Source organism: Paraburkholderia sp. MM5496-R1 (assembly GCF_050436205.1).
Classification (GTDB): domain Bacteria; phylum Pseudomonadota; class Gammaproteobacteria; order Burkholderiales; family Burkholderiaceae; genus Paraburkholderia; species Paraburkholderia tuberum.
This window is the reverse complement of record NZ_JBNDLT010000001.1, coordinates 1-115343: the sequence shown is the minus strand read 5'-3', so window position 1 is coordinate 115343 and position 115343 is coordinate 1. Positions and strand designations below refer to the sequence as shown.

Below are 115343 nucleotides of genomic sequence, written 5' to 3'. Positions count from 1 at the left end.
CCCCGCGCGCCTACAGGCCGTGCTGGAAGTGCTGCACGATGCGCGCGTGCGCAAGATTACCTTCACCGGCTCGACGCCGGTCGGCAAGTATCTCGCGCGGGAATCCGCTGAGACACTGAAGAAACCCTCGCTGGAACTGGGGGGCAACGCGCCCTTCCTCGTGTTCGACGACGCCGACCTCGACGCCGCCGTCACCGGCACGCTGGCCGCGAAATTCCGCAACGGAGGCCAGACCTGCGTGTGCCCGAATCGCGTCTATGTACAGACAGGCGTGTATGAGCGCTTCGGCGCCATGCTGGCCGAGCGGGTCGGCGCATTGAAGGTGGCGCCCGCCACGGACCCCGCCGCGCAGATCGGCCCGATGATCAACAACCGCGCGCTCGACAAGATCGCCCGCCACGTGGACGACGCCATCTTGCACGGCGCGCGCGTGCTGACCGGCGGCAAGCATCTCAAGGAGCTTGGCCCGCACTACTATGCGCCGACCGTGCTCGCCGACGCCACCGCCGAAATGCAGCTGAACAGCGAGGAAACCTTCGGTCCGATCGTGCCGCTGTTCCGTTTCGACAACGAAGCCGAACCCGTTGCCGCTGCGAACGACACGCCGTTTGGGCTCGCCGCGTATTTCTACAGCGAGAACGTCAAGCGCATCGACCGCGTGTCGCGCGCGCTCGAAGCCGGGATCGTCGGCATCAACGAAGGCGCGGTCTCGAGCGAGGCGGCACCATTCGGCGTCGTCAAGGAATCGGGCTACGGACGCGAAGGCTCGAAGTACGGCCTGGACGACTACCTGTCGATCAAATACCTCTGCCACGGCAATCTCGAATGAGCGCAGACACGAGCATGGACGCCTATCCGATCGAAGTCGAGTTTCCCGATATCTCGGTGTATGCGCAACGTGGCCAGCGCGGCGACGCCCCGTGACTGGCCTACGATTTTTAATGTCGTGACCTTATCATACCTGAACCGTACAGTTTATCTGTGTTGACACGGGCGACCTAGATAACTAGACTGAGCAGTATTGCAAAAGACGTAAGGGAGCAGGAGATCATGCAAGAGAAATATTTGACAATGCGCCAGACGACCCGGATCGTTATCGTCGGCGGTGGCATCGCTGGACTTCTGCTCGCGACCAGGCTGGGCAACACGCTTGGCCGCAGCGGCCGCGCTCAGGTCACGTTGATCGATAAAAGTGCAACCCATATCTGGAAGCCCATGCTGCACACCATCGCGGCAGGCACTCGCGATGTCCAGCAACAGCAGGTCATCTATCTCGCCCACGCCCGCGACCACGGCTTCAACTATCAGCCAGGCGAAATGGAAGGCCTGGACCGCAATGCGCGCGTCGTGAAGCTGGCTGCGCTGCGTTCGCCGTCGGGGAAGGTCGTAATCGGGCCGCGCGCGGTCGAATACGATGTGCTGATTCTTGCGTTAGGCAGTCGCGCCAACGACTTCGGCACACCCGGTGTACTTGATCATTGCCATTTCATTGACAGCCAGGCACAGGCTGAAGTCTTCAACGAAGCATTGCGAATCCGCATATTCCAGAGCGTTGTGACGAATAGCCCGTTGCGCGTGTCTATCGTCGGCGCCGGAGCGACCGGCGTCGAACTGGCAGCGGAATTGAGCCGCTTACTCGAAGTGGCGTCGAGTTACGGCGACCCCGGCATCCGCTCACGTCTGAACCTCACCCTTTATGAAAGCGCACCGCGCGTACTGGCGGCATTTCCGCCGGCGGTGTCGGAGTCCAGCGAGGCACAGTTACGGCATATCGGCTTCTCGGTACGAACGGGCACGCGAGTGACCGCCGCCGAATCCGATGGATTCCGGTTGGCCGACGGCAGCAAGCAACCGGCGGATTTGATGGTATGGGCGGCGGGCGTCAAGGCTTCTGATTTTTTAAGCAAACTGGATGGCATAGATAGCAATCGTTCCAACCAGATCATCGTCAGGCCAACCCTGCAGGCGCAGGGTGACGACGCACTATTCGCCCTCGGCGACTGCTCGACGTTGACGCTCGCCGGCAATGAACGTCCTCTCGCACCCACGGCGCAAGTCGCCACGCAACAGGCACAACACCTTGCAAAGCACTTGCCGGACTGGCTCGGCGGTGGTTCATTGCCCGACTTTGCATTTCACGACTTCGGCGCGCTCGTGTCGCTGAGCGACTACAACGCTTTTGGGACACTCGGGCAGTTCGGATTTTTCCGCGGCGGGTTTATCAAGGGCCGATTCGCGCAGCTCAGTCACGCCATGCTCTATCGACAACATCAGCAGGCTTTGCACGGTTTCGGCAAGGCCATGATGCTGTGGACTGCCGAGCGGATTAACGGCTTCGTGCAGCCGAAGATACGGCTGAGCTGAACGCCACCTCACTTTTGACGGGAGTACTGCCATGGATCAATGCGTGACGGCCGACACTGCATGGCAGCGCACAGTGGGCCAACTCGATTGGGGATGCGCGCAACAATTGGCGGCTCGGGTCAGGCATATAGTCGATTCGCGTGGATCGAGCCGTCTGCCGGTCAAGAATGGCGACCTTGCGATCGCGCTGCTCGATCGACCCGGTCCACGAACGGCCACGGTATCGTGGAGCGACCCTCGAGGTTGCAGGTACGGCGAACAGCTTTGGCGCCTTGCTACAGCGAATCGATCGGGTATATGCGCTTTGAGCGGACAAGGCATCGCCGCAGGCGATGTAATCTACCGCCCCGCAAAGGTCGAGCCGCCTCCCGCAAACGCGGCTGCCATGATGCTCGCAACGTTGGTCGAGCTCGCCTTTACCGATCCATCTTGTTAGTTTTCGCGGGCATGTTTCGCTGTTGATCCTCCCCGGATCAACACTGCGCGACAGCGCAGTTGCTGCCCGCGATCGATCAGTCAACCTGTATCCTCGAGTCACATACAGGACGTCGCCGATGCGCGCGAATATCGCTTAACAGGTGTGCGAGGGACGTTTGCAAAACTTGCGCGAACGACTCGAAGCGTTTAGGGCAACGCTGAACAAGCCGCCGCGAATCTCGATTTCAAAATGATTCGAGGTCTGATCACCGTGAGCGGAGCTTTGACCTCTGGTTTTCGGCCCTTTCAGGCCATTTGCACGGGCCTTTGGCCCGCTTTTCGCCCACTACGGGCGCACCTGTGCCATCAATCGTCGGCGCGACAGATAGACGTTGGCGAGGGCCAGCGCTACAAAAGCACGGTTGGCGTTCTTTGCCAGCCCGCGATAGCGCACTTTGGTGAAACCCCAGAGGCGCTTGACTACTGCGAATACATGTTCGACCCTGGCCCTGATCTTCGACTTGTTGCGATTCTTGCCGCGCGCTACCTCGTCGACTTCGCCCGCACGGCGCGTGCGCTGATTGGTGAAGTCGCGTGCCTTGGGCGCTTTGCCACGAATCAGCGCTTTCTGGCTCGCGTAGGCGCTATCACCGTAGACGCGTTGCTCCTGCCCGTGCAGCAATTGCGGCAGGGGATGCTTGTCGTGCACGTTGGCGGCAGTGACCACCGCACTATGGGCCAGGCCGCTTTGGCTATCGACGCCGATATGCAGCTTCGCGCCGAAATACCACTGCTGGCCTTTGCGCGTCTGATGCATCTCCGGATCGCGCGCCTTCTGCTCATTCTTCGTCGAGCTCGGCGCAGAGATGAGCGTTGCATCCACGATGGTGCCGCTGCTGAGCTTCATCCCGCTGGCTTGCAGCACGCGCCCCACCTCGGCAAAGAGTCGTTCACCCAGTTTGTTCGTCTCAAGCAGTCGCCGGAATTTGAGCAACGTTGTTGCGTCGGGCACGGCTTCGCAGCCCAGATCAATTCCCACGAAGCGACGCAGGCTGGTGCTGTCGTAAAGCGCCTCTTCGCAGGCGAAGTCGGCCAGATTGAACCAGTGCTGGATAAAGTGAATCCGCAGCATGCGCTCCAGGCCAATGGGCGGGCGGCCGTTGCCCCGTTTCGGGTAAAACGGCTCGACCACCGCGCCCAGTTCCGCCCACGGCATGATCGAATTCATCGTGTCGAGAAACTCGTCGCGACGCGTGCGTTTGCGTCGGGTCTCGAATCCTGCACCTTGATCTGCGGCCAGCGCGAGCGTTTGTTGCTTCATCGTGTTTTGCGTTTGTCGTTTCCTGTGCGCTCTATAACGCTTGAGGCGCACGATCGGTGGACTTAATCAGCGAATGAAAGGGACTTCCCCGTCCCGCGGCTGCGGTGGAAGCCGTAAATGGGCATCGACGTGTCATCATGAAGTTTCGAACGTTCACCACACCAACAAGAGGAGAAGTCCATGCCTGTTGTCACTGTCGGAATCGATCTTGCCAAGAACGTCTTTGCGGTTCACGGAGTGGATGAAGCCGGCAAGGCAGTATTGGTCAAACCGCGTGTCTCACGGGATCAACTGCTCGCGCTGATCGCCCAGTTGCCGCCCTGTCTCATCGGCATGGAAGCGTGCTCGGGTGCGCATCAATGGGCACGTATGTTCCAGCAGTACGGTCACACCGTGAAGCTGATGGCGCCGAAACTCGTGGCACCGTACCGTATGTCGGGCAAGCGCGGCAAGAACGACGCGGCGGACGCAGCGGCGATCTGTGAGGCGGTGACACGTCCGAGCATGCGCTTCGTGCCGCTGAAGGACGAACACCAGCAGGCGACACTCTGCCTGCATCGAACGCGGCAGGGCTTTGTCGAGGAACGGACCGCAATCTACAACCGGATACGTGGCCTGCTTTCGGAATTTGGCGTGGTGCTGCCGCAAAGCCCGGAGCGTCTGCGAAGAGAGATCACAGTCCATCTCGATTCTTTGCCCAGCTGGGCCAATCGCTGCATCAGCGATCTCCTTGAGCACGCAGGCAACATCGAGGCCCGGCTCGCCGAATACGACCGCGCGATTAGCCAAATTGCGCGCGATGACGAGCGCAGCCGGCGGCTCATGCAGTTGCGCGGTATCGGCCCGACCACGGCGAGCGCACTGCTTGCGAGCCTGGGTGCCGGACATGACTTCCAAAATGGTCGCCAGGTGGGCGCGTGGCTCGGATTGACGCCAGGGCAGCATAGCAGCGGCGGCAAGCAGCGGCTTGGCAGCATCACGAAGGCAGGCGACGCCTATCTGCGCTGTCTGCTGGTGAATGGTGCGCGCGCCGTCATCGCGAATCTCGGCGAGAAGCAGGATCGCTTCAGCCGTTGGGCGAGAAGCCTCGTTGAGCGGCGCGGATATTGGCGCGCGGCCGTAGCGATCGCAGCCAAGAATGCGCGAATGGCGTGGGCGGTCCTCAAGTACGGCGAGGACTTCAAGCACGAGCCAGCCGCCGGGTGAGTTCCACCGATGTATTCGTCAACCGTTCACCAACGAGAAGCAACGGTACCCATGAGCGATTAAATGATCACTTTGCACTGCCAGCGGTGATGTGAAGCGGTTGGACCCGCGCGAGGTATACCTGATAAGGCTACAGGGATTCATTCCCGGTCAGCGAACGAGGCCCTTGCGCGCGTCTTTCATCAGGGTCCGGGCCGTCAGCCCAACATGACCGGTTGTAGTACCGCAGTCCTTCACCTTCTCACACGACGTCGGCAAGGCAACATTGCGACAACAGAAAACCACATTTGTGCTTGCGCTCAATGGGGAAGCCCTTGTAGTTGCCTTAGTTTGTAGCTTGAGGGTGTCGAACGGAGCTTGGGTGGACGGCGCGCTACGTGTCCAGCCAGCCTGTAAGAACGTCAGGTCAAATCTGCCCCTGCGAAAGCGAACGTCACGATCTCCGAAGCGTGCCGTTATAGAAGCGCGGGCAAATGGTCACGAAGGCGAAACCGGCAATGGATCGTGCAAAAAAGTTGCCAACCCGATGTCCGTCAAGGGTCCGGCACACCGAGTGTTGAACCCCAGCATGGGCCGCGTCGGTTGCTTGATCCGCGTCAAGGGGGAATGGCGGCATCTCTACCAGCCAACAGAACCGTCATAAGCGCCCCAGTTGACGAGTGATCGAGTGGCCTTCGTCATTGCGCAAGAGGGCTCAGTGCGTCAGGACGCTCGGATGCGCGGCGAGGCGCTCGACCTCGAGTAGCGCCTGACCCAACACATCGATAGCTCCATTCGTGGTGGAGGCCGTAGCAGCGCTGCGCAACGCCTGCTGAACGATGTCGTGAATGACGTCTGTGTTCGATGATCCGGCGTGGAACGTAAGTTGATGTGCCATAAGTATTCCTTCGTAAATGGCGAAGTGTGTGTCAGATAGATGCAGTATAAGCAAACCGCGCCCCTCATTTGACGCTCGCAACTATGAGTTGCGAGATCTCCGACAAACGGGTCTGTGTGAACCGCGATTCGCTGGCATCAGAACAACAAGCGGAAGGTATTGCGATATTCACGTAGCGTCTGGCAACGAACTTCGATTGAAGCGTTACGCTCGACGGCTGATTCCCCTAGCGTAACGCCCCGCTGGATACCGTCGAAGCAAATGTGCCGCGTCGTCATTCAGATGGTCCGCACGGCCCCTGCCTCTGGACACACTAGGAAACTGCGCACCGCTCCAGGGAAATCGGCTACAACCTCACAGCGACGGCAACTATCCGTTTCCCCGGAGATGCTTGTAAGCCGACGGTAAGTGACTAAACTGGCACCAACGAACTGGCAAACAGCACTCATGCCTCGCCAGACCGTTGTTCCCCAAACACCGCGTCTCTGCATCCGACGCTCGATATGGAGTCTGATCATGCCAAAGTCGAAGAGCTTCATCCCCGTCCCTGTTGTCGCGTCGATCCTGTCGTTCTCGACCGTCGCATTCGCTAACAACAATGGTCCGCAAGCGTATGAGCAAGCGGCTGCGCAACCGGTTCAGCGTCAAACGGTCGGCTACCATGACCGCACGAGCGCCACTACACAACATGCAATGGACTTTCAGGCGGTGTTAGCCCGCGTGGAAGTCCAACGACGGGCGTTCAACAACTACGGCGGAGCGAATAGTTCGTCCGCTCCCCTCCCGTCAGACAACGTCGCGTCGGGTAGCCCCATCGACTTCAGTACCGCAACAGCATCCTGGCGTTACAAGGCGACCCTGGCCGTGCGTTGATACGGCCTGCGGCTGCTAATCGCATCAAAATCAACACAACCAACTGTAGAGAATTGAAATTAAAAGGACGTTTTTCGTACTATTCGCATTCCTTACTATCGCATCCATTCTTGCGCAAAGCAATCTGCCTCAGCGATTGCCCTCGCAGCAGCCAGCGTCCGCAGGACAACCCTCCACGAAGCAGTTTTCACAGGGTGGGCCGCAGCTTCCGCAACCTCCACAGCTTCCGCAACTTCCGACACAAGCCTCGGCGCAAGTCCCGACCCAGCTTCCGAAATAAACCCCTGTGGCTGCACAGCCCGCGCAGCCATACGTGGGAGCCCCGGCCATCGTCGCGGTTATCCGGATTCTGTTCATCGCCGTAGGCGCATGCGATGCACGACGGCGTTTGCGGCGATTCGTTCATGACGTCGGCAGATCGCTGGCCGCGAGATTCTGGCTAGTTGGGCAATAGACTGCTCTCAACCTTCCTCAGCAATTCCTCAGCAATTCGATGAGGCGCTGCGTCTTCGCCGGGTGCCTGCGGGTTTCGGCGATCGCATGGACCGCGATCGGCGTACCCCGCCATCCTGGCATGATCCCGGACTAGTCAGTATGACTCCGCGAGGTAGAGGCTGGCCCGCCGCGAGGACTCAAACGCGGGTTAGTATTTCTGCCAGAGCCGCACGGTGTGGACAGGGCCACACCCGGCGATATCCATCACGGAGGCCAGCGTGGAAAAAGATATCACACTGTACGTAGGGCTCGACGTTCACAAGGATTCGATCACGGTTGCCTATGCGCTGGGCACAGGCGAGGTCGAACTGCTCGGCAAGATTGGCACGACGAAGACGGATATTGATCGGCTGTGTACGCGCCTGCAATCGAAGGCGCGGCACATCCGCATCGTCTACGAGGCGGGCCCGTGCGGCTATGGACTTTATCGTCAGCTCGTGCAGAAGGGATTCGACTGCCTGGTGTGCGTGCCGTCGCTGATTCCGAAAAAGCCGGGCGATCGGGTCAAGACTGACCGGCGTGATGCGATCAAGCTGGTGCGGTCGCTGCGCGCCGGCGACCTGTCAGCGGTGTACGTGCCAAGCGTGGAAGACGAAGCATTCCGCGATCTGGCTCGCGCGTGGGTCAGCGCCAAGGACGATCTTAAGCGTGCGCGGCAACGGCTGAAGGCCTTTCTGCTCTTGCATGGCGTGCGCTATGCCGGCCGCGCCGACTGGGGACCTGCGCACCGGCGCTGGCTCAGCGCCTATGCTTTCGACAGCGTCTGGCAGCAACTGGCGTTCGAGGAGTATCGGCGCACGATCGAGGATCGCCTGGCGCAATGCGACCGGCTGGAGGCCGCGTTGCGCGAGGCTGTCGTCAACTGGCGATTCTATCCTGCCGTGCTGGGCCTGCAGACGATGCGCGGCGTGCAGTTCACCACGGCAGTGGGCATGCTCGCTGAGCTCGGGGATCTGTCACGCTTCGCCCACCCGCGCCAGCTGATGGCCTGGCTGGGGGTGACGCCATCCGAACACTCGTCGGGCGACAAGCGCCGTCAGGGCAGCATCACCAAGAACGGCAACAGCTATGCAAGAAAGTTGCTGGTGGAAGCGGCCTGGAGCTACCAGCATCCGGCCCGCGTGAGCCCCGAAATCCAGCGCCGCCACGAAGGCATCCCCAAGCCCATCGTTGACCGCGCCTGGGACGCGCAGATGCGCCTGTGCCGGCGCTACCGGAAGCTCCTCGCGCGCGGCAAGCAGAAGAATATTGCGGTGGTCGCGGTCGCTCGCGAACTCGCCGGTTTCATCTGGGACATCAGCCAGCTCGCCATGTCGCTCTCCGTACGGCCCGAGGTGCGCATGGCGTGACCGAACCCTTGAGCAACAAGTAAATCAACCTCACCACCCGAGCAAGAGTTTCCTGAAAGCGGCGTAGCCCGGCACCCGAGCAACCCGCGAGACGGTTAGGCAACGGATTTGATTCGACTTGCGGCACTAGATAGCGGCAGGCTCGCTGGGCGGACTTCTGTAATGCGGTAACCAACCCGCGGATATCAGCATGATCCACCGTCGAGATTTACTGCTACGTCGCCCTCAGGAAATTCAGATGGCAGCTCAAAACCCAAAACCGATCCCCTCTTGACAAGCGGAGTCATATCAGCCGTCCACGGCCCGTTCATCGTGACGATTGGCTCCGCAACGGGCTGATTACCCATGTCACGCGTTGCAAACGGCGGATTTTGCCGACGCTGGGCAGGGTGAACCGTCCACCTGGCGACACGATGGCGGTTCGCCTGCCGTCTCCGACGGTCTGCGACCGTCCAGGCGCCTGGCCTATGCGGCGTCAGTCCTGTCCGTCGGCCCATATGCGGCGAGGAACACATCGGCCGCTCTTTGAACGACTTTGGCGATGTTGCGGGAACTGGTATCCGCCGGTACACCCAGCAGGCAGAGCTCCAGCAACTCCGCTTCATACAGCCCGCGCAGATGCGCTGTCGCAATGGCTGCGTTACAGCTGCGCAGCTTCCCGGCGTCAATCGATTGCTGCAGGAAGTCAGTCACCACTTGCCACCCGGGCTTCGGCCCGCGCTCATAGAACAGGACGCCGACGTTCGACCGGCCACCTTCAAAATGCGCGAGACGGCGCACCGCGAGCAGTTGCGGTGTCAGCACCGCAACCAGACAGTGCTTGCCGAAGCTCACCAGTGCGTTACGAACCGGCACGGTGGTATTCAGTTGCTCGAGTGCAGCTTCTACTCCCTGTTGCGCGGCGGAGCCCATGAACTCGGCGAACATCTCGTCCTTCGACCTGAAGTAGTTGTAGAGCGTGGCCTTTGACACGCCTGCCCGCGCCGCAATCTCGGACATCGACGCAAGCTCGAACCCCAATTCACTGAACACCTCAAACGCGGCGTCAACGATCACCTGCCGCTTTGCTTCTGTTTTCACCCTCATCTTTGATGCGCTCCTCCGGTCTGCACGACCGATCAATGACATGGCCGGCGGCACGCCCGTGGCCGGCCTTCGACTGCCAACGTTGCAATTTTACCATACCTGAACCGTACAGTTTATTTGTTGTTGACATCTCCGGTTTAGATAACTAGACTGTGCAGTATTGTAAAACGGAGCGAGGGAGCAGGGATCATGCAAGAGAGCACCGAGGTTGGGATGCAGCACAAACCAGTGAGGCTGGCCGTCGCGTTCGCCTTCGCCATGGTGGCGAGCGCCTGCGCGCAACTGCCTGACATGCCGCAAAAGCCGGTAACGAAGGACATCAGCAGGTATGAGACGGCACAGAGTCTTGGCGCGGGCGGCGGCAAGCAGGCCGCCACCGCATCTGCGTGGCCCACCGATCAGTGGTGGCTCGGCTATAACGATCCACAATTGAACGGGCTGATCGCGGAAGCGCTCAAGGATGAGCCGACGCTGGCGGCCGCCCAGGCGCGGCTGCATAACGCGGAGGCGTCGGCGCAGGTGGCAGGCGCGGCGCTGCTGCCCGAAGTCAGCGCGCAGGGCTCGGTCGAAAAGCAGAAGCAGAGCTACAACAACGGCACTCCCTCCGCTTTCGTTCCTCACGGATGGCGCCCCTACGGCACCGCCGAGCTCAACTTCAGCTACGAAATCGACTTCTGGGGCAAGAATCGCGCGGCGCTGGCCGCCGCTACGTCGGAGCTCGACGCGGCGCGCGCCGATGCGGCACAGGCCCGCATGGTTCTCTCTGCGTCGATCGCCGCAGCGTATGCCGACCTCGCGCGTCTGTTCGCCGAGCGCGACAGTGCACAGGCGGCACTGCAGGTCCGCACGCAATCCGCGCAGCTGTTCAGGGAGCGTTTCGCGAACGGCCTCGAAACGCAGGCCGGCGTGAAGCAGGCCGAGTCAAAGCAGCAAAGCGCGCAGGCCGACCTGCTCGCGCTGGATGAATCGATTGCACTCGAGCGCAACCAGATCGCCGCATTGATGGGTGCCGGTCCCGACCGCGGCTTGCGTATCGAGCGTCCGGCCGTCGATCTGACCCAGCCTGCCGGCATGCCCGCCAACCTTGGACTCGGCCTGCTTGGCCGTCGCCCGGACGTGGTCATTGCACGCCTGCGCGTAGAGGCGGCGGCGAAGCGGATCGACGTCGCGCGCGCCGGGTTTTACCCGGACATCACGCTCGGCGCGTCGATCGGCTTCCAGTCGCTTGGCCTGAACATGCTGACGAACGCGGCTTCGCTGGCCGGCAACTTCGGGCCGGCGGTCACACTGCCTATCTTCAACGGCGGACGTTTGCGCGGCGAACTGCGCGGCAAGCGGGCGACCTACGACGAGGCGGTCGCGAACTACGACGAAACGCTGACGAAGGCGCTGCACGACGTGGCCGACGTTGCCGCAAGCAAACGCGCGCTGGCGGATCGGCTGCAAGCGACGCAGGCCGCCTACGACGACGCCGCCCAGGCGCACCAGGTCGCACTCGATCGCTATCGCGCCGGCCTTGCCGGTTATCTCGAAGTGCTGAACGCCGCCGACACGATGACTTCCGCGCAGCGCCAGCTCGCCGATATCCAGTCGCGCACCTTCTCGCTCGATGTCGCGCTCGTGCGCGCACTCGGCGGCGGCTATCAGGCCAGCACGCCGGCCGCGACCGACGCAACCCATCTTAACAAGCAAAGCTGATTTCAAGGATCCCGATCATGTCTGAAACCCAATTCGTCAAAACCAGCGAGTCGCTGATGCCGGACTCGCCCGCTTCCGCTGCTTCCGCTGCTTCCGCTGCTCCGGTCGATACCGGCGCTGCGGCCGGCGCTCCCCCTTCGAACCGCAAGAAGCTGTTCGCGCTGCTCGGCGGCGCCATTCTCGTCGCCGGTCTCGGCTACGCGAGCTACTGGCACTTCGTCGCGTCGCATTACGTGTCGACCGACAACGCCTACACCGCAGCCGAAGTCGCATCGATCACGCCGGCGGTCAGCGGCATCGTCAAAAGCGTGCCGGTCGTGAATACGCAGCAGGTCCACAAGGGCGACGTACTGGCCGTCGTCGACGACACCGACGCGAAGATTGCGCTGGCGCAGGCCGAAGCCGATCTGGGCCGCGCCGAACGCAAGGTCCGCGGCTATGTCGCGACGGATTCGCAGCTGACCGCGCAAGTCAGTGCGCACGCAGCCGACGAAACCCGCATGGCCGCGCAGATCGCGTCAGCCCAGGCCGACTTTGACCGCGCGGCGATCGACCTGCAGCGTCGCGAAGTGCTAGCCCACACCGGCAGCGTATCGGGCGAAGAGCTGAGCAACGCGCGCGCTGCATCTGCCACCGCCAGGGCGGCGCTCGACGCAGCCCGCGCTGCGGCCTCGCAGGCGAAGGCAAGCCGCGATGCCGCAGTCGGCTCGCTCGAGGCGAACAGGGTGCTGATTGCGGACACGACGGTCGATACCAATCCGGAAGTCCTGCTCGCACGCGCGAAGCGCGATCAGGCCCGCGTCGATCTCGAACGCACCGTGCTGCGCGCGCCGGTCGACGGTGTCGTCGCGAGCCGCCAGGTTCAGGTGGGTCAGCGCGTTCAGACCGGCACCACCCTGATGAAAGTCGTGCCGATCGAATCCGTCTACGTCGATGCGAATTACAAGGAAACCCAGCTCGGCAAGGTGCGCATCGGTCAGCCGGTGGAACTGAAGTCGGACCTGTACGGCAGCAAGGTCGTCTATCACGGCAAGGTCGAGGGTTTCTCGGGCGGTTCAGGTTCCGCGTTCGCGATGATCCCCGCGCAGAACGCGACCGGCAACTGGATCAAGGTCGTGCAGCGCCTGCCGGTGCGCGTCAGGATCGATCCGGCCGAGCTTCGCGCGCATCCTCTCGGCATCAACCTGTCGATGGAAGCGACGGTCGACACGCGCGGCGGCAACGACGCGCCCGCACACTAAGGATGCGCCGCCATGTCTTCCAGTCAGGTCAATGACATCGCATTGCCGCCGCTGTCCGGCCCCATGCTGATTCTCGCGGCGGTGATGATCGCCGCCGCCAACTTTGTCGCGGTGCTCGACAGCACCATCGCGAACGTGTCGCTGTCGACCATCTCCGGTGCACTCGGCTCCTCGACCAGCCAGGGCACGTACGTCATCACGTCCTACGCGGTGGCCGAAGCGATCACCGTGCCGCTGACCGGCTGGCTTGCGAGCCGCTTCGGGACGGTGCGCGTGTTCATCACGGCGCTGGTCATGTTCGGACTGTGTTCGGCATTGTGCGGGATGGCGACTTCCCTCGGCACGCTGATCCTGTACCGTGTGTTTCAGGGGCTCGCGGGCGGCCCGCTCATGCCGCTCTCGCAAACCCTGCTGCTGCGCATCTTTCCGAAGGAGAAGGCCGCCGCGGCGCTTGGCCTGTGGAGCATGACGACCCTGATTGCGCCGGTGATGGGCCCCGTGCTGGGCGGCGTCATCTGCGACGACTACCACTGGTCCTACATCTTCTTCATCAACGTGCCTGTGTCGCTGATCTGCGGATACGCCGGATGGATGATGCTCAAGCGCTTCGAATCGGAGAAGATCCGGATGCGGATCGACACGGTCGGGCTCGTGCTGCTGATCATCTGGGTCTCTGCGCTGCAGATCATGGTCGATGATGGCAAGGACAAGGACTGGTTCAGCTCGATGGAAATTCGCGTCCTCGCGATCGTTGCGGTGATTGGCTTCCTCGCCTTCCTCATCTGGGAGCTGACCGAGCGAAATCCCATCGTCGATCTGCGCGTGTTCCGTCATCGCGGCTTTGCCGCGAGTGTGGTCACCATGTCGCTGGCGTTCGGCGCGTACTTCGGCGCGACGGTGCTCACGCCCCTGTGGCTGCAGAACAATATGGGGTACACGGCCACGTGGGCCGGGTATGCCCAGGCGACGACGGGCATCTTCGCGGTGGTCGCCGCGCCGTTTGCAGCCAGGCTGTCGACGAAGTTCGATGGTCGCTGGCTGGTGTTTGCCGGCGTGATGTTGCTCGGCTCGGTGACGCTGTTCCGCACCCATGCGAATTCGGACATGGACTTCTGGCAGGTGGCACTGCCGCTGCTGCTGCAAGGCATCGGCCTGCCGTTCTTCTTCGTGCCGACGACGAGCATCGGCCTGAGCAGTGTCGACGAGCCCGAAACGGCGTCGGCGGCGGGACTGATGAGCTTCTGCCGGACCTTCAGCGGGGCGATTGCCACGTCGGTCGTCAACACGTTGTGGGAGGACAAGACCAAGTTCAACCGCGCGGAGCTGTCGGGCCTGGTCGATCAGGCCGGCCACTTCATGTCCTCGCTGACCGCTTCCGGCTGGAGTGCGGATCAGGCGCAGGCGCAGATCAGCAGCATGGTCGAGTCGCAGGCGGTGATGCTCGCCACCAACCAGCTTTTCTTTAACATCGCATGCTGCTTCGTCGTCGGCGCGCTGGCGATCTGGCTTGCGCCCAAACCGACGCGTGTCGCCGATACGTCACAGGCGCATTGAAGGCCAACGCGGGGCGCGCGCGCCCCGCTTTCGCCGATGCTGAATGACGACTACGGATGACCTCCTCGATACCCCGCCGCTTTTTTACCTGTCACGTGCGGGTCACCTGAATACCACTCCCGACCATGATCCTGACTTCCTATCAGCGCCAGACCCTCGTCTGGTGCGCCATCGCGGCTGGCCTCGGTATCCTTCTATGGATCTTGCGCCCGGTTCTCACGCCATTCCTGCTCGGCGCGCTCATCGCGTACATGCTGCAGCCGGGCGTCGAGTGGCTGGTGCGCCAGCGTGTGCCACGTGCAGTTGCCGTCTTGCTGGTGATGCTCCTGTTCGCGCTGCTCCTGACCCTGCTGCCGCTACCTTGTGTTTGCCGTGATGCACAAGGAAGGGCCGGAGCTCGCGAAGAACATCCCTGTCGTCATCGCGAACCTCAACGCGTGGCTGCAACCCAGACTGGCACTGCTGGGTATCAGCTACTCACTCGACCTGCCCGGAGTCCGCCATCTGCTGACGGGCGACACGATCGGCGACGGCCAGACCGTCATACTCGCCGCCTGGCGGTACGTGCGTACAGGCAGCAACGTCGTGCTTCCGGTTGTCAGCAACGTCATACTGGTGCCGCTTGTCCTTTTCTATCAGCTTTACGATAGGCACCAGATATTCGCGCGGCTAGAAAGCTTTGTGCCGCGGCGCTGGGTCGGCAAGGTCCGGACACTCGTGGCCGAGATGGACCACATGCTGTCGCAATACCTGCGCGGCCAGTTGCTGGTGATGGGCGTGCTCGCCGTGTTCTACCCGATAGCGTTGACTCTGGCCGGCCTCGACATCGCGCTGCCCATCGGACTGTTCACCGGCTTCGCGGTGTTCATCCCCTACGTGGGTTTCGCCGTGGGACTCACCCTTGCCCTTCTTGCCGCGCTTCTGCAGTTCGGCGGCTGGTACGGCATCGGCGTAGTCGCCGCCGTGTACGGAACTGGGCAGGTTCTCGAAAGCTGTTTTCTTGTTCCCAAGCTCGTGGGTGACCGCATCGGTCTGCACCCGCTCGCGGTGATCTTCGCTCTGCTTGCGTTCGGCGAGCTTTTTGGCTTTTTTGGCGTGCTGCTCGCACTGCCGGTCAGTGCGATCCTTGCAGCGTTGCTGGGCGACCTGCGACGCCGCTATGTGGCCAGTGCGCTCTATAAGGATTGACCGCCGGTTTGCCCCCGGATGTCGATCTGCCGCCCGGACAATGCGGGCGGCAGCCGGATAATCAGTGCGTGGTTGGTGCGGCGTGCGTCGGCCCGTATGCGGCCATGAACACGTCGACCGCTCGCTGGACGACCTTCGCGATGTTGCGGGGGCTGGTATCGGCCGGCACGCCAAACAGGCAGAGCTCCATCAACTCCGCTTCATACAGCGTGCGCAGATGCGCTGTCGCGATGGCTGCGTTACAGCTGCGCAGCTGCCCGGCGTCAATCAATTGCCGCAGGAAGACCGCCACCGTTTGCCAGCCGAGCTTCGGCCCGCGCTCATAAAACAGGGCGCCGACATTCGACCGGCCGCCTTCACGATGCGCGAGACGGCGCACCGCGAGCAGTTGCGGTTTTAGGACCGCAACCAGATAGTGCGTGCCGAAGCTCGCCAGTGCGTCGCGAACCGGCACCGACGTCTGGAGCAGCTCAAACGCCGCCCTGATTTCCTGTTGCGCGGCGACGCTCATGAACTCAGCGAACATCTCTTCCTTCGACTGGAAATAGCTGTACAGCGTGGCTTTTGATCCACCTGCCCGTGCCGCAATTTCGGACATCGACGCCTGCTCGAATCCCACCTCACTGAACACCTCAAACGCGGCGTCAACAATCGCCTGCCGCTTTTGTTCCGTTTTCCCCCTCATCTCGGGCTCTCCTTTTGTTTATGAGATCGGTCGACGACGTCGCCGGCGGCAACGCACCTGACCGATCTTCCATCTTCACTGCCCGTCACTTTAACATACTGAACTGACCGGTTTATTTACGTTGACAGCAACAGTATGTTTCCCTATACTGAACCGTATGGTTTCAATTTAGATCTACTTTGGATTGCGAACACTTATGGACCATCTCGAAACGCTGCGGACCTTTTGTACCGTCGTCGAAATGCAGAGCTTCACGCACGCCGCGCATGCGTTGGGCATCTCAAAGACAGTCGTCTCGCGCGCGATAACGGGGCTCGAAACCAGGCTCGGGGTGCGTCTTTTTCAGCGCACGACCCGACACCTCGCACTTACTGAATCCGGGGAGGAGTTTTACGGCGGCTGCTCGCGCGTGGTGGCTGAACTGGACGTGCTCGAGGCCGGTACCGGGGAGCGCGCACGGGAGCCTGCGGGGGTACTGCGGCTCGTCGCCCACACCACCGCGGCGCTGATAGAGCTGCCCCCGCTGATCGCCGGGTTCCGTGCCCGGTACCCGGCCGTGCAGCTCGAGTTGACGCTGGCGGAACGGCCAGTCGATCTGATCAAGGAAGCCTTCGATCTCGGCATCGTGCTGCCGTTCATGCTCACGAGCGAGCTCACGATCACCCGTGCGTTGTGCCGCCTGCCCCTCGCCGTGGTGGGCTCGCCCAGCTACCTGCAGGGGCGCCAGCTACCGCAAAGGCCCAACGATCTCGCCGCATTCCGCTTCGTCACAATGCTGGCATCGATCAGCGAACCACAGTTGCGGTTCCGGCGCGGGGGCGAACAGATTGCCGTGCCACTCGAACACGACGTGTCGACCAACAACGCCGCGTTGAACAAGGAACTGGTGATGAGCGGTGCTGGTCTCGGCGCGTTGCCGCTGACGATGGTCGGCAAGGAGCTGGACGATGGCCGGCTGGTGCAGCTGCTGCCCGACTTTGAGCTCATCAGCGCGGACGCCGAACTCAGGCTCGCCTATCGGGACCGGAGCCTGATGACGGCGAAGGTCCGGGCGTTCATCGACTATGTGACGTCGTACTTCGACGCGCGCGCTGCTCAGAGGGACCACGCGCAGCAGCGGCCGAAGACGGTGGCCACCGGTAGTGACAGGCCGTCCTGATCGCCAGATGCTCATGCAAACCTTCCCTACTCTCGTCGTCTGCGAGCATTGTGACGGCGTGTACCATCGCCGCGCGCTGGCCACGCGCGAGGTGGCGCGCTGCCGGCAATGTTCGGCGGTCCTGTATCGCGCGAGCCAGCTCGATATCGATCGGTGGCTCGCGCTAACCGTCGCCGCAGCCATCGTCTTCGTGATCGCCAACGTCTGCCCGGTGATCCGGATTTCCCTGCAGGGCCTGCACAGCGAGACGACGCTCTGGCAGTCCGCGGCAGCGCTGGCGCACGGCGCGGTTGCACCGATTGCGCTCGCCACTGCGATGATGATCGTCGTGGTGCCGCTTCTCCAGATCGCGCTGCTCGGCTGGGTGCTGGCATTTGCCCGCGCCGCACGCCGGGCACCGGGTTTCGCGTGGAGCATGGCGCTGCTTGCGATGCTGCGCCCGTGGAGCATCGTCGAGGTCGGCGTACTTGGCATGCTCGTGGCGATCATCAAACTTTCCAGCTTCGTGCAGGTGGCAGCTGGTCCCGGCATCTGGGCCACGGCAACGCTGATGGCACTAATCACCATCATCGCCAGTCGCGATGTCCACCTGCTGTGGGAATGGACCGACGCGGAGACAGCATGAAGCCACCTCCTCGCGCGGGACAGCTAGGCCTGATTGCCTGCCATGGATGCGGACTGGTTTGCGCACATATGCCGCGCGTGAACGGACACGCCCAATGCCCGCGCTGCAAACGAGCCCTGCATCGGCGACGCCCTGACAGCATCGCACGGTCGTGGGCGTTCCTGATCGCTTCCCTGATTTTCTACATCCCCGCCAATGTGCTGCCGGTCATGCACACGAGCCTTCTGGGACACGGCAGCGACAGCACGATTCTCTACGGCGTCGTGGAGTTCTGGAAAGCAGGATCCTGGGGCATTGCGTCGGTGATCTTTGTTGCAAGCGTAGTCGTGCCGTGCGCCAAGTTCCTGATCCTCAGCATGCTGCTCGCGACCACCCAGCGGCGCAGTCGCTGGGCAATGAGCGAGCGTGCCCGTTTGTACCGGCTCGTCGAAGCGGTCGGCTACTGGTCGATGCTTGACGTGATGGTGGTGGCAATCGTCTGTGCGCTGGTCAGCTTCCATGGGCTGTCCGACAGCGAGCCGCGCATCGGCATTCTCTTTTTCGGCCTTGTGGTGATTCTCACCATGCTCTGCGCCATGAACTTCGATCCCCGACTCATCTGGGACGCTGAGGAAACATGAATCCTGTATCAAACAAGCCGCTACCCGAACCACTCGATCCCCGCGTCACCCGTAGCCGCTGGCGGGTATCGCCCGTCTGGCTCGTACCGCTGGTCGCCGCGCTGATCGGGCTGTCGATGGTGATCCACGCATGGCTCTCGGCCGGCCCGGAAATCGCCATTTCGTTCAGGACCGCTGCGGGGCTGGAGGCCGGCAAGACCCCTGTCAAATACAAGGACGTGACTGTCGGAACCGTATCTACGCTCGCGCTCAGCGACGATGGCTCACACGTGGTCGCCTCGGTTTCGCTTGCCCGGAGCGCGCGCAGCCTGGCGCGCGCGGACAGCCGCTTCTGGGTCGTCCGGCCTCGTTTGGGCATGACTGGTGTCTCGGGTATGGACACGCTGCTGTCCGGCGCCTATATCGGCGTGGACACCGGCACTTCGGAGGTCGCGCGCACAGCGTTCACGGGGCTGGAGACGCCTCCCGCCGTCATCAGTGGGACGCCGGGAACGAGTTTCACGATTCATGCGGACGACCTCGGTTCGCTCGACATCGGCTCGCCCGTTTACTACCGGCGCATTCAGGTCGGCCGCGTCGCGTCGTATGGGCTCGACGCCGATGGCCACGGCGTCAGCGTACAGATCTTCGTCGATTCACCGTATGACCGGTTTGTCACGGCGGATACCCGCTTCTGGAATGCGAGCGGGGTCGATCTCTCGCTGGGTGCTGACGGTTTCAAGCTCAAGACGCAATCCGTGGCCGCGATAGTTGGCGGCGGAATTGCGTTCGCCGCGCCCGTCGGTAGCACGACCGGCGGCCCAGGCGGCAGCCGGTTCAATCTCGCCAAAGATGAAGAGACTGCGATGGCGCCGCCAGACGGTCCGTCCCAGTACATCGAGTTGCGCTTCGCACAGTCGCTGCGCGGCCTGTCCAGGGGTGCTCCCGTGGTGTTTTCGGGAATCAACTTCGGGCGCGTGGTTTCCATGAAACTCGATTACGACCCGGCCACGCAGCGTTTTCCCATGATCGTCGGCGTCGAGGTCTATCCGCAGCGACTTGGCCCGGTGCTCGACAAGCTGCCCAGAATAAATGGCGATATCGAAAAGGTAGCGGATTTCCTGTCCACCATGGTCGCGCACGGTCTGCGCGGACAGGCGCGCTCCGGCAATCTGCTGACCGGCCAGCTCTACATTTCGCTCGAGTTCGTACCGAACGCCCCGAAGGTCTCATACGACGCCGATGCGCGACCGCTTACGCTGCCGACCGTGAGCGGCGGCTTCGACCAGTTGCAGGAGCAGGTGGCGAGCATCGTGGGCAAGATCGACAAAATGCCGCTCGACTCCATCGCACGCCATCTCGACACGGGTCTGGCGGACCTGGACAGCACCCTTAAGCAGATCAACGGCCAGGTGCTGCCGGCGACCACGCAAACCCTGGAGCAGGCTCGCCAGACCTTCGGCGCCGCGCAGGGCATGCTGGCCGAAGACGGGCCGCTCCAGGAAAACCTGGGCCAGACGCTGCAGGAAGTGCAGCGCACTGCCCGCTCGCTGCGCACGCTCACTGATCTGCTCGGCCGCCATCCGGAAGCGCTGCTGCGCGGCCATGCAGCGGACCAGTCAGCCGTGGCCCCGGTAACCGCGGCCAGCCCCTCTGCTTCACAGGAGTCGAAACAATGAGTTTTTCAGCCCGCGCCAGCCTGCGCGCCGTCACGCTCACCGTCGCGCTGGCCCTGAGCGCCTGCGCGTCCGCGCCAGTGCACTACTACACGCTGGTTTCCCCGGCAGCACAGCCCGCTTCGGCCCAGCCCGCCGCGCCGTTCGCGATCGACGTGCTGCCAGTGGGCGTTCCCGCCGAGCTCGACCAGCAGGCGATGGTCGTACGGCAGGGCGACAGCGGCGTTGCCGTGCTCGACGACGAGCGCTGGGTCGCACCGCTGGGCGATCAACTGCGCGCCGCGCTATCGACCCAACTGGTGCGCCGCCTGGGCACCCAGGACGCGGCCGGTCTCACCCGGCCGGTCAATCAACCGGTGCTGGGCATCAGGCTGCAGATCCGGCGCCTCGACGCCTGGCCGGGGCACGCGGTGCAGCTCGAGGCTGACTGGAGCCTCGGTTTCGCGCAAGACCCCAACGGTGTCCGCCTGAGCTGCCATACGCAGCTGCAGGAGGCGGCGCCGGGTGGTTACCCGGACCTGGTGCGTGCGCAGCAACTCGCCATTGCGAGCCTGGCCGGCCGCATCGCAGACGATGCGCGAGGCTGGGCGCAGTCGCGACAGCGTGGCTGCACGCCACAGGCCTGAGCCCCATCACACCCCATACGCAATTACGTGCCCTTGGCGGGTCCACCATCATGCGCAAAGTACCGGACTTCGTCTTTCGTCTTGCCCTGCTGGCACTATTCAGCCTGATTCTCCCGACAGTCTGGGCAGCCACTCCCTCCGAATCCATCGCAATTGCGCCTCTGGCATCGCCTGGCGATGACACTGAGACCCTGGCAATTCTGGGGGAGCTGCAGACCCAACAGGACCAGATCAAGCAGCGGGCATCGACGGCGACAGGCGACGTGCAATTTGTCGAGCTGCAGACAGCAATCCAGCAGCTTTCAGCTCGGGTGGACAACCTCCTGGCCACCTCATTGGTGCCCGGGCGCGCGAAATTACAAGCCCAGCTTGACGTGCTCGGTCCTGCGCCGGCTGCGGGCACCGGTGTCGAAACACCGGCGGTCGCCGAGCAGCGCGTCGCTATTGCGGCACAGCGGGCGCGGCTCGATGCCGAATTCAGGCAGGCGGAAAACATCAGGGAGAACCTGCCGAACCTGACTACCCAGATTGGCCGGCTGCAGCACGACCATCTGAAGAACCAGCTCGCCTTTCGCTCCGGCAGCATTCTGGGCCCTGCGTTCTGGGCACCGCTGTTACACACCGAACCGACGGACCTTGAACGGCTCAAGGTATTCAATTCGCTGATTACCGGTCAACTGCAGTCGGCATGGCAACCGGGCGAGCGACTCACGATCGTACTGATGCTGCTGCTCGCGCTCGGAACGTGGACAGTAGGCGCCCATCTGCTCGCACGGGCACTGGTATGGTTCTGCCTGCACCGCCTTCCCGAGGGCCGTTTGCGACGCAGCGCGATCGCGTTGTCGACCACGCTCACCAGCGTGGCGTCCGCTGCATGCGCAGTCCGGCTCATCTATCTTGCCCTGACTCATCAGCAGCCCCTAAACGCCAACCTGCAGGATTTCGCCAGCGAACTGATTACGCTTGCCCTGACCTGCGCAATGATCGCGGGACTGGGCCGGGCGCTGCTGTGCAGTGACCGACCCTCCTCGCGCCTGACGGTCATGGCCGATCCGGTGGCGCGCGCCATCGAGCCATTCCCCGGGATACTTGCCGCCCTGCTCATGCTCTTCGGCACGGTGGAGCAGTTCAACAGAACAGTCGATACCAGTGTGCAGATGACTCTGCTCGGACGCGGGGTGGTCTCGCTGGTGGTCGCACTGACCATCGGCGCGGCCCTGCTGCGGGCAAACCGCGTGCGTAATGCGCTGGCCGCCGCAGGACAACCGCCGGAGGCCCGTTCCACCGTCGCCGGGTTGATCCACGCCGGTGTCACCATTGCCGTCGTGGGCTCGCTGTTTTCGCTGCTGACCGGCTACATTTCGGTTGCTCGATTCCTGACTTATGAACTCGTCTGGTTCGACCTCGTCCTGTGCAGCTTCTACCTGCTGAGCAGGCTCACCCAGGACATTTGCGAAAACCTCTTCTCGGCGCGCCACGCCAGCGGGCAAACGATCAGGCAGCTATTCGGATTGGACGACGTCCACCTTGAACAGGCGTCGACGGTCATGTCCGCGCTGGGCCGCAGCCTGCTGCTGGCGATCGCGGTCGTCGCGCTGCTGACCGGCGGCTTCGGCACCACGCCCGCGGACCTGGCCAGCAGCATCCTCGAGATCGTCGGCGGCAACCGGCTGCGCAGGCTGCACATCGTCCCCGAACACATTGCCAACGCGGTTCTCACGCTGTGTGTCGGGCTGTACCTGCTTCGGTCCGTGCGCAAATGGCTGGACCAGGAGTTGCTGCCGAAAACCGGTATGAGCGTTGGCATGCGAGCCACGCTGCTCGCGCTGTTCGCCAACACCGGCTGCGTTCTGATCGCGCTGCTCACGCTGTCGATCCTGGGTGTGCGGTGGACCAGCCTCGCGTGGATCGTCAGCGCGCTGTCGGTTGGCATCGGCTTCGGGCTTCAGGAAATCGTCAAGAATTTTATCTCCGGGCTGATCCTGCTGACCGAACGCCCGGTCAAGGTCGGCGACATGGTCAGTATTGCGGGCCTCGAGGGCGACATCCGCCGCATCAACGCTCGCGCTACCGAAATCCAGCTCGCCGACCGGTCCACGGTCATCGTTCCCAATTCCCACCTGATCTCGCAGAACGTGCGCAACGTGACGATGGGAAACCGGACGCAGGGTGTCGCGACTGTCACTCTCACCTTGCCGCTCAACATCGATCCCGAACAGGTGCGCGGTTTGCTGCTCGCGGCGTACGAAGCGCACCCGTCGATACTGGATCATCCCGCACCGTCGGTCGTCTTCAGTCAGCTCTCCGCCGACGGCATCACATTGATTGTCACCGGGTATGTTCGCAGCCCAAGAATAGCAGGCGATACGAAGAGCGACCTGCTGTTCGACATTCTCAAGCGGTTGCGAGCAGCGGCCATTACATTGGCGACGCCGCAGACTGTGATTATTCGAGATCTGCCGGAAGGTGGCGCCGGTACCTGTGCCAGGTCCTGTTGCAGTAAGGCGGTCCGCTATGATGTGCTGAACGACAAGAAGGACTGAAAGCTCGATGAGGACCATGAGAGGGCTGTGTCGCGATAAGGGCGTCAGGATAAGCAAGTCCAAAATGAGCAGGACTACTTACATTACGAGCGAATGGAATTGCTCGGCAGCGGTCCGCTCTGCGCCAGCATCTTTCATTGGCCCTTCCCGATCATATGCGTCAGTTCGATGTCCGACAGGATGATGCGGGTGCAACGAAATCCTTGAAACCCATCGTGGGTTTGACGATACGTTTGATCGCGCGATGGTCCTGTTCGACAACGTAGTTCAGATTTTTGACCTGGCGCACCTTCGAGGGCGTTTTCCGTTTGGCGTTGATGGCTCGCAGTGCGGCCAGATTGGCATCGCTTTTGTCTACGGTGATGGTCTACGGTTCGCCGTTCTGATCGATGGATTTCTCGACGTAACGACGCGCGGCAGCCTTGTCACCATAGCTCGCAGCAGGAAATCGACGGTCTTTCCGGCCTTATCCACCGCACGCACAGCAAAAATCACCTCCAGTGGGTAGTGCAGTCGCTTCAGCAACTTGGCGATCCCAGGCGGCAATGTCTCACGCGATGTCTTTGTCGTCCTGGTCATCTTTAGCGTCTGCAATTTCCGTTCGCTGAATTTTGTCCCAGCGCATTAACGCGACAGAACCTCATCCTTGGCAAACTTCGTCGCGCGACTGTGGCAGTCCCGGTAGGTATAACGATGCATGTCGCCGTCGATGCAGCGGGAGACGATTTCGACGTCGCCAAAGTTTCTTGGCCACTGTGTCGGCCGACTGCCAGTGCCAATCGGCTGAAAACTTGCGGCCCAGTATCACGGGCATTTCGCGGCCCTGCTTGGTACTTGCCGCACCGTCTCGTCCAATTCGGGCGGCGCAAGCCGCGTCGTTCCAAGCACTGCTCGACGACCAGGAAGTAACCTTGATTGTCAGTTCATTTTTCGACCACCAACCGCAAGGACCGGTTCATTCTACTCAACGACCTCTCCCTACCCCCGTTGCGCTAAGGACCACAAATCTTTATATATGCCTGCGCCGTCAACCATGCATCGCAGCCGTGACCTGATCAACGTATTGGCATCGTCCACGATTGTCCCAATAAGCTCCTTTACCGTTGGCACATCATGAATCAGGCCCGCGACCATGCCGCAACTCCAGGCACCGGAATCGAGCAGTCCATCGCGCATAACCTTTGGATAGACGCCCGCGACGTGTTCAATGATGTCTTCGATGAGAAGATCCTTTCCTTTCTCGCGCTCGATTTCTAGCAGCCGTTCCACGCCCGCGTTGTTCAGGACGCGCTCTGTATTTCTCAGGCCGCGCATGACCAGCCTCGTATCCCGTTCTGAGGCATCGACAATGGCTTTCTTGACGTTTTCGTGGACCGGCGCTTCTCTCGTGGCAAGAAACCGTGTGCCCATGCTGATTCCCTCGGCGCCTAAGGCGAGTGCAGCAACAAGGCTGCGTCCGTCAGCCATACCTCCCGAGGCGATCATCGGAACAGAAAGTTCGTCCGCTGCACCTGGAAGCAGGATCATGTTCGGAATGTCGTCTTCGCCAGGATGTCCCCCGCATTCGAAACCATCAACGGTAACCGCATCACACCCTATCTGCTGCGCCTTAAGTGCATGCCGAATGGACGTGCACTTATGAAAGATTTTGATTCCCGCCTCTTTCAGACTGCTGATGTAGGGCTCCGGGTTTCGACCCGCCGTCTCAACGATACGCACACCCGCCTGCCTGATAGCGTCGATATATTCGAGGTACGGCGGAGCCGAGAACGTAGGCAGAAAAGTAAGGTTTACGCCGAACGGCTGGTCTGTCATCTCACGGCATCGCGCGATTTCCTTTGCCAGAAGTTCGGGGGTCTTCTGCGTTAGCGCGGTTATTACACCTAGTCCGCCCGCGTTGGACACCGCAGATGCAAGTTCTGCCAATCCGACGTAATGCATCCCTCCCTGAATAATGGGGTATTTGATCTGGAAGAGTTCGGTTATGCGAGTTTTCATACTGGCTCCCTCATGCCTGCTACATCAGCGCCTACACTGTCACTCTCGTATTGCAGTGGTTATGATATGAGGCTTATTGCGTCGTCTCTATTCGGATTTCTGACGCGAGGTCGGGTCGTCGCTTAGCCCGCCAGGTCTTGGATCCGAAGACTCCCGCGTCAACGGATCGCAAATCATTCGGTTTCGCGGTCTGTACTATTCCCGAAATTTCAGACGGCGGCATGAAGAGTTCAGGTTTCCGGGGCAACCGCGTCGGTGCTCGACAGGTACGCGCGAGTCATCAGCTTCAGTTCGCGCCGCAACTCGTAGCCGAACAGGTTCTCCGCATACAGGATCGCGCGGTGAACCAACGCCTCTCCTGCCGACTCAACGACAAAGGCAGCCAGGCGGAGGTTTGCGCGGGGCAAAGGCTCTCCGCAACTGCGCAGCCCCTGCTCGAGAAGATCGGTGATCGCGAGCGAAACGCGGCTGAGATGACGGGTCTTGCTCACCTTGCCCATCTGGTCCAGCAGGACCCTGTGCAGATCGAGGTCACCTGCGTATGCGTCTACGGTCGTATTGACCCAAGCATCCGCTAGTGCCGCAATCCCCTTTCCTTCCACCGCCCTGAACGCGAGTGCATAAGTGTCGAGCAAGTTGTCGCAGTGAAGCTTGATAAGCTTCGCCACGAGCGCTTCCTTGCTGGTGAAGTACTCATATAGCGACCCAACGCTGACGCCAGCTGCTTCTGCTATTCGCGTGGTACTTGTGCCTTCAAATCCGTCACTTATGAAAAGCCGTCGCGCAGCCTGAAGGATGGCATCAACTGTCATTACCGATCGTCCCTGGACGGGCCTGCGGCGGACGGCGATCCGCACACTAGGGTCAAATTTTCGTTTTCTGATGGGCACGCTGTTCCCTCGCAAGAACGGTTGTCTCTATCTGAGTCCAAAGCTGACTCGGCAGGCCGGCCAGGTTAGAACCGTTCAAAAAATCGGCATCGGCAGTACGCCGGAACCTTCTTGTCTGGCGACCGCTTCATTGCGCTCGATCGGCCCGCCGCGTGGGAAGGCTACATGTGGGTCAGAAGCCAGTCGGCGCCGGGGCCAAGGTGCTCCGCCGCGAAGTTGCTGACGCCGTGGTTGCCGCCCTCGAACATCCACAGCTCTCCCTTGGGCATCTCGCTGGCGGTCCGCCGACCGTGCCGGTCGGCGTCCAGCAACGCGTCCGCTGTCCCGAAGATCACCAGGGCCGGCACCGCAACGTGATCGGCAACGCCTTCCAGCGTCATGCACCCCGCACGCTGGCGGGCCGTCTCGAGGCTGCCGCCGCCGAGGTTCCACGTGTACTTGGCGACGTAGAGGGGTGAGAAACCGGACCACGCATCGGCCAGGCTCCAGGGGCCCCCGTTGGCCAACACCGCGGTGATGCGCGGCTCGAACGCCGCAGCGCGGATGGCGTAATAGCCGCCCAGGCTGGCGCCGGCCACGGCGATGCGGCTCAGGTCGAGGTCGTTTCGGCCCGCTACGGCGTCGAGCAGCGCGCCGACCGGCCGCTCGTAGTCGTGCCGGATCAGAAGCTCGAACCCGACCTCGCCCTGCCCTGGACCGTCCATGCTCAACGTGGCGATACCGCGCGCGAGGAACTCTTCTTCCCACTGCGGGAACTCCTCCTTGACCGAATCGGTACCCGGGACCAGCAGCGCCAGCGGCGGGCGCTCCACCCCCTGGGGACGGCGGAGGTTGCCGACCACCCGGTGTCCGTCGAAGGGCACTTCGATCCTCTCGAAGGTCGGGTCCAGAAGCCGCAGCCCCGTGGTGACCGCTTCCACGCTGCGTTTGGTCAACTCGCGGTAGCGGGCATCGTCCTCGACCGCCATGGATTTGCCGAAGTGGAAGGCGACGCCGGCCCGGACCCGGGCAGATCCGGCGCTTTCCTTCCACCCCTCTGCCCGGTACCGGTCGGCCAGAGCCAGGTAGCGCTCCCCCATCGCTGTCCACTGGTCCCACCAGTCGTTCCAGCTGGCCACCTTCGCGGACAACTGCTGGAAATCCGAGAAATCGACCCCCCGGATCATGCATCGCGCCTGCATTGTCGCGACGGTCGCGCGAACGTCGCCCCTTGGATCTGCCATGGCTATTCCTTTCATTCCGGGAGTCTGCACAGTGTTGCCGTGCTTTGACCTTGCCTGATTAACGAGACGCCTGCCTTCAAGGGCGGCTCATTGAAGTCAAGTCAGAGAGGTCGGTCGAGAACCGGTGTCCGCTAAACTTCTGACGCAAGACGACCTTTTGAAGTTTGCCTGTTGCCGAGTGAGGCAAGGACTCTACGAAGACGACGTCGTCGGGCAGCCACCATTTCGCTATCCTTCCGCGCATAAACTCGATGATGTCCTCGGACGTAACATTGTTGCCCGGCTTCTTCACTACAACCAGTAACGGCCTCTCCTGCCACCGGCTATGGGCAACGCCGATCACCGCTGCCTCTTGAACAGCGGGATGGCTTAGAGCAACGTTTTCCAGATCAATGGAGGAAATCCACTCGCCCCCCGACTTGATCACATCCTTGGAGCGATCCGTAATTCTCAGGTACCCGTCGGGATCGATCATGGCGACATCACCCGTGGCGAACCATCCGTCGGCCCCCCAGGCCGAGTCATCCTCATTCTTGTAGTACGCGGACGCAATCCACGGGCCCCTGACTTTGAGCTGTCCGGCAGTCTTGCCATCGTGCGGAATTCTTCGCAAGTCATCGTCGAACACGGCGATTTCAACCCCGTACATGGCCCGCCCTTGAAGGGTCTGGAGATCAAAACGCTGATCTAGTGTCAGCGACTGATGTTTTGCCAGTAGCGTGCAGACGGTCGCTACCGGACTTGTCTCGCTCATACCCCACGCCTGAATCACAAATGCGCCAAAATACCGTTCGAACTTCTCGATGACGATTCGCGGCGCTGCAGAGCCGCCTACTACGACTCGAGTGAGCTGGGTTTCTTCACGGCGCCTGGTGTCGTCGACGTTCTTCTCTACGTAATCGAATAGCGAAAGCCATACGGTTGGCACGCCCAGCGTAATGGTGCATCGTTCGTTTCTTAGCATCCGGTATATGTTTTCCCCATCGAGCCATGGCCCGGGGAGCACGAGCTTCGCACCTGACATCGCTGCGGCGTAAGGCACTCCCCACGCGTTGACATGGAACATCGGCACGACCAGCAAGATGCTGTCTCTCGCCGCAATTGCGAAGCCGTCTGCCGTACATGTACCGAATGAGTGTAAGACAGTCGAGCGGTGGCTGTACAAAACGCCCTTTGGGTTCCCGGTGGTCCCCGAGGTGTAGCATAGTGTCGAGGCGCGATTCTCGTCGAACCTCGGCCAATCGAATTTCGTATCGGCCGCTTCGATAAGTTCCTCATAACACCGCAGGCCCCGTATGGCGATGTCCGGCATCTGGTCCCGCCCGCACATCGCAATGAACCCCTGCACGTTCGGGCAAGCCTTCGCGATCTCCTCGACTGTCGCTGAGAAACTCGTGTCAAAGAAGACGTAACGACTCTCTGAGTGATTGATGATATAGCTGATCTGTTCGGCGAACAGACGCGGATTCACCGTAGTGAGCACCGCGCCGCTGCCAGTAACACCGAAATACAGTTCCAGGTGTCGATGCGTATTCCATGCCAACGACGATACACGTTCTCCGGGAGCAACGCCCAAGCCACCCACGGCGTTTGCGACGCGCTTTGCGCGGGCATGCACATCGTGCCATGTATAACGATATACGCTCCCGTCGACGAGATGGGAAACAACCTCGCGTTCACCGTGATGAGCGCAAGCGTGTTCAATCAGATCAGAAATCAGTAGCTGACGCTGCTGCATGAGCCCGTTCATGCTCGTTCCTTGTGTTGGTGGTTAGTCAATGGGATATTGTCGATCTGCTTCAAGATTGCTAGTCCCGAATCACTAGACAAACAGATTGCAGCTTGATGTACGGGACCTGACGACGCACAAACACCATTTCGGGCAGGCAGATCATTTGGTCGCTCCGTGTGGCTCGCACTGTCACTGTTGAATGTCGGGTCAACGCTGCATCGTTGCGACGCTGGCCCGTTCGAGCATTTCCACCCGTCTAGCCCGAGTCCGGGGCACATCCATCCGGGACCTGTGCCGTTCAGAACCTGTGGCGGATGCCGACATTGGCACCGACGGTTGTTCCCTGCACGCCGAAGAGCGCGCCATGAAGCGACAGTCCGGTGTCCATTTTTCCGCGATTGTTGACGAACCCCGCCTGCGTATACAACAACGTGGCTTTGGACAGGTTGTACGTCAAGCCTGCAGCTGCCATGACCGAATGGTTGCGCGTATCATTTCCGTCGCTGGTGTACCACACGCCGGCATCGACGTTGGCTGCAGGCGTGACGTAATAGCTTGCCCCCGCGCCGTACACGCGGTTGTCGAACGAACCAGAGACCTTGTAATTGACAAAGTCCGCCTTCAAGGTCAGGTCGCCCACGCGATAACTGCCGCCGATGGTTCGTCCCGAGAACGGCACGTTGCTCGGAATTGGCGTCGAGACGGCTGTGCCCCCTGCGTTGCAGCTAACCATCGCGGCACTAACCATGAATGGACCAATGACGTAGTTCAGGCTGGCCGCATACTGCTGACCCGCCTGGAAGTTGCCGGGTGTGCCTCCGGGCGCGAAGAGTACGCTGCCCTGAAAGCCTGCGATAGTCGGCGTAGTGTATGAAATGGCGTTCGAAGTGAAGATACCCGTCACGGACACGTTGCCGACGTGGATGGGTATGCCGCTACCAAAGGTGGAGACGTTGCGCGGATCCGTCGCGATTAATGACAACACAAAGGGCGAATACTGGAGCCCGGCCTTCACGGTGCCAAAAGCGCCCGCGACCCCGACCCAGGCCTGACGGCCGAAGAAATTGCCGTTCGAGTCAGCGAAGCCCCCATTGGAGAGATCGATGCCGCTTTCGAGCGCAAAAATCGCTTGCACGCCGCTGCCGAGGTCTTCCTTTCCCGTCAATCCGAAGACCGATGTCCCCTGTCCACCCGTAATGAAGGAGAGCTGATGGCCGGCATTGGCTCCCGTAGTGGGATTGACCGTCCTGCTCGTATAGAGAATCGCACTGTCGAGGATCCCGTATAGCGTGACGCTGCTTTGTGCGTGGGCATTTATTTCCATGCCACCGAGCAACAGACTGGCGAATGCGGTGATACGGGCCCGGCGATGTGTCGATGCCATGAATAGTCTCCTGATTTTGTCGATGTCATGTCGTGTTGCCGCGCCGATTGCGGCAGGCAACCGCCGTCACCTTTGCACAGCAATCGTCGTCGTTGCCGGTTCTGTGGCGTGCAATCGTACGTCGTCGCATAGACAACATTGTCGGGTTCGGGCTCTTCCGCACGAACCCGCGGCGCTTCATTTGCTGCGCTTTACTACCGGGTAAGCACTGGATTGGGAGCCCGGATGCCCTCCTCAGCGGCTCGCAACCGCATTGCCAACAGTCGCGCGCGCTGTTCCGGTGCGATTGTGTACAGCCGATCATGTCCCCAGGAGCTTGGACCAGCAACGGTCTCCTGCGGCTGCCAGGTAGCGGGATCAATGACCAGTCCTCCCCACCCGTATTCCACGAAAAAGTCCGACGGCGTGTTCACATAGAACGACATCACCTGATCGTTCAGGTGCCGTCCCATCGTGTAGGCCACGAGTCCGCTCTCCTGCTGTGCAAGGTCGTAGGCTTGCCCCACGTCGTCCAGGCTGCATAGCTCGAGCATGAAGTGGTGAAAACCTTTTCTGCCGGATCCGACCATGGCAAGACTGTGATGACGTCCATTCAGATGGAAGAAGTACAGTTTGTATGGTGATAGACCGTAGTCGGTAATGCGAAACCCGAGTACATCGCGGTAAAAAGGCAGCAGCGAGTCAACATCGTCGACGTGCAGCACGACGTGGCCCATACCAAGAGGCCCTGTTCGGAATCCTGACAATGGTCGTCCGGGCACGAATGGCTCATCAGCCATAGCCGGCCTCCAGAACGCCTCAAGGCGATTGCCTCCCGGATCTGTGAAGACAATCAGCCTTTCGACATGCCGTTCCCCACATAGGGCACGGTCACCCCATTCGACGTTTATGTTCCTGGAGTCGAGGCGGGTTGCGAGCGATTCGAGGTCGGCAGCGTGCGCCACCTCCCAACCGATAAAGCCAAGCTCGTCATGCGTGCTTTCCGTGAGAATGACACGCTGCGTCTGGTCGTCCATCCGGAACAGCCGCGTCCCACCTCCCTTGTCAACTTCCTGCAGACCTAATATCCGGGTGGCCAGTCCTCTCCATTGCTCGATCTTTGACGAGCGCAATCCGACGTATCCTAGGGATGTAAGTTCCATGTTTTTTCCAGCAGAGGGGACAAGGTGGCAGGACGGATGGAACGATTATCTGGGCTCGTCTCTCACGACGTTTCGCAATACCCCGACACCTGAAATCTCCACTTCGGCTACATCTCCTGGCTTCATCCAGAGGGGTGGTGAGCGCTTAGCGCCGACGCCCCCCGGCGTTCCGGTCACCAATACGTCGCCTGGAGTAAGCGGCAATATGGTGGAGCAGTACGCGATCAGAGACGGAATATCGGTGATCATCAAATCCGTTCTTGTCTGCTGGACGACAGCGCCATTGAGGCGGGTAGTTAGCGTCAAATCAGTCGGGTCGGGTATTTCGTCCGCTGTTACAAGCCAGGGGCCAAAGGCTCCTGTGCCGGCGAATGTCTTGCCTGGAAGGAATTGGCTTGTGTGACTCTGCCAGTCACGAACGCTTCCATCGTTGTAGCAGCTATAGCCTGCGACGTGAGACAGTGCGTCAGCGCTTGAGATATGCCTCCCTCCTTTCCCGATCACCACGGCAAGCTCGCCTTCGTAGTCGAAACGTTCAGAGACTTTCGGACGGATCAGAGCTTCACCGTGCGCAACCTGACTTCCCGGCCACCGCGCGAACAGAACTGGGTGCTCTGTTTGAGCCCTGCCTGTCTCTGCCACATGATCGCGGTAATTGAGTCCAACGCAGATGATCTTGTCGGGATTGGGAATTACCGGCGCAAGCGTCAGGTCCGCCAGTAAAAAGTCCGGTTCGCTTTGAGCGACAATTCGCTCGATTTCCTTGAGCGCTACGCCTGCGAGCGCATCACGTAGTGTCGGGGCGAGTTCGCCGTATCGCTTGCCCAGGTCAACTACCCCTTCGCCTCGTACTGCGCCATACCCGGGAACGTTGCCCTTAGTAAACGATATAAGTTTCATCTGGATTCCTACCTTTTTCAAAAAGACGTGCTATTAAGAACGACTGGACGATTGACCCGTCGAGCTAAGGCTGCCCGTCAGAGAACCCGGCCAACGACCGGGAGCTGCTGCAGACTGCAACGCGCTGCGCGGGTGCCCGCAGCACGCGCTCTATCGGGAAGACCACGTCGCGGCCATCGAGTCATGGATCTGCAACGCGCGCGCGACTGGTACAACCTGGGCGCCCATCGCTCACCCGAGGTGGTGGCCGAAGAAGCGCAGGGTGCGGTCCCAGGCCATCTGCGCCCACGCGGCGTCGTACTGCGCGATCGCGTCCCGCCCGGGACCCTGCGCTGTCTCGTTCGCGAAGCCGTGCTGCGCGAGGTAGCGGTGGCCGGTGTAGGCGACCTTTGCTGCCCGGAGCTTCTGCTCGAGCGCGTCGACGCCAGCGATCGCGAACGCGCCGTCCTGCGTCGCCCAGTGCGCGAGCAGGGGCGCGTGGATACTCGACGCCGTTGACCAGTTCGAGCGGCGGGTAGCCGTACCAGACGACGCCGGCGTCAGCCTCCGGCGCCATCGACAGCGCGAGCACAGTCAGCCCACCTCCCATGCAATATCCGGTGACCCCGACCTTTGCGCTGCCCGTGGCCTTCAGGTACTGCAATGCACCGCGCACATCCTGCGCCGCGGCGTCGCTGAAGTTCAGCCCCGACATCAGGTGGTGCGCCTCCTCCACCTCGACAGTCGACTTGCCGCGATACAGGTCGGGGACCAGCGCGCGGTAGCCGGCGGCGGCGAGCCTGTCGGCAACGCCGCGGATCTGACGGTTCAGCCCCCACCATTCCTGGATGACGACGACAGCGGGCGCGCCAGCGGCGGCTTCGGGTTCGGCGAGGTAGCCCTGGACGGTCTCGCCGTCGGGGCGCTTGAACTCGATCGTCGTTCGCATTCGGGTCTCCATTTGATTCACTATCTATTTCGATTCTGTTCGTCGTCCGAAGGGGCTTACCGAGATGTGGTTAGCCGGACGAGGTCGACCCCTGATGGGGAAGCGCGGCCCCTTCGCAACGTGTTTTCCATCGCTTATCGAGGGGAAGCGCTCCTGCTCCCGTGCTCCCAGACGAAGCATCGCCAGTTGGCGACTAGTGACTTTCGCGCGTCCTGAACTGATGCCACTGTGCGGAGTCGGTGACCTGCTGCAGCGCCGCCACCCGAGCGCCTCGCACGGTGAAGATGTGGGCGAATGCCGCGTACACCGGCGCGGCGCCCTCGCGGGCCTCGCCCACGTAGCGGCCGAGCACCAGCACCCGATCGTCGTCAAACGGAATGAATTCGGTCACTTCCCCTGTCATATTGAACAGGGTCCAGATGCGACCCCAGATCTCGGTGACCGCCTTTTCGTTGCCCTGATAGACGCCGCCAAGGCCGTGCGGCAGCCCTTCGGTGGCCGTGCCGACAAAGTCCTCGGTGAGTACCGGCAAGACCTTGGACGTATCGTGGGTGGCCGCAGCGCCATAGAAGCGCTGGACTACAGCGACGTTGTGCTCGTGCCCTGCCAGTCGCTCCGGCGCGTTGCGGTTCATGATTTCAGACATCGTTGTGCTCCTTTCCGTTTCTGTGATTGAAGGTTTTTAATCATCCGGCAGCCATATCAAGCGCCGACATACATGGAGGTCAGGTACTCGTACGCGGACATCGCTTCCGGCCCAAATTCCCGGCCTTGGCCGCTAGCCTTGATGCCGCCGAACGGCGAGCCGATAGCCAATGGATAACCGTTGATGCCGACAGTGCCAGTGCGCACGCGGCGCGCGACATGCTTGGCACGCTCAACATCGGCGCTGAAGACAGTGCCGCCGAGACCGTAGATCGAGTCGTTGGCGATGCGCACCGCGTCGTCCTCGTCGTTGTAGGGAATCACCGCCAGCACGGGGCCGAAGATCTCCTCGCGTGCGATTGTGGCGGTGTTGTCGACGTCGGCGAACACGGTCGGCTGTACGAACCAGCCGCGATCCAGTCCCGCTGGTCGGCCTCCGCCCGCGACGAGCCGACCCTCAAGACGGCCGCGCGCGATGAAGCCCTCCACACGTTCGCGGTGTTCGGCGGTGGCCATCGGGCCGATCTGCGTCGTCCGCTCGAGCGCTGGACCGACCGTCTGCGACGCGGCCATCGTCGCCACCGCATCAACCACCTGCTTGTAGCGGCTGCGCGGCGCAAGCACACGGCTGCACGCAACGCAGGTTTGGCCCTGGTTCATCATCGTGATGAACTGCAGGTTCGGCATGATCGTGTCGAGGTCGGCATCGTCGAGCACGATTGCCGCCGACTTGCCGCCCAGCTCCAGGCTCACGGGGCGAAGCATCTCCGCGCAAACGCGGCTGACCTCGCGCCCCGCGGCGGTCGATCCGGTGAACGCCACCTTGTCGATACCCGGATGGCAGACCAGGTACCCGCCGACCGTGCGATCCCCCGGTACCCAGTTAATGACCCCGGGCGGCAGTCCGGCCTCCAGCGCAGCCTCGGCAAGCAGGTAGCTGTCTAGCGCTGTGTTCGGCGACGGTTTGACTACCAGCGTGCAACCCGCGGCCAACGCCGGTGCGATCTTGCTGATGGCCAGCACGACCGGATAGTTCCACGGCACGATGGCCGCACAGACGCCGATCGGATTGCGCCGAACGATGGTCTCGCGGCCCAGTTGCGACGGCCGCGTCTCCTCGATCTCACGACGGGCCGCCAGGTCGGCGTAGTAGCGCAGCATGCCGATCGCGAAACCGCCCTCGAAGGCCTCTGCGAGGTTTATTGGCATGCCGTTTTGCCTGCTCACGGTCGTTGCCAGGTCTGCGGCTCGCGCCTGCAACGCATCGGCGAAGCGGTGCATCGCCGCCGCGCGCACGGCCGGGGTGGTGGTGGCCCAGCCGGAGTGGTCGAAGGCTTGACGAGCCGCCTCGACCGCACGATCGATGTCGGAGGGCGTCGCCTCGGGGATGCTGCCGAGCGGCAGTTGCGTCGACGCGTCGACCAGGTCGATGCGCTTGCTCGAGGCCGGTGCGCGCCACTCTCCGCCGATGAAGAAGGCGGTGTGATTGGTAGTCATGGGCTTGTCTCCCGTCGCGATGATTGTTTGGGTTTGCTGCGCCGACCGTCTCAGTTCAAATCAACAGCTGCGACTGACGGGTGAGTACGGCCGGTCGCCGCAGCCTTTGGCGCCTCCGCGGCTGGCCGGGGGATCTGCGCGAGAAAGTCATCGATCAGCGCACGGACGTCATCCTCGTCGGCGGCCACGCCGAACAGGTAATGGTCCGGGCGCGCCAGCAGCGTGGTCGCGCCCGCGCTCGCCCAGAAATTCCGGTAGGTGCCGTCCAGGTCGACCAGATCGGCGCTATCGTCGTCGGCCACGCGCAGCACGTGAATGCCAAGTTCGCCGAGTCGGGTCAGCCGCTCCCGGCCGAGCACGCCGGCGAGCGGCAGCGAACTGAGCAGCTGCCCGCCATACCCGATGACGTCGTCCAGCCGACCCTCGCCCTGCTCCCGACGGACCACGCCTTGCGGTGCCAACTGCCCGGCGTGCGATGCCAGCGCGCCTGCGGGGTCGCGGCGCAGTACGCCGGCAGTCAGGCCTTCGATGGGCGGAAATTTGATGAGCCCGGCGCGGGTCGCGGCGTCGCGCTCCGCGGCCTTCTGCGGGTCGAGTTCGTTGACGTACTGGAACGTCGCCAACGAGCCGTGGACGAAGAACGCCGAGTGCGGCAGGCGCTCGGGCTCGTACGTGTCCATCAGCGACTCGTCGGCCGCGCCGCTGAGCACGAGCCGGAGCTTCCAGGCGAGGTTAGCGGCATCGCGCATCGCGCAACACGCGCCCTGCCCCATGTATGGGGTCATCGCGTGTGCGGCGTCCCCGCCGATGAACACGCGGCCGACCCGGAAGGAGCGCGCCAGCTGCGAGCGGAACCGGTAGGCGATCCGGCGCGTCAACCGCACGTCCGCCGGGGTGAGGCCGAATCGCTCCTCAATGAACGCGTAGCCATGCTCTTCGGACAACAACTCATCGAGGTCCTCCTCCGGCAGCACCCGCACGTCGGTGCGACAGCGGTTGGCGCCGTTCGGGCCTGCGTAGAAGGGGCGGACCGGGTCCATCCGGAAGTGGCTTCGCGTGGCGATCTCCGGCAGCGGTCGCAGCGCGTCGAAGTCGGTCATGACCCAGCGCTCGTCGTGCTGGTGGATCACGTCGAGCTCGATGCCGACCGCCTCACGGACGAAGCTGCTGGCGCCGTCGAAGCCGAGCAGGTAGCGGGCCGACACGATCTCCGTGCGGGGCGGCGCACCGTCCCGCGCGGCCATCTCGATGGTGACGCGGACTCCACCGTCGCGCTGCTCAATGGCCGTGGCCCGACTGCCCCACCGAACCTCCACCGACGGACACGCGGCGATCCGCCGCTCCATCGCGGCCTCGATGTTGGGCTGGTGCAGCGAGTAGTGCGATGGGTGACCGCCGATCGTGTAGTCCCAGTCGATCGGCGGCACCGGCTCTCCGTCGGCGCCGAACAGCAGGATGTTCGGCGCCTTGATGGCGTCCTGCATCGCCTCGACCGGATTGGCCGCATGCTGCAATACCCTGGCGATTTCCCCGTCCAGCGTGCTCATGCGGGGCTGGCCATAGGGCGCGAGCGCCTTGTCGATCACCAGCACCCGGTGCCCGGCCTGCCCAATAAGCGAAGCGGCGACCTCCCCGCCCGGCCCAAACCCCACGATGACCACCTCCACATCGAGTGTCATTTCGCTCTCCTTAGGTGTTGTCATGCTGACTCGCCTCCTCACGTTGTTGTGCTACCGCCGGCCGGATGCGGGCCGCAGCCCGCGACGAGTTGGCTTACGCCGCGTTGCCCGCATCGGCGCGCGGGTAGTCGGTGTAGCCCTTCGCCCCGGGCGTATAGAAGGTGGAAGGATCCGGGTCGTTAAGCTTGATGCCGGCCTTCATGCGCTCGATCAGGTCCGGATTTGCCAGCCAGGCGCGGCCGAAGGCCACCAGGTCGCCGCGGCCCTCGCGCAGCGCCTTCTCCGCGCTGTCGCGATCGAAGAACCCGCCCGAGGCGATGAACGTGCCGCCGAAGGCCGCGCGCAGGCCGGTCTTGAACGCTGCCGGCACTTCCGGCGCGCCCATCGCCGAATGGTCGACCAGGTGCAGGTACGCCAGCTTCAGCGCGCCCAGTTCACGCGCCAGCGTCAGGTACTGCTCATCCAGGCCGTTGAACGCGCCGGTGTTATTGAATACGCCATACGGCGACAAGCGGATGCCGACGCGCGCGGCGCCGATCTCGGCCGCCGTGGCGCGCGCCACTTCGAGCACAAAACGGTTGCGGTTCCCGGCTGAGCCGCCGTAGGCGTCGATGCGGGTGTTGACATTGGCGTTCAGGAACTGGTCCAGCAGGTAGCCGTTGGCCGCATGCAGCTCGATGCCGTCGAAGCCCGCTTCGAGCGCCAGCCTGGCCGCGTTCACGTACTCGCTCACGGCGTGGGCGAGGTCCGCCTCGGTCATCGCGCGCGGCGTGCTGTGCGGCTGCATGCCGTGCGCGTCGGTGTAGATCTCGCCCTCGAGCGCCAGGGCGACCGGGCCGACCACCTCGGCGCCGGCGGGCAGGTTGGCCACGTGTGATACGCGGCCGGCGTGCATCAGTTGCACGAAGATCTTGGCGCCCTGCGCGTGCACGCCGTCCGTGACCTTGTGCCAGCCGGCGACGTGAGCTGCATTGAACAGACCCGGCATGCGCGGATAGCCGAGGCCGTTGGGCGAAGGCGACGTGCCCTCGGCAATGATCAGGCCGGCGCCGGCGCGCTGCGTGTAGTACTCGGCCGCCAGATCATTGGGCGTGTTCGCGTCGACCGCGCGGTTGCGCGTCAGCGGCGCCATCACGACACGGTTCTTCAGGGACAGCGAGGGACTGGTGAAGGGTTCGAATAACATTGGTTTCGTTCCTGCGTTGGGTTAGAGCGAAGCGTGTTGCCGTGCTCCGCTTCGTTGGGAATGCCGCCCGTGGTCTGCGCTTCGTTGTCGTGCGCTGTCCAGCACCGATAGCGCCAGTTCGACGGCGTGCTGCAGGTGCGCTTTGCCGGACGGGTGCACCCGCTAATAGTCAGGCCGGCGGTCACGGCCAGGCAGCCCTGCGTCACGGCCTGACCCGGGCTAGTGCTGCTTATCGGGAAGCCTTTGTCAGTTCCGCGTCGTCGAGCCAGAGGGTGTGCACCCCGGTCGGCAGGCGCATCGGCAGGCTCACCGTGGCGACGGGACCGGCGGCAAGGTCGGCGGTGTCGACGATGACAAGGTCGTTCAGCATGGTGTTCCAGCGGTCAACGAGCATGATCAGCCAGCCGTCGCCTTCGGGAGCATCGGGGCCGCGCGGGATGAAGAGCGGCTCCTGAATGCTTGACTGCCGGCCGGGAACGAACCGCGACACCACACGGTTTTCGACGAAGTCGTAGCGGATGACGGCATTCAGGCCCATCGCCCTCAGATTGCTATCGGAGCTGTCCAGGTCGAGCTCGCCGTCGTGCGGATGGACAATGGCGGCAAAGCCAACACGGTGGCGGGTGGTCTGTTTCCGGGGGTCGACACTCGGGTAATCGGCGTAGTTGTTGTCGAGGATGTGTTCCTGGAAGCCGGCGTCGGGATTGTTGTAGTCCAGTGTCCAGCGGGTGATACGGGTGACGGTCTTTGGGGGGTCGATCGGCTTGCCGTACGTGTCGGGGTAGAAGCACGGGGCGCTGATCGCCTCGCCCACGCACGCGTCGATCGTGATCGCCGTGCCGTCGTTACTGGAATTGAAGAAGTGGTAGGCCCAGCGCGGGGGGCCGGTGAACCAGCGCACGTCGGCAGCCGTCCCTCGGCGTGGCATGACGCCCAGATAGGTGTTGCATTTCGGGTCCCACCGCCAATGCTGGCCGCCCGCCTTTAGCCGGTCGAGGTCGGCAGTGGCAGGGAACACTGTGAAGATCACGTAGTCGTCGCTGACCACAAAGTCATGCATGAACCCAACGTACGGGGCCTCCAGCCAGGCTTCGTGGGTGATCTCGCCGTCCGGGCCGGCGATGTAGTAGGCGATGTCGCGGGTGGCCAGTCCTTTAGCCTCGTAGCCGAAGAAGAACATTTCACCGGTTCGCTGGTCGACTTTCGGGTGCGCAGTGAACGTCTTGCTTGTCAGCTTGCCGTTGAAGGCCCATTCGCCCTGTGTCTCCAGGGTGACCGGATCGACGGCGACCGGGCGTGCGTCCTCCTTGAGGGTTAGCAGCTTGCCACCACTAAAGACGAACGCCGTGTTGGCATTGCCGCGGTTGACCCCGGCCACCGACGGGTCGTCGGTGAACGGGTTCCGGTAGGCGCCAAACAGCGCGCGGCGTGCGCTCCGCTCCGCGCGCAGCTTTTCCGTCATTACGTAGCGGCTGCGGTAGTCGACGTGGCCGTCCGCGATGGTGAACATCCGGATCATGCCGTCGCCGTTGAAGAAGACGTCGTCGCCGAGGCGGGGCGAGAACTGCGTGTCGGCCGCCATCGTGTAGAAGCGACCGTTCAGCTCACGCGGGACGGAGCCCTGCACTACCTCGAGGTCGAAGATGTCGCCCTCGATCCGCGTCGGACGGATCCAGCCCTGAAACCTCGGCACGTCCGGGAACGGCAGCCCTGGTCGGTGTGTAACGGGAAAGACGGCTGCTTGCTCGACATTGGTGGACATGGGATCTCCTTTGCTTGAATTAGCTCTGTCAGTGGAAACAACTGCTGCTGGATGGACGATGAAGTTGACGGCGCGTGCGAGCCGGCATGAATGCGTCCGTTCTGCGCCGAGCCGGCTGCCTGGGCTCGTACGTGCCTATCAGCCACCCGTCAGCGGTGCCGCACGGCAATAGCGGTAGATTCCAGGCGCGGTTAGCCGCGTCGCGCATTGCGTGACCCCCACCCTGGCCCATGTATGGCGGTATCGCGCGTGCGGCGTGCCCGCCAATGAACGGACGGGGCTCGGCCCAGCCGTCCGTACTGCTCAGGCGCCTCGTTGTCCGGCCATCGCCCGGCACGTCGCGCACCAGGACGCGCAAGCGCGAAGCAGGCGTCGGCTCACTGCATTGGGGGTGGTAAGCGCCCAACGAACACCTCGCGCCGACATGCAGCTGCACCGCCGGTGAACTCTCGCGCGCAGCGCAGAGACGAATCAGCGGTGCTCCTGGCCGCAGTGGGCAGGTGACGTGAGTCGGAGTTTCGATCGTGCTCATGGGAGGTCGGGCTGACGTCACGTCGCTGCCTGTGGTATTGACGTTTAAGATCACTGTTGAACACTAGTGTACACGGCGAGCTAGTAATGTTCATCATCGATTACCCTTGGTTCCCTCGCTGTCACACCGTTTTCTCATTAGTGAACGAGTTGGTGGCTCTCGAGGCGCCGGCTCGACGAACTTGTCAGAGCGAGCGCTCCCCCGGCTGCGAAAGGGCAACCAGACGGCCCCGCTAAAGTTCGTCGGCAAGGATGGATATCGCGCGGGTGAGGGTCGGGTAAAGGAAACCGAGGCACCGGCAGTCGCCCGCCCCGTACCTGGTCGCGCTCAAGGTCGCGATACGCTTGTGGCCGCAAGCGGCGTGGAAACCTTAGGCAATTAGCCGAAGGCTTTGCGGTAGCCAGCGGCCGACGAAGCCGGTGGCAATAATGGATAACGGCGAACGCGGTGCAGGCGTGCGCATCGACATGGCGCGGCAGGTCGTGCGCACTGACGTTTATTGGGATCGCCGTGCCGGAGCCCGTTTTTACGCTGATCGTCCGGTCACATTGTTGTAGCTCGCATAGTCGTAACCGCCGCGGCCGTTGATCGTGTCGTTCGGGAAATGGCCGCGGGAACCGCCCGTAGTCCCCGGTCCATGCTTGCGGGTCTGCAGAACAGACGCGATCCCTGGTACGCCGCACCACGGGGCGCGCGGACGCAGCCTAGGCTGGGTACCGGTTCGCCTGCCCGATCACCCGCAGCACGGGTCAATTGAGCGACACCGCGCTGCCGGAAGCTCAGTTCATAAGGTCCCGCCTGGGATGGCGGGCATGCTGGTGCAGTCGTTCTGGACCGCGGACGCCGTGCCCTGCTGACCGACGTTCGACGCCAGAGTCGTCTCGACAGGGGCAGCTCCGACGGATCAAGCGCCTGGACGTCGCCGAGGATTCTAATGACTGAACGTCAAAGCGGAAGTGGACCGGGATGTCCGGCGGAAGATGCAGTTTCTGACGCTGATGTTTCGCGGGGCGCACAAGGACGGGCACTTTGTTCACTGGCGCAAAGAAAAACGAACACGGTGCGTTACGCGCATTCGGGCAGAGGCGGCAATTCGGCCGCCGCGTAGCGTCGGGCAGCGGCGACCTCCACGCCGAGACCGCGCAGGACCAGCTCTGCGGTATCAGAACCAGCGTCGCGCCACGTGCGATGGCCGTCGAGGACGAGAACGATCGAGGCGAACACGGCGCCAGCGACCAGGGCGATTGCCGAATGCAGTTGGTCTGGCCGGAAGTCATACCGATGCTGCTCCAGCCCATCGTCGAGCACGTCCCGTATCGTCGGTCCGGTCCACATGGTCTGCGTCTGTAGTGCGCCGCGACTGAAGGCGAAGCGGCTCAGGAAGCGGCCCCATTGCGGCTCTTCGTGGGCGCGACGGATGAAGTAACGGATACCGTTTGCCAGTCGCTGTACCGGGTCCGGGACATCCGCGAAGCTTGCAACGACCCGCACGTGCATTTCTTCCGCCATCCGGGTGGCGACGGTTTCGAACAGCGCCTGGGGCGACGGAACATGGTTATAGACGGTCCCTCGTGCGATTCCGGCCGCCTGGGCCAGCTCACTGATAGTTACCTGAGTCTCGCCCTTCTCGGCGAAAAGCTCGAATGCGGCCCGATGAATACGTGCAACGAGCTGAGAATTTTGTTCCATAGATGCACCGTTGGTATCGTGTGCATATTTGAACACAATTGTCCGCAGGTGCGCAGGATTTGCGCGCGTCGGGAAAATGGATGTCCACCGTGAGCGCAAAAATCCTGCGTGGTCTTGTCAGCCGGGTGTCGGCGCTGTCGCGATTTGAAGAATTCGCCCGAGGCGATGAACGCGCTGCCGAAGGCCGCGTGCAGCGGGTCTTGAACGCTGTCGACCCTTGCGCATGCCCATCGCCGAATTGGTCGACCCGGTGCGTCAGCTCCAGCGCGCCCGCTCGCGCGCCAGCGTCAGGCACTGCTCTTTCGCGCCGTCGAACGCGCCGGTGCGGTTGACTCCATTCCGACATCATGCGCCGTCAAACTTCGCCGTAATCTCGACCAATCGGTCAACAAAAACTTAAGAAAGAGCGCGCCGCAGCACGCTCGTTTGTCTGCGTTGGACTCCGACGAATCGGCGCCGCCAAACAAATGCGTTTTCGAGTGCCGCTCGCCGATGTCCGGTACTGGGTTGATCGTCAAATAACAGCCATTTCTCGAACGCCCCACGGAAGTGTCGCGCCATGACCTCAAAGAGCAAGGCGGGCGAAGAGTCCCCTGAACCAGCGATGTCCGGCATCCTTTTCAGCCATGGGCCCCCAAGCCAGAGCAATGTCAAACGGCGGGAGGGCCGGCCCTACGACATGCAGGTGGCATTGAGTCTGCAGCCGCTCCAGCATGCGTGTTGGTACCAGTGCCACCGCGTCAGTTTGCAACAGCAATTGCGGCAACACGCAAACTGCTCCACATACAACACGGCACTCTGGCCCGTCAGCTGCCCGTCCTGCGGCCGGTCGCTCCGGACTGTGGGGCGACAATGATTTCGTCCGGTCGTGTTGCCTCATGGGATGATGTTACTCCCGGGTGATTGTCGCTCTTGATTGTTTTGCGGTGAAGGCTGGTGCTGCGTAGCGGCACCAGCCTTCACCGCGTCCGCACCACCGAGGATCATCGTCACCAGTTCTCTCGCGCGGTTCGAGCGCCATGCCTTCACGCGGCGCTGCAGGGTGCGCAACTGGGCACTGGAGTACATCGCGGGAGCCATGGCGACGACACTTTCATGCAGCTTTCTGGCCGTAATACCGGGCTCGTTTTCAAGCCATTGCTGTATGGTCGACCATGTATGCTCGAACGGATCTTCGCGGCTGCGCCAGGTGTGTGCGACGCGCGCCTTTCGGGGATGCGTCGCTCGAACCTCTCCGTCGTGCCATGCTGTTCCAAGACTCGCCAGGAAGTCAGCGAGGGGAATCGGACCAGCCGTTTGTGTTTCTGCCGGCGCCGTGCCGGATGCACTGCATTGCGCGACGTGCTGCTGTGCTTCGCGCATGCGGCGCGACAGATCGAGTGGATCGAGCGCGCGGAACCGCGCACGCAACCGCCGTTTGATCGGCTCGGGTATCGACGGCGATCGCAGAACCCGCTCGAGGGGCGTCAGAGGCGCTTCGTAGTGCTTCGTCACCCGTGCACCGTGGCGTGTTTTCGATTTCAGCTTGAATGACGGCTGGAAGAAGTTGATGTACAGCCGCGACACCTCGTAGAGGGACGCGAGGGTTCCGGTAGCGGCAAGTCCACGCAACCGGCCATACCCTACAAGACGGCGCACGACTGATCCATTCTTCTGCTCGACCCAGGCCTGGTCGTTTTTCTTGTAGGCACGTGAACGTGTCAGCTCGATACCCGTCGCCTTGCAGAAGTCGAATACGGCCTCGTTCATGAAGGCGGTATCGTTATCGCAATCCAGACCGCGTAGCGGAAACGGCAGCGCACGGCTCACCCGCTCAATGTGTTGAAGAACGAGTGCACCGCTGCGATACGGCATCGCCAGGCATTCGGTCCAGCCGGTCGCAACGTCTGTCATCGCAAAGCTGTGCACGAAGTCACCGTCGATCCTGGTGCCACCGCAATGCTCGACGAAATCCACCTCGAGATAGCCGGGTAGCGGATCTTTCCAGTCGGAGAAGGTCCGGATCGGCACCGCACGGCGAATCGCATTGCCGACTCCGCCGGCGCGCCGGCGCTGGCCGGCGAAGGCCTGCTCCCGGACCTCGCGCAGCAGCCGGTCGATGGTGGCGGCGCTGATCTGGTTCAGCCGTTGGCGCAGCTGCTTCGATAGCGTCAGATGGCCGTGCCGGGTCATCGAATCGATCAGCGCGGGGATGAGCGCTTTCAGTCGTTTGCCGCAGATCCGGTCGGCAGCCTCCCACAGCGTGATCAGCGCAGCCTGCACCTGGTCGTCGTAGCGTCGCTGCGGCCCGGGCTTCGCTTCTGAAGGCTGAGCCTCCCGGCACAGCACACGGATAGCGTGCTTGCGATGATAACCGCTCACCTCAACAAACTCGTCGAGTATCTCGCGCTTCTCGTTCCGGTCGGAACGGCGGTACCGCTCACCGACTGCCTCAGTCAATTCCCGTCGTGTTGTCATGCTGAGCCGCCTCGTCATAAGTCGCTCCCGCCAGCATTCTGACGGGTAGCAAATTACATGAGGCAACAGCCGCTGCTTGGTAGCAAAAATCCTGAGTCAATGCGCCGGACTTCCTGCTTGACACTCTCCACCATCACAGCGAACACGCATCGATTTACATAAAACCTGGTCTCGTACGGCCGTCTCGGGCGGCGAAAATCGACCCTGAGCCGCCGCTCGAACTCGCGCGACAGCAACGGCTGGCTCCGAGGTGCAACTGCCGGTCGCCTCATCGAATTTGCCGAGTGGCCGGTCAGCCGGCATCAATCCGATGAAAGCAAAACACAACGCAGTGACCGATTGTTTAGGCGAACGGGCCGATTTGCATCCGCCCCGGCCCAATCCATCGATCCCTTCGATCGCGCGCCCGCGACTCCCTCACCACGGGATCGGGTGAGTAGGCCGCAGGAATCTCACCTCCAGCCTCTCGCAGAACGGTGCGTGAGCCTCTCGACTCACACCGCTCCCATCAAGCGAACGCACCTGTCATCCCCCGTTGCCAGTGTACGAACAGTCGCGGTTGCCGCTTCGCAATGCCTTCGACGAAGAGAGCTGCCCGCGTTCTGTGTCCTTTCAGACGCTTATACTTCCGCATTGCCCAAGCGATCAACGTCCTGTTGAAGTGTCTGAGCACCGGATACATCGCTGACGGACTGAATTTCCCGTAATAGCTCAACCAGCCTCGCAGGACTGGGTTGTGCATACGGGCGATGTCAGCCACGCTGAGATATGTCCGGGTTTGGAAGCGTGCCTCGCGAGTCGTCTGCCGCATGGACTTTAGGGCCGCCGCACTGACGGCTGGCGTGAAGTTCACAAATATGCTGTTGCGTTTGCGATTCCTCACGATTCGCCGTCGAAAGCAGTATCCGAGAAAGTCAAACTGCGTGTTCGGATACCGCCCTTTGCGACTGCCATCCTTGCAGTAGACGATTTTGGTCTTGTCCGGATGCATTTCCAGATGGCACTCCGCCAACCTTGCCTGAAGCGCCGCCTTGACGGCTTGCGCTTCCTGCTCAGTCCGGCAGTGAACCAGTCCATCATCCGCATACCGGCACCAGGGAAGATCAGGAAACGTCCGGCCCATCCAGACATCGATCGTGTAGTGCAGGAACAGATTTGATAGCACTGGGCTGACGACCCCGCCCTGCGGTGTCCCCCGGGTGCGTTCCACCCGGGTTCCGTCCGACAGTTGCAGCGGGGCCTTCAGCCACCGGTCGATGTACAGCATGGCCCAGTCGCTCTTCACATGCCTTCTAAGAGCGCGCTGTAACAGGTCATGGTCGATGTTGTCAAACAGGCCTTTGATATCAAACTCAAGAACCCAGTCATATTTCCAGCACCGCTCCCGGGTTACCCCGACAGCATCCAGCGCCGATTTCCCGGGCCGGTAGCCATATGAGTCCGGCAGGAAGATCGATTCGATCTCCGGTTCAATGACCTGCTTGACCACCATCTGTGCCACACGATCCGATACAGTTGGCACCCCTAGAATTCTCTCCCCGCCATTCTTTTTCGGAATGGCGACCGCTTTGACCGGATCGGGGAAGTAGCTACCCGAGGACATCCGATTCCAAACCTTGTACAGATTGCCTTTCAGGTCCGCCTCGAAGTCCGCGAGCGACTGTTGATCCACCCCAGCCGATCCCGCATTGGCTTTAACCGCCTTGAAAGCCTCGTACACCAGCCACTTGTCAATGACAAACGGTTTTGTCGTGCTCATGAGTTTCCTCCTGTTGCCAGTTGAACCCCAAGCACGACTGCCTGACCCAACCCCTTTGCTCCAGCCGCATTACCAGCCTTCATCGCTCGTACGGGTTGGTCCGTCCCAGTGCTCCGCATCGGTACTCTCGCCTCGTGGCTTCTACCACTTGAGCTTCTCCCTTCACATCGGAACGACTGGTTCCCGCAGTTCCACACAAGAGCCTGGATCAGCTTCACGCCCCCTCTACGCCGGCCGCCGCCTGCCCAGTAATCAGGTTTCCGGCAGGCTTGTCCCAGAAGATAGAAACGCCCCTGGTTTTGACGACAAGTCTCTGGATTACGACGCGTGATCGGAAGGTTCACTTTCGTTCGTCTCTCTGATCCATACCTGCCCGAGGTATATCCTCAGCGCTTTGACCCCAACGCTCACCACCACGGCTCTTTACCGCAGCAGCTTGGGGTGGTTTGAAGCCCGCGCCTGAACGCCGACTCCGAGGGGCCTGCCCTCATCTCTCATGCAGCTTGTACACAGTCCATCAGTTCATACCGAACCTCTTTCCTGTGTGCTGCGGCACACTTTCATTCTCCCAGCGCGTGAATGTCCCTGTGGGGCTCTCCGAGCCCAGCAGCGCGACGCGCACCGCTTCGCGAGCGCCTTCCTCGACGGTCTCGGTGCCCGCATATCCATTGAGGTTCGTCCTGGTAAAGCCCGGGGAGACAGCGTTGACCCTGATCCCGTCCACCTCCAGCTCGATCGCCATGGCGACTGTCAAGGCGTTGAGAGCCGTTTTGGACGCCGGATAGACGGGGCCGAAAATCGCACGGTACGCGAAGGCCGGGTCCGAGTTCGTCGTTAGCGACCCAACGCCGCTCGACACGTTGACGATGCGGGCGCCCGGCGTCGCGCGCAGAAGCGGCAGCATCGCCTGATAAACGGCGAGCACGCCGAACACGTTGGTGTCCCACACCGCGCGCATCTCATCGAGGGACACGTTGCTTGGGCGGGTCGTCTTCGCGTACTCCTCGACGGACTGACCGGACCGCTTTTTCGTGTTCGAAATCGCGGCGTTCTGGATGAGCACGTCGAGGCGGCCGAACTCGTTGCGTACGCGCTCCGCCGCGGCTATGACCGAAGCCTGATCCGTCACGTCGAGTTGGAGCGCGTGCCCGTCCGGCCCCACCTCCTTGGCCGCAGCCTCGCCGCGCTCGAGATTGCGCGACCCGACCAGCACAGTGAAGCCGTGCACCGCGAGATCCCTGGCGATCTGAAGGCCTATGCCTCGATTAGCCCCGGTGATCAGGGCAACGGGTTTGTCCTGCATGGCAATCTCCTTGCGGTGTTGCGCTGTAGCGCGCAAAAGCCAGTTCCGTTTTTCAGTTCAGCTCAGGGCGATGCCACTGGCTGGTTAGTGAGCCTCGGCAGCCCAGGCTTCGGCGTCGGCGCCGGCCGGGATGCGCATCGGCGCTGACGGATCGGTCGTCGCGCGCCACACCGCTTCGGCGACGTCCTGCGCCCGGGTGACCGGGGCAGACGTATCCCCCAGCCGCGCGAAGACCGCCTTGACGAGATCGGCATAGGCATCGTGATCGAGGCCGTGCATGTGGGCGCGCGCGTTGTCTCCGAAGCGGGTGTCGGGCGCACGTCCCGGCAGCACCAGGCGCGCCCGGATGCCGAACTGTTCGAGCTCCAGCACCATCGACTCGGTGAACGCATTCACCGCCGCCTTGCTTGCACGGTACGCGGCAATCAGGGGCAGGGCCTTCAGCGTCACGCTCGACGTGACGTTCACGATCACGCCGGCCCTGCGCTGGCGAAACTGGGGCAGCACCGCTTGCGTCAATGCGATCGTGCCGAAGGTATTGGTTTCGAAAATTTCGCGTACCGTTGCGATCGGGACGAACTCGGCTGGGGACGCCGCGCCGAACCCCGCGTTATTGACGAGCACGTCGATCGGGCCGGCGGCCGCGACAGTCTCGCGAATGCTCTCCGGATTCGTGACGTCGAGCGCCAGCACGCGCAGGTGGTCTGAAGGCTGCAGCACGTCGGCACGCGGCGTGCGCATCGTGGCGATGACCTGCCAGTCGCGCGCCAGGAAGTAGCGGGCGATCTCGAGACCGAATCCGGAAGAGCAGCCGGTGATCAGTACTGTTTTCATGGAGACTCCTGTGGGGGTTCGAGTCCATAAGGTAGATCGCCAGAGTCGTACTTGCTACAATCAATCATCCGAATTTCATTTGCAGGAGTCCGGCGATGATCGACCCGTTGGCGGAAGTCGTGACGCTGCTGCAGCCGGGTGCCCGGTTCTCCAAGCTCGTCCAAGGCGCTAGTCCCTGGCGCGTCAGCCGCTCGGACGCCGGCCAGCCGTTCTATTGCGTGATCCTCGAAGGCGGGTGCCGCATCGCGATCGACGGACATGAGCCCATCGAGCTCCTGTCGGGTGACTTTGTCCTGATTCCCGCGGCCTACGGCATCGCGATGTCGAGCATCGAACCGCCACCACCGGGTGTCGAGACGCTGACGCCCATCGCGCTGGGCAACGGTGAATTCAGAATCGGCGACCCCGGTAGCCCCATCGACGCGCGCATGGTGGCCGGCTACTGCAGCTTCGGCTCACCGGATGCGTCCCTGCTGGTTTCGCTGCTACCGCAGTTCGTGCATGTCCGCGGAGAACAGCGGTTGGCCACGCTCGTGCAACTGGTGCGAGAGGAAACACGCGAGCAGCGGCCTGCGCGCGAGGTCGTGCTCTCACGACTGCTGGAAGTGCTGCTCATCGAAGCGCTGCGGTCCGCGGCACAGACCAAAGCGTCGCCGGGCCTGGTGCGCGGGCTTTCCGACGGCCGCCTCGCGGCCGCGATCCGCAGGATGCACGAACGTCCGACGCGCGCGTGGACCGTTGCTGAGCTCGCCAAGGAGGCCGCGCTCTCGCGCTCGACCTTTTTCGAGCGCTTCAGCCGCACGGTCGGCATCGCGCCGATGGAATATCTGCTCACCTGGCGCATGGCACTCGCGAAGGACCTGCTGCGTCGCAATGAAGGCCGCATCGCTGAGATTGCGCAGCGCGTCGGCTACAGTTCAGCCAGCACCTTCAGCGTCGCCTTCACGCGGCACGTCGGTCGGCCGCCCACGCAGTATGCGCGCGAGGAGCAGGCGGTCGCGAACGGCGCATGAGGCGGCTCAAATAGGCTGTTCTCAGATCTGGACGCGCGTCCCTATTCGATCCGCACCCACCAAGAATGTCCGCTATCGAGACCGCTACAGCCCATCGAATGACTGCCGTCTACGGCCGATGGGCGACCGCAGCTGGCCGCCCTCTGCCTGCCGCGGTCGACGACAGGCGTCCCCGCTTCTGCCGATTGTCTGAGATCCACGACTGGCCGTATCTCTGCGCGATGGACACTGTTGCAAATCGGCTGCTTTGCGCTGCATCAGAGCGGCTTGAACGCAAGCATCTGCCAAGCCCAGCGCGGCCATACTGTGGAACAGCCCCTTGGCGTTTCAGGCAACCGGCTTGCGCCACACGCTGGCTAGCCACGGCTGCCGCTCACGCGGCAAGCCGGCGGGCCGGTAATAGTGCTCAATTTCGACGAAGCCTGCGTCCGCCATATATCGGCGCCATGCTTCGAAATCATGGAAGACGCCGTAGCGGCCGTGGCTCCAGCCTTCCTGATTCGTGCCGCGCGGGTTGGAGCTGAACAGCACGCCGCCGGGCTTCAGCGTCGCGTGCAATTGCCGCAACACGCGCGGCAACGCCTGACTCGGGACATGGAACAGCGCGGCGTTGGCGAAAATGCCGTCAAAGTGCGCGGCCGGCAAATCGAGATGCAGGAAATCCTGCTGCCAGACGTCGCAGCCAGTCGCGTCACGCGCCATCGCAACGAAGCGCTCGGCGCCATCGAGGCCGACCGCGCAATGGCCGAGTGTAGTGAAGGCCTTGAGATCTCGCCCCGGCCCGCAGCCGAAATCCAGGATCGTAAGAGGCGGCTCGACTTCGATATGGTGCAGGAGCGCCGCGATGTTCTGCGTGACGTCGTGGTCGTACGTGCCGTTGCGGAAATCTTCCGCGTGCGCGTCGTAGTGCTGCAACGTGACGGCACTGATTTTATCGAGGTCGCGGGGGTCGAGTTCCATGCGGAAAGTATATCTCGGGGCATTTCCCGCACAACTACGTCGTACTTCTGGTGTCATCGGTCGTGGTCGGTTGCGTGCCGAACAGGATGAACAACGCGATTCGGTGTGCGCAAGTGATTCCTCTTGGGCTTCCGAGGAAAGCGCACGGTATCAGGCGAACGGCTGGAGATGGCCGTACTTTGCCGATCGTCGTGCGATCGACCCGTGCGTGCCACGAGCGGCAGCACGCGACCCGGAGCGGCCGGTCGCTCTGTCAATGGTTCAACGGCAGGTAACGGAGTGGTCCGGCCATCGAAACCGGCTTCTCGGGGACAGCAGTTCTTGAGGTTTGTTCGATGCCTGCCCATGTCCGTGGACTCGGGGTGCGCGCCGGCGCGTGCGGGCAGGCGTTGAATAAACCTGAAGGGAGGAAACCGCGGAGTGCTCTGATGCAATGGAGTCTTCGGGGCTATGGCGATTGATTGCCCGGGATGGCGAGCGGTGTTGCGGGATGCGTGGTCAGGCGGGAGGCCGGCTGAGGGCTGAGGTTGTGCCGAAGCGGTGCAGTGGCGCCATCGTGATGGCGGAACGGACGTGCAAGGGCCTGTGCGAAGCGACAGACGCAAAGGTCTGCTCGTGGGCCGCGTTGCCGCAAAGCCGAGGGTCGGGTTGTTCGTCCTGGAACAGTGGCGCTCATATCTCGCCCCGGCGCGTGGGTGGTGCGCGGATCGGTGCAGTGCGCGCAAGGATATCGATGACGATCATCGGCGCGCCGCAGTGCCGGCAGATGAAGGCGGGGCGCGTTTCGATGACGGTTTGGTGAGCTGATGTGTTGACGTCGGTCGCGACGTGCAGCAGTTCGCGGACCTTCGCGAGACTGGCGCGGCGCACCGGGTTGGCGAGCAGTCCGTAGTGACGGATACGATGGAAGCCACCGGGCAGCACATGGAGCAGGAAATGAAATGAACGCGTCCCACCCGAGTATATGAGCGCAAAGGAAGCTGGATCCTCACAGGCCGATGTGCCTACGTGGAAAATACGAAGTTTCCAGGCAAACCGGAGGATCCGTCGTGAAGCTTACGCCAGTTGGGATTGACATTGCAAAGTCGGTGTTTCAGGTCCACTACGTCGATCAGGAAACCGGAGAAATCGTGAACAAGCCGATCAAGCGGGCAAAGTTTCTCGAGTACTTCGCGAACCGGGCTCCGTGCCTGATCGGCATGGAGGCGTGCGGCGGATCGCACCACTGGGCCCGGCAACTTACGAACATGGGTCACGTGGTAAAGCTGATGCCGGCGAAGTTTGTGAAGGCGTTCAACATCCGCAACAAGAACGATGCGGCAGACGCCCGTGCAATCTGGATGGCTGTGCAGCAACCCGGCAAGGCCGTCGCGGTGAAGACCGAGATACAGCAGGCGATGCTGGCGCTACACCGTATGCGGCAGCAGCTGATCAAATTTCGCACGATGCAGATCAACAACCTGCGTGGACTGCTGATGGAATATGGAGAGATCATGAGCAAGGGCCGGAACAAGCTGAACAAAGAGATACCGGTCGTGCTCGAACGGATCGCGGAGCGCCTGCCTGCCGTGCTGATCGATACGTTTCGCGAGCGGTGGAATGGACTGGCGAAGCTGGACGAACAGGTTGCCGAGATCGAGCGCCGGATGCGCGAGTGGAAGAAGGACGACAAGGCGGTGAAAGCGGTTAGCGAAATTTGCGGCGTCGGGCTGTTGACGGCAACGGCAGCCGTCTCAATGATGGGTGATCCGAAAGCATTCAGTTCGGGGCGGGAGTTTGCCGCATGGGTTGGCATCGTGCCGAAGCAAACCGGCTCGGGCGGAAAAGTGAACCTGCACGGGATCAGCAAGAGAGGCGATACCTATTTGCGCACACTGCTGATCCACGGCGCGCGTAGCGTAATAGAGCACGCAAAAGAACCCGGCGAGTGGGTCGAGCAGATGATGAGGCGGCGGCCAAAGAATGTGGTGGTGGTTGCATTGGCGAACAAGATGGCGCGGACGATCTGGGCCGTGCTGGCCCATGACCAGCCGTACCAGAAGGCCTACGTGAGCGTGAAGCCCGCCTGAATGGTTCACGCCAAGCAGAAGATCAACGCTTAACACAGGGTGAACGTCGAAAGGTTGCGCAGCAATCGAGTGTGATGACAAACCAGGTAGGACCGGGACTCGCTAAACCTGAATGCGCCGTCGAGCTTCGAGCTCGCGCAGGAAATGAGGTGCGAGTCAGCGTATTTCATAGAGGCCCGCAGCAGCAATACTGGCTGCAACAAGGCCGGATATAAAGCTGCAGCCCATCCTGTCTGTCTGAACACACGAAAACTGTTGCAAACGGGACGCGTTCATATAAAGCGGCGCATGAACTCGCCGGCTTCGAGGGTCATGGTCTTGTAGCGGGTGTGCCCCTTCGCACGGTAGTCCTTCCAGCGGAAGGTCACGCCGCGTTCATCGAATGCAAGCAGGCGCTGGCTGGAGATCGCGACGCGGTGCGTATAGCGCGACAGGTACGCGAGCACTGCTTCGGGTCCTGCAAAGGGACGCTTTGCGTAGACGACCCATTCGCAGGCACGCAGCGGCGCAAGCCACCCGTCAAAGACAGCTGGGTCGGCAAGTTCAGCGTACTGGCCGAAGAACTGCAGGTGGCCGTGCCGGTGCGCGTCCGTGAGCGCTTCGAGCAAGCGCCTGCGGAACAGGCGCGATAGCACACGTACCGGCAGGAAGAAGCCGGGCCGGCATCCGATCCACCGCTGACCATCGGGCGACAGCCCACCACCGGGGACGATACCGTGTACGTGCGGATGATGCGTGAGTGCCGAGCCCCAGGTGTGCAGCACGAGCGTCGCGCCGATCTGGGCGCCGAGGTGCTTCGGATCAGCGGCAATGGTGCGTAGCGTTTCGGCGGCGATATCGAACAGCAGCCCGTAGATGACGGCCTTGTTGTACCAGGCGATGGCACTGATGGGCGCGGGCAGCGTGAAGACGACATGGTAGTACCCGACCGGAAGCAGATCGGCCTGGCGTGCCTGGAGCCAGCGATGCGCAGCACTGCCCTGGCACTTCGGGCAATGACGGTTGCGGCAGGAGTTGTAGGCAACCTCGATCCGGTCGCAGCCGGCGCAGCGCAGCACATGCCCCCCGAGTGCCGCACTGCGGCACTGGGCGGATACGAAACACGATATCTGCCTGCAGGCTGCCGACGACACCAGACGAGAGTTCAGTTGTGTTCCCATCAGGTCGCATGCATTGATGAGTGGGCAAAGGGATTGCATCAGCGCTTTGATGGGATGATCGCAGTTGCCCTCGAGCTGGCAAGGGGACCAACTGTTTCCGCGCTTCAGAAGTATGATTTCCTGGTCCTCTTTCCGTTTAATCCATCGACGCTCGCAAAATACCGCGAGGCGTTCAAACCGAGTCGGGCCAAAGACGATCCCACCGATGCCGAACTGGCACTCGATCTGCTGCTTTGCATCCCGAGCGGTTCGCTCCGCTGAGGCCGCAAAGCGCGGGTATGCGTTGTCTGATGAGCCTGATCGAGCAGCGCCGTGAAATGGTCGGCGACAAGACGCGATTCACTAGTCAGTATGACTCCGCGAGGTAGAGGCTGGCCCGCCGCGAGGACTCAAACGCGGGTTAGTATTTCTGCCAGAGCCGCACGGTGTGGACAGGGCCACACCCGGCGATATCCATCACGGAGGCCAGCGTGGAAAAAGATATCACACTGTACGTAGGGCTCGACGTTCACAAGGATTCGATCACGGTTGCCTATGCGCTGGGCACAGGCGAGGTCGAACTGCTCGGCAAGATTGGCACGACGAAGACGGATATTGATCGGCTGTGTACGCGCCTGCAATCGAAGGCGCGGCACATCCGCATCGTCTACGAGGCGGGCCCGTGCGGCTATGGACTTTATCGTCAGCTCGTGCAGAAGGGATTCGACTGCCTGGTGTGCGCGCCGTCGCTGATTCCGAAAAAGCCGGGCGATCGGGTCAAGACTGACCGGCGTGATGCGATCAAGCTGGTGCGGTCGCTGCGCGCCGGCGACCTGTCAGCGGTGTACGTGCCAAGCGTGGAAGACGAAGCATTCCGCGATCTGGCTCGCGCGTGGGTCAGCGCCAAGGACGATCTTAAGCGTGCGCGGCAACGGCTGAAGGCCTTTCTGCTCTTGCATGGCGTGCGCTATGCCGGCCGCGCCGACTGGGGACCTGCGCACCGGCGCTGGCTCAGCGCCTATGCTTTCGACAGCGTCTGGCAGCAACTGGCGTTCGAGGAGTATCGGCGCACGATCGAGGATCGCCTGGCGCAATGCGACCGGCTGGAGGCCGCGTTGCGCGAGGCTGTCGTCAACTGGCGATTCTATCCTGCCGTGCTGGGCCTGCAGACGATGCGCGGCGTGCAGTTCACCACGGCAGTGGGCATGCTCGCTGAGCTCGGGGATCTGTCACGCTTCGCCCACCCGCGCCAGCTGATGGCCTGGCTGGGGGTGACGCCATCCGAACACTCGTCGGGCGACAAGCGCCGTCAGGGCAGCATCACCAAGAACGGCAACAGCTATGCAAGAAAGTTGCTGGTGGAAGCGGCCTGGAGCTACCAGCATCCGGCCCGCGTGAGCCCCGAAATCCAGCGCCGCCACGAAGGCATCCCCAAGCCCATCGTTGACCGCGCCTGGGACGCGCAGATGCGCCTGTGCCGGCGCTACCGGAAGCTCCTCGCGCGCGGCAAGCAGAAGAATATTGCGGTGGTCGCGGTCGCTCGCGAACTCGCCGGTTTCATCTGGGACATCAGCCAGCTCGCCATGTCGCTCTCCGTACGGCCCGAGGTGCGCATGGCGTGACCGAACCCTTGAGCAACAAGTAAATCAACCTCACCACCCGAGCAAGAGTTTCCTGAAAGCGGCGTAGCCCGGCACCCGAGCAACCCGCGAGACGGTTAGGCAACGGATTTGATTCGACTTGCGGCACTAGATAGCGGCAGGCTCGCTGGGCGGACTTCTGTAATGCGGTAACCAACCCGCGGATATCAGCATGATCCACCGTCGAGATTTACTGCTACGTCGCCCTCAGGAAATTCAGATGGCAGCTCAAAACCCAAAACCGATCCCCTCTTGACAAGCGGAGTCATATCAGCCGTCTCTTGCTGAGCGCGCGAACGGTCCGGCTAGCGGCTGCCAATACGATTGAAGCACTCGGGGTTGAGCGACATGACAACGTTAGACAGCGCTGGGTGTCATCCAAAGTCCGGCCCAGGCGTCGGCACCTACAAAATTGCTTCAATAGTCCGTTAAAGGAACAATTTCATGCAAAATTTCTTCAAATAAATTTGTTCCCGCTACGGGTCCGAGCCGCCATTTGTCGGTGCCGCAGGAGGAACAAAATCATGCAAACCAACGCGATGAGTCGTGATAGACAGGAATATCGGGGCAACAGCGAACTCCGATCCTGCCTTTGATACGCATCGAAAATCGGCCCTGTAGCTAGCGAGAGTCACAGTCTGTCGGCGTGGTCCTGATATCCCGCAAGCGCAAATATAGGACAGTTATGGTCCTGGTCGCTCCGGTTGGATTGCGCTAACCATCTGCACTGCGACCATCTTCTTGAACGCGCAACTGAACCACGGAACCGTTTCCCGGTTGGCTCTCGATTTTCAGGCGCGTCCATCATCCTCGTCCGCTCGGCCATTCGTAACAGTCCATACGACCTGAGGCGACGCACTAGCATATCGAACGCTTTCCGTTGTCTCACACGACCAGTTCAATTTTAGTTTAAAAAAGATGCTTAACGCCGAGCATCGCGCCGGTTTGGCCGACGCCTGCCGCGGGCGTAGTGCCACCGGCGTGGTTCGAAAAGCGCCGATTTTGGGTAACACGGACGAGCTGAGCCGCACCGCTCATGGAGGGCGGTGTTTTGATTTTTGATTAGTATCCCGATGGATTTGGAGGTCTTGGGTTTCGACCTCCCGCGCTCAGGCTTGCCGCGGTTGAAGTGGTCCGAGTCCCAGCATCGTGAGCCAGTGCGGGTGGTCCCGCCCCGTCATCAACTCACACGGACTTTTGCCTTGACGCTCGGCCCGGCGGCTGCGCACGAAGCGCCGATGATTCAGGAAGAAGCGCAGCAGGTCGAGGTAAGGGGCGCCCAGATGGCGACGCAGCGTGAAATAGTTGCGCAAGCGCGAGTTCAGATTTTCGACGAGCGCACTGCTGCGCGGCGTGTGGGCCATGGCCTCGGACACCGCGGCGAACACGGCGTGGAACTGGCCGCCCAGTCTGGCGCGTAGCCGGCCCCATCATCCCTGCCAGTACGCAGGTGAGGTGCGCGGCTTGCGATGCAGCACACACGCGGCGCGCACGAGTTCATCCGAGATGTTGGCGCGCTGCGCGATCGCGGCGAGCTTCTCATCGAGCACGCCGGCGAACGCGGGCAGGTCATCGCGCTGGTTCTGCAGCGCGATGCGCACCGGGCGGATGCGGCGCGCATCCAGCGCTTCGCGCACGCCCAATTCCTCGACGATGAAGTCGAACAGCGCTTGCCGCGTGGCGAGTTGCGGACCCGCCAGCGACACGATGTCATGACTGAGCCACTGGGTCAGCGTGCGGATGTCGCAGGCTAGCTGATGCGCCTGCGCCTCTGTCCGACGTGCCCGCCTCAGCTGGGCAGCGAAGCCGCCGGCGCGCCCCCGCGAGCGCGGCTGGTTGAGCCTGGCTTGCAGCTTCTCGCGCCGCGACCGGGCGCCCCTGGCGAGGTTGCCCAGCGTGTTGGCCAGTCCTTCGCACTGGCGCTGGATGTGGAACACATCGCCATGGCACGGCGTGTCGCCCCAGGCGGCCTTCTGCCCGGCGCGCAGGCCCTGGCCGGCATCGGCAATCGTGTAGTCGGGCGCCAGTCCCTGCTGCGCCGCGTCCAGCAGGTGCACGCCCCAGGTGTCGCCGTCGCGATGGGCCTCGGCCGCCAGCAAGTAGCAGTAGGTCGACTCGGCATCGACGCCGGCCAGCACCGGCCGCGAGCCCTGGAAGATCTCGTCGTGCAAGCCCACGCGAATGCCGGACAGGTCTTGCTCGCGGTTGAGCGCGGCCGCTTGCTGCGCGGCCCATTGCTGCACGTCGTGAACGTTGCCCACACTGGTGGACACGCCCAGCAAGTCGCGCATGAACTCCACCACGCCGCGATACGAGCTGCGGCAGATCAGCGTCAGCGCAACCATCACCTGGCGTAGCCACCTCTGGCTGACCGGCAACTCGAACAGCACTTCATCCTCCGGTACCGCCGACGCGAACGCGTCCGCCAGCGCGACGCCGGCCTTGCGCGTTTGCGCGTAGACGAATTTGCGGCTCACGCCGTGCCGCGCGGCCAGCGCGCTGATCGTCCCGGATCCCGCCAATGCCCGAACCGCCAGGTCCTGACGCTCATGTTCAGGCAGCTTCGCTGCCGCGCTAGCGGATCGATTCATGCACGCACCACGACTGAAAAAAATGGGCGGCCATTATCGACCATAGCGGCCTCATCAGGCACCTCGCGTGTAACCCACGATTGAACCTCGCCGGTCGCTCTAATTTGAATGACCGCTACACGTCGACAACGCGCCACCTAAGTGTTGCTGGTAAACGCGTTTGAATTTTGTTAACTTCGGCGAACCCATTGCGCCGGAGTCCAGATGAAGTGTGTTGTAGAGCTGAGCGAAGCCGAGGAAAAGACCTTGCAACAGATGTCGTTGAACCACCAGCATCGCGACATGCGCACCCGGGCCGCGGGCGTGATGATGCTCGGCCGCAAGATCAAACTGACTGAAGTGGCTGCGCAGCTCAGCGTGAGCGGGCAGTCGGTCTACAACTGGGCGCACGCGTGGCGAGAATCCGGCATATGTGGGCTGCTGGTCGGTCATAGAGGCGGACGTCCCCGTTCGTTGTCTGAAGCCATGATCGCGACCGCCATCGAGGCCGCCAGCGCCGAATTGACGACTCTCAGACAGATTGCGCAGCGCGTTGAAGAACCTCATGGTGTGCCGTTTCCCTGCCGCCTGGATACCTTGTCGACTGCGCTCAAACGAGCGGGGTTTTCCTACAAGCGTGGTCGCTATTCGCTCAAAAAAAGCGTAACCCCGAGGAGTTCGCCGTGAAGGCCTCCACCCTCACGAAGCTACAGCAGGCCGCACTCGACGGTGCGTGCCAGCTGTTCTACTTCGATCAATCCGGGTTCAGTGCTTCGCCCCCGGTGCAGCGCGGCTGGTCGCCCATCGGCGAACCGCATCGTGTGTTCCCGCAACCGCACTGCAAACGCTCCGTCCTTGGTGCACTGGATTTCGGCGCCAACCTGCTGACCTATCACACCACAAGACCACGATCAAACGCCCCGATGTCGTGCAATTCCTTGAGCAGATCGCGCGGGAAAGCACGCCCGGTCTGACGACGGTAGTGGTGCTCGACAACGCCTCGATCCATCACAACATCGATCAGGAAACAATCGACCGATGGTTTCTCGAACATCGCATGGTGCTGTTCTATCTGCCGCCCTACAGCCCCGAACTGAATCTCATCGAAATCCTCTGGAAGCACGCCAAGTATCACTTGCGCCGCTTCGTCACTTGGACCAAGGAAACCATCGATGCCGAGGTCAAAAAACTGCTCGACGGATTCGGCTCAGATTTTCAAATCAGATTTTCGTGAACACTTAACACCTACAAAAAAACAGCGGCGGCGGGTCCGCGTCATTCATGACAACCCGGGCCGCCATACCCGGAAAGCCGGAAAAGCTGTCGCTGCAGTCCATCAGCCAGCGCCGTTGCACCCTAAGCGGCCATCCAGTCTAGGCGTCACAACGTTCGTTTTTGCGCAACCATGCTTTCGCCCAGCCCGGCTTCTTCTAGACGGCGGGAAGCACGACTATACGTCCACGCATCGACACATCGTCGCGGCCTCTTCCAAAAGGACGAGCAATCAAAGTGGACACCATTCATCGATATCGGATCGGCACTGCGACCGTGACACGGGTCGCCGAGCTCGTTCTTTCTGAGATTCCTTCGGCCTACCTGTTTCCCGACCGGGATCGCACGATCCTTGCCAACGATCCGCCGCCATGGATCGGCCGCGAGAACGTCTCGCAAGACGGTGAAACGCTCGCGTTGAGCGTGCATAGCTGGGTCGTGCAGACGGAGGGCAAAACCGTCCTGATCGACACGGGTGCCGGCAACGGCAAGCATCGACCACTGAACCCCGTGTTCAATCAACTCGATACGCAGTACCTCCAGCGCCTTGCCGCAGCCGGCGTTCAGCCGGCCGACGTCGACTTCGTGCTGATCACGCATCTGCACGTCGATCACGTCGGCTGGAACACGGTGCGAAAAGGTGACGCGTGGCGCCCGACGTTCGCCAATGCGACCTACGTGTTCTCGGGTGCCGAGTACCGTTTCTATGCCGACGAAGTGCACGTGCAGACACCGAGCGTCGGCGTATTCGAGGACAGCGTGCAGCCGATTATCGATGCGGGCCACGCCCTGTTGATCGACGCACAAAGCCAGCCCACGCTCGAAGGCCTGGAGGGGTTCACGTTCTATCAAACCAAAGGCCACAGCTTCGACCATCTGTCGTTCGGCTTCACTTCTGAAGGGCAGCATGCACTGTTTTCAGGCGACGTCATGCATCACCCGATTCAGATAGCCAAGCCCGAGTGGAACTCGACTTTCTGCGAGTTTCCCGACGATGCCGAGCACTCGCGGCTCTGGGCGCTGAACCACGCCGCAGACCGGCACTCGCTGTTCTTCAGCAGTCATTTCCCTGGAACGTCCGTGGGCGTCGTCGAAAGGCAGGCCGGCGGTTTCGCCTGGCTGCCCCGCTAAACCTCTCCACCAAGAGAGCAAACATCATGGCAACGCAAGCACCGATTGAATCCCGCGACTTCATGATCCCGAGCGATACGCCCGAGATCGAGCTTCACATCCGCAACAAGCGGCCGGCAGGCCGCACCGACTTTGGCGAAGCACGCACCGTGATGTTGATGCACGGCGCCACCTACGGATCCGGCAGCCTTTACGACACGCCGATCGGCGGTTATTCGTTTATGGACTACCTCGCTCGCGCTGGCTTCGATGTTTACGCCGTGGATGTGCGCGGCTATGGTGAGTCGACACGACCACCGCAAATGAGTGTCGCCGCTGCGCAGAGCGAGCCGCTGGGGCGTACCGAATCCGGCGTGCGCGACTTCACGAGCGCCGTGAACTTCGTGCTGCGCACTTCAGGAATCGCGCGTATCAATGTGATCGGAATGTCCTGGGGCGGCAGCGTGACTGGTGCCTTCACGGCCCGCAACGGTCACAAGGTTCGCAGGCTCGGGCTCGTTGCACCACAGTGGGTCAGCGACAAGCCAATCCCACTTGACGCAGGTGGCCTGCTGGGTGGTTACCGGGTGGTGCGCGCGGCTGATGCGCGCGAGCGCTGGGTCAATGCCGCCCCCGAGTGGAAGCGCAACACACTGATACCGGACGGCGGCTTCGAAGCATGGCTCGACAATACGGTTCGCACCGAGCCCGACGAGGCGTTGCGCAAGAACCAGTCGATCCGTGTCGCGAACGGGCCGATTCAGGACATTCGCGAGTACTGGGGAGCAGGTAAGGCGTTTTATGACCCGGGCCAGATCGAAGTGCCGGTCCTGCTGATTCATGGAGAATGGGATGTCGACGTGCCGCTCGCGCTTGCGCAGGATTACTTCACGCAACTGAGCGGGTCGCCGGACAAGCGTTGGCTCGAACTGGGCGAAGCAACCCACATGCTCATGCTCGAAAAGAACAGGGGGCACGCATATCAGGCATTGGTCAGCTTCCTGAGCGAGGCTTGATGGCGGCGCAAGCCTACCAGCGACCGACTCTACGACACGCTTTCAGCGCCGGCGCCGTGCGAGAATGCCGCAGCACATCGCATGCATCCTCGCACGACGCAAATATCTGTATCGACCCGCGACCCGCATGCATCCCAATCTGACAGGACTGATGCATGGATAAGCTGGCCGCGATGCAGACCTTCGTTCGTGTCGTCGACTCGGGCACTTTTACGCGTGCTGCAGACCTCATGAATGTGCCCAAATCGTCCGTCACCCGCCTCATACAGGAACTCGAAAAAGAACTGGGGGTGAGGCTACTGCACCGTACAAGTCGTCAACTCACGCTGACGCAGGAAGGCCAGATCTATTATGAGGGCTCGATTCGCGTGCTTGACGAGGTTGGCTCGCTGGATGGCAGCGTCCTGAGCGCAACCCGGTCGCCGAAGGGGAAAATCAGGGTGGAACTGCCCGGCTCGTTGGCGTACCAATTGGTCGTCCCGGCCATGCCGGACTTCTTTGCGCGCTATCCCGATGTCCAGGTCGAGCTGAGCGTCGGTAACCGGTCGGTTGATCTCATCGCCGAGAACCTTGACTGTGTTCTGCGTCTCGGGCCATTACTCAGCGACTCGCTGATCGCGCGCTCGGCCGGTACGCTGCCGCTCGTGACGTGCGCGTCGCCTGCCTACATTCAGCGCCACGGGCTACCCCGCGAGCCCGCGGACCTCATGCAAGGCCATACGATCGTCCGCATGAATTCGCCGCGCTCGGGGCGAGACTTCGTCTTCCAGCTCCATCGGGACGAACAGCTCTTCGAAATCCACGGCAATCATCGGTTAAGCGTCAACGACTCGAGCGCCGCGCTAGCGGCTGGACTTGCAGGGCTCGGCGTACTCACCACCTATGCGTTCCTCGTCACCCCGCACCTTCGCTCTGGTGCACTCGTGCGCCTCTTTCCCGATTGGCGGGGCGATGACATCGCTGTGCATGTTGCCTATCCGGCCAATCGGCATCTCGCCTCCAAGGTGCGCGTATTCGTCGAATGGGCGATCGAACTTCTCAGGGCAAGCGAACCCGCCTAACTCTTCGCGTCGTTCCGCTTCGCGCGGCGTCGGCCTGACGAACCCGTGGTCGGCTGCATCCGATCCCAATACGGCGGATCGCCGATGTGCTCACGCACGTGCTCGAGGAACAGACGCGCGCGGGTCACGTTGGAGCGTCCGGGCAGGCGCACCGCATGAATCGCCGATGCCCCCTTTCCCGGGCTGCCGTCATTCTCGGGAAAGAGCGACACGAGTCTGCCATCACGCAGACAATCGCCTACCAGCCAGCTCGCCAAATGAACGATGCCCAAGCCCGCAACCGCCGCGTCGACCAAGGTCTCGGTATCATCGCATTGAAATCGCCCGTTGACCCGCAACGGTGCGCCCCGGTTGAGCCCCGGGAAAGTCCACCAGCCCGGCGGAGTCGGCTTCGACGAGACCGTCAGGCATTCATGTTCCAACAACTGCTCTCGCGTTTCCGGCTGGCCCGCCCGCGCCAGATACGAAGGTGCAGCGCATACCAGTCGTCGCACCGGCGCAAGACGCGTCGCAATCAGATCGCCACTCAGATCGCGTCCGATCCGAATCGCCAGATCGATGCGTTCGACCGAAAGATCCGTCAACCGATCGCTCAGATGCAGGTCGACCTGCATCCGCGGAAATTTCTCGAGAAAGGTATGCACCGCCGGTGCGATATGGCGCCTGCCAAACGATGCCGGCGCGGTGATCGTCAACAGGCCGCGCGGCTCCTGATCCCGACTCGATAGCTCATCGCGCGCCTCCATCAGTTCCCCTAGTACGTTGCGCGCAGTACCGAGAAAGTGCTGCCCGGCATCGGTCAAGACCAGCTTGCGGTTGCCACGCAGGAACAGCGCGCAGCCTAGTTCCTCTTCCAGCCCGTCGATCCGGCGCGTGATCGACGACACCGCCACATCGAGCGCGCGCGCGGCCAGCGAGAAATTGCCGGCTTCGACGACCGCAACAAATACCTCCAGATCCTTGAGCATTGCCGCCTCGCATTTTGCGTTTATTGCAAACGTAGGTTGCATTGGCGCTAATTGTTTAGGGAATACAGCAAAAGCACAATCCCTCCCGTCACATCACCGGCCTGGTGCCGAAAACAGGAGAACCTCTATGACAACGCCAAAACATCGCAAGCGTCCAGCACAACTTATCAGTGGCATGACGCTCGCGGCTGCCTTGCTCGCACCGAATCTCTCCAGCGCGGCAGACATCACGTTCACGGCCCCGCAGGCCTTTCCGGAGAGCATCACCTGGTCGGCCCGTCAACATGTTTTCATGGTGGGCTCGGTGCGGCACGGTACCGTGGGCAAGATCACGCCCGATGGTCATTACTCGGAATTCATCCATGACGACCGTCTGATCTCGACGCTGGGTCTGTTCGTCGATGATCGCCGCAACACGCTTTGGGTCACCAACTCGGACCCGGGTGTCGGCGAGCACACCAATGCGGCCACGAAGGGCAAACTTGCGGCCATCGCGACTTACGACGCGACTACCGGTGAGCCACGCGCCTACTACGATCTGTCGTCGATCAATCCGGGCGCGCATCTGGCCAACGATCTGGCGGTCGACGCCGATGGCAACGTCTATGTGACCGACAGCTTTGCACCGACCGTCTACCGCATCGACACGCATGGGCAGATGTCGGCATGGGCCCGGGATCCGCGTTTTTACACCGGCGAGGGCTTCAACCTGAACGGGATCGCAATGCACCCGGACCGCTATCTGATCATCGGCAACTACAACTCTGGCGCGCTATTCAAGATCGATATTCATGAACCGTCGAGGATCGAGCAGATCACGTTGCCCGAAGCACTGAAAGGCGCGGACGGATTCGATCTGGTGGATTCGCAGCACCTGGTCGTGGTGCAGAACGAGGGCATCGATCGCACGGTCGAACTCGTCTCCACCGACGGCTGGCGAACCGCCACCATTGAGCGTGTACAGAAGAGCGAGCGCTCGATGCCGACTGCGGCCGTGACGGAAAACGGCAAGACGCACGTGCTCAATTCGCGAATCGACACGCTGTTCAAGCCGGGCTCGCCGCAGATCGATCAATTCGTTTTGCAGCAATTCTGAATAATTCGATCCAAAGGAAACACTATGCCGACACTTTATTTTCATCCCACGCCGAACGGCAGCAAGGTCGCCCTGATGCTCGAGGAGCTGCAGCTGCCGTTCGATATCGAGGTCGTCGATATTTTCCGCGGCGAGCAGCATCAGCCGGAATTTCTTGAGATCAATCCGAACGGCAAGGTGCCGGCCCTGGTCGATGACGGCATCACGGTGTTCGATTCGCACGCGATTCTGCTGCATCTGACAGAAAAGCACGGTGCTTTCATGCCGACGGATCCGGCCGGGCGTGCGGCCGCACTGTCCTGGCTGCAGCTCGTCGCGACGGGGCTGTCGCCGTTCAGCGGCCAGGCCGTGCACTTTCTGCACTACGCGCCGGAACCGCTGCCTTATGCCCGCAATCGCTACTTCAAGGAGGTCGAGCGGCACTACGGCGTGTTCGATCAGCGTCTGGCGAAAGTGCCTTACCTGGCCGGCAGCACATACTCGATTGCCGATATCGCGCTGTGGGGCTGGGCCTGTTCGGCAGGCTACATCTTTGGCGAGCGTGGATTGACCGACTATCCGCACGTGCAGCGCCTGGTCGATGAGATCTCTGCACGTCCGGCGGCGGCGCGGGTCATCGCACTGAAGCAACGCATGACCCTCAGCACCGAGATGAACGAGGGTGCCCGTCGCGCCTTGTTCCCGCAAAACCTGTAACGACCGACTGGACCGTCGCGCAGCGTCGGGTCTGGATTGCTGCGCGACGCGGTTGGCGTGAGCGCCGAGAACGGTGGGGCTTTGATGCTTCGAAGGTAGATTGGATGCAGAAGAAATCGAGACGTCGAAGGTCGTTGGCGCCGACACTGAGCGGCCGCTCGAGCGTCCGTGTGCGTTCGCAAGCGAGTGTCGGAAACTGGCCGGGTACGGACGAACCCAATCGCCGCGTCGCCGATCAAGTGACGCTAGTGCACCGTTGCCGAGCGGGCCGGTCAACGTAATGGTGCGGCGCGCTGAAGAGTCGCGCGTCCGCGTAAGTGCGTGCGGCAACGCGCGTTGCCGCGATCCGTGCACGTAGTGTCCGGACATCGATATGTACGAGAAAGGGCCTATCGAACTGAGCGTGTCTTCGCAACCTATACGGAAGGGCGTAACCTCGTATGACCGGAGGAAGCCGCGCTATGCCGAGCGACGAGCGCAGATCTTCGTCGCTACGTGGCCGCCTACCCTTAAGGCTTAAGGTGCGGAAGAGGTCGTCATGCCTGATACCGAGGTGTACAAATTTCAATACGTACGTCGACAGGGACTGCAGCGTACCTATGATGTAGTTCTGAATATCTGTCGGCTGGAATCCGGCGTATGTTCTTACGTGGCATGGGTCCATTTCGCCGGCGAATTCAAAGGGAACGGACTGATTTTCCCACTGATCGCAAAGACTACGGAGGAAGCGGCGGTTGAAGCGCGAGGACGTATTGAAAACGACATCGAAGACCTCGCCGGCATCGCTGAATAACCTTGCATTTGTTGTCTGGAGTTGGCCATGGAAGAGCAACAGGTGGACCGAGGCTACATTATCACGGTCAGCGCGCGAGAGGACTGCGACGGCGGGTCGACCGTTACGTTGCTGGTGGAGCAGATGTCGCGGCGTGGCGAAATCGACCGCAAGGGCGGCCGCATACCTGGGAGCACTACCGCTCATTGCTCAGCGTAGCGGCCGCAGTCAGCGATGCGATAGACCTCGCCAGGCGCGCGATCGATGCCCAGCTTGGCGGATCTCCGCGCGAACATTAGCCTCGTACCCTTCCACCTGTTGCCGGGCAAGCGGCGGCAAGCGGCGGCAAGCGGCGGCAAGCGCAGTATCCTCGAACAGACCACCACACGCACATCAAAATCACATCATGTGGACAGTGCAGTCGCTTCAGCACCTGGGCGACGCCAGGGGGCAACGTCCTGCGCGGTCTTCGTCGTCCTGGCCATGGGGGTCGCCAGCATTTTCCGGCCACCGGATCTTACCTTACAGTAACGCCTTGGTGCGACAGAGCAATCCGTAACGCCAGCCGTATTCGATGTGGCGATTGCGCGCGCGTTCCGACTGGACTTTACTGCAAGGTGCCCCATCGCCCGACCGCCGGCTCGGCCGAAGCCCACTTCCAACCGTCCTGATCCTTACAGATTGACGCGACAAACCAGGCAGCGGGCGCACCGGGCTTCTCGCCAGCAATGACCGAAAATGCAAACTCGCGACAGGTCGCCAGCGCGCTATCGAACTCGCGCAGCACGCGGACCTCGCCGTGACCATTTTCGAGCGGCAGCACGTGTTTGACCCGCTACGGCTTCGTTGCGCCGACCGGCAATTCACCCGCCGTGGCCGCGATCGCCATCTGCTGGTCGCCGTGCAGCGACTTCATCACGCGCCTGACGGCTTCGTCGGCGGCGGCCTGCACTGCGATGCCCACGCCGATGCCGATGGCAGGATTGCTGGTGACGGCGCCTGTCGATACCGCGGCGACCGCACCGGCCACCGCGCCGACCGACGCGCAGCCACTCATCATTACCGTCAAACTCGCCACAACGCCGGCCGCAAGCATCGCATTAAAGCGGCGCTTCATTGCAGCGCACCCCAGCGTGCCGTGGCCGGTTCCGCCGAGGCCCATTTCCAGTCATCACCATCACGGCACACCGCAGCGACGTAGAACGAACTGGTCGCGGGCTGATCCTTCTTCGCATCGGTATCGGCAGAAAAGACAATTTCCTTGCAGTCGAGCATACCGGTACTGATCACCCGGCTCACAGTCACGCGGCCTTTTTCGTCTGGCTCGATCGGTACGCTGTGCCTGGTGAACCAGGGTGCCACGGCGCCGACCGCGAGCGGTCCCGCCGCGGTCGCAATCTGCGCCTGCGTATACGCGTGCATCACGCGTTCCGAGTACTGCACGCCGGCTCGGGCAGCGGCCACTGCGCCGAGGCCGATGCCGGTGGCAACGGCCGCGTTGCTGGTGACCGTGCCGGCGACGGCCGCCCCGGCGATACCGGCACCCGCCGTGGCGCCTTCACTGTAAAGTGAACTGCAGCCCAGTCAGACCCGTACTGACGGCTGCCAACGCGAGACAGGTCGCCAGCGCGGTAACGGGCAGGCAATGCCGCCGAATCGCGCTCTGCACGGTCGTTTTCCTCGCTCCGGATGGCTTGTCCCGATCGATGCAGTAGCCGGTTGCGCGAAAGCTGGCAGACGCATCGCGAGAGCGGCGCATTCCACATTTTGACGCGAGTGGATTGGTGAAACCAGCGAAATTCGCAGGATCGGTGCGCAGCGGTGATTGGCGGAATGGCGCGCGATGCATGCTGGCTCACAGCGCCTGACTGACCAAGCTCGATGTCCCTTTCCAGGGCGACACTCAAGATTGCCGGGGCCTCAGGCTCAGCCGTTGCGTGCCGTCTGTCGAGTCTCATGGGGGGCGCCACTTGATGAACAGCATCCGGCATTTGCCGCCCCTCCCCTTGCGCGAAACAACGCCACCGGGAACTGGATCACTGCGACGCGTTCTTTTATTTGCGCCGACTGACTTCCAGGCAAGACAACGCACGCCTGGTCGATACGTTCCATAAGGTCGAGTTCCGGCCGGTTGACCGAAAGGGCGGACCGAAGATCGCGTATGTCGCGGCATCATCGCCGTGATCGATTCGATCGCTAAAACCACGTTGACACCCTGTCAGCGACGTCCCGGCCGTTGTATGCTTAGCCCGAATAGGAGGGGCCATGACTCAAAAGGCGCGAGAGCTTTACAGGAGCGCGAACGGAGACCGTTGGTCGCTCGTCCACGAATACGACTCTGGCCGGGTTTTCGTCCGACATGAGCCAAACCTCTCGTCAGGTGGCCGGCCGTCCGACATCTCAATTGGCGACTTCCTCGTTCGAGATGGCAAAGGGCCGGAGCATACCGAACTGCTGCGCCTGATCGGGAAATTGGTGGAGACGCCAGCCGATAACTAGCGCTTACCTTTTACGATTGTTCAACTCGCGTCAGTGACTGCGCAGGCCTGCTCCGTGCCAGTATGGCTTTCAACGCCGATGCTTTGTGCTGCAGGCGGTGGACGCCGACGCCGCCCCTCAAGGCAATACCGTGGTTGGACGACATCTGCCTGGGGGACGCTTCAGAAAACGGAAAACAGGCACGGTAGCGACAGAACGATCTGTCGCAAATCGACCCCGAGCCGTCATCCGCGTCACCATGTCAACAACGACCGCTTTCCAATTCCGAACGGACATTCGTTCGCATCACGTCTTCCGTTACGGGCGCTCGGGGCCGGTGGGTCGTTAGCGGCAATGATGCATTCGCTCAGAATCACTAACTGAATCTCGATCAGATCGCCGCATGCGTTTGGCGATGCGCGTGGCCGCTGTGACTTTGTCGTGACGCGCCGCTATTTGAACTTGACGAGATCCTTGAATATCAGTTGACCCCAGCTATTTCCGCGCGCGTGTACAAGCAGTCCACCTTCCGAAAGCCCGCCGAGGTTGATTGGCGCGAAACCGAGTTTTTCCGCAAGCGCACCAACCTCCGCTGCGGCGCCGTCATCGTCGCTCGCCAGGAACACGACTCTCCTGCCACCGTGTACGGCCGGGTCCTGGTCAAGGACGGCAGCGACCAAATGGTTGAAGCCTTTCACCAGCCTGGCTCCGGTGAACGCCTTCGCGACGAAAACTGACGACGGGAGACCGTCCAGTTCCTCAAGCGGGGCTAACGTGTTCATCGCGTCGATGATGGTCTTTCCTTTCCAGTTCGGCAGCGCTTTCGCGACCTCCGGGTGCGACTCGAAACGGACAGCTAAAAAGATGGTGTCTGCCTTGAGGGCTTCCGCCAGGGTTTTGGGAATGATTCCGGGTCCGATCGCGGCGGCATCGGACGCAAAGCTTTCCGGGTCGCGCGTGGTTGCAACGGATACTTCGATACCGCTGCGGGCAAACGCCTTGGCAAGCGCGTAGCCGATCTTGCCGAAGCCGATGATTGCGTAGCTCATATGTTCTCCTTTGGTTTTTGCGGCGCGATCAGAGCTTGTAGCCGCCGCTCGCTTCAATCGTCTGACCGGTCACCCAGTGGCCGTCATCGGAGGCCAGAAACGCCACGACGGCGGCGATTTCCGAAGGCTCGCCAAAGCGTCCCAGCGCGATTTCGGCCTCGACCGCCTTGACGAGTTCGGGATTCTCCCGGATGGCGGCGTTCACGTCTGTTCGCGTGTAGCCCGGCGCTACGGCGTTCGCGGTAATTCCGCGCGGCCCCAACTCGGACGCGAGCGCATGGGTGAGGTTGTTGATGGCCGCTTTGGCCATCGAATAGACAGGCGCGGCTGTTACGGGCTTCGTGGCGGCAGCGGATGAGATGTTGATGATGCGTCCACCATCTGTGAGACGATCCAGAGCGGCCTGAACGATGAAGAAGGGCGCGCGGGCGTAGACCGCGATCAGGGTGTCCCAACTCTCCGGCGTCGCGTCCTTGAAGCCAACCCAGCCGGAATTGCCGGCGTTGTTAACCAGGATATCGAGAGCTTTGCTTCCCTTCCGCTTGGTGAACTCGTCATCGAGTCTCTCAAACAAGGCCGGGACTGTCGCCGGGTCAACGAGGTCCGCGTGGATCGCGAACGCAGTGCCTCCCGCTTTCTCGATGGTCGCGACCGCTTCGTCTGCGCCGGATTTGCTGGCGTTGTAAGTCAGCGCGACCGTCGCACCATCCTTTGCAAGACGTTCGGCAATGGCGCGGCCAATGCCCCGCGATGCCCCGGTAACGAGAGCGGTTTTTCCTTTAAGGGATCGTTCCATTTTATTTTCCTCAGTGGATGTGCGCATAACCGGATCACTGGAGTGACCGGCCGGGCGTGGCGCGTCAGATTTGCGCCAGGCCGCCGTCAACAGCGACCTCGCTGGCGGTCATGAAGCTGCTGTCCTGCGACGCGAGGAAGGCGGCCACCGCCCCGATCTCCGCCGGATCGGCCATGCGCTGGAGCGGAGTCATCGAGCCGAAGGCCTTCACGCCTTCCTCGCCCAGCGCTTCCTTCGCGAGTTCGGTCGCCGTCGGCCCGGGCGACAGCACATTTACCCGGATGCCGGTGCCCTTCAGATCCTCCGCCCAGGTCCGCGCGAGGTTGCGCACTGCCGCCTTGCTCGCGCTGTAGGCGCTGAATGCCGGGGCGCCCGTGGTGCCGGCGCTCGATCCGGTCAGGATGATCGAACCGCCCGCACCCATCAGCGGCAGCGCCTTCTGGACCGTGAAGATCGAACCCTTTACGTTGGTATCGAAGATTTCGTCAATGTGCTCGGATGTGATCTTGCCGAGCGGAAGCTGGCTTCCCGCCCCGGCATTGGCGAAGACGATGTCGAGGGTTCCGCGCTCGGCCTTCACCGCCGCGTAGAGTCGGTCGAGGTCGGCCAGATTGGAGACAGAGCCTTTCACCGCGCGGGCATTAGGCCCGAGGTCGGCCAAAGCCGCATCGAGTGCTTCCTGCCGGCGGCCGAAGATGAAGACGAACGCGCCTTCCTCGATGAAGCGCTTTGCCGCGGCAAGGCCGATGCCGGTAGCGCCGCCGGTGACCACGGCGGTCTTTCCATTCAGTCTGTTCATTTCATGTGCTCTTTCATTGGAGTTGCTGGAGAAATGCCATACAGCGCTGTATGATATGGATCACCGATCCACATAAACACTATATGGATCACCGATCCACTTGTCAACATCCCTATGCGAGCCGACGCTCAAAAAAATCGCAGCCAGATCCTCACAATCGCGCGTGACGTCGTCACCGAGCATGGTGCCGACGCATCGATGCGCGATATTGCTCGCCGGGCTGGCGTCGGGTTGGCCACACTGCTTCGTCATTTCCCGACACGAGAAGCCCTATTCGAAGCGTTGCTGTGCACCCATCTGGATGCACTGACGCAGAAGGCAGCCGAGCTCGAAACATCGACTTCGGCTGACGAAGCACTTCTCATCTGGTTTCGGGAATTGGTGGTATTCACCCAAAGCTACAGGGGTGTTGTCGCCATGATGGCGGCAGCCCACACGAACCCGGATTCCGCGCTTTATGCTTCGTGCGCAGCGGTGCACTCAGCAGGCGCGCGCCTACTACTCCGTGCTCAGGGCGAGGGAACGGCACGCGCCGATATGAATGGGGACGACCTGTTCGCCCTGATAACGGCTCTCGGCTGGGCGGTCGACCAACCCTCATTCGCGCCACGAGCGGATCATCTCGTTCACCTCATTACGAGCGCCATCCTGACACGTCGGCCTGGCAACGATGCCAGGAAGGCAACGCGGCGAATCAAATTGCCGACGGATACTTCCTGCCAGGGAAGCCTTGGGGATTCGAACTAGATGGCGGAAAGCTGACTGGAGCCGACACTCGAATGGCCATTAGTGCACTTGAGCGATTGGCCGCTGTTGTTTAGGTTTGTAGGATGCCTGCCCTCGACCACGGATATGAGCGCACGCCACAGGCGCATGCGGGCAGGCGTCGTACAAACCCCGAGGGAGGAAACCGCGGAGTGTTCCGGCGCGGCCGGAACCTTTAGCGCTATGGGGATTGAAGAGGTCGCGTGCGGTGTTGGACTGACGCGGCGCTGGGGCAAAGCGGGTTGATGTCGACGGGATGCACGTTGGGGAGGCTGTCCGGCGCGCGTTGGTGACGGGAGGCCGGGCGCACAGCCGCGTGGTCCGTGTAAGAGACGCAAGCGTCCGCTATCGGGTCCCGTTGCCGGAGAGCCGACGATCGCCTTGAACGTCTCGAAACACCTGTGCTCATGCTGCGGCTCGCTGTACGGGTGGTGCGCGGATCGGTGCGCTGCGCTGGAGGACCTCGATGACGATCATCGGCGCGCCGCAGTGCCGGCAGATGAAGGCAGGACGCAGAGCGGGACCGGTGTCGTCGGGTTGCGTGCTGGCTGCGGGCACGACGTGCAACAGCCCACGCACCTTCGCGAGATTCTCCCGGCGCACGGGATTGGCCAGCAGGCCATAGTGGCGGATGCGGTGGAAGCCGCCGGGCAGCACATGCAGCAGAAAATGAAATGAACGCGTCCCACCCGAGTATATGAGCGCAAAGGAAGCTGGATCCTCACAGGCCGATGTGCCTACGTGGAAAATACGAAGTTTCCAGGCAAACCGGAGGATCCGTCGTGAAGCTTACGCCAGTTGGGATTGACATTGCAAAGTCGGTGTTTCAGGTCCACTACGTCGATCAGGAAACCGGAGAAATCGTGAACAAGCCGATCAAGCGGGCAAAGTTTCTCGAGTACTTCGCGAACCGGGCTCCGTGCCTGATCGGCATGGAGGCGTGCGGCGGATCGCACCACTGGGCCCGGCAACTTACGAACATGGGTCACGTGGTAAAGCTGATGCCGGCGAAGTTTGTGAAGGCGTTCAACATCCGCAACAAGAACGATGCGGCAGACGCCCGTGCAATCTGGATGGCTGTGCAGCAACCCGGCAAGGCCGTCGCGGTGAAGACCGAGATACAGCAGGCGATGCTGGCGCTACACCGTATGCGGCAGCAGCTGATCAAATTTCGCACGATGCAGATCAACAACCTGCGTGGACTGCTGATGGAATATGGAGAGATCATGAGCAAGGGCCGGAACAAGCTGAACAAAGAGATACCGGTCGTGCTCGAACGGATCGCGGAGCGCCTGCCTGCCGTGCTGATCGATACGTTTCGCGAGCGGTGGAATGGACTGGCGAAGCTGGACGAACAGGTTGCCGAGATCGAGCGCCGGATGCGCGAGTGGAAGAAGGACGACAAGGCGGTGAAAGCGGTTAGCGAAATTTGCGGCGTCGGGCTGCTGACGGCAACGGCAGCCGTCTCAATGATGGGTGATCCGAAAGCATTCAGTTCGGGGCGGGAGTTTGCCGCATGGGTTGGCATCGTGCCGAAGCAGACCGGCTCGGGCGGAAAAGTGAACCTGCACGGGATCAGCAAGAGAGGCGACACCTATTTACGGACACTGCTGATCCACGGCGCGCGTAGCGTAATAGAGCACGCAAAGGAGCCCGGCGAGTGGGTCGAGCAGATGATGAAGCGGCGACCAAAGAATGTGGTGGTCGTTGCATTGGCGAACAAGATGGCGCGGACGATCTGGGCTGTGCTGGCCCATGACCAGCCGTACCAGAAGGCCTACGTGAGCGTGAAGCCCGTCTGAATGGTTCACGCGAAGCAGAAGATCAACGGTTAACACAGGGTGAACGTCGAAAGGTTGCGCAGCAATCGAGTGTGATGACAAACCAGGTAGGACCGGGACTCGCTAAACCTGAATGCGCCGTCGAGCTTCGAGCTCGCGCAGGAAATGAGGTGCGAGTCAGCGTATTTCATAGAGGCCCGCAGCAGCAATACCGGCTGCAACAAGGCCGGATATAAAGCTGCAGCCCATCCTGTCTGTCTGAACACACGAAAACTGTTGCAAACGGGACGCGTTCATATAAAGCGGCGCATGAACTCGTGAGGGCCCAGGGTCATGGTCTTGTAGCGGGTGCGCCCCTTCGCGCGATAGTCCTTCCAGCGGAAGGTGACGCTGCGCTCATCGAGCGCAACGAGCCGCTGGTTGGAGATGGCCACGCGATGCGTGTAGCGTGACAGGTAGGCGAGCACCGCCTCGGGTCCCGCGAACGGGCGTTTCGCATATCAGCGCGTTCGTTCGCGACGTCGATCGCGATGCTTCGAGACGAGACGCCGGGAACTGCACGCATTGAAACTGTTGACGCGTTTCTTGCGCGATCGCGGTGTGTGTCGTGTCGCTCAAACGCACGCTATTGCCGCTGACGACGTTGTCGAGGGGTTTGCGCAATCCTTAAAACGCGATCAGGGTTTGGCCGTTGTGACCGTTGAGTCCTATGCAAGGTGGACACGCAAATTTCTGGTGTGGCGGTTCGGCCAGGGAGAAGTCTGCTTGCGGGACGTTCGCGTGACCGACGCCAGCGCTTTCGTTAAGAGCGAGGCAAAGCGCATGGCGCCAGCCGCCCTGAAGAACGTTGTCACGGCACTGCGGTCCTTCCTTCGTTACGCCCAGTTTCGCGGCGAGGTTACCGCGGGATTTGCTGCAAGCGTGCCAGCGGTAGCCAGTTGGGCAAGCACACCTCCCATCCCCAGAGCCATTGCAGCCGAGCACGCGCAGCGCGCAATCGACAGCTGCGACCGCCGGAGCGCGGTGGGCCGACGCGATCGAGCCGTGCTGCTGCTTCTGGCAAGACTGGGACTTCGAGCCTGCGAGATCGTCAGGTTGACGCTGGACGACGTCGACTGGGACTGCGCTCAATTGCGTGTGCGTGGCAAGGGTGGCCGCGAGAGTCTCCTGCCATTGACCGCCGACGTGGGCGAGGCGATCGCCGCCTATCTCGAGCGCGGGCGTCCTGCCAGTCCAGATCGGCACCTCTTCCTTCGATCCCTGGCACCGATACGCGGGCTGATGGAAGGGTCGGACGGTATCGGCACGATTGTGCGCCACGCGCTCAATCGCGCCAAAGTCGACGCGCCGCACCGCGGCTCGCACCAGTTCCGGCACGCCTTGGCTGTTCGCATGTTGCAACTCGGTGCGTCGTTCCCGGAGATCGGCCAGGTTCTTCGCCATCGTAGCCCGCAGTCCACGAGCGTTTATGCGAAGGTGGATGTCAGCGCACTTCGGAAGTTGGCTATGGCCTGGCCAGGAGGTGCACGATGAACTCGATTCGAGAGGCGCTCCAAGAATATCTCGACCTGCGACGCAGCCTGGGCTTCAAGATGCACGATGCCGGTTTGCTGTTGCCCCGGTTCGTCAGTTTCATGGAGACGCGGCATAGGTCGCGTTCATCGGACGTTCTACGCGCTGTCACGGCAAACGGGACTGCGTGCCGAAGGCGCAAGCAAGGGACCACGGTTGCATGACTTCCGGCATCGCTTCGCCGTTGAAGTGCTGATCCGTTGGTATCAGTCTGGAGAGGACGCCTGGCGCTTGTTGCCGGTGCTGTCGACCTATCTTGGGCACATCTATGTGGCCGGCACATACTGGTATCTGAGCGGGTCGCCCGAGTTGATGGCACAAGCGATGGATCTCCTGGAACGCCGTTGGGGGGAGTCATCATGATTAGGGAGCCCAGCTTCGCCGCCTTGCTGGAGAAGTTCTTCATCCAGCGTCTGATGCACCAGCGCCAGGCCAGTGTGCATACGATCGCATCGTACCGCGACACATTCCGGTTACTGCTGGAATTTGTACAGCGACGCCTGCATAAAGCGCCATCCACTCTGGCACTGGAAGACATCGATGCGCCGCTGGTCGCGGACTTCCTCGATGAACAGGAGCAGGTTCGCGGCGTCACAGCTCGAACGCGTAACCTGCGCTTGACGGCAGTGCACTCATTCTTCCGGTATGCGGCCTTCGAGATGCCGTCACACTCAGCGCACATCCAGCGCGTGCTGGCCATCCCGGCCAAGCGCTTTAGCCGCGCATTGGTCCCATTCCTGAGCCGACAAGAGGTCGATGCGTTGCTGGCCGCGCCGGACCAGCAGACTTGGGCAGGTCGCCGCGATCACGCTCTATTGTTGTTGGCGGTGCAGACGGGGTTACGCCTGTCTGAGCTGACCGGCCTTCGGCGCGAGGACCTGCACGTTGGCGCCGGCGCGCACGTACGCGTGTTTGGCAAGGGGCGCAAGGAGCGTTGCACGCCATTGAGCAAGAGCACCCGCTCCGTATTGGTCGCGTGGGTTCGAGAGCCACCGCGGGCCGGGAATCAGCCACTGTTCCCAAATGCGCGCGGCGGCCGGCTGAGCGCACACGGCGTCCATTACCTGCTTCACAAGTATGTGTTGGCGGCCTCGGAGAAATGCTCTTCGCTGAAGAACAAGCGCGTGAGCCCGCATGTGTTGCGACACACGACAGCGATGGATCTGCTGCAAGAAGGCGTCGAACCCTCAGTCATCGCACTCTGGCTACCGAGCAGTATCATCGACAGCAGCGCCGCGCCGTGCGTGCGACCGCCTGCCGCGGCGCGAATTAGAACTTCATCGCGAGATTGAACATGATCAACGAGTAACGAGCGTGAATGTCCGTTCCCGTGCTCGGCCCCGTGCCCTTCAAGGTCTGCGGAAAGTCATATTCATAACCGGCAGAAAGATCGACCTTCTTCGAAGCGTGCCAGGTCAAGCCGCCGCTTAGCGAATCGGTGAGAATCATCGGCGCGTAGTAGTTGGCAATCGTGTGATTCGAGTCGACGCTAGCGGTGCTGTGCTTGCCGCCAACACGTAACGTCAGCCTGCGGGTGACATCCCAGGATGCGCCGAACCGCAACGCGGTCTGATCGTGCAAGCCGAACGTCTGCGTGTCTCCCAGAACGCCAACGTTGGACCACCTGATGCGCACCACATCGGCCGCAACGGTCACGCGAGGAGAAAGATGCAGCGCGAGCCCCGCGCCGTACTGTGACGGTTCGTCCAGATGCCCACCGGCAGCGGCGAACAGATCGTCCGCATAGCCGCTCGCCCTGGAAAAACGGACCTTGGTCGAATAGGCGGCGCCGACGCTCAGCATCCGGGTCACGTTCCAGATCGCGCCGATGCGACCGCCGATGCCATACGTCGTTGTCATGCCGTGTGTCGGCAATACGCCGATCGAGCCGTCCGGCATCGGCGCAACAAGGCCCTGCGCCTCGAACTTCTGCACGCCCAAGATGGCGGATACGCCCAATGCCAAATCCGGCGTGATCTTATATGCGACCGTCGGCAGGAAGTTGATGTAGATATCCTTCGCTTTTGCCGGTGGCGCGCCTGGAATTGGCAGCGGTGCGTGTGGATAGTTGACGCCGCCGCCCGAGGAGTTGATCGACATGCCGATCGCCAGCCGCTCCGTCACATCGACATTCACCCCGCCACTGGGCATCGGACCGATCGCGCCGAAGCCCTGTTGATTCGACGGACTGCCGAAGCTGGACCGGGCGTGCCCCACCACCACCTGCCCCCCCAGATCGGAGCGGTTTCCGAGGTAAGCCATACCCGCCGGATTGTCGCCGGCAATCGCGCTCGTCAGCGGATTCGCAATCGACGCACCGCCCATCATCGACTCGTCCACCCCCGCGGCATTCGTTTGCGTCGCGTTCATTGCCTGCGTTGCACCGGATGCCAGAGCCAGCGCACAACCTGCTGCCAATAAGCGACTCGTTCGACGCTTCTCCATACCCTTTCTCCTCCACGTTTTCTTGATATATAAATCGGATACCTTATTAATATTCTAAGACCTGTCCATCAGGTATTGATTGGAATCCGATACGACGGGCCCGCTCCGTTATCGCGAACCGGGCTCCCCATTCAACGACCTAGAACGCGACTTCGCCTGGCCCCTTGAGCCTGAGCATCACCCGCGCCTCGTCCGGAGTGGCGATCTCGAACCCAAGCTGCTCGACGACGGATCGGATGGCCGTGACCTGCTCGGCATTGCTTTTTGCCAGCTGCCCCTTGCGCAACCACAGGTTATCTTCCAGACCGACACGGACATTGCCTCCCAACAACAGCGCCTGGGTCAGCACCCGGGGTTGCTGTGCGCCTGCGCCCAGCGCAGACCAGTGGTAGTCAGCGCCGAAAAGACGGTCCGCCGTGCGCTTCATGTGCGCAATATCTTCCGGGTGCACGCCGATACCGCCACGAATGCCGAACACCGACTGAATGAAAACCGGCGCTTTGAGCAGCCCCCGGTCCATGAAGTGCGCAGCCGTGTACAAATGACCGATGTCGTAGCACTCAATCTCGAAGCGCGTGCCGTTGTCGTTACAGGCCGCGAGTATGTGAGCGATGTCCTTGAACGTGTTGCGAAAGATCCGGTCCTCGCTCGCCTCGAGATACGGCCGCTCCCAGTCATGCCGGAATTCCTTGAAGCGACCGAGCATCTCGTACATGCCGAAGTTCATCGACCCCATGTTCAGCGACGCCACTTCGGGCTTGAAACGCAGCGCCGGCATTAGGCGCTCTTCCACCGTCATGGCGGGCGCGCCGCCGGTCGTCAGATTGATCACGACATCCGACTCGGCTTTTATCTGCGGTAGGAACTGCGCAAACAGTCCGGCATCCTGACTGGGCATCCCGGTGACAGGATCGCGCGCATGCAGATGCACGACTGCCGCGCCGGCGGCTGCTGCCTGGATGGCAGAGGCGGCGATTTCCGCCGGCGTAACCGGCAGGTACGGCGACATGCTCGGCGTGTGGATCGAGCCGGTTATCGCGCAGGTGATGATGACCTTCGAGGCTTGCGCCATGTCGATGTCTCCCTTTGTGTGACATGAGCTTCGCGCGGCATTCAGGCGCCCCGCACGTTAGATCCGCGGTTCTTTGACGATACGGTTCTCGACGTGACCGACCCCGTCGATTTCTACCCGGATCACGTCGCCGACCTGCAGGAAGACCGGCGGACTCATTGCGATGCCGACGCCTGCCGGCGTACCGGTCACGAGAATGTCGCCGGGTTTGAGCGTCATGACCTGGCTGAGGTACTCAATCTGTTTCGCGATGCTGTACGTCATCAGGCTTGTCGACGAATTCTGACGGACCTCGCCGTTGACCATCAGTCGCAACGTCAGCTTCTGCGGGTCCGGAATCTCGTCGGCGGTCACGATCCACGGTCCGATCGGACCGTGGGTGTCGAACGATTTGCCGAGCGTCCAGGTCGGGCTCTTCATCTGCCAGTCGCGCGAGCTCACATCGTTCGCGACAAAATAGCCGCCGACGTAGTCGAGTGCGTCTTCTTCGGAGATGTATCGGCCTTCCTTCGCGATGACGACGCCGAGTTCCGCTTCGTAATCGAGCTGTTCGCAGACACGCGGATAGTGGACGTCGTCATACGGACCGTTGATGCACGAGGTCTGCTTGTTGAACCAGACCTGTGACGTCGGAATCGGCAAGCCGAGCCGGCGTGCCTCTTCTTCATGGTCCTTGTAGTTCATGCCGAGTGCGAGGAACTTACCCGGCGCCGGTACCGGCGCTTCGAGGCGCACGTCGGCGAGCGCGACGCAGCCTGAGTTGCCAGGGGTTGCAGCCGCCGCGGCAGCAGTCGCGAGCGCATCCGGCGACGCGAGAATGGAAGCAATATCTGCAGGCAGTCCTATGCCGTCGCCCGACAGATCGACGATCGTATCGCCCCCGATCTTGCCGACCGAGGTCTTGCCTTTATAGGTGTATCGTGCAAGTTTCATCGCTATGCCTTGAATTCGGAAACGGTTAGCAGGTGGTTCAGGAAAGGAAGTCCGGCGGCAACGGCGGCGCCCATTGAGCGAGCGCATCGGGCGACAGCGCTTCGTGCCCGACCGGCGTGGATTCGTTGACGATGTCGCCGTCGGTCCAGTGCTCGACCTTATTGCCGAACGGATCGCGCCAGTAGTCGAAAATCTGGCTGCCCTGCACGTGGCGCCCGATACCCCACGAATGCCGGTATCCCTTTGCCGCAAGAAAGCCGTTGCCGGTCGACAGATCGTCCCAGTCGATCACTTCGAATGCGCTGTGATCGAAGTCCCGCTCCTTCGCGCCGAGGCCAAGCAGCGCGATCGTGTGATGGTCCGTGAAAGTACTGCCGAGACCGCAGTGCAGGAACGCCGCCACCGTCTGGTTGGGCTTCTGCGCATAGTAGCTATCGGAGACCTGAAACCCGAGGATGCCCTCATAGAACCTGAGCATTGCCGGGAAATCCACCGTCTTGAGCACCACATGGCCCAGCCGAACCACATGTGACGGACCGGCTGGAACGCGGTTGACGTGGCCGCGCCGGACGCGCTCCCCCGCGCTGTTGATGCGCAGCGGCTCGCGAAACGACTGACCCGGAATCGTGTCGCCGCCGAATAGCAGATCGATGACGAACCCGTCCGGATCAGCGATCGTCACGACCCAGCCCGCATCGAGTTCATCGTTGCTGCGCACGTCCACGCCGAATGCCGCGGCCACCTTCTCCAGGTCCGCCTTGCTGCCAGCCACGAAGCCGACGCCCAGCGGCCTCTGTTCGCCCTTCTGCGCGATATACGCGGGATAACCGCCGGACCAGGCTGCCATCTGCAGGGTATTGTCAGTCTGCTTCAAGACATTCAGTCCGAAATCGCGCAGAAAGACCGATTGCTGCTCAATATCCGGCACCTGATAACGCACATACGCGATGTCGCGCACGTTGATCATTTGTTCGCTCCTTGTGGCGCCGCAGCGCCACGCTTAAATGTCGGGTCAAGCCCGCGTCGTCACCACGCTGCCCCGTTCCAGCACTGCGACGGGTCTAGCGCGTGCAACTGCTTGTATTTGCCGCTGAAGAACAGCAGCGGATGGCCATCCGATTCGTTGAGACTTTCGACGTCTGCCGCATAGATGCGGTGATCGCCGCCCGCGTGGATCGCATGCACGCGCACCACCATCTGGACCAGCGCCGAACGGATCACCGGCACCTCCCCGGCGAATTCGAACGGCGATTCCAGTCCGGCCTGCGGCTGCCCGCCGAAGTGACGGCTGAGGTCCTCCTGTTCTTCTGCGAGAAAGCTCACGCCGAACCGCTTGCCTTCCTTGACGGTTTGCGCGAAGCGGGCCTGGTTGCGCGCCGAGATGAGGATCATCGGCGGATCGACGGACAGCGACATGAAGGCGTTTGCCGTCATGCCTGCCGGCCGGCCCTCATGAAAAAAAGTGATGACCGTCACGCCCGTCGCGAACTTGCCCATCGCGCGGCGAAACTGGGCCGCATTGACTTCAGTAGCCAGCATGTGCTCCTCCAGACTGACGGGAATTCCATCCGGATCAGATCAACGGCGTGTCGGCCGGTTGATCGCATGCGATGCGCCCATATGTCTCGAAGTTCGTGGCCGGCGCCACGATCCCGTGCAGACACGCAACGCGCGCATCGTGCCAGATGCGCGTGAAGCGGTTATTCATGGACGCAAGCGATCCGCCGGAGGCCGACGCGAGCGAGTCGACCGCTTCCCAGATCAGCTTCTCGGCGAAGCCCACGTCACGGCGAACTTTCGCGCGATCCAGGTACGCCATGTAGGTCCCGGACGCTGCACTGCGATCCATCGCGTCGGCCTGCCGTTCGATGATGGCGCGCGCTGCGTCGAGCCTCGCCGATGCCTCACCGACCTGCAGATGAGTCACAGGCGCCTCAGCCTGTTTTGCGTACCACGTGTACTGGATGCCGCGGCGCGGAAGCTGTTCGAGGAAGGTTTCGAGCGCCGCTGCCGCGATGCCCAGCGCCGGGAATGTCAGGATGATCGCGAGCATCGGCATGCAAGCCACGCGATAGAGCGGCTCCTCAGCGAGATGCGTCGAACGGTAGTTGCCTTCGATAGCCTCGCTCAGCGACGCGACACGCGCGTCGGGAACGAACACGTTGGTAACCGAGACGCTTGAGCTGCCTGTGCCACGCAACGCGATCACGTTCCAGTCGTCAAGGATCTTGACGTCGGATGCGCGGATCAGCGCCACGCCCTGATCGATGGTTTTTCCGTTCTCGTCGACGAGCGGAATGCCCAGCAAATCCCAGTTCGCGTGATAGATACCCGAGTTGAATCCCCATAGCCCTTCTTCGATCAGATAGCCGCCTTCGACTTTCTTCACCACGGCTTTGCGCGCGGACAGCACACCCACCACGCGGGCCGGCTCGGGACCGCCAAAGACTTCGTCGGCTGCGGCTTCACTGAAGAGCGTCGCCGCGGCCCATGTGGTCACGTTGAGCAAGGCTGCCACCCACGCGGTGGACGCGTCTCCTCGACCAAGTTCGGACACCACTTCAAGAACCGTCCGCACCGAAACCTGCTGGCCGCCATATTTGCGAGGCGTGGTTAAACCCAGCAGGCCGCCGGCCTCGAGTTCGTCGATCGTTTGCTGCGGCAGGCGCCCCAGCTGGTCCACTTCGGCTGCGCGGCCCTTCAGCGCTGGAACCAGCGACGCCGCACGGGCCCGCAGGTCTGCCTCGCTTTTGCCTGCTTCAAAAAATTCGGGATTCGCGTTCAAGATGTCGTCCTCACATGATGGATCGTCAAGGTGCTGCTGTTTTTGATACTCTCATCATTTTGATAACATCATCAATATTTTTCGGCTAGGGGCTTTCCCGAATCGTGGTGACTGGTAGGTGCGGAACGAAAGACGAGCGACGACGGCGCGCGAGCGCGACAAACCACGACATCCACTGGCAACGGTGGGGCGTGGGAAGACGCTGAAGGGAATAGGTCGGTCCGGCGGACTACCGCGTGCCGGCCGAAGAGGAAGGATTACAGCAACTTGTATTTTGTAGCGGCCTTCACGATGCGTGCGGCCTCTTTCGCTTCGACGCCCAACCCTCGCAACACGAATTCGACGAACCGTTCGATCGCTTGGGGCGGCCGGCGTCCCTCGAGGATCTGGCGCAGCAGATACAGTACGCCGCCGATGATCGAGTCCATCGCTGTCGGAACGTCGGGGCACACGAAGCTGCCGTCATTTACGCCAGTCCGGATGTCGCGCGCGAGCCGCCCGCCCATCGTTTCGACCAGATCGTTAGCGCTGGATGCCGCATGCACGAGAAACCATCCCCAGATCGGATCGGTGATCGCATGGCGCAAGGCCCAGCGAATATTCAGTCCGACAATCATCGCGATGTCCGTGTCGGCGGGCCGGTTGCGATCGAGCAGGTCGGCAGTGGCAGTCACGTCCTCGACGAATACGGCGCGTGCGATTTCCTCTTTGCTTGAGAAGTAATTGTAGAACGAGCCAAAGGCGACCTGAGCTTCTTCGGTAATGTCATTGATCGCGGTGCGTTCAATGCCTCGGCGGCTCATCACCACCCGCGCAGCCTGCATCAGCTTGCCCCGCGTGCGCGCCCTGAGCTTTTCGTTTCGCCCGGGCGTCGTCTGGGAGGCCGGTCCGTCTTCGCTTTGCGCAAGGGGCTTGATTTGTTCAGGCTTGGCCTCATCGGGCCGTTTCGTTACCCGCGTTTTGCGTGCAACCGCGGGCCGTTTCGTCTTCTCATCTGGCATTTCACCAATGCTCCTTGGGGATTCGGTTTGTATTATCGCAGTGTGCAGCGTCGGATTCCTTCTTTCCAACGATACGTAGGCACACTGTTTGAAACCGCTGGAAGCGACCGCTTCCATTTCTGTCGACCACGGATGGGAGGTGCTTTCGCGATGGCTGATATTCGGATGAAAATCAGGGTCGGGCGAGATTGTGCAGGCGTCACGCATGCATCAGGTCAATGCTTTGGGCCGAAATAAGCCGCGTGAGGGAGTACACCTGCGTCGGCGTACCGTCTCATGTTGGCCCGGCAACGGACGCTCGAACATTGTGATTGAGTGTCTCAAACTGGCCGGCGGACTGATATGACTTTCCGTGTCAATCGTGATCGGTTTTCATGTGCCTTTGAAGGCACATGAATTTCCTGAGGGCGGCGTAGCAGTAAGTCTCGACGGTGGATCGCACTGATATCCGCGGGTTGGTTACCGCATTACAGAGTCCGCCCCTTGAGCCTGCCGCTATCTAAAGCCGCAAATCGAATGACATCCGTTGCATAGTCCGACCGCGGGTTGCTCGGGTGCCGGGCTACGCCGCCTTCAGGAAACTCGTCGAATCTGTGGTGCAAAGCACAACCCTACGCCGGCTGCTCGTTTCTCGTTACGGCAAGGGACATTGCGAGCTTGCTGATGTCCCAGATGAACCCCGCAAGTTCGCGTGCGACGGCGACGACAGCAATGTTCACATTCTTGCCGCGTGCTGCGAGCTTGCGGTATCGGCGGCAGAGTCGGACCTGTGCGTCCCAGGCACGGTCAAGGATGCGTTTGGGAATGCCTTCATGTCGGCGCTGAATTTCCGGACCCACGCGTGCCGGGTATCTGTAGCTCCAGGCGGCCTCAACGAATTAGTAAGGACTTTCCCGATCTCGTGGCATAGCGATATGCCAGGATGGTTGGTGCTAGACAACTCATCTGGGAAGGGGAAAGTCATGGACAAGATTACTCGTATCGGCGTGGATCTGGCCAAGAACATCATCCAGGTACACGGCGTGGACAGCATGGAACGCGTGGTGGTCAGGAAAGCCATTTCACGGCAGAAGTTTCTCGAATGGTTTGCCAACCTCGAGCCGTGCCTGGTCGCAATGGAAGCGTGCAGCGCAGCCCACTACTGGGGGCGCAAGCTGCGCGCGCTCGGCCACGAGGTTCGGCTGATCGCGCCGCAGCTCGCCGCGCCCTACCGCAAGGGCGGCAAACACGTGAAAAACGACAGGCTCGATGCCGAGGCCATCTGCGAGGCCGCGGGCCGACCGCACATGCGCTTCGTGGCCGTCAAAACGGCAGAGCAGCAAAACGTGCTGCTGCTGCACCGGATGCGGGACGGTTTCGTTGAGGAGCGTACCGCGCTCGTCAACCGGCTGCGCGGTGAGCTGGTCGAGTTCGGCGTGTTCCTGCCGCAAGGCATCAATGCATTTCGTGCCCACTTCGTCGAGGCACTGGAGGACGGGGCCACCGAACTGAACGGTGTCGCGCGCACTGCGCTGCTGCGAGGCTGGGAGCACCTGCAGGGCCTCGACCAGCAAATCGCCTGGTGCGACGCGCAAGTCGCCACGCACGTGAAGCACGACAGCAACGCGCAGCGCGTGATGGCGGTCATCGGCATCGGGCCGCTCACCGCGTCGGCCACGGTGGCTACCGTCGGCGACGCTCGCCTGTTCAAAAACGGCCGCCAATTTGCCGCCTGGATCGGCACGGTGCCCAAACAGAAGAGCAGCGGCGGCAAGACCCACCTGGGCCGCATCACCAAACAGGGCAACACGTATCTGCGCACGCTGCTGTTCCAAGGCGCGCGCTCGGCAGTAACGAGCGCCCATCGACGAACCGACCGGCTCTCGCGCTGGATCGTTCAGCTCCAGGCACGCGTGGGTTGGTATCGAACGCTGGTGGCTGTCGCCAACAAGCACGCGCGCATCCTCTGGGCAATTCTGGCCAAGGGCGAGCGCTTCGATCCCTCGTATGTCTCCACTCCCTCAACACCGGGCCAGCCACGGTAGGACAACAGCATGAACAGGTAAATTCGCAGCGTCACCTAAAAGCGTGACTTCGTAATCCAGGACGCAAAGGCAAGGATAGCGACAGGTCAGACCGGCAGCGGGCGAACTCGAAAAGCTGTGAGGCGCTACACGAAATGTATTCGCCGTCCAACGGATGGAGTCCTGCTGCGCGGTTACTATCCGGGCCCGGGCACCCGCAATGATAGTGCTCAACAAGGCCGTTTATAGGTGTGCAGTCTGTCTCGCCGCTGAATGCCGAATGTGTACCCCGATGACATGGCAATCGAATGGATGGACGAGGATGGATGGATAAATCAACCCCAGCTTGCAAAAAAAGGGAAGTCCTTATAGAGCAGCTTTCTTGCATAGCTGTTGCCGTTCTTCGTGATGCTGCCCTGACGCCGCCGCTCACCCGAGGAATGTTCTGAGGGCGTCACGCCCAGCCAGGCCATCAGCTGACGCGGATGCTCGAAGCGGGAGAGGTCCCCTAATTCGGAGAGCATGCCCACGGCGGTGATGAACTGTATGCCGCGCATGGTCTGCAGACCTAGTATGGCCGGATAGAATCGCCAGCCGACGACAGCTTCATGCAAGGTCGCCTCGAGACGCTCACATTGCGCAAGCCTGTCTTCAATCGTGCGACGGCACTCGTCGAAGGCCAGTTGCTGCCAGTGGTTCGGGAATGCAAATACGCTTATCCATCGCCGGTGCGCGGGCCCCCAGTTGGCGTTACCTGAGTAGCGCACGCCATGCGATAGAAGGAAGGACTTTAGCCGCTGGCGGGCCTGTCTGAGATCTGCTTTCGCTGCCGCCCATGCGCGCGCAAGGTCCCGGAACGCCTCATCTTCAACATCCGGTACGTGTACCGCTGCCAGGTCACCGGCGCGCAGTGCGCGCACGAGGTTGACGGCGTCGCGCCGGTCCGTCTTGACGCGCTCGCCCGGTTTCTTCGGAATCAGGGACGGCGCGCATACCACGCAGTCGAATCCTCTTTCAACGAGCGCGCGGTAGAGCCCGTAGCCACAGGGGCCGGCTTCATAAACGACGCGGACATGGCGCGCCTTCGACTGAACACGCTTGCACAATCGATCGATATCTGCCTTCAGCGTTCCGATCTTGCCCAACAGTTCCACGTCGCCCATATCGATCGCGTACGCCACCGTGATCGACTCCTTGTGAACATCCAGACCGACAAACACCGTGCTATCGTGGTTCATGCTGGCCTCCGCGCTGGAAATCGCCGGGGTGTGCCCTGTGCACATCGTGCGGCTCTGGCAGTGATGCTAACCCGCGTTTGGTTCCTCACGGCGGGCCAGCCACTGGCTCACGGAAAGTCATACTGCCTAAACCGCTCGCGCGGTAGGGGCTACGGTCTGACGCTGGAGGCCAGGGAGAGGCCGGTCACTCGGCTTTATGTTGGCGAATGAGGCAATCCGCCTCGTTCTCCAGCAGGAGCCGAATCATGACCTCCTTACCAGCAAACGCCAGCCGATTGCGCCAGCGCATGAGCGACGACATGCGCATGCGCCAGCTTGCCCCCAAGACGCAGGACATCTATCTGCACATCGTGCGTGAGTTCGCCCGGTTTCTCGGGCGCTCACCTGACACGGCCACCGTCGAGGACCTGCGGCGCTACCAGCTCTATCTGGTTGACCACGGCACATCGGCCGTGTCGCTGAACCATGCGATCACCGGCCTGAAGTTCTTCTTCACAGTCACGCTCGACCGGCCCGAGCTGATGGTCAGGATGCAACCCGTGCGCGTGCCCCGCGTATTACCTGTCGTGCTCAGCCCCGATGAAGTGCGGCGGCTCATCGAGGCCGCCGGCAACCTGAAGCACCAGACTGCGCTGTCGGTCGCGTACGGCGCGGGGCTACGCGCCAGCGAAGTGGTAGCGCTGAAGGTCACCGACGTCGACAGCGGACGCATGACACTGCGTATCGAGCAGGGCAAGGGCCGCCGTGACCGCTACGCCATGCTCTCGCCGGTGCTGCTCGAGCGTCTGCGTGTGTGGTGGCGCGTGGCCCGTGCGCAGGGCAGGATGCTCGATGGTGGGTGGCTGTTTCCCGGGCTCGATCCGCTCGACCAGTTAAGCACGCGGCAACTGAACCGTGCCATTCATGCCGCCGCCGAGGCTGCGAACATCGACAAGCGAGTGTCCATGCACACGCTGCGCCATAGCTTCGCGACACACCTCCTCGAACAGAAGGTGGACATCCGCGTGATCCAGGTGCTGCTCGGCCATGCGAAGCTCGAGAACACCCCCGGCGTCACAATAGATGTCGCCTCTGAATTTTTTAATATGAAAAACTCAGAGGTGCAGGTTGAAGGCCAAACAGACGTATTCTGTTGAATTCAGGGAGCAGGCACTCGCGAAGGTCCTGCAACGCGGCAACCGGTCCGTAGGAACGGTTGCCGCGGAAATGAACATGAACGTATTAACCTTGAGGAAGTGGATCCGGGTATCTAACGCCGCAAGCCGCAACACGGGGCCAGTCGATGCACGGCGCCCGGAAGACTGGTCTTTGGAAGAGCGCCTGCTGGCCTTGCAACAGAGCCATGGACTGAACGACGAAGCACTGAGCGCGTGGTGTCGCGAACGGGGCCTGTTTGCCCATCATCTGGTCCAGTGGCGCGCGCAGTTCTGCTCTGCCGGCGCTGCCGGCAGCCCACGCGCAAACGCCTCAGAGGTGCGTGAGCTGAAACAGGCTAATGTGCAATTGCAGCGCGAACTGAAGCGCAAGGACCGCGCACTGGCGGAGGCAGCCGCGTTGCCATCTCCAACCAGCGCCTCGTCGCCTTCGATGAGCGTGGCGTGACGTTCCGCTGGAAGGATTACCGGGCGAAGGGACGCACCCGCTACAAGACCATGACGCTGGAGGCTGGCGAATTCTTGCGCCGCTTCCTGCTCCATGTGCTGCCCGGTGGTTTCCACCGGATCCGTCACTACGGCCTGCTCGCCAACCCGGTACGCCGCGCCAGTCTCGCGAAGGTGCGCGATCTGCTGCACGTCGCACCCGGAATCAGCCCGTCACCGGACGAGGCCATCGTCGCAACCCGCCCCGTCTTCATCTGCCGGCACTGCGGCGCACCGATGATCGTCGTCGATATCCTCGCGCGCACCGCCCCGATCCGCGCACCGCCGATGCGCCGCGATCAGACATGAACTCCACGGTTCCTCAATCTGCCTGTCGAACGTTGGCGCTGCGGCAAAGCGGCCCAGGGGCGGACGTTTGTGCGTGTCGCTTCGCGAAGCGCTTCGCCCACCCGCTTCATCATCGTGCATGCACGACTGCACCGCTTCGCTACGGCGTCAGCGTCCGTTCGGCACCTCGCCTGACCGTGCCGCATCCGACACCACTGAGCATTCCGCCCTATCAATCGCCATAGTCGTGAAGCATCCAGCCGCATTGAGGCACTCCGCGGTTTCCTCCATCGGGTTTATTCGACGCCTGCCGACATGCACGGAGGCATGCACATTCCTGCGGCCGATGGCAGGCATCGAATAAACCTTAACGGCAGCGGACGCGCTGCAATCTTCTCCGCCTCCGCGCGCTTGAGCCCGAGTGTCTGCAACAGCACCGCAGCCGTACGCTCAGGGACGTGCTCCCCGCTAAAGCCAAGTTCCTTGAGTACGCCTCGCGCGGGTGCGCCCGGAGCGACGAAGTTCAGCTCGGCGGCAATCGCAGAGAGGACCGTGCCGCCCACCGCAATAAATCCGATAAACGGGTCGGCGACCGCGAAGCGTTTCGCGGCAATGCCCTTTTCGATGTCGCGCATCAGCCGCAGCCCGAGCCCGACGCTCATCGCGCGCGCTGAAAACCCTTCTCGTATCAGGAAACGTCCCCACACGGGGTCGTGCCGCGCGCGCACGACCGTATGGCGCACGGAGACGGAAATCACCTCGGCCGGATCGGAAAGGCCACCGGCGAGCGTATCCAGCATGTTCGCGAATTCCTCGAACACGTTGTCGACAAGCGTCGCGTAAATCGCCTCTTTCGATTCGAAGTGATAGTAGAACGAGCCAAAGCCGACATCGGCGGCTTCAATGACTTCATTGATCGCGACGCCCTCCACACCCTTTTCGGCCATCAGCCTGAGGGCGGCGTCGAGCAGGCGCGTACGCGTCTCGCGCTTGCGACGCGCACCGCGCGGCTCCCGTCCTTCAGCAACGGCAACCGGGGCGACCGGCGCCGCACGGGTGGGACGCTTTGCTGTCGGGGGCTTCGTAGTGTTCGGCATGATGGATCCGAGCTTGGTTATGCTCAGGTATAGATCGTAATGTCTAGATTGAAAAAACGCTCATCAATGACCTTGAGTCATTGACGGCGGCCCGAAGGGCAGCCTTGCTTCCCCCCATTGCAGAGATACGTAACTCAAGGGCGCGGCAAATCCCTGCGGTTTTCAGGATCGACCCGAACCGCGGCCGCCCTGTTGAACACGTCAGTAGCCGCCGGTCCATCAGCCATTCGCGCGGCCAACTTCCGTTTCAATAGCGCGCTTGCATTTCGCCAGTTCCTCGGCATAACGCATTGCGCCTTCTTCATACCGATGAACCGGCGCAGCAATCGAAATCGCATACGGTCCCAGAAACGTATCGATCGAAGTCGCGACCGAGCATAATCCTTCGATATGCTCTTCCAGGTCATATGCAAAGCCATTCTTTCTGATATCGGACAATTGGCGCAAGAGCGCCGACACTGTTTTCACCGAACGTTTTGTCTGCGGCTCGACCTTGTCACCGAGCGTTTTACGCACTGCGTCGTCCGGCAGCTGTGCAAGGAGCGCTTTGCCAAACGAAGTGGTATAGGGTGTGGCGGACGCCCCAACCGGAACCATGATACAAAGCTCACGTTCATAAACAATGCGATCGACTACAATGGCTCGCCTCCCCGCTGCGCCAGCTAAGACAACTGTTTCGCCGACCGACTTGGATAAGGTTTCAAGATGCGGGCGGGCCACTGAAACGATGTCTCCATGCGCCGCGCGTGCGAGCTGGCCCAAGGCAGGCCCGAGCCGTGTCCCACCGCGCGGGCCAAGGGACTCGACGAACTCTTCCACTTCAAGTGCACCGACCAGTCGCTGTACGGTCGAACGCGGCAACGTAGTTGCTTCAGCGATCGCACCGAGGCTGAGTCCCTCTGGGTGTCGTCCCAGAGCACGCAGGATGGCCGCGGCCCGAGAAACCACTTGAATTCCATTCTTGTCGGCGTCGGGCCATTGATCGTCACCTTCTCCAGCCAAACTCTTTCGCACTACCAGCTCCTGTGAAATAGATTGTTCTGGCCTCACCCGTGAGGCCAGAACAGCGGTTATGTACCGCATAATGATACGACATGTTTGCGGCGTGGTTACCTTGCGCGCTCGACGCTTTCATCCCGGGCGTCCGCCACTCAACGGCCTGCTTGAAGGTCAATCCGCTTTCGACGAAACGGACCGCCCCCCGGAGGCGCTTTCCGATGCGTTTGCCTGCTCCGCATCGTTGGTTTGTCCGGATTTCCAGCCGCCACCTAGCGCGCGATAGAGGCCTACCGTATTTTCAGCCCGAGCAAGCTGGACTTTAACGAGCGTCTGCTGAGCCCCGTAAAGCGAGCGCTGGTTGACGAGTGCGCTGAGATAGCCATCCACCCCCTGCTGATAACGGTCATTCGAGAGTCTGTAGGCCAACGCACTTGCCTGCACTACCCCAGCTTGAGCGCTTTCCTGGCGCACAAATGTCTCACGACCGTCCAGTGCATCGGACACATCGCGAAAAGCCGTTTGTATGACCTTCTGATAATTGGCCACCTCAATCTGCGAGGTTACCTTGGCCACGTCCAGGTTCGCCTTGTTGCGGCCATAGTCGAAGATGGGCACGCTTATCGAGGGACCAAACGACCATGCACCGCTTCCCGCTGTGAAAAGATCGCTCAAAGAGGCACTGGCCGTGCCGCCATTCGCGGTCAGGATAATGCGTGGAAAGAAAGCGGCCCGCGCCGCGCCGATGTTCGCATTAGCCGCTTTCAGCCGATCCTCGGCCGCGACGATATCCGGCCGCCTGGTCAAAAGCTCGGACGGCAGCCCCGGTACCAGCCCGTCGTCGAGCCTGACCGACTCGAGAGGCACCTCTGTCAGCAGTTCCGCAGGAATCGGTGCGCCAACCAGCAACGTGAGCGCGTTGGTGTCCTGCTTCGCAAACCGGTCATATTGAGCCAGATCCGCCTCCGCCTGGCGCACCTGCGTATCAGACTCGCTCACGTCCAGCGCGGAAGCCGTTCCAGCATTAAAGCTCGAGCGGACGATCTTGTTGCAGGCCTGCTGATTTTCCAGGGTGCTCGCCGTCAGCCGCCTAAGCTGAAGGTCCGCCTGAAGCGTCAGCCACGCGTTCGCGACTTCGGCGATCAGGCTGATTTGCGCGGCTTTTCTTGTTTCGGCTGTGGCGAAATAAGTCTGCAGCGCGGACTGGCTGAGACTTCGCACCCGCCCGAAGACATCCAGCTCATAAGAAGCGATCTGCCCGCCCACGTTGTAGTTGTGCGACGGCTGCCCCGGGAGAGACAGATCGGCGGGAGAGTGCTGCGCGGTACCCGAAGCTCCTGCCGACACCGTCGGCAGCAGGTCCGCGCGTTGAATCTGATACTGCGCACGCGCGCTTTCGATGTTCAGGATCGAAACCCGCAGATCGCGGTTATTCTGGAGCGAAAGCTCAATGAGCTTCGCCAGGTGCGGTTCTTGATAAAAATCCCGCCAGTCTATATCCGCGGCGACGGATTGGTCCTGCTTGACAGAGTGCGCCGCCGGCTCACCTGCATAGGCCGCCGCCACACCACTGTCTGGCCGGTGATAGTTCGGGATCATCGTGCAACCCGCCAACACGATGGCCGCACCCATCACAGTCAATTTAATTGGTTTCATGCTGTATCTCCGCAACTGCCTCGTTACTGCTACGCTTGAACGCGCCGGTCACCAATACATAGAACATAGGCACAAAAAATATCGCGAGGAACGTCGCAGTCAGCATCCCACCCACAACGCCGGTGCCGACCGAATGCTGACTTCCCGAGCCTGCGCCGTGGGAAATTGCGAGCGGTAGCACGCCCAGAACGAAAGCCGCTGACGTCATGATGATTGGGCGCAACCGCAGCCTGGCGGCCCGCACAGCAGCGGCGACAAGCGTCATGCCCTGGTGCTCGTGCAGGTCCTTGGCGAACTCGACAATCAGAATCGCGTTCTTCGCCGATAGCCCCACCGTGGTCAACAGCCCCACCTGGAAAAACACGTCATTGCTCAATCCGCGTAGCAAGGTTGCGCACACCGCACCGATCACACCGAGCGGAATCACCAGCAGGACGGAGAACGGCACGGACCAGCTTTCGTACAGTGCCGCGAGGCACAGGAACACGATCAGGATCGACAATGCGTACAACGCTGGCGCCTGCGAACCCGAGAGCTTCTCCTCGTAGGAGAGACCAGTGGGAGCGATACTGTAGCCGTGAGGCAACTGCGCAGCGATCTTCGCCACCTCCTGCATGGCTTCACCCGAACTGTGACCCGGCGCCGGCGCGCCCTGCAGCTCAACCGCAGAAACGCCGTTGTAGCGCTCGAGCTTTGGAGAACCGTATCCCCACGTAGCGGAGGCAACGGCCGAGAACGGCACCATGCCACCGGCTGCATTGCGCACATACCACTTGTTCAGGTCTTCAGGACTGATCCGTGAGCTTGCCTCGCCCTGCATAAACACCTTCTTCACGCGCCCATTGTCGATGAAGTCGTTCACGTACTCGGAACCCCACGCGGCTGTCATCGTGTCGTTGACTGACGCAATGCTGACCTGCAGCGCGCGCGCCTTCTCGTCGTCGATCTTGACGTGGAATTGGGGTTCGTCGTTCAGGCCATTGGGTCGGACAGCAACCAGCAGCGGATCTTTGGCAGCCAGCCCCAAAAACTGGTTACGTACAGCCATCAATGCATCATGCCCTTGCGCGGTGTCGTCCTGCAGAAACACGTCGAACCCGCCGGCATTGCCCAACTCGAGAATCGCTGGGGGCACGATCGGAATAACCACCCCATCCTTGATCTTCGAAAAGGTGCCCATTGCACGGCGTGCCACGCCGAACACGCTAGGATCGTCGCCAGTGCGCTGGTCCCACGGACGCAGGCTGACGAACAACAGCGCAGAGCTCTGACCTCGACCGGCGAAGTTGAAACCATTGACGCTAAACACCGTTGCCACCGAGCCGGCTTCGTTTTTCAAAAAGTACTCGCGGACCTGGGTCAGGACGCGCTCGGTGCGCTCGGCCGATGCATTGGGCGGCATCTGAACCTGGACGAAAATCTGTCCCTGGTCCTCGTCCGGCAAAAACGCGGTCGGGATGCGGGTAAAGAGAAAACCCATGCTCACAACGATGAGGGCATAGACCAGCAGATACCGGCCTTTCTTCTTCAGAATCGACCCAACGGCCCCTTCATACCGTCCGGCACCGCGGTCGAAGGTCCGGTTAAACCAGCCGAAAAAGCCCTTCTTCTCGTGATGGTCTGCAGCGGGGGGCTTCAGAAGCGTCGCACATAGTGCGGGCGTAAAGACGAGTGCCACCAGCACCGACAGCCCCATGGCGGAGACAATGGTGATCGAAAACTGCCGGTAGATGATGCCGGTCGAACCCCCAAAAAACGCCATCGGGAGAAACACCGCCGAGAGCACCATCGCGATACCGGCTAGCGCCCCCTGGATCTGTCCCATTGACTTCCGGGTCGCCTCCTTCGGCCCCAGCCCCTCTTGCACCATCACACGCTCGACGTTTTCCACCACCACGATCGCGTCATCGACGAGCAGGCCGATCGCCAGAACCATGCCGAACATGGTGAGGGTGTTAATGGTAAAACCACACGCGGCCAGAATGCCGAACGTACCGAGCAGCACCACCGGCACGGCCAGCGTCGGAATCAACGTAGCCCGGATGTTCTGCATGAACAGGTACATCACGAGGAACACAAGCACAATGCCCTCGATCAGCGTTTTGACCACCTCATGCATCGACGCGTCGACGACGGGCGAGGTGTCGTACGGCACGCTTACCTTGACGCCCGGAGGAAGGATTGACTTCTTCTCATCGAGAACCTTGCGCACCGCCGCAACGGTTTCGAGCAGGTTCGCACCGGTCGCCAGACGCAAGGCAATACCCGCGGCGGGTTTGCCGTTCAGTTTGCTCGAAATGGAAAAATCTTCAGGGCCGAGGCGCACGTCAGCGACGTCGCGCAGACGCACCTGCGAACCGTCCGGGTTCACCTTCAGCAGGATCTGCCTGAATTCTTCGGCGGTCTTCATGCGCACCTTGCCGACCACCGTCGCATTGAGCTCAACCCCGCTGCGCGTCGGAAGCCCGCCCAGCGATCCGGACGAAACCTGAACGTTTTGCGCGCTTATCGCGGCGGACACATCCTGCGGCGTGAGAGAGTAACTATCCAGTTTTGCGGGATCGAGCCAGATACGCATGGCGTACTGGGAACCCAGCGTCATATAGTCACCCACGCCCTTCGTCCGCAATATCGGGTCCTTCAAATTGGAAACGAGGAAGTTGCTGAGGTCGTCGCTGGACATCTTGCCGTCCTCCGACACCAGACTTACCACCATCATGAAGTTGATCTGGTACTTCGCTACCCGGATACCCTGCTGCTGGACCTCCTGCGGCAATAAGGGCGTCGCTAGTTGCAGCTTGTTCTGTACCTGTACCTGAGCGATATCCGGATTGGTGCCCTGATCAAAGGTCACAATGATCTCCATACTACCGTCGGAATTGCTGTTCGACGTCATATAGCGGAGGCCATCCAGACCGTTCAGCTGTTGCTCAATGACCTGCACCACCGTGTCTTGCACTGTTTGAGCTGACGCGCCCGGATAGTTGACGGTAATTCTGACGGCAGGTGCAGCGATGTTGGGATACTGGTTGACTGGCAAGGCGCGAATCGCCAGCACGCCCGTCAGCATGATGACCAGCGCAATGACCCACGCGAAAATGGGCCGACCGATAAAGAATTTAGACATCAGAACCCCCGCCTAGCTACCAGTTGAGTCGGACGCGGACGCGGGCGCAGGCGCCGCTCCAGGCAGACCCGTATCCTCACCGGTCTGGATCTGCACGTTAGTGGCCGGCTGTGCCGACACCGTCACCCCCGGCTGCAGACGCTGCAAGCCCTCTGTCACCACGCGCTCGCCCGCTTGCACCCCGGACGTTGTCAGCCAGGTGTTGCCGACCGTTCGATCGACCTGAATGCGTCGAAGGGTGGCCTTGCTATCAGGACCCACAACCCAGACCTGTGGCGCGCCCGTGGTGTCACGCGTCACCCCTTGTTCCGGCACCAGGACGGCGTCCGCCCTTGTGCCCTCATTTAGCCGGGCATGCACGAACATCCCGGGTAACAGGTGGTGATCGGGGTTAGGGAATACAGCGCGAAGCAGAACGCTACCGGTTCCCTGATCGACGCTGACCTCTGAAAACTTGAGACTGCCTTGCTGGCCGTACGACGTCCCGTCCTCGAGAACGAGACCGACGCTTGCGGCGTCCTCGCCCGACCGGCTGAGCTGTCCTTGAGCGAGTTCGCGGCGCAGGCGCATCAGATCAATTGAAGACTGCGTTACGTCCACGTAAATGGGATCGATCTGCTGCACCACTGCCAGCGCTTCGCCTTGACCATTGGTAACAAGCGCCCCCTCGGTCACCGCGGATCGGCCAATGCGCCCAGAGATCGGTGCGTACACCTTGGTATAGGCAAGATTGATACGGGCACTTTCGACGTCCGCTTGAGCCTGCCGCCAGGCCGACATCGCATCGTCATACTGCTGTTTGCTGACAGCGTTATCGGCCAGCAACTTCTCGTCCCGCTCGGCAAGATGCTGAGCGGTGGTCAAGGCGGCGGCCGCCTTGTCGTACGCGGCCCGGTATGGAGCGTCATCGATCTGGTAAAGCTGCTGCCCCTGCTTTACGTCACTGCCTTCGGTGAAGAGCCGCTTCTGAAGGACTCCACTGACCTGGGGACGCACCTCCGCCACCTTCCATGCATCCGTGCGGCCCGGCAACTCCGCCGTCATGGTTACGGCCTGGCTGCGCAATGTGACCACACCGACTTCGGGCGCAGTCGGTACCGCGACCGGCGGTTTGTCGCAGCCGCCCAGCAGCAGCAACGCGGCTACAGAGCACGCGGTTAGTCCAATCCCCGCACGGGTTTGAAATCCAGCAGACATGTTTGCAACTTCCTTGTAAATGTTAAGAGGGAACCGGGAAGCAACCACACGCGTTGGCACACCATGCGCGAACCATCTTCCCATGTGACGATACAAGTGTACCACGCAATTTTTATTTTCGGTACAATCGTATCGTTTCACGGTACAAAGTTTTGCTGCCGTATTGCGACGCGGTCACGCAAGGCAGCAGACGCAGTACGTCAAATTAGCGAACGCACCATATGGACGGCGCGATATGGAAGCTCGGACGAAAGTTGCGTGCAGGCGACTGCCAGGCGGTGACAGCCGCCAACGTCGCGGGGAGTATTCAGGTTGACTTGCAGATGCGGGCTGATCGCCCGCTGCGTGTCAAATGCCCAGGGTGGAGCAGGCCCGACGCCACGTTGTCGAAACGAACAGGGAGTGGAATTCAGATGGGACGAAGTAGCCGAAAGCAGGCCGAGGTAACCCGCGAGGAGATTCTGGACGCAGCAGAGGTGCTGTTCGCACGCGACGGTGTTTCTGCCGTCCCGCTAACCAGCATAGCCCGCCATGCTGGACTGACGACCGGCGCCGTGTATTGGCACTTCGCGGACAAGGACGAACTGCTGGTCGCGTTATTCGACCGGGTCCATCTGCCGGTGTCCGTGTTAATCCCCGATTGGCCGACCTGGGCGACGACCGGTCATGGGGCAGAGCGCATCCTGGCGTTTTGCCTGCGATTGGTTGATAGGTTCCTGGACTCCCCGGCCGGGCTTCGCCGGGCAAGTATCTTTCTTACTCGTATAGAGTTATCTGAAAGAAATGTCCTGACAGAGCGGATTCGGTCAGCGACCCGGGAGTTGCGCGATGCGCTGCGCAACGTCATAGAGCTCGCCACCTGCGCACGCGACGTACACGGGAGTCTCGCTAGCGAGCAGGCAGCGCGGCTTCTTTTTGCCATCCTCGTTGGGAGCGTCAAGTTATCGCTCATCGAGGGTGAATTCGAGAGCGCCTCAAGCGCGGCGAAATCGTGCGTAATCGCCGCCGTTTCTGCGTTTTTTCATTCAGGCCAGGACGAGAACGGCACGACTATCTGGAACTGCACGGCGTTCACATCGCCTGGCCACGGCCCAGGGTCAAACGGGCGTGGTGCACAAACAGCAAACGGGCCTGTGCGCACCTGCTGACAGAAGGCACGATGTACTGACTCATGGTACACTTGTACCACTTTATTCACTGCGCTTTTGCCGGAGAGATGGCAATCGCGCTATCCGGCATCCGGATAAAGCGTTTCCTACAACGCCCAGGACCCCCTATTACGGAATCCATGGAAATGCCAGATATCGCGTGGGTACTTCAGTGTTGCCGAAGAAGGTCGGTTAGTTGCCGCAAGGCGGCAGCACAATCGAGTGTCCCGATGAAATTTGCGGAAGTCCCATTACTAACACGGAATCGCGACTACTATGGACCACCTTGAAACGCTGCGGGTTTTCTGCACGGTCGTCGAGGCGAAAAGCTTCACGGGTGCCGCGCATACGCTCGGCGTATCGACGCCGGTCGTCTCGCGCTCGATAACGGAGCTCGAAACGAGGCTCGGCGTTCGTCTCTTTCAGCGCACGACCCGACACGTCGCCCCCACTGAATCCGGGGAACAGTTTTACGCCGGCTGCTCGCGCGTGGTTGCCGAACTGGACCAGTTGGAAGCCGATGCCGGCCAGCGCGCACGCGAGCCTGTCGGCGTATTGAGGCTCGTGGCGCACACCACTGCGGCGCTGCAGGAACTGCCACCGCTCATTGCCGGGTTTCGCGCTCGCTATCCAGGCGTGCAACTCGAAGTGACGCTGGCGGAACGGCCGGTCGATCTGGTCAGGGAAGCTTACGACCTCGGCATGCTGCTGCCGTACATGCTGACGAGTGACCAGACGATCACCCGTGCGCTGTACCGCCTCCCGCTGGTGGTGGTCGGCTCGCGCAGCTATCTGCAGGGGCGCGCGCTGCCGCAAACGCCCGAAGATCTCGCCGCATTCCGCTTCGTCACGATACTTGCATCGATCAGCGAACCACGGCTGCAGTTCCGCCGCGGTAGCGAAGAGATTGCGGTGCCGCTGGAATACGAAGTGTCGACCAACAACGCCGCGCTGAACAAGGAACTGGTGTTAGGCGGCGCTGGCCTCGGCGCGTTGCCGCTTGCGATGATCGGCAAGGAGCTGGACGATGGCCGGCTGGTCCGGCTTCTACCCGGCTTCGAGCTGATGAACGGCGAGGTCGAGCTGAAGCTTGCATATCGGGACCGGAGCCTGATGACGGCGAAAGTCCGGGCGTTCGTCGACTATGCGACATCGTACTTCAAAGCCCGTGCACTATCCGAGGTAGAAGTTCTTGTCTAGTTCTCCTGATAACGACGTCCTGCAAACCTTCCCCACACTCGTGGTCTGCGAACATTGCGACAGCGTCTACCGCCGCCGCGTGCTGGCCCGGCGCGAGGTGGCGCGCTGTGAGCAATGTTCCGCGGTCCTGTATCGCGCGAGCCAGTTCGACCTGGACCGTTGGCTGGCCCTGCGAGCGGCGAATATCCCCCTTTCGAAGCCGCAGACGGTCATGGTCCGGGATCTGCTGGCGCATTGCGCCGATACGCGTCCCCGTCTCGAACGGGAACAATCTGTCGCCGGATAACGCAGATACCTGATCTACAAAACGAGACCCAGCCCGCCAACGCCCAAGGAACGAGCTTCCGCCTTGTGAGATGCACTACCCCAGTTGAAAGCGACCCGCCAGGCGAGTTGCTGACACCACGTACTCGCCACTTCGGGCGTGTCGGCCAGTGCGGCGCCACGTCTGATGTCGCTTCTCCGATACCCGCATATGGCAGACCTCCAGAAAACAGTCCTGATCCGCTACTCAGCCGAACGCATGTTCGACCTCGTGACCGATGTCGCCGACTACCCGAACTTCCTGCGGTGGTGCGGTGGCGTCGAAATCCGGCACCAGGACGAAACGAGCGCGCAAGCGCGGATCGATATTCGTTTTAAGGGTATTCACCAGCATTTCGCCACGCACAACAAGCAGCAGCGGCCGACTCGTATCGACATGGAGTTCACCGAAGGCCCTTTCAAGACGTTTAAGGGCTACTGGAACTTCATTCCTCTGCGCGCGGACGCCTGCAAGATCAAATTCGCGCTGCACTATGAGTTCTCCAACATCATCCTGGAGAAGCTGATCGGGCCGGTGTTGAGCCACATCGCGGACACGTTCGTCGAATCATTCGTCAAGCGCGCGAGCGAACGTTATAGTAAGGGCTAGGATGGAAAAAACCTTTCGCCTGGACGGATTCATCGACGTCGAGGCGTGCGTCCCACCGCCCTGCCAGCAGAGCCTCATTGGTCCTGCGCGATCCGTAAGACTGGTTTCTTTCGTGCCGCCAGGCGCTCAGCAACGAGAAAGCCATTAGCTGCTACCGGCTCGCCACTCGCGACTTCTCTTGCCGCCTTCGCGTACTCGACCTGAAGGATCGCCGGCAGCAGCACGCTGTTCTTCGCCGCCGTCACTTCTGCGAGGATCGATATCGCGATTTCGGGCGGCGTGCGGCTGCCGATATAGATCCCGGCCGGACCGTGTAGCGTTGCAAGCTGTGCGTCGCTCAGATTGAACTCCTTGAGCCGCTCTCGCCGCGCAGCGTTATTTCGCCGCGAGCCAAGCGCGCCGAGGTAAAACGCGGATGTCTTGAGCGCTTCCATCAGCGCGAGATCGTCGAGCTTCGGATCGTGCGTAAGTGCGATCACCGCGCTGCGCTCGTCCAGCTTCATGTCCAGGACCGTGTCGTCGGGCATCGTACGCACGAGCTTCGTGCCGGGCAATTCCCACATCTCCATGTACTCTTCGCGCGGGTCGCATACCGTGACTTGATAGTCGAGTCCCACTGCAATCTGGCACAAGTAGCGCGACAACTGTCCAGCGCCAATCACGAGCATCCGGTAGCGCGGCCCGTGGACCGTCGTCAGTTGTATCTCGTCGAAGTCCACACCTTCGGTCGCGGATGCGGGCCCGAGCGTGACTGCGCCCGTTGCCATGTCGAGCGTGCGCGCCACCAGCTCGCGGCGTCCGAGCGCCTCGTACAACGCGTGAACGCCGCTTTGCTGCGTAATTGGCTCAAGCACGAGTTGCATCGTGCCTCCGCACGGCAGCCCGAAACGACGCGCCTCCTCAGAACTGATGCCGTACCTGACAACTTCGGGCGTCTGTTGGGCGACGCCGTACCGGCGCACCCGGTCGATGAGGTCATCTTCGATGCAGCCGCCCGATACAGAACCCACCACCTGACCGTCGTCGCGCAGAACAAGCATCGCACCCTCCGGGCGCGGCGATGAACCCCAGGTTTTCACCACTGTCACGAGCATCATGCGGTGGCCTGAATCGAGCCAGCGCATCGCCGCTTCCAGCACCTCAACGTCAATACTGTTCATGCCAACTTGCCCTTCGACCCGACGGTCATGCACTGGCGCCCGTGCGCCTACTACTGACCTCCAAACGGCTTTTTGACTGTCAGTATGTTGGTCACGGATGTCACGCCCGGAACGCCTTTCGCGATCTCGGTCACCGTGTCGATCTGCGAGGTGTCCGCCACCGTCCCGTCGAGCGTCACCGCGCCGCGCTTCACAACCACGCTGATGTCGCCGGCATTTATCTCCTTGTGCGTCACGATCGCGGCGTAGACCTTACGGCGCAGCACGAAATTGGCTTTCCAGATGTCCTTCGCCCTCATGCCGCCCGAAGCCGCGATCGCGGTTCCGCTCGACACGTCACTCACTTCGCCTTCGCTTGCCTGCGCCCAGACATGAACGGATGCGGAGGCGATCAATACGCTGGCGGCGATCCTGAGTGCCCTGTTAATCATCATTGAATACTCCAGTTCGCTTGTGGTGGGATCAGAAGCTGTGGCGAATGCCGACCATCGCTGCAGTGGTCGACTTGCCCTCAGGAACCGGCGCGCCGTAGGCGATCGTCTGGCTCATGTTGCCCCGGTTGTTGACGTGGCCAACCTGTGCGTAGGCGATGGTGGAGGTGGACAAGTTGTATTCGGCGCCCACCGCGAACAAGTTCGATTGATTGGACGAAACGTTGCGGTCCTTCAGGTAATAGAAGCCCGAGGTGACCTTGAAGAACGGGGTGAACTTGTAACCGAGGCCCCCGGAAATCATCTCGAAGTCGTCGTGACCGCTGTTCGCCGGATTCTTGCCGATGCTGTACGACGTCGATACGGACAAATCGTGGAATGTGTACATCGCGCCCAGATGGTAGAAGCGGTTGTTGTCCTGACCCGCGGACGGCGCCGTAATAATCGCGCCAGTAGCCGTCGTCGTGAACGGATTGGTGTCGTGCCCGTTGTAGTAAGCAGCCGAGAGGTTCAGGCCATAGTTCGAATACTTGAGCACCACAGACTCGCGCGTGCCGCCCTGGAACTGGCCGGGAACGCCGCCCGGCGCATACTCGAGCGCAAGCGATGCGCCGTAGAACTTCGGCGACTGATAGACAATCGCGTTGGAGTCGTACAACGCACCGATCGCGCCGTTCGTGCTGGTACCCTGCCAGCCCGCAGCCTGGTTCAAGCCGAGCCATGCGGTGAGGATGCTGCCGAAGAATTGCGCGCCCCGTACGTCGGTGTCGGCCATCGCAAAGATCATCGGCACGAACTGGCGGCCCGCGTCGATCGAGCCGAACGGACCGGAGATACCCAAGGTCGTCTGCTGGTTGAAGACCGCAGTGGAGGTCGGCGTGTCGCTCAGTCCGAGCTTCCCATTGGGGCTGGCGAATGCTCCCTGGAGCCTGAAGTTGACCTTGTAGCTGCCTCCAATGTCTTCGGTGCCCTTGATACCCCAGAAGCTCGTGAAAATGCCCGCGTCCTTGAGTTCGTAGACGTGCCCGAGATTCACTTTCGACTGGAAGTTCGGCGCATTCGCGCTTTGATACAGCAATCCGGTATCGATCGCGCCATAGAGCGTCACCGACGATTGCGCCTGCGCCGCGGTCGCGCATGCAATGAGCCCCGAGGCACCGATCATTTTCAATTTCATTTCGTCTCCGATGTCGTATTGTTTGTGTCGGGCAAGTCCGGCATGAGCACCGCAAGGGTTGCAGTGAGAGCGGATCGCCGATCGCCGATCATGCACATTCGCGAATCGGCATCCGCGTCGCCTGTTCAACCGGTTTCCGGTCCAAACAAAATAGCGACCAGTCCCATTCCAAATGCCGTAGCGATAGCGATTCCTACCGCACGAAATTCCAGAGTTGCTGACGCAGACGACACTAACAACGGACCGAGTGCGGTGAATAAACGTGCCACATTCCATGTGAATCCCTGACCCGTGGCGCGAACATGGAGCGGAAACAGTTCGGTCAGGTACAGCGCGACGATCCCGAATCCTCCAATCGCGAAAAAACCGAATCCAACCATGGCGAGATAAAACGTCTCCAGTGTTTTCGCTGCACCGAAGAGTGCAACGACTGCAATCCAGGCGCCTGCACAAAACACCACATAGACTGCCCGTCTGGAAATACGCGGCGCCAGACTCACCAGGACCAGCGTCGACGCGAATCCGAGTGCCGCCCCAGCGTTGCTCGCCATGAAGGCGATCCCTGTCTGTCGCGTGAATTCCGCGTTGCTGGCGGACGGGAAGAAATCCCTCAGTAACGAGGGAAAGAGGATGGATGATCCCCAGCTACCGATCATCAATGCAGCGGCAACGAGACAGCCCACCACTGTTCGACGACGTAACGGAGCGCCGAATATCTCCGATAACGAACCGAATTTTTGACCTGGGTGACGGATCGCTTCCGCATGCGACTGCTTCCAGCGAGCCGATTCCGGTGTAACAAACCGCAGGCCAAGGCTTGCGACCGCCGGTACCGCGCCCACGCCAAGCACCCAGCGCCATCCAGCCCCGGACAGAAGGATCGCCAGCGCAGAGGCAACGATCAGTCCGACTACATTGGCAGCCTGCATCACCTGAACAGCCTTCGCCCGATGCTTTTCCGGCCAGGTCTCGACGACCAGCGCCGCTCCGGCAGCCCATTCCCCCCCGATTCCGAAACCCGCCAGCATCTGAAGCAAAAGGAGTTGATGCCAATCCCGCGCGAACGCGCTCGCCGCAGTGAATACCGAGTAGATCAGCATCGTGCCGAGCATCACGCGAGCGCGACCAAACCGGTCGGCCAGGACACCGAACAGAATGCCTCCGATGCCCCAGCAAAGTAGTTTCGCGCTGACGATCAGCCCCCCGATCTGCATGACATTACCTTGTGACGGCCCGAGCAGGTCGCCAAGGGCCGGCACCATGACCATCGTGAACAGGTAGAGATCCATCGCATCGAACATCCACCCCACGAACGCCGATCCAAGCACGATCCAGGCTGCCCTGCCCACCACAGACGTGCCGGCATTCCTCGCGCAGCCTGACGGCTCCAACAGAGTCGAGTTCGTTCTCATCGGTTTTCCTCCTCCTATGTACAACTAAAAGATCCTGTGTTTTGATAACCTGACTAACTTGAAAGAACGAGCAGCAACGATGAGGACTATGAGGAATGCGGCCTGGCAAGCCATTGCTTGCACTTTGCGACCATCGTTCTCCACAACAGTGCGAGCACGGATATCTCGTTCGTTGAGCCCGCTGCGTTGTCACCCCGGCGTGTCCCTGCCATGGATTCGCGTTCTCCGGCGGGTGCGGCAGCAGACGCGCCTGCGTCGACTCGCCGCGCCTCTGTCGTAGCCGGACGATCCGCGAGTTTATCCTGCAAATTAGCAGCGAATTGACGCACCATCTGTTCCGATACGGCATTGATGATTCCAACCCCGCGTCCATACTGTGCAACCTGCCCGGCCATCTGTACGGCGGTGCGAACGTCGACCTGAGTGCCGGCTGCGTCACTAAGTCGAGAAAGAGAAAACGTCGTCGCCGTTGTGGCGGATCCCCGGTTTCTGGTCTCCTGCCATGCGGCTTTGACAGTCGCCGCATACGTGTCTGCCGACAGTGTGCTCACCGTGACAGTGCCGGCGAATGCCATTGCGATCGGACCCAGCTTGACGCGAATCAGTCCCTTGTACGAGTCTTCGCTGAGCGTTTCAGTCAACGTGGCACCGGGAAAGCAGGACACGATCAACGGCACGTCGAGTAGTGCCTTCCAGGCGTTCTCGATAGCCGAGTCGACCGAAAAGCGATTTACGATTTCCATACTGCCCCGTCCTCATCCGTGTATTTTTCAAACCGGTCTAACAGGACCTCGGCGTAGGCATCGGGCATATCTACGCATGCGAGGTGCGCGGCGCCGGGCAACGTCTGTTCCACCGCGCCCTGGATTCCTTGCGTCAACTTCGCGGATACGGCTTTTGGTACACTCCCGTCGAGTTCGGCGTTTAGCACAAGCGTCGGAACTTCGACATCACGCAAAAGACCCGATACGTCATCCGTACAAATGGCGCGCAATATTTCCAGGTAATCTTTTGGAGACATCGCTGCGATCTGTTGGGCAAGTTTTTCTCTATTCGCGTACGCCGTGTTCCTGTGCAGGGTCTGCTCCACGTACATGCGAGCAAACAGATGCATAGGCAGTTTCTTCAACATCCCTTCGGTGGCGGCCAGCCGCTTCTCTACTGCTGGTCCAGAAACGCCTGCGTAAGCGCTTGACAAGACCATGGCAGCAACGCGTTGACGTAGCTTCGCGGCAACGCGTACCGCGGTGAGTCCTCCCATCGAGATGCCCGCCAGGCCGAAACGGCCGAGACCGGCGGCATCGGCCACTGCGACCACGTCGTTGGCGACAGCGTCTGCATTCCACGCGCTGTGCTTCGTCGAGTCACCATGACCTCTGGCGTCTATGGCGACGACTCTATGTTTCGCAATCAATGCAGGCAGAATGTCGTCCCACAGCGAGCTCGATGTGCCGAGACTGTGCAGCAAAACGACCGCGGGCCCTTTGCCGATGTCGACATAGGCGATCCGTTCTCCGCCGATGGTCAGGAACCGCTTGTCGTGCGACGGCGCGAGCGACGCTGTCGGCTCAAGGCGCGGGGCAAGCGACTCCGCCACAACGTCGACGGCCAGCGCGGCAAGCTTTGGCGAATGCATACCATGCGAGTCGCGCAGGAACGTTTTGATTCCGCGTAATGCCTGAGGAGCCCGGCTGTTCATGAAGGCGATGAAATCGTCCAACGCTTTGGGCAGTTCCCAAGGAGCGACAACTTCGCCGACGAGCCCAAATGCCAGGGCGGTCGTTGCATCGACCGGCTGCGCCGTAAGAACCAGACGCGAAATCGCCTTGACATGGATGCGCTCGAAGAGTGCCGACATCAGCAGTGCCGGAGCGAATTGCTTCTCCAGTTCATTGGCCTCGAACTGGCTCCGCGCGTCGGCGACTGCATAGTCACTCGCCGCGACGAGTGCGCAACCCAGACCCGAAGCGAGCCCCGCGACGAAGCAGGCGACCGGTACCGCGCTCGAACGGATTGCCTCGTAGAGTGCGAGAATTGGCGCCGCACCGCGTTCCTTGATTGCGGGGCGTGGGTCTTCCGTTTGAGAAAGCGCCGGGAGTGGCGATGCGGCCCGCCCCGCGCAGAAATTGTCGCCCGCCCCGGATAAAACGATGGCCACAGTGCTTTCCGGGGGATCGCTGATCGCCTGCGTCAGCGCTCGCAGCATTGCGTCGTCCACCTCGTTCCTGCCGTCTGTGCTGTTCAGGGTGATATGCAAAACATGACCCTTCATCTTCAGCAGAAGATTTTCGTCCATTCCAAACTCCCGATTTATCGCGACTTCACGCCGGGTGACGGCATGCCTGGTACAAACTGGCGGACAACCCCCTGGTTCTGAAGTGTCCTTATTTCGTCAGGATCAAGGCCGAGGTACTGACCAAGCACGACGTTGGTGTGCTCGCCCAGATGAGGCGGGTAACCAGGTTCGGCATGCCCCGGGATATCAAACTTGATCGGATTGCCGGGCACACGGACATGAGATCCCGCAGGACTGCGAAGCTCGACGAGCATGTCTCGATGCGCGACCTGAGAAGCATTCAGTGCTTTGTCCAGTGTCTTCACCATAGCGGCCGGGACCAAAGCCGAATTCAAGCGCTCAAGCCAACTCTGCGCCGGTTCGGCGCGGAAGCGCGCCTCCAGGATTTCCCACAGCGCCACCTTGTTCGCGAGCCGTTCAGCCGGATCCTTAAATCGCGGATCGTTGACGAGCTGCGGCAACCCGACGGCCTTGCACAGATCCGCCCACATACGTTCCGTGTTGGCGGTCACGACCAGTGAGACGCCGTCGCCACATTCGAACGAACGGTAGGTCGGTATCGAATCGTGGCCTCGCCCCTGCGGCTCCGGCACTTCGCCCGACAACAGGTAGTAGGCGCCCTGATAGCAAAGCATTGCGACCTGCGCGTCGAGCATCGACACATCGACGAACCTCCCTTGCCCGGAAGTCTGGCGCTCGACCAGCGCGGCCAGAATGCCCATCACGCCGTACATGCCGGCCGCGAGGTCGCCAATGGGAATACCGGCGCGAACCGGCGCCCTGCCGGGCTCCCCGGTCAGGCTCATGCCGCCCGACATGGCCTGCACGATCATGTCGTAAGCAGGCAAATCCCTGTCCGGACCGGTCTGTCCGAACCCGCTGATGCTGCAGTACACGAGGCGCGGATTGACCGCGCGAAGCTCTGCCGGACCGAGTCCGAGCCGCTCCATCACGCCAGGGCGATTGTTTTCGACGAGCACGTCCGACTGCCTCGCCAACTCCCGAACGAGCTGCGCTCCCCTCTCCGTCTTGAGGTCAATGACAACACTCTTTTTGTTTCGATTGACCGCGAGATAGTAAGCGCTGTCCCCCTCAACGAAATACGGCGGCACGCCGCGCGCGAGCTCGCCACCCGGCGGCTCGACTTTGACGATCTCGGCGCCGAGATCGCCGAGGATTTGTGTTCCGAAGGGTCCCGACAGAAACTGGGTGAGGTCCAAAACCCTCACACCGCTCAGGGGACCAGTTTTTCCAGAAGACATATCGTTATCCATCAAGTTTACTATTTCAGGTGTGGCGGGCGTCTACGTCGCTGTACGCGCCGGCGGCATCCAGACGATCAAAGATCATTTCAGGCAACACGGGCGTTTCATTAAAACGAATTGACCAGCGGCTCAGTGCATCTTCAATGGCACTGACGATCGCCGCGGACGCGGGAATCGTCCCGCCCTCTCCTGCGCCTTTGACGCCAAGCGGGTTATTCGGTGAAGGAGAAACAAGATGCGCCATCTCTATGTGGGATGGCATGTCGAGTGCGGTGGGCAGCAGGAACTCGGCGAAATTTGTCGCAAGCGGCTGTGCATTCTCGTCATAGCCGTGCCGCTCGAGCAGCGTATTTCCGATCCCATGAGAAATCGCGCCAATCACCTGACCTTCGACGAGCATCGGATTGATCACGGTTCCGCAGTCGTGTGCAACGCCATAGCGCAGAACCTTTACGTAGCCGGTCCCGGTATCCACCTCGACTTCCGCGAACGCCGTTCCGTTGGCGTAAACGCTGGCTTTCGGTGAAAAATAATGTGTGACCGTCATACCGGGATCCAGCCATTCGGGTAGCGTGAAGCCCGGCGTCCCGTACGACATGCGAGCGATATGCCCGAGCGGCAATGCTCTTTCCAGATTGCCTTGGACGCGTACGACGCGATGCGCAATCTCGATCGATTCCAGCGGAACGTGGAATACGTTCCCAGCGAGCGCCCTGATTTTGTCGGCGAGCTTGCCGCAAGCGATGTGGACGGCATTTCCGGCGTTGACGGTAATCCGGCTCGCGAATGTTCCGACGCCCATTGCCAGCTTGCTCGTGTCACCGACGACTACCGTAATGGCATCCATGTCGACGCCGAGCTGATCGGCAGCGATTTGAGCAAAGATGGTTTTCATCCCTTGCCCTTGCGCGCCGGCGCCGCCGACGTTCAAGTGTATGCGCCCGTCGTTTTGCAACGTGACTTCCGCGCCTTCGTAAGGCCCGAGGCCGGAACCTTCGACATAGTTGGCAAAGCCGATCCCGAGATACCTTTGCTGACGACGTGCCTCTTCCTGACGGACACGAAACGCATCCAGGTCGGCGAGTTCGACCGCCTTTTCCTGGGTCTTCGGATAGTCGCCACTGTCATATACCATCGGCGAACCGTCGCGGAATATCAGGCCAGTTTTGTACGGCAGCTGGTCCGGCTGAACGAAGTTGCGGCGCCTAATTTCCAGACGGGACAGGCCGAGCTGGTCGGCCGCCGCATCGAGCATCCGCTCCATCGCGAATGCCGCCTTGGGTCGTCCTGCGCCACGCACCGGCGTGGTGGGCACCTTGTTCGTGCAAGCCACCTTCAGCTTCACGTCGAATGCCGGCACGACATACGGGCCCAGCGACGAGGTTACCGCGATGAGCGGCACGACAATGCCCCACGGCACGTACGCCCCGTTATCATGGACCACGGATCCGCGGATGCCGAGGATCTTTCCGTCCACGTCGAGCGCCAACTCGAGATCCCACAATTGGTCGCGCTCCTGGGTAATGCACAGGAAGTGCTCGCGCCGATCTTCAGTCCACTTGACCGGCACGCCCAACCTGAGTGTCGCGGAGGCGACGACAAACTCTTCCGGATACGCGATTCCCTTCGGACCGAAAGCACCCCCGACATCCGGCATGATGACCCGGATCTTCGCTTCGTCGTAATCGAGCGCTTCTGCGAGAAGACGTCGCTCGAGATGCGGCGCCTGACCTGCATTCCAGACGGTTAGGTCGCCGGTACCGCGATCGAGCCGCGCGAGGGTCGCACGGCACTCCATCGGATGGGCTGTTCCACGATGATGGAATATCTCGCGCCTGACGACGTGCGCGGCGTGCGCGAACGCCGAATCGACGTCACCGAAAGCAAACGGCATGTCGAGAAGGAGGTTTGTCGGAACGTCGCTGTGCGCCTGCGGCGCCGTGGCTTCAAATATCGTCCGGATGTCGCCCGCAACGGACAATGGCTCGTATTCGACGTGGACAAGAGTGGCGGCATCCTCGGCGATATAGCGGCTTTCCGCCAGGACCACGGCCACCGCTTCGCCGACAAAGCACACCTCGCTCGAGGCCAGCGGCGACCACATGCGTGGTTCGGTCAGCATCTGAGTCGGTGTGAGGAACGGCAACGGCCGTCGTAGTGCTTCGTTCAGGTCGGCATGGGTCCAGACGTGTTGCACGCCGCAAACTTCCTTCGCCGCTGCCGTATCGATATGCTTGATGCGAGCGTGCGCATGAGGAGATCGCACGAAGCAGCAATGCAGTGTTCCAGGCAGGTGGATATCGTCGACGAATTGCCCCTCGCCTCTCAGCAGCGCGGGATCTTCGGTGCGCTTGACGGGTTTTCCGACGTATCGTGCACCCACGGTCGAAGCCGCGTGGAGATCGCCGTTTTTTGAATACGCGGTAACACGTCCAAAAACGGGATCGGGCTCGCCGCGCATTCGGGCCGCCGCGAGCAGCGCCGCTTCGACTATGGCCTGGTAACCCGTGCACCGGCAGATGTTCCCGCTGATCGCATCGCGAACGTCGGCCTCGGACGGGTCGGGGTTGGCTTGCAGAAACTCCGTTAGCGTGGTCAACATGCCTGGCGTGCAGTATCCGCACTGCAATGCATGGCGATCCTGAAAGGCCTGCTGCAGGACGCCGAGCGAGCCGTCGGCATTCGCCAGCCCCTCTACGGTTGTGACCTTGCGCCCGTCGACCTGACCACAAAGCTGAAGGCAGGAGCGCATGGAGCGTCCGTCCACCAGTACCGTGCAGGCCCCGCAAACGCCATGCTCACAGCCATAGTGCGTGCCTGTCTTGTCAAGCTGGTGACGAAGAAAATCTCCGAGCGTCACTCTGGGGTCGATGTCGCAGGTCAGCGCCTGTCCGTTCAGTTCGAAGGCGATTTTTCTCTGTTCGACAAGCTCGATTCTCTGATCCATGATGCCCTCAGCTTACGTTCAATGCGCGAGAGAACGCGCGCGCAAGCGCACGCTCGGTCACGGTGCACGCGAGACGTTTCCGATAAGCGGCACTGGCACTCGTGTCGCTAATGGCGTCAATCCAGCTTGCTCTGTTGGCTGCTGTCTTTGCCAGATCGGCGCTGGGTTGCTGTCCCTGCAGGATGTCGGCAAACTGCACACGACAAGGTGTTCCACCCATCCCACACAGGACCGCATCAGCACGCCTGATCGCGAGATTTGCGTCGACCGAAACCATGACCGCAGCGCCGACGATTGCGAAGTCCCCATGTCTACGCGCGAACTCCTCGAACGCGTATCCATGCGGCTCATTCCAGATACGAAGGCGAATTTGCGTCACCATTTCGTCCGGCTCAATCGATGTAGTCATGAAGCCGCACGCGAATTCATCGAATGGGATGCGCCGCTCCCCACGGGGTCCCACGGCGACGATGGTCGCATTGAATATTTCTGCAAGGGCGGGCTGCTCCGAAGCTGGATCGAGGTTGCAGACGCTTCCGACAAATGTGCCGCGATTTCGCGTCTGGATATGACCGACAAGGTGATACGCCTCGACCATCAGCGGTGCATATTGAAGAATCAAAGGGGATTGCTCGATATCCCGCTGGCGGACCAACGCGCCGATGCACACCTCGTCGCCTTCCAGCGTTATCCCGTTGAGACCGGGAATCGCATTCACATCGACCAGATGGTCCACATACACGTAGCGCATGGCCAGCATCGGCATCAGTGTCTGTCCGCCGGCGACGATGCGCGCGTTGTCTAGCGTGGAAAGCAGTTCAACTGCTCGCGCCACGCTCTCTGGACGGTGCCAGGTAAAGGGTGCTGATTTCACTTTTCACCTTCCAAGAATGTGTATCGCACACGCACCGTGATCAAAGCCGTAGGTGCCCCCACCGGTGATGTGCGCCAGCCCGATTCGTGGACCGCGCGGCTTGTCTTGCGCGACCTGTCGTGCGCCGCAGCGACCCTGCAACTGGCGTGTTATTTCGACGATCTGTGCGATTCCTGACGCTCCGAGAGGATGGCCCCTGCAGAGCAGGCCACCGGACGGATTGAACGGAATCCGTCCGTTAACCGACGTGTGACCTTCTCTGATCAAACCCGCGCCGTGTCCGTGCGCTGCAAAACCAAGTGCTTCGTAGTACAGCAGTTCGGCGATGGTGAAGGCGTCGTGACACTCGACGAGATCGATGTCGGAAGGGCCGAGACCGCAGGATTCGTAGGTTTCGTTCGCGCAACGCACCGTCACCTCGGGAGTCGTCATGTCCCGACCACCCTGCATGTAGCGCCCCGATGTCAGATGGGACGCGAGAATCTTCACGGCGTCTTGCTTTGTACCCGGGAGGTTTGAGGCGGCAAGCACCACCGCCGAGGCGCCGTCGCCAAGCGGGCAACACTGATGCAATGTCAGCGGCAATGCCACCGGTCGGCTGCCGAGCACTTCATCGATCGAGACCGCGCTGCGAATTTGCGCGTAGGGATTGAGCGCGCCATTCGCCCTGGCCTTGACGGCTATCTGCGCGAGATCGCGGGGTGACAAATCGAATTCATGCATGTAGCGCTGCGCGCGCATCGCGTACAACGCGGGCATTGTTAATCCGTTCGCCGCCTCGACCTCCTCATCGCCCAAGTCAAGTGGGCCGGCTCCGAGGCGAGTCAGTTGCTCTACTCCAACCACGACCGCACAGTCCACCGCACCTGCCGCGATTGCGAGGTAGGCGAGCCGGAACGCGCTCGCTGAAGACGAGCAGGCGTTCTCGAAGTTCACTGCCTCGATGCCGGTCAGCCCCGTCTCCCGTGCGATACGTTGGGCAGCCAGCATGCCTCCGGATACCGTTCCGCAGTAAAGCGCACCGATGCGTCGGCGATCGATTTCGGCCTCATCAAGCGCTTCAATGACCGCTGGTGCGGCGAGTTGGGAGAGACTCACTTCCGGAAAACGACCAAATCGGATCATGCCGGTGCCAACGACGCTCACACTTCTCAAACCGTTCGCCATGCTCATGAATTGACCTGCTGAGAAACTTCGCCGGGTGCGGTAAAGAAATAAATGAATTGGCTCGCCTGTTTATTTGCCGGCTTCACCTGCAGTTCGAGCTGCTGCCCTATTTGCACAGCACCAGTCGGCATTTCGATGCGTCCGAATAGCCGCAAACCATCGCTCAAGTCCACATAGCCGGCGACATAGGGCACATCGACGCCTTTGGGCCCCATGTGTACGACGCTATAGCTGTACAGATGGCCGACCGCCTGCAGCGGCGATGCAACAAAGGTGCGACCGCCGCACTCGGGGCACGTGGTAAGGGCTGGATACAGCAGCGCCCCACAATCGGCGCACTTTGCCCCCATCAACGACCAGTTATCGATACTGCGGACCACCGAGCCTGTGCCTATTTGCCTGAAACCTCGCATGCTTACCCTGTCATCCATTTCCATTCGCGTTTCCGCCTTTCTATGATGTAGTGTATGTTACACTATAGTGCAGAAAAGAAACTGCGGCTGCCAAGCTGGGGGAAACCCTAGCGCTGCAGGCTTTGCATATGCGGCGCGGCTGGCGGACTTTGCCGATGGAGGGCAGAATGCGGCTGAAAACTCTGGATGCTTATTTGGGTGGCTTACACGCGGAAATGACACAGGCACAACGAAAGAAAACCGTTCCTGCTACGGGGGATCGTCCAACGGATGGCCTGTTGGCGTATCAGCAGCGCGTTAGCAGGGAAAAGCGCAAGCTGATTCTGGAAGTCGCAATCGAGACGTTCCTGGCCAATGGGTATGAGGCGGCGACGATGGACTCCATCGGCGACCGCGCAGCCGTGTCATACGCGACCCTCTACAAACACTTTCCCGGCAAGGAAGACTTGTTCAGCCAGGCTCTGGACCATCTCATGCATCAACAGTTCGCACGCTGGAAGGATCACACAGTGCCCGTGGAGGTCGAGTCGGGCCTGCGTGAGATTGGACGTGCGTACAACGAACTTGTTTCGGACAGCACCCTGATCGCCGCACTGCGTCTGGTCATTGCGCAAGTGCGAAACTTTCCTGACATTGGAGTTCTCTTTCAACGCGCGAAGAATCTCTTCAGCGACGTGACAGACGTCTGGTTGACAAACCGGGTGGAAGAAGGCGGGCTACAGATCGCCGACGTGCAGCTCGCCCGTGCTGAATTCATCGGAATGTTGGGCGAAACGCTCTTTTTTCCCCGCCTGCTGCAGATCGACTACGCGATATCCGACGATCAGGTTGAAAAGATCATCGGCAGCGCAGTCTCCACGTTTTTAATGCGTTATCGCACGCGGTGAGCTAACACGCCCCTCGAGGTACGGAAGCTACTTGCTACTGACCTTGTCTGGACCCAGGCAATCCCGGGATCGAGTGCGCAATTTCCGAGACGGTGTAAGGTCGACATCGCCGCGCCATTCTCCTTCCTGGTCGACACCGGCGGAGGCGTCCATGTGCGCCCCTTCGCCGCCAGCGCCGGATCGGGCTTCACGTCGCTCGAGCTCAGCAGGGTCACGGGCACACCGTTTACTGGAGAACCTTTCCCGGTCCCCCTCGATCATTGAGATCGGGGCATTATGTCCAGCGCATGCGCGCAGCGCCGCCCGCTATCGCACACGGCTCGTTGACCGGCATCACGGACGTGCGTGATTTTTTGATGCTCCGCATGACGATCGCGACCGAAGGTGCGGCGATCCTGGCATGCGCCGCGGATCACAGCAAGAATACGGAAAAATCGAAGGTGCACGAAAACGCATGGTGGAAGCATTCGAAGAGCGCCGTCCGGACCTTAATGAGGATATTGCATTTCATATCGCGACTGCACGTGCGAGCCTGTGCCGGTGCCTAGTGGCGTCCGCCATGACCGCCGCTTTGGCCCCCGCCCTGCTCGAAGTGAGTGCTGCCACCGCGGAACCCATGGTGAAAGCCGTCGTCATGGTCAAAGTCGTGGAAGCGGTGGAAACCGCCGCCAAGGAATACGCATGGCTGGCCGCGAGACGGACACCCGGCATAGAACTCGCACGGATAACTCGGATACGCCGCGCACGTGTTGTAATAACCTGGCTCCGCAGCGCAATCTATCGCGCCAAGCAGCAGCATGGCAAACAGAACCTTTGCCTTCATGATGCAAA

Annotated in this window: 94 protein-coding genes and 14 pseudogenes (1 of these 108 running past the window's edge); 45 read left to right on the top strand and 63 right to left on the bottom strand. The window is 61.5% G+C overall.

Annotated features, from left to right (window positions below; translation table 11 throughout):
- The 3 genes and pseudogenes from OKW38_RS00540 to OKW38_RS00530 form a co-directional block, all read left to right on the top strand.
- Positions 1-829: pseudogene (locus tag OKW38_RS00540) on the top strand (aldehyde dehydrogenase family protein) (it extends 142 nt beyond the left edge of the window).
- 242 nt (positions 830-1071) lie between these two features.
- On the top strand, positions 1072-2364 hold the full coding sequence (locus OKW38_RS00535; RefSeq protein ID WP_429360649.1) for an NAD(P)/FAD-dependent oxidoreductase: 1293 nt from the start codon (positions 1072-1074) through the stop codon (positions 2362-2364).
- Between the two features lie 31 nt (positions 2365-2395).
- Positions 2396-2800, top strand: a complete 405-nt coding sequence (locus OKW38_RS00530) for a DUF3331 domain-containing protein (RefSeq protein WP_429359499.1) — start codon at positions 2396-2398, stop codon at positions 2798-2800.
- A gap of 327 nt (positions 2801-3127) precedes the next feature.
- Here OKW38_RS00530 and OKW38_RS00525 read toward each other — a convergent pair whose 3' ends face one another.
- Entirely contained in the window at positions 3128-4102 is a 975-nt protein-coding gene (locus tag OKW38_RS00525; protein WP_429334954.1) for an IS5 family transposase, read from the bottom strand.
- A 180-nt stretch (positions 4103-4282) separates the two neighbouring features.
- Here OKW38_RS00525 and OKW38_RS00520 point away from each other — a divergent pair, with 180 nt between their 5' ends.
- Positions 4283-5308 carry an IS110 family transposase gene (locus OKW38_RS00520; RefSeq protein ID WP_429359498.1) on the top strand — a complete coding sequence of 342 codons (1026 nt, stop codon included), beginning with the start codon at positions 4283-4285 and terminating at the stop codon, positions 5306-5308.
- 694 nt (positions 5309-6002) lie between these two features.
- Here OKW38_RS00520 and OKW38_RS00515 read toward each other — a convergent pair.
- Positions 6003-6185 (bottom strand): hypothetical protein, encoded by a 183-nt coding sequence (locus OKW38_RS00515; protein ID WP_187619388.1) that lies wholly within the window; start codon positions 6183-6185, stop codon positions 6003-6005.
- 516 nt (positions 6186-6701) lie between these two features.
- On the opposite strand from OKW38_RS00515, the gene OKW38_RS00510 reads away from it, so the two are divergent.
- Together OKW38_RS00510 and OKW38_RS00505 are read left to right on the top strand one after the other, a co-directional pair.
- Positions 6702-7058 carry a hypothetical protein gene (locus tag OKW38_RS00510; protein WP_429359496.1) on the top strand — a complete coding sequence of 119 codons (357 nt, stop codon included), beginning with the start codon at positions 6702-6704 and terminating at the stop codon, positions 7056-7058.
- A 713-nt stretch (positions 7059-7771) separates the two neighbouring features.
- Complete coding sequence (locus OKW38_RS00505; RefSeq protein WP_429359494.1) at positions 7772-8902, top strand: IS110 family transposase; 1131 nt, start codon at positions 7772-7774, stop codon at positions 8900-8902.
- Between the two features lie 465 nt (positions 8903-9367).
- Here OKW38_RS00505 and OKW38_RS00500 read toward each other — a convergent pair whose 3' ends face one another.
- A complete protein-coding gene (locus OKW38_RS00500; RefSeq protein WP_429353454.1) occupies positions 9368-9988 on the bottom strand; it encodes a TetR/AcrR family transcriptional regulator in 621 nt (206 codons plus the stop codon).
- Positions 9989-10177: 189 nt separating this feature from the next.
- On the opposite strand from OKW38_RS00500, the gene OKW38_RS00495 reads away from it, so the two are divergent.
- From OKW38_RS00495 to OKW38_RS00480, 4 genes and pseudogenes are all read left to right on the top strand, one after another.
- Positions 10178-11686, top strand: a complete 1509-nt coding sequence (locus OKW38_RS00495; protein ID WP_429353453.1) for an efflux transporter outer membrane subunit — start codon at positions 10178-10180, stop codon at positions 11684-11686.
- Positions 11687-11703: 17 nt separating this feature from the next.
- Complete coding sequence (locus OKW38_RS00490; RefSeq protein ID WP_429359492.1) at positions 11704-12927, top strand: HlyD family efflux transporter periplasmic adaptor subunit; 1224 nt, start codon at positions 11704-11706, stop codon at positions 12925-12927.
- Between the two features lie 12 nt (positions 12928-12939).
- The gene (locus OKW38_RS00485) at positions 12940-14481 is read left to right on the top strand and encodes a DHA2 family efflux MFS transporter permease subunit (RefSeq protein ID WP_429359490.1); all 1542 of its coding nucleotides are present in this window, start codon (positions 12940-12942) and stop codon (positions 14479-14481) included.
- A gap of 125 nt (positions 14482-14606) precedes the next feature.
- Positions 14607-15669: pseudogene (locus OKW38_RS00480) on the top strand (AI-2E family transporter).
- A gap of 61 nt (positions 15670-15730) precedes the next feature.
- On the opposite strand, the gene OKW38_RS00475 reads toward OKW38_RS00480, so the two are convergent.
- Positions 15731-16354: a TetR/AcrR family transcriptional regulator gene (locus OKW38_RS00475; protein WP_429353449.1), complete on the bottom strand. Its 624-nt coding sequence runs from the start codon at positions 16352-16354 to the stop codon at positions 15731-15733.
- 196 nt (positions 16355-16550) lie between these two features.
- Between OKW38_RS00475 and OKW38_RS00470 the strand changes: the two genes are divergently transcribed.
- From OKW38_RS00470 to OKW38_RS00445, 6 genes are all read left to right on the top strand, one after another.
- Positions 16551-17513, top strand: coding sequence for a LysR family transcriptional regulator (locus OKW38_RS00470; RefSeq protein ID WP_429359488.1), 963 nt, complete (start codon positions 16551-16553; stop codon positions 17511-17513).
- Between the two features lie 7 nt (positions 17514-17520).
- Complete coding sequence (locus OKW38_RS00465) at positions 17521-18138, top strand: paraquat-inducible protein A (RefSeq protein ID WP_429359486.1); 618 nt, start codon at positions 17521-17523, stop codon at positions 18136-18138.
- A gap of 68 nt (positions 18139-18206) precedes the next feature.
- Positions 18207-18758 (top strand): paraquat-inducible protein A, encoded by a 552-nt coding sequence (locus tag OKW38_RS00460; protein WP_429359485.1) that lies wholly within the window; start codon positions 18207-18209, stop codon positions 18756-18758.
- Entirely contained in the window at positions 18755-20416 is a 1662-nt protein-coding gene (locus OKW38_RS00455) for an intermembrane transport protein PqiB (RefSeq protein WP_429359483.1), read from the top strand. Before OKW38_RS00460 ends, OKW38_RS00455 begins: the two co-directional genes overlap by 4 nt.
- Positions 20413-21039, top strand: a complete 627-nt coding sequence (locus OKW38_RS00450) for a PqiC family protein (protein WP_429359482.1) — start codon at positions 20413-20415, stop codon at positions 21037-21039. The genes OKW38_RS00455 and OKW38_RS00450 overlap by 4 nt, the downstream gene beginning before the upstream one ends.
- A gap of 50 nt (positions 21040-21089) precedes the next feature.
- Positions 21090-23582 (top strand): DUF3772 domain-containing protein, encoded by a 2493-nt coding sequence (locus tag OKW38_RS00445; protein WP_429359481.1) that lies wholly within the window; start codon positions 21090-21092, stop codon positions 23580-23582.
- Positions 23583-23660: 78 nt separating this feature from the next.
- Here OKW38_RS00445 and OKW38_RS00440 read toward each other — a convergent pair.
- The 21 genes and pseudogenes from OKW38_RS00440 to OKW38_RS00340 all read right to left on the bottom strand — a co-directional run bounded on the left by OKW38_RS00440 (position 23661) and on the right by OKW38_RS00340 (position 49122).
- Positions 23661-24161 (bottom strand): annotated as a pseudogene (locus tag OKW38_RS00440) (DDE-type integrase/transposase/recombinase).
- A 399-nt stretch (positions 24162-24560) separates the two neighbouring features.
- The gene (locus OKW38_RS00435; RefSeq protein ID WP_429353440.1) at positions 24561-25580 is read right to left on the bottom strand and encodes an NAD(P)H-dependent flavin oxidoreductase; all 1020 of its coding nucleotides are present in this window, start codon (positions 25578-25580) and stop codon (positions 24561-24563) included.
- Between the two features lie 230 nt (positions 25581-25810).
- Entirely contained in the window at positions 25811-26248 is a 438-nt protein-coding gene (locus OKW38_RS00430) for a hypothetical protein (RefSeq protein ID WP_429360647.1), read from the bottom strand.
- A 6-nt stretch (positions 26249-26254) separates the two neighbouring features.
- Positions 26255-26392 (bottom strand): annotated as a pseudogene (locus OKW38_RS00425) (TetR/AcrR family transcriptional regulator); the annotation flags it as partial.
- Positions 26393-26631: 239 nt separating this feature from the next.
- A complete protein-coding gene (locus tag OKW38_RS00420) occupies positions 26632-27693 on the bottom strand; it encodes an alpha/beta hydrolase family protein (RefSeq protein WP_429359480.1) in 1062 nt (353 codons plus the stop codon).
- 76 nt (positions 27694-27769) lie between these two features.
- On the bottom strand, positions 27770-29443 hold the full coding sequence (locus OKW38_RS00415) for a long-chain-fatty-acid--CoA ligase (protein ID WP_429359478.1): 1674 nt from the start codon (positions 29441-29443) through the stop codon (positions 27770-27772).
- A gap of 280 nt (positions 29444-29723) precedes the next feature.
- Positions 29724-30749: a porin gene (locus tag OKW38_RS00410; protein ID WP_429360645.1), complete on the bottom strand. Its 1026-nt coding sequence runs from the start codon at positions 30747-30749 to the stop codon at positions 29724-29726.
- 254 nt (positions 30750-31003) lie between these two features.
- Entirely contained in the window at positions 31004-31951 is a 948-nt protein-coding gene (locus OKW38_RS00405) for a VOC family protein (protein WP_429353436.1), read from the bottom strand.
- 45 nt (positions 31952-31996) lie between these two features.
- Positions 31997-32851: a fumarylacetoacetate hydrolase family protein gene (locus OKW38_RS00400; RefSeq protein ID WP_429359477.1), complete on the bottom strand. Its 855-nt coding sequence runs from the start codon at positions 32849-32851 to the stop codon at positions 31997-31999.
- A gap of 231 nt (positions 32852-33082) precedes the next feature.
- Positions 33083-33791 (bottom strand): annotated as a pseudogene (locus OKW38_RS00395) (dienelactone hydrolase family protein).
- A gap of 181 nt (positions 33792-33972) precedes the next feature.
- Complete coding sequence (locus tag OKW38_RS00390; protein ID WP_429359476.1) at positions 33973-34425, bottom strand: nuclear transport factor 2 family protein; 453 nt, start codon at positions 34423-34425, stop codon at positions 33973-33975.
- A 56-nt stretch (positions 34426-34481) separates the two neighbouring features.
- Positions 34482-35921, bottom strand: a complete 1440-nt coding sequence (locus OKW38_RS00385) for an aldehyde dehydrogenase (RefSeq protein WP_429359475.1) — start codon at positions 35919-35921, stop codon at positions 34482-34484.
- Positions 35922-35971: 50 nt separating this feature from the next.
- Positions 35972-37600 (bottom strand): bifunctional 3-(3-hydroxy-phenyl)propionate/3-hydroxycinnamic acid hydroxylase, encoded by a 1629-nt coding sequence (locus tag OKW38_RS00380; protein WP_429359474.1) that lies wholly within the window; start codon positions 37598-37600, stop codon positions 35972-35974.
- 94 nt (positions 37601-37694) lie between these two features.
- On the bottom strand, positions 37695-38786 hold the full coding sequence (locus tag OKW38_RS00375; RefSeq protein WP_429359472.1) for an alkene reductase: 1092 nt from the start codon (positions 38784-38786) through the stop codon (positions 37695-37697).
- 229 nt (positions 38787-39015) lie between these two features.
- Positions 39016-40548 (bottom strand): carotenoid oxygenase family protein, encoded by a 1533-nt coding sequence (locus OKW38_RS00370; RefSeq protein ID WP_429359470.1) that lies wholly within the window; start codon positions 40546-40548, stop codon positions 39016-39018.
- Positions 40549-40576: 28 nt separating this feature from the next.
- A complete protein-coding gene (locus OKW38_RS00365) occupies positions 40577-41080 on the bottom strand; it encodes an FAD-dependent monooxygenase (RefSeq protein ID WP_429359468.1) in 504 nt (167 codons plus the stop codon).
- Between the two features lie 1065 nt (positions 41081-42145).
- Positions 42146-42769, bottom strand: coding sequence for a TetR/AcrR family transcriptional regulator (locus OKW38_RS00360; protein ID WP_187619115.1), 624 nt, complete (start codon positions 42767-42769; stop codon positions 42146-42148).
- Between the two features lie 876 nt (positions 42770-43645).
- Positions 43646-45226, bottom strand: coding sequence for an integrase catalytic domain-containing protein (locus OKW38_RS00355; protein ID WP_429359467.1), 1581 nt, complete (start codon positions 45224-45226; stop codon positions 43646-43648).
- A 508-nt stretch (positions 45227-45734) separates the two neighbouring features.
- Positions 45735-46985, bottom strand: coding sequence for a group II intron reverse transcriptase/maturase (ltrA, locus tag OKW38_RS00350; protein ID WP_429359465.1), 1251 nt, complete (start codon positions 46983-46985; stop codon positions 45735-45737).
- A gap of 517 nt (positions 46986-47502) precedes the next feature.
- Positions 47503-48288, bottom strand: coding sequence for an SDR family oxidoreductase (locus OKW38_RS00345; protein ID WP_429359464.1), 786 nt, complete (start codon positions 48286-48288; stop codon positions 47503-47505).
- An 84-nt stretch (positions 48289-48372) separates the two neighbouring features.
- The gene (locus OKW38_RS00340; RefSeq protein WP_429359462.1) at positions 48373-49122 is read right to left on the bottom strand and encodes an SDR family oxidoreductase; all 750 of its coding nucleotides are present in this window, start codon (positions 49120-49122) and stop codon (positions 48373-48375) included.
- Between the two features lie 95 nt (positions 49123-49217).
- Between OKW38_RS00340 and OKW38_RS00335 the strand changes: the two genes are divergently transcribed.
- Complete coding sequence (locus OKW38_RS00335; RefSeq protein ID WP_429359460.1) at positions 49218-50135, top strand: AraC family transcriptional regulator; 918 nt, start codon at positions 49218-49220, stop codon at positions 50133-50135.
- A gap of 327 nt (positions 50136-50462) precedes the next feature.
- Here OKW38_RS00335 and OKW38_RS00330 read toward each other — a convergent pair whose 3' ends face one another.
- Both OKW38_RS00330 and OKW38_RS00325 read right to left on the bottom strand, forming a co-directional pair.
- Positions 50463-51095, bottom strand: coding sequence for a class I SAM-dependent methyltransferase (locus tag OKW38_RS00330; RefSeq protein ID WP_187630453.1), 633 nt, complete (start codon positions 51093-51095; stop codon positions 50463-50465).
- A gap of 672 nt (positions 51096-51767) precedes the next feature.
- Positions 51768-52031: pseudogene (locus OKW38_RS00325) on the bottom strand (transposase); the annotation flags it as partial.
- A 113-nt stretch (positions 52032-52144) separates the two neighbouring features.
- On the opposite strand from OKW38_RS00325, the gene OKW38_RS00320 reads away from it, so the two are divergent.
- Positions 52145-53164, top strand: a complete 1020-nt coding sequence (locus OKW38_RS00320) for an IS110 family transposase (RefSeq protein ID WP_429359459.1) — start codon at positions 52145-52147, stop codon at positions 53162-53164.
- Positions 53165-53439: 275 nt separating this feature from the next.
- Here the strand turns inward: OKW38_RS00320 and OKW38_RS00315 are convergent.
- A pseudogene (locus tag OKW38_RS00315) lies at positions 53440-54249 on the bottom strand (IS91 family transposase); the annotation flags it as partial.
- 63 nt (positions 54250-54312) lie between these two features.
- On the opposite strand from OKW38_RS00315, the gene OKW38_RS00310 reads away from it, so the two are divergent.
- Both OKW38_RS00310 and OKW38_RS00305 read left to right on the top strand, forming a co-directional pair.
- Positions 54313-54585, top strand: a complete 273-nt coding sequence (locus OKW38_RS00310) for a hypothetical protein (RefSeq protein WP_429359458.1) — start codon at positions 54313-54315, stop codon at positions 54583-54585.
- Positions 54586-54794: 209 nt separating this feature from the next.
- Positions 54795-55925: an IS110 family transposase gene (locus OKW38_RS00305; protein ID WP_090803864.1), complete on the top strand. Its 1131-nt coding sequence runs from the start codon at positions 54795-54797 to the stop codon at positions 55923-55925.
- Between the two features lie 1127 nt (positions 55926-57052).
- Here the strand turns inward: OKW38_RS00305 and OKW38_RS00300 are convergent.
- Both OKW38_RS00300 and OKW38_RS00295 read right to left on the bottom strand, forming a co-directional pair.
- Positions 57053-57307, bottom strand: coding sequence for a hypothetical protein (locus tag OKW38_RS00300; RefSeq protein WP_429359457.1), 255 nt, complete (start codon positions 57305-57307; stop codon positions 57053-57055).
- A 66-nt stretch (positions 57308-57373) separates the two neighbouring features.
- Complete coding sequence (locus OKW38_RS00295) at positions 57374-58534, bottom strand: hypothetical protein (RefSeq protein WP_429359455.1); 1161 nt, start codon at positions 58532-58534, stop codon at positions 57374-57376.
- Positions 58535-58789: 255 nt separating this feature from the next.
- On the opposite strand from OKW38_RS00295, the gene OKW38_RS00290 reads away from it, so the two are divergent.
- The 6 genes from OKW38_RS00290 (at position 58790) to OKW38_RS00265 (ending at position 62972) form a co-directional block, all read left to right on the top strand.
- Positions 58790-59200: a helix-turn-helix domain-containing protein gene (locus tag OKW38_RS00290; RefSeq protein ID WP_429360644.1), complete on the top strand. Its 411-nt coding sequence runs from the start codon at positions 58790-58792 to the stop codon at positions 59198-59200.
- Complete coding sequence (locus OKW38_RS00285) at positions 59197-59487, top strand: hypothetical protein (RefSeq protein ID WP_429359453.1); 291 nt, start codon at positions 59197-59199, stop codon at positions 59485-59487. The genes OKW38_RS00290 and OKW38_RS00285 overlap by 4 nt, the downstream gene beginning before the upstream one ends.
- Positions 59442-59747, top strand: coding sequence for a transposase (locus OKW38_RS00280; RefSeq protein WP_429359451.1), 306 nt, complete (start codon positions 59442-59444; stop codon positions 59745-59747). The genes OKW38_RS00285 and OKW38_RS00280 overlap by 46 nt, the downstream gene beginning before the upstream one ends.
- 275 nt (positions 59748-60022) lie before the next feature.
- On the top strand, positions 60023-60916 hold the full coding sequence (locus OKW38_RS00275) for an MBL fold metallo-hydrolase (RefSeq protein WP_429359449.1): 894 nt from the start codon (positions 60023-60025) through the stop codon (positions 60914-60916).
- Positions 60917-61068: 152 nt separating this feature from the next.
- Positions 61069-61911, top strand: a complete 843-nt coding sequence (locus tag OKW38_RS00270) for an alpha/beta hydrolase (protein WP_429359447.1) — start codon at positions 61069-61071, stop codon at positions 61909-61911.
- A 155-nt stretch (positions 61912-62066) separates the two neighbouring features.
- The gene (locus OKW38_RS00265; RefSeq protein ID WP_429359445.1) at positions 62067-62972 is read left to right on the top strand and encodes a LysR family transcriptional regulator; all 906 of its coding nucleotides are present in this window, start codon (positions 62067-62069) and stop codon (positions 62970-62972) included.
- Here OKW38_RS00265 and OKW38_RS00260 read toward each other — a convergent pair.
- Positions 62969-63940, bottom strand: coding sequence for a LysR substrate-binding domain-containing protein (locus tag OKW38_RS00260; RefSeq protein WP_429359443.1), 972 nt, complete (start codon positions 63938-63940; stop codon positions 62969-62971). The genes OKW38_RS00265 and OKW38_RS00260 overlap by 4 nt on opposite strands.
- A 127-nt stretch (positions 63941-64067) precedes the next feature.
- Between OKW38_RS00260 and OKW38_RS00255 the strand changes: the two genes are divergently transcribed.
- The 3 genes from OKW38_RS00255 to OKW38_RS00245 all read left to right on the top strand — a co-directional run bounded on the left by OKW38_RS00255 (position 64068) and on the right by OKW38_RS00245 (position 66525).
- The gene (locus tag OKW38_RS00255; RefSeq protein ID WP_429359441.1) at positions 64068-65036 is read left to right on the top strand and encodes an SMP-30/gluconolactonase/LRE family protein; all 969 of its coding nucleotides are present in this window, start codon (positions 64068-64070) and stop codon (positions 65034-65036) included.
- A 24-nt stretch (positions 65037-65060) separates the two neighbouring features.
- Entirely contained in the window at positions 65061-65732 is a 672-nt protein-coding gene (locus OKW38_RS00250) for a glutathione S-transferase family protein (protein WP_429359439.1), read from the top strand.
- Between the two features lie 538 nt (positions 65733-66270).
- The gene (locus tag OKW38_RS00245; protein ID WP_429333754.1) at positions 66271-66525 is read left to right on the top strand and encodes a hypothetical protein; all 255 of its coding nucleotides are present in this window, start codon (positions 66271-66273) and stop codon (positions 66523-66525) included.
- A gap of 586 nt (positions 66526-67111) precedes the next feature.
- Here OKW38_RS00245 and OKW38_RS00240 read toward each other — a convergent pair.
- Together OKW38_RS00240 and OKW38_RS00235 are read right to left on the bottom strand one after the other, a co-directional pair.
- Positions 67112-67621, bottom strand: a pseudogene (locus OKW38_RS00240) (hypothetical protein).
- Positions 67618-68085, bottom strand: a pseudogene (locus OKW38_RS00235) (hypothetical protein); the annotation flags it as partial. The pseudogenes OKW38_RS00240 and OKW38_RS00235, both read right to left, overlap by 4 nt.
- A gap of 684 nt (positions 68086-68769) precedes the next feature.
- Here OKW38_RS00235 and OKW38_RS00230 point away from each other — a divergent pair.
- Positions 68770-69003 carry a hypothetical protein gene (locus OKW38_RS00230; RefSeq protein WP_429359438.1) on the top strand — a complete coding sequence of 78 codons (234 nt, stop codon included), beginning with the start codon at positions 68770-68772 and terminating at the stop codon, positions 69001-69003.
- Positions 69004-69434: 431 nt separating this feature from the next.
- Here the strand turns inward: OKW38_RS00230 and OKW38_RS00225 are convergent, their stop codons facing one another.
- From OKW38_RS00225 to OKW38_RS00215, 3 genes are all read right to left on the bottom strand, one after another.
- On the bottom strand, positions 69435-70031 hold the full coding sequence (locus OKW38_RS00225) for an NADPH-dependent F420 reductase (protein ID WP_429359436.1): 597 nt from the start codon (positions 70029-70031) through the stop codon (positions 69435-69437).
- A 28-nt stretch (positions 70032-70059) separates the two neighbouring features.
- On the bottom strand, positions 70060-70827 hold the full coding sequence (locus OKW38_RS00220; protein WP_429333753.1) for an SDR family NAD(P)-dependent oxidoreductase: 768 nt from the start codon (positions 70825-70827) through the stop codon (positions 70060-70062).
- A gap of 64 nt (positions 70828-70891) precedes the next feature.
- On the bottom strand, positions 70892-71626 hold the full coding sequence (locus OKW38_RS00215) for an SDR family NAD(P)-dependent oxidoreductase (RefSeq protein WP_120294484.1): 735 nt from the start codon (positions 71624-71626) through the stop codon (positions 70892-70894).
- Positions 71627-71740: 114 nt separating this feature from the next.
- Between OKW38_RS00215 and OKW38_RS00210 the strand changes: the two genes are divergently transcribed.
- Positions 71741-72373, top strand: a complete 633-nt coding sequence (locus OKW38_RS00210; protein WP_429333752.1) for a TetR/AcrR family transcriptional regulator — start codon at positions 71741-71743, stop codon at positions 72371-72373.
- 423 nt (positions 72374-72796) lie between these two features.
- Here OKW38_RS00210 and OKW38_RS00205 read toward each other — a convergent pair.
- Positions 72797-73060, bottom strand: a pseudogene (locus OKW38_RS00205) (transposase); the annotation flags it as partial.
- Between the two features lie 113 nt (positions 73061-73173).
- On the opposite strand from OKW38_RS00205, the gene OKW38_RS00200 reads away from it, so the two are divergent.
- Positions 73174-74193, top strand: coding sequence for an IS110 family transposase (locus OKW38_RS00200; protein WP_429359434.1), 1020 nt, complete (start codon positions 73174-73176; stop codon positions 74191-74193).
- Positions 74194-74468: 275 nt separating this feature from the next.
- Here the strand turns inward: OKW38_RS00200 and OKW38_RS00195 are convergent.
- Positions 74469-74672: pseudogene (locus OKW38_RS00195) on the bottom strand (transposase); the annotation flags it as partial.
- 64 nt (positions 74673-74736) lie between these two features.
- Here OKW38_RS00195 and OKW38_RS00190 point away from each other — a divergent pair.
- The 3 genes from OKW38_RS00190 (at position 74737) to OKW38_RS00180 (ending at position 77036) form a co-directional block, all read left to right on the top strand.
- Positions 74737-75705 (top strand): site-specific integrase, encoded by a 969-nt coding sequence (locus tag OKW38_RS00190; RefSeq protein ID WP_429333739.1) that lies wholly within the window; start codon positions 74737-74739, stop codon positions 75703-75705.
- A 195-nt stretch (positions 75706-75900) separates the two neighbouring features.
- Entirely contained in the window at positions 75901-76107 is a 207-nt protein-coding gene (locus OKW38_RS00185) for a hypothetical protein (protein ID WP_429359433.1), read from the top strand.
- The gene (locus OKW38_RS00180; RefSeq protein ID WP_429359431.1) at positions 76104-77036 is read left to right on the top strand and encodes a tyrosine-type recombinase/integrase; all 933 of its coding nucleotides are present in this window, start codon (positions 76104-76106) and stop codon (positions 77034-77036) included. Before OKW38_RS00185 ends, OKW38_RS00180 begins: the two co-directional genes overlap by 4 nt.
- Here the strand turns inward: OKW38_RS00180 and OKW38_RS00175 are convergent.
- The 8 genes and pseudogenes from OKW38_RS00175 to OKW38_RS00140 all read right to left on the bottom strand — a co-directional run.
- The gene (locus OKW38_RS00175; protein WP_429333742.1) at positions 77014-78114 is read right to left on the bottom strand and encodes an OmpP1/FadL family transporter; all 1101 of its coding nucleotides are present in this window, start codon (positions 78112-78114) and stop codon (positions 77014-77016) included. The genes OKW38_RS00180 and OKW38_RS00175 overlap by 23 nt on opposite strands.
- 214 nt (positions 78115-78328) lie before the next feature.
- The gene (locus OKW38_RS00170; protein ID WP_429333743.1) at positions 78329-79261 is read right to left on the bottom strand and encodes a 3-keto-5-aminohexanoate cleavage protein; all 933 of its coding nucleotides are present in this window, start codon (positions 79259-79261) and stop codon (positions 78329-78331) included.
- A 57-nt stretch (positions 79262-79318) separates the two neighbouring features.
- The gene (locus tag OKW38_RS00165; protein ID WP_429359429.1) at positions 79319-80194 is read right to left on the bottom strand and encodes a fumarylacetoacetate hydrolase family protein; all 876 of its coding nucleotides are present in this window, start codon (positions 80192-80194) and stop codon (positions 79319-79321) included.
- 37 nt (positions 80195-80231) lie between these two features.
- The gene (locus OKW38_RS00160; RefSeq protein WP_429333745.1) at positions 80232-81161 is read right to left on the bottom strand and encodes a VOC family protein; all 930 of its coding nucleotides are present in this window, start codon (positions 81159-81161) and stop codon (positions 80232-80234) included.
- A 59-nt stretch (positions 81162-81220) separates the two neighbouring features.
- Positions 81221-81733, bottom strand: a complete 513-nt coding sequence (locus OKW38_RS00155) for a flavin reductase family protein (RefSeq protein WP_429333746.1) — start codon at positions 81731-81733, stop codon at positions 81221-81223.
- A gap of 34 nt (positions 81734-81767) precedes the next feature.
- Complete coding sequence (locus OKW38_RS00150) at positions 81768-82979, bottom strand: acyl-CoA dehydrogenase family protein (protein WP_429333747.1); 1212 nt, start codon at positions 82977-82979, stop codon at positions 81768-81770.
- Positions 82980-83236: 257 nt separating this feature from the next.
- Positions 83237-84187, bottom strand: a complete 951-nt coding sequence (locus tag OKW38_RS00145) for a TetR/AcrR family transcriptional regulator (protein ID WP_429333748.1) — start codon at positions 84185-84187, stop codon at positions 83237-83239.
- 404 nt (positions 84188-84591) lie between these two features.
- Positions 84592-84855, bottom strand: a pseudogene (locus tag OKW38_RS00140) (IS110 family transposase); the annotation flags it as partial.
- A gap of 87 nt (positions 84856-84942) precedes the next feature.
- Between OKW38_RS00140 and OKW38_RS00135 the strand changes: the two are divergent.
- Complete coding sequence (locus tag OKW38_RS00135) at positions 84943-86004, top strand: IS110 family transposase (protein ID WP_429359779.1); 1062 nt, start codon at positions 84943-84945, stop codon at positions 86002-86004.
- A 350-nt stretch (positions 86005-86354) separates the two neighbouring features.
- Here the strand turns inward: OKW38_RS00135 and OKW38_RS00130 are convergent.
- Positions 86355-87221, bottom strand: a pseudogene (locus OKW38_RS00130) (IS110 family transposase); the annotation flags it as partial.
- A 245-nt stretch (positions 87222-87466) separates the two neighbouring features.
- Between OKW38_RS00130 and OKW38_RS00125 the strand changes: the two are divergent.
- The 3 genes and pseudogenes from OKW38_RS00125 to OKW38_RS00115 form a co-directional block, all read left to right on the top strand.
- Positions 87467-88357 carry a site-specific integrase gene (locus tag OKW38_RS00125; RefSeq protein ID WP_429333750.1) on the top strand — a complete coding sequence of 297 codons (891 nt, stop codon included), beginning with the start codon at positions 87467-87469 and terminating at the stop codon, positions 88355-88357.
- Positions 88329-88823, top strand: a complete 495-nt coding sequence (locus tag OKW38_RS00120; RefSeq protein ID WP_429333751.1) for a transposase — start codon at positions 88329-88331, stop codon at positions 88821-88823. The genes OKW38_RS00125 and OKW38_RS00120 overlap by 29 nt, the downstream gene beginning before the upstream one ends.
- Positions 88772-89170 (top strand): annotated as a pseudogene (locus OKW38_RS00115) (transposase); the annotation flags it as partial. The gene OKW38_RS00120 and the pseudogene OKW38_RS00115, both read left to right, overlap by 52 nt.
- A 275-nt stretch (positions 89171-89445) precedes the next feature.
- Here the strand turns inward: OKW38_RS00115 and OKW38_RS00110 are convergent.
- From OKW38_RS00110 to OKW38_RS00090, 5 genes are all read right to left on the bottom strand, one after another.
- On the bottom strand, positions 89446-90246 hold the full coding sequence (locus OKW38_RS00110; protein ID WP_429333738.1) for a TetR/AcrR family transcriptional regulator: 801 nt from the start codon (positions 90244-90246) through the stop codon (positions 89446-89448).
- Positions 90247-90465: 219 nt separating this feature from the next.
- Positions 90466-91260 (bottom strand): IclR family transcriptional regulator, encoded by a 795-nt coding sequence (locus OKW38_RS00105; RefSeq protein WP_429333737.1) that lies wholly within the window; start codon positions 91258-91260, stop codon positions 90466-90468.
- A 156-nt stretch (positions 91261-91416) separates the two neighbouring features.
- Positions 91417-92898 (bottom strand): efflux transporter outer membrane subunit, encoded by a 1482-nt coding sequence (locus tag OKW38_RS00100; RefSeq protein ID WP_429333736.1) that lies wholly within the window; start codon positions 92896-92898, stop codon positions 91417-91419.
- Positions 92885-96025: an efflux RND transporter permease subunit gene (locus tag OKW38_RS00095; RefSeq protein ID WP_429359428.1), complete on the bottom strand. Its 3141-nt coding sequence runs from the start codon at positions 96023-96025 to the stop codon at positions 92885-92887. The genes OKW38_RS00100 and OKW38_RS00095 overlap by 14 nt, the downstream gene beginning before the upstream one ends.
- Positions 96026-96037: 12 nt before the next feature.
- On the bottom strand, positions 96038-97222 hold the full coding sequence (locus tag OKW38_RS00090; protein WP_429333735.1) for an efflux RND transporter periplasmic adaptor subunit: 1185 nt from the start codon (positions 97220-97222) through the stop codon (positions 96038-96040).
- 221 nt (positions 97223-97443) lie between these two features.
- Between OKW38_RS00090 and OKW38_RS00085 the strand changes: the two genes are divergently transcribed.
- The 4 genes from OKW38_RS00085 to OKW38_RS00070 all read left to right on the top strand — a co-directional run bounded on the left by OKW38_RS00085 (position 97444) and on the right by OKW38_RS00070 (position 100483).
- Positions 97444-98370, top strand: a complete 927-nt coding sequence (locus OKW38_RS00085; protein WP_429333734.1) for a TetR/AcrR family transcriptional regulator — start codon at positions 97444-97446, stop codon at positions 98368-98370.
- Between the two features lie 276 nt (positions 98371-98646).
- Positions 98647-99570, top strand: coding sequence for a LysR family transcriptional regulator (locus tag OKW38_RS00080; RefSeq protein ID WP_429333733.1), 924 nt, complete (start codon positions 98647-98649; stop codon positions 99568-99570).
- A complete protein-coding gene (locus OKW38_RS00075; RefSeq protein WP_429333732.1) occupies positions 99563-99856 on the top strand; it encodes a hypothetical protein in 294 nt (97 codons plus the stop codon). Before OKW38_RS00080 ends, OKW38_RS00075 begins: the two co-directional genes overlap by 8 nt.
- Before the next feature lie 189 nt (positions 99857-100045).
- Positions 100046-100483 (top strand): type II toxin-antitoxin system RatA family toxin, encoded by a 438-nt coding sequence (locus tag OKW38_RS00070; protein WP_429359426.1) that lies wholly within the window; start codon positions 100046-100048, stop codon positions 100481-100483.
- Between the two features lie 74 nt (positions 100484-100557).
- Here OKW38_RS00070 and OKW38_RS00065 read toward each other — a convergent pair whose 3' ends face one another.
- The 11 genes from OKW38_RS00065 to OKW38_RS00015 all read right to left on the bottom strand — a co-directional run bounded on the left by OKW38_RS00065 (position 100558) and on the right by OKW38_RS00015 (position 113649).
- Positions 100558-101643, bottom strand: coding sequence for an XdhC family protein (locus tag OKW38_RS00065; RefSeq protein ID WP_429359425.1), 1086 nt, complete (start codon positions 101641-101643; stop codon positions 100558-100560).
- Between the two features lie 50 nt (positions 101644-101693).
- Positions 101694-102077, bottom strand: a complete 384-nt coding sequence (locus tag OKW38_RS00060; RefSeq protein WP_429333729.1) for a BON domain-containing protein — start codon at positions 102075-102077, stop codon at positions 101694-101696.
- 28 nt (positions 102078-102105) lie between these two features.
- Complete coding sequence (locus OKW38_RS00055) at positions 102106-103251, bottom strand: porin (protein WP_429359423.1); 1146 nt, start codon at positions 103249-103251, stop codon at positions 102106-102108.
- 125 nt (positions 103252-103376) lie between these two features.
- Entirely contained in the window at positions 103377-104663 is a 1287-nt protein-coding gene (locus OKW38_RS00050; protein ID WP_429359421.1) for an MFS transporter, read from the bottom strand.
- Between the two features lie 86 nt (positions 104664-104749).
- Positions 104750-105406 (bottom strand): SRPBCC family protein, encoded by a 657-nt coding sequence (locus OKW38_RS00045; RefSeq protein WP_429333726.1) that lies wholly within the window; start codon positions 105404-105406, stop codon positions 104750-104752.
- Entirely contained in the window at positions 105394-106959 is a 1566-nt protein-coding gene (locus tag OKW38_RS00040; protein ID WP_429333725.1) for an alpha/beta fold hydrolase, read from the bottom strand. The genes OKW38_RS00045 and OKW38_RS00040 overlap by 13 nt, the downstream gene beginning before the upstream one ends.
- 14 nt (positions 106960-106973) lie before the next feature.
- Complete coding sequence (locus OKW38_RS00035; RefSeq protein ID WP_429333724.1) at positions 106974-108221, bottom strand: CaiB/BaiF CoA transferase family protein; 1248 nt, start codon at positions 108219-108221, stop codon at positions 106974-106976.
- Between the two features lie 25 nt (positions 108222-108246).
- Positions 108247-111171, bottom strand: a complete 2925-nt coding sequence (locus OKW38_RS00030; protein ID WP_429333723.1) for a molybdopterin-dependent oxidoreductase — start codon at positions 111169-111171, stop codon at positions 108247-108249.
- A 7-nt stretch (positions 111172-111178) separates the two neighbouring features.
- Entirely contained in the window at positions 111179-112045 is an 867-nt protein-coding gene (locus OKW38_RS00025) for an FAD binding domain-containing protein (RefSeq protein WP_429359419.1), read from the bottom strand.
- Positions 112046-112048: 3 nt separating this feature from the next.
- Entirely contained in the window at positions 112049-113218 is a 1170-nt protein-coding gene (locus OKW38_RS00020; protein ID WP_429359418.1) for a thiolase family protein, read from the bottom strand.
- Entirely contained in the window at positions 113215-113649 is a 435-nt protein-coding gene (locus tag OKW38_RS00015; RefSeq protein WP_429333720.1) for a Zn-ribbon domain-containing OB-fold protein, read from the bottom strand. The genes OKW38_RS00020 and OKW38_RS00015 overlap by 4 nt, the downstream gene beginning before the upstream one ends.
- Before the next feature lie 143 nt (positions 113650-113792).
- Here OKW38_RS00015 and OKW38_RS00010 point away from each other — a divergent pair, with 143 nt between their 5' ends.
- Positions 113793-114512, top strand: coding sequence for a TetR/AcrR family transcriptional regulator (locus OKW38_RS00010; RefSeq protein ID WP_429333719.1), 720 nt, complete (start codon positions 113793-113795; stop codon positions 114510-114512).
- A gap of 454 nt (positions 114513-114966) precedes the next feature.
- Positions 114967-115343 (top strand): hypothetical protein (locus OKW38_RS00005; RefSeq protein ID WP_429359417.1); only part of this gene is annotated, 377 nt, incomplete at its 3' end.

Excerpts from the sequence above, each read along its gene's own strand:
- OKW38_RS00210 (WP_429333752.1), top strand. The coding sequence starts at position 71,741 with ATGCGAGCCGACGCTCAAAAAAATCGCAGCCAGATCCTCACAATCGCG.
- OKW38_RS00220 (WP_429333753.1), bottom strand. The coding sequence starts at position 70,827 with ATGGAACGATCCCTTAAAGGAAAAACCGCTCTCGTTACCGGGGCATCG.
- OKW38_RS00460 (WP_429359485.1), top strand. The coding sequence starts at position 18,207 with ATGCCGCGCGTGAACGGACACGCCCAATGCCCGCGCTGCAAACGAGCC.
- OKW38_RS00180 (WP_429359431.1), top strand. The coding sequence starts at position 76,104 with ATGATTAGGGAGCCCAGCTTCGCCGCCTTGCTGGAGAAGTTCTTCATC.
- OKW38_RS00095 (WP_429359428.1), bottom strand. The coding sequence starts at position 96,025 with ATGTCTAAATTCTTTATCGGTCGGCCCATTTTCGCGTGGGTCATTGCG.
- OKW38_RS00385 (WP_429359475.1), bottom strand. The coding sequence starts at position 35,921 with ATGACTACCAATCACACCGCCTTCTTCATCGGCGGAGAGTGGCGCGCA.
- OKW38_RS00500 (WP_429353454.1), bottom strand. The coding sequence starts at position 9,988 with ATGAGGGTGAAAACAGAAGCAAAGCGGCAGGTGATCGTTGACGCCGCG.
- OKW38_RS00170 (WP_429333743.1), bottom strand. The coding sequence starts at position 79,261 with ATGGCGCAAGCCTCGAAGGTCATCATCACCTGCGCGATAACCGGCTCG.
- OKW38_RS00070 (WP_429359426.1), top strand. The coding sequence starts at position 100,046 with ATGGCAGACCTCCAGAAAACAGTCCTGATCCGCTACTCAGCCGAACGC.
- OKW38_RS00090 (WP_429333735.1), bottom strand. The coding sequence starts at position 97,222 with ATGTCTGCTGGATTTCAAACCCGTGCGGGGATTGGACTAACCGCGTGC.
- OKW38_RS00015 (WP_429333720.1), bottom strand. The coding sequence starts at position 113,649 with ATGGAAATGGATGACAGGGTAAGCATGCGAGGTTTCAGGCAAATAGGC.
- OKW38_RS00020 (WP_429359418.1), bottom strand. The coding sequence starts at position 113,218 with ATGAGCATGGCGAACGGTTTGAGAAGTGTGAGCGTCGTTGGCACCGGC.
- OKW38_RS00155 (WP_429333746.1), bottom strand. The coding sequence starts at position 81,733 with ATGCTGGCTACTGAAGTCAATGCGGCCCAGTTTCGCCGCGCGATGGGC.
- OKW38_RS00415 (WP_429359478.1), bottom strand. The coding sequence starts at position 29,443 with ATGAACGGGCTCATGCAGCAGCGTCAGCTACTGATTTCTGATCTGATT.
- OKW38_RS00250 (WP_429359439.1), top strand. The coding sequence starts at position 65,061 with ATGCCGACACTTTATTTTCATCCCACGCCGAACGGCAGCAAGGTCGCC.
- OKW38_RS00370 (WP_429359470.1), bottom strand. The coding sequence starts at position 40,548 with ATGTCCACCAATGTCGAGCAAGCAGCCGTCTTTCCCGTTACACACCGA.
- OKW38_RS00475 (WP_429353449.1), bottom strand. The coding sequence starts at position 16,354 with ATGAGGGGGAAAACGGAACAAAAGCGGCAGGCGATTGTTGACGCCGCG.
- OKW38_RS00145 (WP_429333748.1), bottom strand. The coding sequence starts at position 84,187 with ATGCGTGACGCCTGCACAATCTCGCCCGACCCTGATTTTCATCCGAAT.
- OKW38_RS00365 (WP_429359468.1), bottom strand. The coding sequence starts at position 41,080 with ATGAGCACGATCGAAACTCCGACTCACGTCACCTGCCCACTGCGGCCA.
- OKW38_RS00410 (WP_429360645.1), bottom strand. The coding sequence starts at position 30,749 with ATGGAAATAAATGCCCACGCACAAAGCAGCGTCACGCTATACGGGATC.
- OKW38_RS00065 (WP_429359425.1), bottom strand. The coding sequence starts at position 101,643 with ATGAACAGTATTGACGTTGAGGTGCTGGAAGCGGCGATGCGCTGGCTC.
- OKW38_RS00520 (WP_429359498.1), top strand. The coding sequence starts at position 4,283 with ATGCCTGTTGTCACTGTCGGAATCGATCTTGCCAAGAACGTCTTTGCG.
- OKW38_RS00390 (WP_429359476.1), bottom strand. The coding sequence starts at position 34,425 with ATGTCTGAAATCATGAACCGCAACGCGCCGGAGCGACTGGCAGGGCAC.
- OKW38_RS00400 (WP_429359477.1), bottom strand. The coding sequence starts at position 32,851 with ATGAAACTTATATCGTTTACTAAGGGCAACGTTCCCGGGTATGGCGCA.
- OKW38_RS00215 (WP_120294484.1), bottom strand. The coding sequence starts at position 71,626 with ATGAACAGACTGAATGGAAAGACCGCCGTGGTCACCGGCGGCGCTACC.
- OKW38_RS00420 (WP_429359480.1), bottom strand. The coding sequence starts at position 27,693 with ATGGCAGATCCAAGGGGCGACGTTCGCGCGACCGTCGCGACAATGCAG.
- OKW38_RS00050 (WP_429359421.1), bottom strand. The coding sequence starts at position 104,663 with ATGAGAACGAACTCGACTCTGTTGGAGCCGTCAGGCTGCGCGAGGAAT.
- ltrA (WP_429359465.1), bottom strand. The coding sequence starts at position 46,985 with ATGAGCACGACAAAACCGTTTGTCATTGACAAGTGGCTGGTGTACGAG.
- OKW38_RS00375 (WP_429359472.1), bottom strand. The coding sequence starts at position 38,786 with ATGTTATTCGAACCCTTCACCAGTCCCTCGCTGTCCCTGAAGAACCGT.
- OKW38_RS00045 (WP_429333726.1), bottom strand. The coding sequence starts at position 105,406 with ATGGAAATCGTAAATCGCTTTTCGGTCGACTCGGCTATCGAGAACGCC.
- OKW38_RS00230 (WP_429359438.1), top strand. The coding sequence starts at position 68,770 with ATGACTCAAAAGGCGCGAGAGCTTTACAGGAGCGCGAACGGAGACCGT.
- OKW38_RS00495 (WP_429353453.1), top strand. The coding sequence starts at position 10,178 with ATGCAAGAGAGCACCGAGGTTGGGATGCAGCACAAACCAGTGAGGCTG.
- OKW38_RS00255 (WP_429359441.1), top strand. The coding sequence starts at position 64,068 with ATGACAACGCCAAAACATCGCAAGCGTCCAGCACAACTTATCAGTGGC.
- OKW38_RS00515 (WP_187619388.1), bottom strand. The coding sequence starts at position 6,185 with ATGGCACATCAACTTACGTTCCACGCCGGATCATCGAACACAGACGTC.
- OKW38_RS00030 (WP_429333723.1), bottom strand. The coding sequence starts at position 111,171 with ATGGATCAGAGAATCGAGCTTGTCGAACAGAGAAAAATCGCCTTCGAA.
- OKW38_RS00060 (WP_429333729.1), bottom strand. The coding sequence starts at position 102,077 with ATGATGATTAACAGGGCACTCAGGATCGCCGCCAGCGTATTGATCGCC.
- OKW38_RS00405 (WP_429353436.1), bottom strand. The coding sequence starts at position 31,951 with ATGGAACTTACATCCCTAGGATACGTCGGATTGCGCTCGTCAAAGATC.
- OKW38_RS00110 (WP_429333738.1), bottom strand. The coding sequence starts at position 90,246 with ATGCCGAACACTACGAAGCCCCCGACAGCAAAGCGTCCCACCCGTGCG.
- OKW38_RS00100 (WP_429333736.1), bottom strand. The coding sequence starts at position 92,898 with ATGAAACCAATTAAATTGACTGTGATGGGTGCGGCCATCGTGTTGGCG.
- OKW38_RS00330 (WP_187630453.1), bottom strand. The coding sequence starts at position 51,095 with ATGGAACTCGACCCCCGCGACCTCGATAAAATCAGTGCCGTCACGTTG.
- OKW38_RS00360 (WP_187619115.1), bottom strand. The coding sequence starts at position 42,769 with ATGGAACAAAATTCTCAGCTCGTTGCACGTATTCATCGGGCCGCATTC.
- OKW38_RS00135 (WP_429359779.1), top strand. The coding sequence starts at position 84,943 with ATGGACAAGATTACTCGTATCGGCGTGGATCTGGCCAAGAACATCATC.
- OKW38_RS00450 (WP_429359482.1), top strand. The coding sequence starts at position 20,413 with ATGAGTTTTTCAGCCCGCGCCAGCCTGCGCGCCGTCACGCTCACCGTC.
- OKW38_RS00175 (WP_429333742.1), bottom strand. The coding sequence starts at position 78,114 with ATGAACGCGACGCAAACGAATGCCGCGGGGGTGGACGAGTCGATGATG.
- OKW38_RS00300 (WP_429359457.1), bottom strand. The coding sequence starts at position 57,307 with ATGGCCCACACGCCGCGCAGCAGTGCGCTCGTCGAAAATCTGAACTCG.
- OKW38_RS00465 (WP_429359486.1), top strand. The coding sequence starts at position 17,521 with ATGCTCATGCAAACCTTCCCTACTCTCGTCGTCTGCGAGCATTGTGAC.
- OKW38_RS00455 (WP_429359483.1), top strand. The coding sequence starts at position 18,755 with ATGAATCCTGTATCAAACAAGCCGCTACCCGAACCACTCGATCCCCGC.
- OKW38_RS00125 (WP_429333750.1), top strand. The coding sequence starts at position 87,467 with ATGACCTCCTTACCAGCAAACGCCAGCCGATTGCGCCAGCGCATGAGC.
- OKW38_RS00080 (WP_429333733.1), top strand. The coding sequence starts at position 98,647 with ATGGACCACCTTGAAACGCTGCGGGTTTTCTGCACGGTCGTCGAGGCG.
- OKW38_RS00470 (WP_429359488.1), top strand. The coding sequence starts at position 16,551 with ATGGACCATCTCGAAACGCTGCGGACCTTTTGTACCGTCGTCGAAATG.
- OKW38_RS00510 (WP_429359496.1), top strand. The coding sequence starts at position 6,702 with ATGCCAAAGTCGAAGAGCTTCATCCCCGTCCCTGTTGTCGCGTCGATC.
- OKW38_RS00530 (WP_429359499.1), top strand. The coding sequence starts at position 2,396 with ATGGATCAATGCGTGACGGCCGACACTGCATGGCAGCGCACAGTGGGC.
- OKW38_RS00165 (WP_429359429.1), bottom strand. The coding sequence starts at position 80,194 with ATGAAACTTGCACGATACACCTATAAAGGCAAGACCTCGGTCGGCAAG.
- OKW38_RS00245 (WP_429333754.1), top strand. The coding sequence starts at position 66,271 with ATGCCTGATACCGAGGTGTACAAATTTCAATACGTACGTCGACAGGGA.
- OKW38_RS00270 (WP_429359447.1), top strand. The coding sequence starts at position 61,069 with ATGTTGATGCACGGCGCCACCTACGGATCCGGCAGCCTTTACGACACG.
- OKW38_RS00485 (WP_429359490.1), top strand. The coding sequence starts at position 12,940 with ATGTCTTCCAGTCAGGTCAATGACATCGCATTGCCGCCGCTGTCCGGC.
- OKW38_RS00380 (WP_429359474.1), bottom strand. The coding sequence starts at position 37,600 with ATGACACTCGATGTGGAGGTGGTCATCGTGGGGTTTGGGCCGGGCGGG.
- OKW38_RS00535 (WP_429360649.1), top strand. The coding sequence starts at position 1,072 with ATGCGCCAGACGACCCGGATCGTTATCGTCGGCGGTGGCATCGCTGGA.
- OKW38_RS00225 (WP_429359436.1), bottom strand. The coding sequence starts at position 70,031 with ATGAGCTACGCAATCATCGGCTTCGGCAAGATCGGCTACGCGCTTGCC.
- OKW38_RS00490 (WP_429359492.1), top strand. The coding sequence starts at position 11,704 with ATGTCTGAAACCCAATTCGTCAAAACCAGCGAGTCGCTGATGCCGGAC.
- OKW38_RS00355 (WP_429359467.1), bottom strand. The coding sequence starts at position 45,226 with ATGACAACACGACGGGAATTGACTGAGGCAGTCGGTGAGCGGTACCGC.
- OKW38_RS00260 (WP_429359443.1), bottom strand. The coding sequence starts at position 63,940 with ATGCTCAAGGATCTGGAGGTATTTGTTGCGGTCGTCGAAGCCGGCAAT.
- OKW38_RS00290 (WP_429360644.1), top strand. The coding sequence starts at position 58,790 with ATGTCGTTGAACCACCAGCATCGCGACATGCGCACCCGGGCCGCGGGC.
- OKW38_RS00445 (WP_429359481.1), top strand. The coding sequence starts at position 21,090 with ATGCGCAAAGTACCGGACTTCGTCTTTCGTCTTGCCCTGCTGGCACTA.
- OKW38_RS00040 (WP_429333725.1), bottom strand. The coding sequence starts at position 106,959 with ATGGACGAAAATCTTCTGCTGAAGATGAAGGGTCATGTTTTGCATATC.
- OKW38_RS00435 (WP_429353440.1), bottom strand. The coding sequence starts at position 25,580 with ATGAAAACTCGCATAACCGAACTCTTCCAGATCAAATACCCCATTATT.
- OKW38_RS00010 (WP_429333719.1), top strand. The coding sequence starts at position 113,793 with ATGCGGCTGAAAACTCTGGATGCTTATTTGGGTGGCTTACACGCGGAA.
- OKW38_RS00295 (WP_429359455.1), bottom strand. The coding sequence starts at position 58,534 with ATGAATCGATCCGCTAGCGCGGCAGCGAAGCTGCCTGAACATGAGCGT.
- OKW38_RS00345 (WP_429359464.1), bottom strand. The coding sequence starts at position 48,288 with ATGCAGGACAAACCCGTTGCCCTGATCACCGGGGCTAATCGAGGCATA.
- OKW38_RS00335 (WP_429359460.1), top strand. The coding sequence starts at position 49,218 with ATGATCGACCCGTTGGCGGAAGTCGTGACGCTGCTGCAGCCGGGTGCC.
- OKW38_RS00525 (WP_429334954.1), bottom strand. The coding sequence starts at position 4,102 with ATGAAGCAACAAACGCTCGCGCTGGCCGCAGATCAAGGTGCAGGATTC.
- OKW38_RS00035 (WP_429333724.1), bottom strand. The coding sequence starts at position 108,221 with ATGTCTTCTGGAAAAACTGGTCCCCTGAGCGGTGTGAGGGTTTTGGAC.
- OKW38_RS00265 (WP_429359445.1), top strand. The coding sequence starts at position 62,067 with ATGGATAAGCTGGCCGCGATGCAGACCTTCGTTCGTGTCGTCGACTCG.
- OKW38_RS00055 (WP_429359423.1), bottom strand. The coding sequence starts at position 103,251 with ATGAAATTGAAAATGATCGGTGCCTCGGGGCTCATTGCATGCGCGACC.
- OKW38_RS00340 (WP_429359462.1), bottom strand. The coding sequence starts at position 49,122 with ATGAAAACAGTACTGATCACCGGCTGCTCTTCCGGATTCGGTCTCGAG.
- OKW38_RS00085 (WP_429333734.1), top strand. The coding sequence starts at position 97,444 with ATGGACGGCGCGATATGGAAGCTCGGACGAAAGTTGCGTGCAGGCGAC.
- OKW38_RS00160 (WP_429333745.1), bottom strand. The coding sequence starts at position 81,161 with ATGATCAACGTGCGCGACATCGCGTATGTGCGTTATCAGGTGCCGGAT.